This is a genomic window from Chryseolinea serpens (assembly GCF_900129725.1).
Classification (GTDB): domain Bacteria; phylum Bacteroidota; class Bacteroidia; order Cytophagales; family Cyclobacteriaceae; genus Chryseolinea; species Chryseolinea serpens.
Genome location: NZ_FQWQ01000003.1, coordinates 922,091 through 1,037,433, shown reverse-complemented (window position 1 = coordinate 1,037,433; position 115,343 = coordinate 922,091). Strand labels below are relative to the sequence as shown.

85 protein-coding genes (1 of these 85 cut by a window edge) are annotated in these 115,343 nt (G+C 51.6%); 26 read left to right on the top strand and 59 right to left on the bottom strand.

The annotated features are described in order from the left end of the window. The 5 genes from BUB30_RS24165 to BUB30_RS24145 all read right to left on the bottom strand — a co-directional run. On the bottom strand, positions 1-590 hold the 5' portion of the coding sequence (locus BUB30_RS24165) for a hypothetical protein (RefSeq protein WP_073139222.1). It extends 301 nt beyond the left edge of the window; only the first 590 of its 891 coding nucleotides appear in the window; its start codon is at positions 588-590; the stop codon falls past the left edge of the window. A 2-nt stretch (positions 591-592) separates the two neighbouring features. Then, a complete protein-coding gene (locus BUB30_RS24160; protein ID WP_073139219.1) occupies positions 593-2,062 on the bottom strand; it encodes a RagB/SusD family nutrient uptake outer membrane protein in 1,470 nt (489 codons plus the stop codon). Between the two features lie 19 nt (positions 2,063-2,081). Continuing rightward, entirely contained in the window at positions 2,082-5,231 is a 3,150-nt protein-coding gene (locus tag BUB30_RS24155) for a SusC/RagA family TonB-linked outer membrane protein (RefSeq protein ID WP_073139216.1), read from the bottom strand. A 222-nt stretch (positions 5,232-5,453) separates the two neighbouring features. Beyond that, entirely contained in the window at positions 5,454-8,165 is a 2,712-nt protein-coding gene (locus tag BUB30_RS24150; protein ID WP_073139691.1) for a GH92 family glycosyl hydrolase, read from the bottom strand. Between the two features lie 159 nt (positions 8,166-8,324). Next, on the bottom strand, positions 8,325-8,723 hold the full coding sequence (locus tag BUB30_RS24145) for a winged helix-turn-helix transcriptional regulator (protein WP_073139213.1): 399 nt from the start codon (positions 8,721-8,723) through the stop codon (positions 8,325-8,327). Between the two features lie 76 nt (positions 8,724-8,799). Here BUB30_RS24145 and BUB30_RS24140 point away from each other — a divergent pair, with 76 nt between their 5' ends. From BUB30_RS24140 to BUB30_RS24130, 3 genes are all read left to right on the top strand, one after another. Continuing rightward, positions 8,800-9,693: an NAD(P)H-binding protein gene (locus BUB30_RS24140; RefSeq protein WP_073139210.1), complete on the top strand. Its 894-nt coding sequence runs from the start codon at positions 8,800-8,802 to the stop codon at positions 9,691-9,693. A gap of 457 nt (positions 9,694-10,150) precedes the next feature. Next, the gene (locus BUB30_RS24135) at positions 10,151-14,107 is read left to right on the top strand and encodes a hypothetical protein (RefSeq protein ID WP_073139208.1); all 3,957 of its coding nucleotides are present in this window, start codon (positions 10,151-10,153) and stop codon (positions 14,105-14,107) included. Between the two features lie 203 nt (positions 14,108-14,310). Continuing rightward, positions 14,311-14,832 carry a DinB family protein gene (locus BUB30_RS24130; RefSeq protein ID WP_073139205.1) on the top strand — a complete coding sequence of 174 codons (522 nt, stop codon included), beginning with the start codon at positions 14,311-14,313 and terminating at the stop codon, positions 14,830-14,832. 278 nt (positions 14,833-15,110) lie between these two features. Here BUB30_RS24130 and BUB30_RS24125 read toward each other — a convergent pair whose 3' ends face one another. Then, a complete protein-coding gene (locus BUB30_RS24125) occupies positions 15,111-17,159 on the bottom strand; it encodes a HelD family protein (protein WP_073139202.1) in 2,049 nt (682 codons plus the stop codon). Positions 17,160-17,432: 273 nt separating this feature from the next. On the opposite strand from BUB30_RS24125, the gene BUB30_RS24120 reads away from it, so the two are divergent. Together BUB30_RS24120 and BUB30_RS24115 are read left to right on the top strand one after the other, a co-directional pair. Further along, on the top strand, positions 17,433-17,630 hold the full coding sequence (locus BUB30_RS24120; protein ID WP_073139200.1) for a Sec-independent protein translocase subunit TatA/TatB: 198 nt from the start codon (positions 17,433-17,435) through the stop codon (positions 17,628-17,630). 171 nt (positions 17,631-17,801) lie between these two features. Then, positions 17,802-24,482, top strand: coding sequence for an alpha-2-macroglobulin family protein (locus BUB30_RS24115; RefSeq protein ID WP_073139197.1), 6,681 nt, complete (start codon positions 17,802-17,804; stop codon positions 24,480-24,482). Between the two features lie 28 nt (positions 24,483-24,510). On the opposite strand, the gene BUB30_RS24110 is transcribed toward BUB30_RS24115, so the two are convergent. Beyond that, positions 24,511-24,942 (bottom strand): response regulator, encoded by a 432-nt coding sequence (locus tag BUB30_RS24110; RefSeq protein WP_073139194.1) that lies wholly within the window; start codon positions 24,940-24,942, stop codon positions 24,511-24,513. 447 nt (positions 24,943-25,389) lie between these two features. On the opposite strand from BUB30_RS24110, the gene BUB30_RS24105 reads away from it, so the two are divergent. From BUB30_RS24105 to BUB30_RS24085, 5 genes are all read left to right on the top strand, one after another. Further along, the gene (locus BUB30_RS24105; RefSeq protein WP_073139192.1) at positions 25,390-25,986 is read left to right on the top strand and encodes an RNA polymerase sigma-70 factor; all 597 of its coding nucleotides are present in this window, start codon (positions 25,390-25,392) and stop codon (positions 25,984-25,986) included. A 60-nt stretch (positions 25,987-26,046) separates the two neighbouring features. Further along, the gene (locus BUB30_RS24100; protein ID WP_073139189.1) at positions 26,047-27,060 is read left to right on the top strand and encodes a FecR family protein; all 1,014 of its coding nucleotides are present in this window, start codon (positions 26,047-26,049) and stop codon (positions 27,058-27,060) included. A gap of 32 nt (positions 27,061-27,092) precedes the next feature. Then, positions 27,093-30,620 (top strand): SusC/RagA family TonB-linked outer membrane protein, encoded by a 3,528-nt coding sequence (locus BUB30_RS24095; protein ID WP_073139186.1) that lies wholly within the window; start codon positions 27,093-27,095, stop codon positions 30,618-30,620. Between the two features lie 4 nt (positions 30,621-30,624). After that, positions 30,625-32,091 carry a RagB/SusD family nutrient uptake outer membrane protein gene (locus tag BUB30_RS24090; protein WP_084138339.1) on the top strand — a complete coding sequence of 489 codons (1,467 nt, stop codon included), beginning with the start codon at positions 30,625-30,627 and terminating at the stop codon, positions 32,089-32,091. A gap of 180 nt (positions 32,092-32,271) precedes the next feature. Beyond that, positions 32,272-32,673 (top strand): hypothetical protein, encoded by a 402-nt coding sequence (locus BUB30_RS24085; RefSeq protein WP_143165059.1) that lies wholly within the window; start codon positions 32,272-32,274, stop codon positions 32,671-32,673. Between the two features lie 412 nt (positions 32,674-33,085). Here the strand turns inward: BUB30_RS24085 and BUB30_RS24080 are convergent, their stop codons facing one another. The 5 genes from BUB30_RS24080 to BUB30_RS24060 form a co-directional block, all read right to left on the bottom strand. Then, positions 33,086-33,529, bottom strand: a complete 444-nt coding sequence (locus BUB30_RS24080) for a hypothetical protein (RefSeq protein WP_143165058.1) — start codon at positions 33,527-33,529, stop codon at positions 33,086-33,088. 334 nt (positions 33,530-33,863) lie between these two features. Then, on the bottom strand, positions 33,864-37,382 hold the full coding sequence (locus BUB30_RS24075; protein ID WP_245804156.1) for a VCBS repeat-containing protein: 3,519 nt from the start codon (positions 37,380-37,382) through the stop codon (positions 33,864-33,866). A 249-nt stretch (positions 37,383-37,631) separates the two neighbouring features. After that, a complete protein-coding gene (locus tag BUB30_RS24070) occupies positions 37,632-39,032 on the bottom strand; it encodes a serine hydrolase domain-containing protein (RefSeq protein ID WP_073139179.1) in 1,401 nt (466 codons plus the stop codon). Positions 39,033-39,043: 11 nt separating this feature from the next. Next, entirely contained in the window at positions 39,044-39,463 is a 420-nt protein-coding gene (locus BUB30_RS24065) for a DoxX family protein (protein WP_073139176.1), read from the bottom strand. Between the two features lie 173 nt (positions 39,464-39,636). Then, positions 39,637-42,273, bottom strand: coding sequence for a cation-translocating P-type ATPase (locus BUB30_RS24060; protein WP_245804155.1), 2,637 nt, complete (start codon positions 42,271-42,273; stop codon positions 39,637-39,639). A 151-nt stretch (positions 42,274-42,424) separates the two neighbouring features. On the opposite strand from BUB30_RS24060, the gene BUB30_RS24055 reads away from it, so the two are divergent. Both BUB30_RS24055 and BUB30_RS24050 read left to right on the top strand, forming a co-directional pair. After that, a complete protein-coding gene (locus BUB30_RS24055; RefSeq protein WP_073139171.1) occupies positions 42,425-42,988 on the top strand; it encodes a Crp/Fnr family transcriptional regulator in 564 nt (187 codons plus the stop codon). A 69-nt stretch (positions 42,989-43,057) separates the two neighbouring features. Then, positions 43,058-43,606: a carboxymuconolactone decarboxylase family protein gene (locus tag BUB30_RS24050; RefSeq protein ID WP_143165057.1), complete on the top strand. Its 549-nt coding sequence runs from the start codon at positions 43,058-43,060 to the stop codon at positions 43,604-43,606. Positions 43,607-43,616: 10 nt separating this feature from the next. On the opposite strand, the gene BUB30_RS24045 is transcribed toward BUB30_RS24050, so the two are convergent. From BUB30_RS24045 to BUB30_RS23915, 29 genes are all read right to left on the bottom strand, one after another. Beyond that, the gene (locus BUB30_RS24045) at positions 43,617-44,945 is read right to left on the bottom strand and encodes an ATP-binding protein (protein ID WP_073139165.1); all 1,329 of its coding nucleotides are present in this window, start codon (positions 44,943-44,945) and stop codon (positions 43,617-43,619) included. A 52-nt stretch (positions 44,946-44,997) separates the two neighbouring features. Further along, positions 44,998-45,954, bottom strand: coding sequence for an eCIS core domain-containing protein (locus BUB30_RS24040; protein ID WP_073139162.1), 957 nt, complete (start codon positions 45,952-45,954; stop codon positions 44,998-45,000). 22 nt (positions 45,955-45,976) lie between these two features. Then, positions 45,977-46,336, bottom strand: coding sequence for a hypothetical protein (locus BUB30_RS35280; protein ID WP_073139159.1), 360 nt, complete (start codon positions 46,334-46,336; stop codon positions 45,977-45,979). Beyond that, complete coding sequence (locus tag BUB30_RS24030) at positions 46,333-47,847, bottom strand: eCIS core domain-containing protein (protein ID WP_073139157.1); 1,515 nt, start codon at positions 47,845-47,847, stop codon at positions 46,333-46,335. The genes BUB30_RS35280 and BUB30_RS24030 overlap by 4 nt, the downstream gene beginning before the upstream one ends. A gap of 1 nt (position 47,848) precedes the next feature. Beyond that, a complete protein-coding gene (locus BUB30_RS24025) occupies positions 47,849-49,501 on the bottom strand; it encodes an eCIS core domain-containing M35 family metalloendopeptidase (protein ID WP_073139154.1) in 1,653 nt (550 codons plus the stop codon). Between the two features lie 28 nt (positions 49,502-49,529). Next, positions 49,530-51,365, bottom strand: a complete 1,836-nt coding sequence (locus tag BUB30_RS24020) for an eCIS core domain-containing M35 family metalloendopeptidase (protein ID WP_084138335.1) — start codon at positions 51,363-51,365, stop codon at positions 49,530-49,532. Positions 51,366-51,483: 118 nt separating this feature from the next. Continuing rightward, positions 51,484-53,451 carry an eCIS core domain-containing protein gene (locus BUB30_RS35275; protein ID WP_073139149.1) on the bottom strand — a complete coding sequence of 656 codons (1,968 nt, stop codon included), beginning with the start codon at positions 53,449-53,451 and terminating at the stop codon, positions 51,484-51,486. A 56-nt stretch (positions 53,452-53,507) separates the two neighbouring features. Continuing rightward, entirely contained in the window at positions 53,508-54,515 is a 1,008-nt protein-coding gene (locus tag BUB30_RS24010) for a hypothetical protein (RefSeq protein WP_143165056.1), read from the bottom strand. 4 nt (positions 54,516-54,519) lie between these two features. Then, complete coding sequence (locus BUB30_RS24005) at positions 54,520-55,899, bottom strand: eCIS core domain-containing protein (RefSeq protein ID WP_073139144.1); 1,380 nt, start codon at positions 55,897-55,899, stop codon at positions 54,520-54,522. Between the two features lie 89 nt (positions 55,900-55,988). Further along, positions 55,989-58,229: a vWA domain-containing protein gene (locus BUB30_RS24000; RefSeq protein ID WP_073139142.1), complete on the bottom strand. Its 2,241-nt coding sequence runs from the start codon at positions 58,227-58,229 to the stop codon at positions 55,989-55,991. Between the two features lie 60 nt (positions 58,230-58,289). After that, positions 58,290-59,975, bottom strand: coding sequence for a contractile injection system tape measure protein (locus BUB30_RS23995; RefSeq protein WP_073139139.1), 1,686 nt, complete (start codon positions 59,973-59,975; stop codon positions 58,290-58,292). Between the two features lie 9 nt (positions 59,976-59,984). Continuing rightward, positions 59,985-63,266 carry a hypothetical protein gene (locus BUB30_RS23990; RefSeq protein ID WP_073139136.1) on the bottom strand — a complete coding sequence of 1,094 codons (3,282 nt, stop codon included), beginning with the start codon at positions 63,264-63,266 and terminating at the stop codon, positions 59,985-59,987. Positions 63,267-63,277: 11 nt separating this feature from the next. Continuing rightward, complete coding sequence (locus tag BUB30_RS35270; RefSeq protein WP_178377181.1) at positions 63,278-63,439, bottom strand: hypothetical protein; 162 nt, start codon at positions 63,437-63,439, stop codon at positions 63,278-63,280. Beyond that, positions 63,396-64,505, bottom strand: a complete 1,110-nt coding sequence (locus BUB30_RS23985) for a tail fiber domain-containing protein (RefSeq protein WP_073139133.1) — start codon at positions 64,503-64,505, stop codon at positions 63,396-63,398. The genes BUB30_RS35270 and BUB30_RS23985 overlap by 44 nt, the downstream gene beginning before the upstream one ends. 35 nt (positions 64,506-64,540) lie before the next feature. After that, entirely contained in the window at positions 64,541-68,128 is a 3,588-nt protein-coding gene (locus BUB30_RS23980) for a baseplate J/gp47 family protein (protein WP_073139130.1), read from the bottom strand. Positions 68,129-68,131: 3 nt separating this feature from the next. Beyond that, positions 68,132-68,530, bottom strand: a complete 399-nt coding sequence (locus tag BUB30_RS23975) for a GPW/gp25 family protein (RefSeq protein WP_073139129.1) — start codon at positions 68,528-68,530, stop codon at positions 68,132-68,134. Positions 68,531-68,534: 4 nt separating this feature from the next. After that, complete coding sequence (locus BUB30_RS23970; protein ID WP_073139126.1) at positions 68,535-68,822, bottom strand: PAAR domain-containing protein; 288 nt, start codon at positions 68,820-68,822, stop codon at positions 68,535-68,537. Positions 68,823-68,829: 7 nt separating this feature from the next. Continuing rightward, the gene (gene vgrG / locus BUB30_RS23965; protein WP_073139124.1) at positions 68,830-70,578 is read right to left on the bottom strand and encodes a type VI secretion system tip protein VgrG; all 1,749 of its coding nucleotides are present in this window, start codon (positions 70,576-70,578) and stop codon (positions 68,830-68,832) included. Then, positions 70,575-71,327, bottom strand: coding sequence for a CIS tube protein (locus tag BUB30_RS23960; protein ID WP_073139121.1), 753 nt, complete (start codon positions 71,325-71,327; stop codon positions 70,575-70,577). Before BUB30_RS23960 ends, vgrG begins: the two co-directional genes overlap by 4 nt. A gap of 3 nt (positions 71,328-71,330) precedes the next feature. Next, on the bottom strand, positions 71,331-71,498 hold the full coding sequence (locus tag BUB30_RS35265; protein ID WP_178377180.1) for a DUF5908 family protein: 168 nt from the start codon (positions 71,496-71,498) through the stop codon (positions 71,331-71,333). A gap of 11 nt (positions 71,499-71,509) precedes the next feature. After that, complete coding sequence (locus tag BUB30_RS23955) at positions 71,510-72,019, bottom strand: phage tail protein (RefSeq protein ID WP_073139119.1); 510 nt, start codon at positions 72,017-72,019, stop codon at positions 71,510-71,512. A gap of 3 nt (positions 72,020-72,022) precedes the next feature. Then, positions 72,023-72,454, bottom strand: a complete 432-nt coding sequence (locus BUB30_RS23950; protein ID WP_073139117.1) for a phage tail protein — start codon at positions 72,452-72,454, stop codon at positions 72,023-72,025. Between the two features lie 51 nt (positions 72,455-72,505). Continuing rightward, positions 72,506-74,542 carry a phage tail sheath family protein gene (locus BUB30_RS35680; protein ID WP_084138333.1) on the bottom strand — a complete coding sequence of 679 codons (2,037 nt, stop codon included), beginning with the start codon at positions 74,540-74,542 and terminating at the stop codon, positions 72,506-72,508. Between the two features lie 34 nt (positions 74,543-74,576). Then, complete coding sequence (locus BUB30_RS23940) at positions 74,577-75,290, bottom strand: hypothetical protein (protein WP_073139111.1); 714 nt, start codon at positions 75,288-75,290, stop codon at positions 74,577-74,579. Further along, positions 75,287-75,877, bottom strand: a complete 591-nt coding sequence (locus BUB30_RS23935; RefSeq protein WP_073139109.1) for a Pvc16 family protein — start codon at positions 75,875-75,877, stop codon at positions 75,287-75,289. Before BUB30_RS23935 ends, BUB30_RS23940 begins: the two co-directional genes overlap by 4 nt. A gap of 414 nt (positions 75,878-76,291) precedes the next feature. Next, on the bottom strand, positions 76,292-79,411 hold the full coding sequence (locus BUB30_RS23930) for a C25 family cysteine peptidase (RefSeq protein WP_073139106.1): 3,120 nt from the start codon (positions 79,409-79,411) through the stop codon (positions 76,292-76,294). Between the two features lie 300 nt (positions 79,412-79,711). Next, positions 79,712-80,926 carry a hypothetical protein gene (locus tag BUB30_RS23925; protein ID WP_143165055.1) on the bottom strand — a complete coding sequence of 405 codons (1,215 nt, stop codon included), beginning with the start codon at positions 80,924-80,926 and terminating at the stop codon, positions 79,712-79,714. A 62-nt stretch (positions 80,927-80,988) separates the two neighbouring features. Continuing rightward, positions 80,989-81,213: a DUF6576 domain-containing protein gene (locus BUB30_RS23920; protein ID WP_073139094.1), complete on the bottom strand. Its 225-nt coding sequence runs from the start codon at positions 81,211-81,213 to the stop codon at positions 80,989-80,991. 168 nt (positions 81,214-81,381) lie between these two features. Next, positions 81,382-82,866 carry a S41 family peptidase gene (locus BUB30_RS23915; protein ID WP_084138332.1) on the bottom strand — a complete coding sequence of 495 codons (1,485 nt, stop codon included), beginning with the start codon at positions 82,864-82,866 and terminating at the stop codon, positions 81,382-81,384. 377 nt (positions 82,867-83,243) lie between these two features. On the opposite strand from BUB30_RS23915, the gene BUB30_RS23905 reads away from it, so the two are divergent. After that, the gene (locus BUB30_RS23905) at positions 83,244-84,722 is read left to right on the top strand and encodes a serine hydrolase domain-containing protein (protein ID WP_073139084.1); all 1,479 of its coding nucleotides are present in this window, start codon (positions 83,244-83,246) and stop codon (positions 84,720-84,722) included. Positions 84,723-84,734: 12 nt separating this feature from the next. On the opposite strand, the gene BUB30_RS23900 is transcribed toward BUB30_RS23905, so the two are convergent. The 4 genes from BUB30_RS23900 to BUB30_RS23885 all read right to left on the bottom strand — a co-directional run bounded on the left by BUB30_RS23900 (position 84,735) and on the right by BUB30_RS23885 (position 88,878). After that, positions 84,735-85,937, bottom strand: coding sequence for a hypothetical protein (locus BUB30_RS23900; protein ID WP_073139081.1), 1,203 nt, complete (start codon positions 85,935-85,937; stop codon positions 84,735-84,737). A 319-nt stretch (positions 85,938-86,256) separates the two neighbouring features. Beyond that, positions 86,257-86,892, bottom strand: coding sequence for a hypothetical protein (locus BUB30_RS23895; protein ID WP_073139078.1), 636 nt, complete (start codon positions 86,890-86,892; stop codon positions 86,257-86,259). 18 nt (positions 86,893-86,910) lie between these two features. Further along, entirely contained in the window at positions 86,911-88,122 is a 1,212-nt protein-coding gene (locus tag BUB30_RS23890) for a hypothetical protein (protein ID WP_073139076.1), read from the bottom strand. A gap of 129 nt (positions 88,123-88,251) precedes the next feature. Beyond that, positions 88,252-88,878, bottom strand: coding sequence for a hypothetical protein (locus BUB30_RS23885; RefSeq protein WP_073139073.1), 627 nt, complete (start codon positions 88,876-88,878; stop codon positions 88,252-88,254). A gap of 295 nt (positions 88,879-89,173) precedes the next feature. Between BUB30_RS23885 and BUB30_RS23880 the strand changes: the two genes are divergently transcribed. Continuing rightward, a complete protein-coding gene (locus BUB30_RS23880) occupies positions 89,174-89,389 on the top strand; it encodes a hypothetical protein (RefSeq protein WP_073139070.1) in 216 nt (71 codons plus the stop codon). 141 nt (positions 89,390-89,530) lie between these two features. Here BUB30_RS23880 and BUB30_RS23875 read toward each other — a convergent pair whose 3' ends face one another. The 3 genes from BUB30_RS23875 to BUB30_RS23865 form a co-directional block, all read right to left on the bottom strand. After that, complete coding sequence (locus tag BUB30_RS23875) at positions 89,531-91,792, bottom strand: T9SS type A sorting domain-containing protein (protein WP_073139068.1); 2,262 nt, start codon at positions 91,790-91,792, stop codon at positions 89,531-89,533. A gap of 206 nt (positions 91,793-91,998) precedes the next feature. Beyond that, positions 91,999-94,611 carry an ABC transporter permease gene (locus BUB30_RS23870; RefSeq protein ID WP_073139065.1) on the bottom strand — a complete coding sequence of 871 codons (2,613 nt, stop codon included), beginning with the start codon at positions 94,609-94,611 and terminating at the stop codon, positions 91,999-92,001. A gap of 76 nt (positions 94,612-94,687) precedes the next feature. Then, the gene (locus tag BUB30_RS23865; protein ID WP_073139062.1) at positions 94,688-95,026 is read right to left on the bottom strand and encodes a PadR family transcriptional regulator; all 339 of its coding nucleotides are present in this window, start codon (positions 95,024-95,026) and stop codon (positions 94,688-94,690) included. A gap of 204 nt (positions 95,027-95,230) precedes the next feature. On the opposite strand from BUB30_RS23865, the gene BUB30_RS23860 reads away from it, so the two are divergent. Then, entirely contained in the window at positions 95,231-95,830 is a 600-nt protein-coding gene (locus BUB30_RS23860; protein ID WP_073139059.1) for a hypothetical protein, read from the top strand. 13 nt (positions 95,831-95,843) lie between these two features. Beyond that, positions 95,844-96,908, top strand: a complete 1,065-nt coding sequence (locus BUB30_RS23855; protein ID WP_073139057.1) for an XRE family transcriptional regulator — start codon at positions 95,844-95,846, stop codon at positions 96,906-96,908. 83 nt (positions 96,909-96,991) lie between these two features. Here the strand turns inward: BUB30_RS23855 and BUB30_RS23850 are convergent, their stop codons facing one another. The 8 genes from BUB30_RS23850 to BUB30_RS23815 all read right to left on the bottom strand — a co-directional run bounded on the left by BUB30_RS23850 (position 96,992) and on the right by BUB30_RS23815 (position 102,597). After that, entirely contained in the window at positions 96,992-97,840 is an 849-nt protein-coding gene (locus BUB30_RS23850; protein ID WP_073139054.1) for a hypothetical protein, read from the bottom strand. A 29-nt stretch (positions 97,841-97,869) separates the two neighbouring features. After that, a complete protein-coding gene (locus BUB30_RS23845; RefSeq protein ID WP_073139051.1) occupies positions 97,870-98,403 on the bottom strand; it encodes a hypothetical protein in 534 nt (177 codons plus the stop codon). 59 nt (positions 98,404-98,462) lie between these two features. Beyond that, positions 98,463-99,119, bottom strand: a complete 657-nt coding sequence (locus tag BUB30_RS23840) for a JAB domain-containing protein (protein ID WP_073139048.1) — start codon at positions 99,117-99,119, stop codon at positions 98,463-98,465. A 94-nt stretch (positions 99,120-99,213) separates the two neighbouring features. Next, positions 99,214-99,909 (bottom strand): hypothetical protein, encoded by a 696-nt coding sequence (locus BUB30_RS23835; RefSeq protein WP_073139045.1) that lies wholly within the window; start codon positions 99,907-99,909, stop codon positions 99,214-99,216. A gap of 549 nt (positions 99,910-100,458) precedes the next feature. Beyond that, positions 100,459-101,409, bottom strand: coding sequence for a hypothetical protein (locus BUB30_RS23830; RefSeq protein WP_073139042.1), 951 nt, complete (start codon positions 101,407-101,409; stop codon positions 100,459-100,461). A 188-nt stretch (positions 101,410-101,597) separates the two neighbouring features. Next, on the bottom strand, positions 101,598-101,942 hold the full coding sequence (locus tag BUB30_RS23825) for a hypothetical protein (protein WP_073139039.1): 345 nt from the start codon (positions 101,940-101,942) through the stop codon (positions 101,598-101,600). Further along, a complete protein-coding gene (locus BUB30_RS23820) occupies positions 101,939-102,124 on the bottom strand; it encodes a hypothetical protein (RefSeq protein ID WP_073139036.1) in 186 nt (61 codons plus the stop codon). The genes BUB30_RS23825 and BUB30_RS23820 overlap by 4 nt, the downstream gene beginning before the upstream one ends. Positions 102,125-102,126: 2 nt before the next feature. Next, the gene (locus BUB30_RS23815) at positions 102,127-102,597 is read right to left on the bottom strand and encodes a DUF6934 family protein (RefSeq protein ID WP_073139034.1); all 471 of its coding nucleotides are present in this window, start codon (positions 102,595-102,597) and stop codon (positions 102,127-102,129) included. A gap of 468 nt (positions 102,598-103,065) precedes the next feature. Between BUB30_RS23815 and BUB30_RS23810 the strand changes: the two genes are divergently transcribed. From BUB30_RS23810 to BUB30_RS23785, 5 genes are all read left to right on the top strand, one after another. Beyond that, the gene (locus tag BUB30_RS23810; RefSeq protein WP_073139031.1) at positions 103,066-103,638 is read left to right on the top strand and encodes a hypothetical protein; all 573 of its coding nucleotides are present in this window, start codon (positions 103,066-103,068) and stop codon (positions 103,636-103,638) included. 271 nt (positions 103,639-103,909) lie between these two features. Then, positions 103,910-104,776 (top strand): DUF922 domain-containing protein, encoded by an 867-nt coding sequence (locus BUB30_RS23800; RefSeq protein WP_073139025.1) that lies wholly within the window; start codon positions 103,910-103,912, stop codon positions 104,774-104,776. A gap of 171 nt (positions 104,777-104,947) precedes the next feature. Next, on the top strand, positions 104,948-105,463 hold the full coding sequence (locus tag BUB30_RS23795; RefSeq protein ID WP_073139024.1) for a hypothetical protein: 516 nt from the start codon (positions 104,948-104,950) through the stop codon (positions 105,461-105,463). 4 nt (positions 105,464-105,467) lie between these two features. Further along, positions 105,468-105,806: a hypothetical protein gene (locus tag BUB30_RS23790; protein ID WP_073139021.1), complete on the top strand. Its 339-nt coding sequence runs from the start codon at positions 105,468-105,470 to the stop codon at positions 105,804-105,806. A 399-nt stretch (positions 105,807-106,205) separates the two neighbouring features. Beyond that, entirely contained in the window at positions 106,206-107,021 is an 816-nt protein-coding gene (locus BUB30_RS23785; protein ID WP_073139018.1) for a hypothetical protein, read from the top strand. A gap of 79 nt (positions 107,022-107,100) precedes the next feature. Here the strand turns inward: BUB30_RS23785 and BUB30_RS23780 are convergent, their stop codons facing one another. After that, positions 107,101-108,030, bottom strand: a complete 930-nt coding sequence (locus BUB30_RS23780; protein ID WP_073139015.1) for a hypothetical protein — start codon at positions 108,028-108,030, stop codon at positions 107,101-107,103. 2 nt (positions 108,031-108,032) lie between these two features. Next, positions 108,033-110,753 (bottom strand): AAA family ATPase, encoded by a 2,721-nt coding sequence (locus tag BUB30_RS23775; protein ID WP_084138331.1) that lies wholly within the window; start codon positions 110,751-110,753, stop codon positions 108,033-108,035. Between the two features lie 295 nt (positions 110,754-111,048). On the opposite strand from BUB30_RS23775, the gene BUB30_RS23770 reads away from it, so the two are divergent. From BUB30_RS23770 to BUB30_RS23755, 4 genes are all read left to right on the top strand, one after another. Next, positions 111,049-112,110: an alpha/beta hydrolase gene (locus BUB30_RS23770; protein ID WP_073139009.1), complete on the top strand. Its 1,062-nt coding sequence runs from the start codon at positions 111,049-111,051 to the stop codon at positions 112,108-112,110. A gap of 96 nt (positions 112,111-112,206) precedes the next feature. Beyond that, entirely contained in the window at positions 112,207-112,908 is a 702-nt protein-coding gene (locus BUB30_RS23765; protein WP_073139007.1) for a hypothetical protein, read from the top strand. A 76-nt stretch (positions 112,909-112,984) separates the two neighbouring features. Further along, positions 112,985-113,182: a hypothetical protein gene (locus BUB30_RS23760; protein WP_073139004.1), complete on the top strand. Its 198-nt coding sequence runs from the start codon at positions 112,985-112,987 to the stop codon at positions 113,180-113,182. 165 nt (positions 113,183-113,347) lie between these two features. Beyond that, a complete protein-coding gene (locus BUB30_RS23755; RefSeq protein WP_073139002.1) occupies positions 113,348-113,848 on the top strand; it encodes a hypothetical protein in 501 nt (166 codons plus the stop codon). 100 nt (positions 113,849-113,948) lie between these two features. Here the strand turns inward: BUB30_RS23755 and BUB30_RS23750 are convergent, their stop codons facing one another. Next, the gene (locus BUB30_RS23750; RefSeq protein WP_073139001.1) at positions 113,949-114,743 is read right to left on the bottom strand and encodes a helix-turn-helix domain-containing protein; all 795 of its coding nucleotides are present in this window, start codon (positions 114,741-114,743) and stop codon (positions 113,949-113,951) included. Between the two features lie 96 nt (positions 114,744-114,839). Here BUB30_RS23750 and BUB30_RS23745 point away from each other — a divergent pair, with 96 nt between their 5' ends. Continuing rightward, the gene (locus tag BUB30_RS23745; RefSeq protein WP_073138999.1) at positions 114,840-115,238 is read left to right on the top strand and encodes a nuclear transport factor 2 family protein; all 399 of its coding nucleotides are present in this window, start codon (positions 114,840-114,842) and stop codon (positions 115,236-115,238) included. Positions 115,239-115,343: the final 105 nt, after the last annotated feature.

Here is a 115,343-nt window from a genome sequence, read left to right as displayed (position 1 = left end):
TCTTTCTCGCAATCTTTCAGGTCTTGCGAATTGTCATTGTCCACCCAAAGCCTGGACGTCCACGCCCATTTTTTGCGGGGAATGTTCTCGCGCGGCGACAAGGTGACCACGAGCGTGACGTCGCTGGTCAACACGTTTCCGGACTGATCCTGTGCCTGGAACGTGAGGCCGATCAGTTTATCAACATCGCCGTCCTGGAGGTTGTAGGTGTAGTCATATTTGGCTTGTCCCAAGGGGTCGATGGTGACCACGCCGTTCTGACCAAAGGTCTCATCTTTCTGTGTGGCCACGGTCTTCGTCACTGTGAGCGATTTCACGCCGTTCAGTGTCGAGAAGTCGGCAGTGATGACCACCTGGCCGTCCACAAGCTTGCGTGTGACTTTGTATTGCCCATGACCCGGCGCTTTTATCGATGCTCCATCGACGGTGAGCGGAAGACCCGGATCAGCAGCGTCCGACTGATAGTCATCTTCACAAGAACCGAGGCCTACAACGGTGGCCAACAGGATGGCGCCGTAAGCGATATATTGACGATACACATTCATGGTGTTAAATTTTACGGGTGATGCGGATGTATTTTCCCTGTTCATGATCAATAGTCATTTTGAGGTAAGTTGGGATCGAGATCCCGTTCGCGCTGCGGAATGGGGAACAAGTAGTGCTTCGCCTGCGGCGTCACGCCCGGTTTTGCCAGCGGCACGAGTTGCTCCAGCTTGCCCGTACGCGCCAGGTCAAACCAGCGGTGACCTTCTGCTGCCAGCTCATGTCTTCTTTCGACGAGCACGGCATCGCGGAATGCGTCTTTGCTAAGACCGGAAAGGTCTGCCAGGTTCGCGCGGTGGCGCACCAGGTTCACGGCGTCGTGTGCTTCCTGTGACCGGTCTTTTTCATTCAAGGCTTCGGCATACATCAGCAGCACGTCGGCATAGCGGATCACGGGGAAATCGATGTTGGCTTCCGAGGTGTTGAATTCGGTTGGTGTCGTCACATCCCAATACTTTCTAAAGTAGTAGCGACTGAACGGCACGTTGTAAGATTTTCCGCCCACCGTTTCACTAAAGCGATTGAACACGGTCACGTCACGGCGTTCGTCGATGGCGTCGTAGCTATCCACCAGGGCTTGCGTGGGCGCGGTCCATCCCAGGGTGTTGGAGGTGATTCCCGCCGAAGACAACTCAGGAGGCAGCAAACGCACATGCACTTGCGCCACTTCCCAGAAGCTGAGGGCATTTCCAGCCGTTCCAAAACCAACAGAGAAGATCGCTTCTTTCAATCCGCGGTTGGCAATTTTAAAGATGTCTGCAAAATTATCCCACAGTTCATACTTACCCGAGTCGATCACCTTTTCGCATTCGGCGATGGCGTTGTCATAGTCTTTCCGGGTGAGGTATACTTTTGCCAGCAGAGCGTGCGCGGCACCCGCGGTGGCGCGTCCCCTTCCGTCGGCCTGGTCGGCAGGAAGGTTGGTGGCGTCGTTAAGATCGGCAAGGATCTGTGTATAGATCACGTCTACTTCTTCTGCCGATGGCGTTGTCGACGTTACGTCGCTTGTCAGCAGGGGTATTTTGCCGAACATGCGCACCAGGTTGAAATACAACAATCCCCTGAGAAATTTTGCTTCGTTGATGTAGCGCGTCCTCAGCGTTTCATCCATTTGGATGCCCGGGATTTTGGCGATGGCCACATTGGCGAGGGAGATCGCCTTGTAGTGTTGTTTCCAAATCTCGTAGAGCGTCCCGTTGTTGGGGTCCTGTGTGAAGGTCGCCAACTGATCCTGGTCCGGCGAGCCCGACTGGAGATTGATCATCTCATCGGAAGACAAACCTTCCGTTACCCAGAACCCTCCAAAATACACACCACCAAAGGTGTCGCCGCTTTGAGAGTTCAGGTGGGCATAGATCGCATTCACGGCCGACAGGGCATTTTCCTCGGTCGTATAAAAGTTCGTCGTCGTCTGCCGGTCCTTCGGATTCTCTTCCAGGAAGTCCTTGCAGGAAGTTGACAACAGAGACAACAGGAGAATGGCACCGGCCGTCTTCATATGTATAGTCAATGATTTCATGGTTGTGATCGTTATAATTTTAAAAACCAAGGTTAAGACCCACCAGGTAAGTTTTCGTCAGCGGATAGCGGCCCTGGTCGATGCCGGGATAGGCCGTGGCCGTTCCATAGCTGCTGCCCTCCGGATCATAGCCACGGTAGTTGGTGCTGGTGAACAGGTTGGTGGCGCTCACATAGATCCGGAGGCTTCTCATCCCGAAACGGTCCAGCATCATCGACGGAACGTTGTAGGCAAGGTTCACATTCTTCAACCGTATGTACGATGCGTCTTCGATGAACTTAGAAGAAATCGTTCCCACATCGGCCGTGCGTTTTGCCAACGCGCGGGGATATTCGTTGCTGGGGTTTGTCGGTGTCCAGCGGTTCAGGGCTGCATCGGCCAACACGTTGTGCTCGCCGTTCATGTCTTCCAGGAACATCCGGTTCAGGTTGTTCATGTTGTTGCCCTGCGAGGCCTGGAAGAAAAAGTTCAGCGTAAAGTTTTTGAAGGAAAGCGTGTTGTTCAAGCCCCAGGTATACTTCGGCAAGGCATGTCCGATGATGGTCCGGTCCTTGTCGTCGATCACGCCGTCGGGCACGATGTCTTTGTATTTCCGGTCGCCGGCTTTGGCCTGGCTCGCTCCGCTTTTCTGGTTTGCAAACACGGCGCTCTTGCTGACCTCTTCGTCGGTTTGAAAAATGCCGTCGAACACATAGCCGTAGAACGTACCGATCGGTTGTCCTTCTCTCAGGATCAAACCATTGCCCAACTGCACATCGCTATCGGTGGCCAGCTTGGTGACTTCGTTCCGGTTCATCGAAAGGTTGAGCGAGGTGTTCCACTTCAGCGCACTGGAGGAGCTGGTGTTCACGGTCGTGATCTCCAGGTCAAAACCTTTGTTCTCCACGTTGCCGACGTTCAGGTAGGTGTTCTCAAAACCGGTGGTGCTGGAGATCGGCGTGTTCAACAACAGGTCGTAGGTATATTTTCTATAATACTCGGCGGTCATCTGGATGCGTCCATCTAAAAAGCCGGCATCAAAACCGATGTTAAACTGGCGAGTGGTTTCCCACTTCAAGTTCGGGTTGTTGTAGATCTGCGGCTGGCTGCTGTTGTAGGGCAACACCGTGGTGCCGTTGTTGAAGACCCCCTGACCATAGGAAGCCACCGTGGGAAGCGACTGATAGGGATTGATGGCCTGGTTGCCGATCGTACCGAGGGATGCTTTCAGTTTCAGGTCGGACAGGAAGTCAATATCCTGCATAAAAGATTCATCCGACATCCGCCAGGCAAATGCGCCCGAAGGGAAGAATGCGTATTTGTTCGCCGCGCCAAATTTTGACGAGCCGTCCACACGACCCGTGACGGTGAACAGGTATTTGTGATTGAGGGAATATTGCGCACGTCCCAGGTACGACACCATGCTCCATTTGCTCTCGCTGTTGTAGGGAGCCTGTGGGCTCGAGGCGCTGCCCACGTGGTGATATCCCAGTTGATCGTCGGTCCCAAAAACATTGACGCCGAACGATTCATTTTGGAATTCCTGCAGGGTGTAGCCCACTACCACATTCAGATTATCTTTTCCAAGTTGCTTGTCATAAGTAAGGGTGTTCTCGTTCAGCCAGGTCACGCCTTGCAACGTAGCCAGACCGGCGACGCCTTTCGCAGCTTGCGCGGCGCGGAGCCACGACGGCTGGAACATTCTGTCTTTCGAAAACACGGCGTCTATACCCAAACTGGTCTTGAATACCAGGGCATTTATAATTTTATATTTCGCTTCCACATTGCCCAGGATCCGGGTGCTGGTGCTCAGCGCCTTTGCACTTCTTGCCTCTGCCACAGGGTTGCCCGCCACGGTTCCGGTCTGTGCCGCTTGCGCCGGGCCAATGGTGTTCTCATAGGTGTATCCGCCTTTTTGTGCAGGATCATACACCGGCAGGATCGGGTTCATGGTCAATGCTTCGCCGATCACACCCGGAGCAATAAATTGCAGACCGGTGTTCAGCACATTGCCGCTTGTGCTTGAAAGGGACATGTTCGTTCCCACGCTCAGCTTTTTGCTGATCTCGGTGTTGATGTTGGTGCGGAATGAATAGCGCTTAAAGTCGCTACCGATAACGACACCATCCTGATCGAACAATCCGCCGGAGATGGCATATTGTGTTTTCTCCGTACCGCCTGTGAACGACAGCTGATAGTTTTGTATCGGGGCGGTGCGGTAGATTTCTTTCTGCCAGTCGGTTCCGGTGCCCAGGTTTTGAGGATTGGTGTACACAAGAGGCAAACCGGCATTTGAGCGGGCTTCGTTCACCAAACTGCCGAACTGGCTCGCATTGAGCAGGTCGAGTTGTTTGGATACTTGCTGCACGCCGTAGTAGCTCTCAAAATTCAAAGCGCTTGTTCCTTTCTTACCGCGCTTGGTGGTGATGAGGATGACGCCGTTGGCACCGCGCGAACCATAGATGGCGGTAGCGGAGGCGTCTTTCAATATTTCGATCGATTCAATATCGCTTGGGTTGATGGCTGAAAGCGGGCCAATGCGCGGGCCTTGGAAACCGCCGGCCGTTACATCCGCTGTGCTGCTGTTCACCAGCATACCATCTATAACATAGAGTGGCTCGTTGGCTGCGGTGATCGAGCTTGTTCCCCGGATGCGGATGGAAGCTTCTGCTCCCGGCTGACCCGAGGTTTGCTGCACTTGCACACCGGCAGCTCTCCCCTGCAACGCCTGGTCGAACGATGTGGTGGGGATGGCCTTCAACTCCTCGGCCTTCACCGACGAAACCGAACCGGTGAGGTCCGACTTCTTCACTTCGCCATAACCGATCACCACAATCTCCGAGAGCGCTTCGAGCGCCGGGGTCATGGTCACGTCGAGCCGGGTCTGGTTGCCGACGGTGATCTCTTCCGGCGAGAAGCCGATGAAGGAGAACACCAGGGTGGCATCCGGGCCGGGAACGTTGATCGAGTAGAACCCTTCGGCATCGGTCACCGTTCCTTCGCTGGTTCCTTTGATGATCACGTTCACACCGGGCAGGACCTCGTTGTCGGCGGAGATCACTTTACCGGAGATCTTGGTTTGTTGTACTAGAAAACTAGCCGGCGCTGAAAATCCAGCAGACGTTGTGGCCAGCAGGCAAACTACCGTCAGGAGGAATAATCCTATGTCGCGGTAAAATTTTTTATTCATAAAAAAGAATTTAGTTGGCATTAAAGCATGATTCAAAACGTGCACTGTCAGTATGTATGAACATATGAACAAGCCAAAATTGAACAAAAAAGGATTGCCAAAAAAGAATTTTGACTTTTTTTTAAAACGTTTGCATGAAAGGGGGAACTTTCGTCAAAAAAGTGCCCATAACGCTTTAAAACGCTTTGCTTGCAGGTTCAGGATGGTCGAAACCGCACCGCATCATTTTGCGGAGACCGTTCCCCAATTCCGGTTCGGTTCCTTCCCCAGCCACAACTCCAGCTGACCGCCGCGGGCATAGTCGGCATGGCGGATAAAGAATTGGTTATGCGTTTTGCCATTGAGTGTAGCCTTTTGAATATAGACATTCTCGTCGCTGTTGCCGTGCGTGGTGATCACGAACTGGCTGCCGCTATAATACTTAGGATCCAGTGAAATGGTGATCGTGTCAAAGATGGGGCTGGTGATCTCATAGACCGGATCTATGGCAGCGTTGCCTTGCACGCTGAACAAGCCCAGTGCCATCAACGCGCTTGTTCCCCCCATTTGTCCCTGATCTTCGTCGTGGCCGCCGTACCCCAGGTCGGGCGTTGTGCCACCGAAGGCTTTTTCTTTTACCTGGCGAACCCAGTACTGCGTGAGCCAAGGCTTGCCTGCATAATTAAAAACATGCGCGTTGGAGCAACCTGGCTGATTGGCGTAACTCACATAGCCATCCGTATAGCCAAATACAAAGTTGCTCGGTTCAGCCTTCTCAAATGCATAATTCAATTTTGCTGCGAGCGAATCCTGCCCCCCCATGAGTTTGGCCAGCCCTGGCAGGTCGTGCGACACGGCCCAGGTGGCTTGCCATGCATTGGCTTCCACCCATCCGCTTCCGCTGAGCGGATCGTCGTGCAGGAATTTCCCCTGTGCATCTTTCGGAAACAAGAGATTCCACTTTGGGTTGAAGCATTTCTTCCATCCCGCGGAGCGATCCATAAAAAATGCATAGTCTTTTTTTCTTCCCATCTTTTGTGCCATCTGAGCAATGGCCCAATCCTGGAGAGCGGCTTCAACGGTGATGCCCGCATTGTCTTTCCACCAGCCGTGTTGCGTATAGAAGTCAATGTCGGCAGCGCTTCCCAACATGCCGCCGGGGAGATGGTTGCGTTTCACGACTTCGAAGGCATGCTTGGCGTCGACCTTGGTCAGCAGGTTCTTCATGTAGGTGCTGGCGATGAGCATCGTGGTGGGACTGCTGGTCATGATATACGAGTAGCCACCGCCGCTGGGCCCGCGCGGAAGCAGGTAGCCGTTGTCGGCATACTGGATCATGGAAGCCGACATCTCATCCTGAACCGATGGCCACGCCAGGCCCCAGAGCACGTTAAGGTTCCATTGCGTGAGCCAAAAGGCATCCGAGTTGTACATATTGTATTTCAGATTTCCATTGGCATCGCGCGGCAAGGTTTTCACTTTGAATACAGCGTCCGTGAAGTTGCCCTCGCGTTTGCCCGTGGTGCGGTCGGGGTAATCGCCGGAGACGTCATTGATCTTGTGACGGCCCAGCAGCACGTGCCACAGGTCCGTATAAAATTTCACACGCTGATCGGCGCGACCGCCTTCTACCTTAATTTTTCCCAACCAATCGTTCCATATTTTTTGTGACTCGTTTTTCACGGCATCGAAGTCCCACGTCGTGCATTCCGTCTCCAGGTTCTTGCGCGCGTTGTCGATGCTGGTATAGGAGATGCCGATCTTCATTTGAAGTTGTTCTCCCGCCTTCACGTCGTAGGCTGCCGCGATGCCGAGGCTGTCGCCCGCCAGCGTGGTGATGTCCTTCATTTGGCGCGTGCCTTTCCATCCGTTGAGGTTTTGAAAAGGTTTATCAAAACGAACTACGAAATAGATCTTTACGTCTTTGGGACCTCCCCAATAGCGTTTCACTGAACTGAGCGAACCCTCAAATTCCGAGGCTGAGGTCTTCTTCACGTCGGCGTTGGCCATGGTGCTGTTAGACAGGTAGCCCCCCAGGTTAGCGAGGATCTGGGTCTTCATGTTGCGGGTGAAGCGGAAGCGATAGAAGCTCACGCGCTCGGTGGTGGTGAGTTCGGTCCAGGTGTCGGCATCCTGGAGATAGACACGGTGATAGCCCGGCTGCACCATTTCTTCGTCGTGTGTGAATTTTGATTTCCAGGCGGCCTCTCCTTTTGTTGGATCAACCGAAACCTGCGCGGGCATCACCTCGATGCCCGAGAGCATCCAGCAGTGAATTTGTCCGAAGCCCAGGATGTGCTGCTCATTATAATTATAGCCACCACCATTCTGATTCTTGTTGCGGGTATGCGGCGCAGCGCTCACCATGCCAAAGGGCCGGCTGCCGGTGACAAAGAAAAAGTACCGGCCTCGGTTGGTCTCTATGTACGGGTCGACCATTGACACATAGTCGGTGAACTGCTCCGGCGACGGAAAGACTTCGATCTCTGAAAAGCCGAGGTTCCTCCCCGTTCCATCGGTAGTGACGAACTTCACCCACCGAACGGTTTTTGTATCAAACGTAATCGCCTTCCCGGTTCCATCGCCGGGAAGTTGGTTCACCCAAATCATGCTGCCATCGCTGAACAGAAGTTTACCCCCGGCAATGTTCTCGCGCAGGGATGGGCGGTCGTATAAAACGATCTTGTTGATCTTCTGCTCCGACTTCCATTCCAATTGGATCCAGGGAAAACGAATATATCCCCAATCGGTCGTGTCGCCCAGGCAAGCCCATTCCCCGTTGTTTGGAATGCGGATCACGCCATCGGCAATGTTCCGTGCATTGAAATCGGCGTTGAGTTCGGTGGACGCCGTGATGGTCGCTTGGGGTGCAATGTTTCCGGGACCGGCCAGGAGCGGAATGGAAACGTAGCTCAACAAGAGGAAGACCGTACCTTTTAACAGAAGATTTCTCATCGCCATGATTTTTTTATGCTGTAGATCGATCGTGCAGTTCTCTGCCCGAAGCATCCGGAAAACTCACCGACCGCTTAAAGGTATATATGTATGAACATATGAACAAGTTAAAATTTCTTTTTTTAAGGAGCCCTTCTTCTTATCGATAGGATCGCTTGATTATTCCAACGGAAAATCCGCCATCTGCCGGGAAAACGTCTTTGACAATTTCCCGCTGTTGTGCACCGCCCATTCGGCCATGGCATAAAGCACGGGCCGCAACGCCTTTCCGGATTTTGACAACTCGTAGGTGACATGCGGTGGCACGGTCGGCTTTGCTTTTCGGGTGATCAATCCTTCGCTTTCCAACTGCTTTAGTTGCTGGATCAAAACTTTCTCGGTGATCGTGGGAACAGCGCGCTTCAGTTCGCTGTAGCGTCTGACCCCGCCCAACAGGTTGAACAAGATGATCGGTTTCCAGTAGCCGCCGATTTTATCCATGACAAAAGTTACCGGGCAGGTCACATACGCCTGGCTCTTGTTTTCCTGGATGGTGGAATTTGCTTTAATGGTGGTCATACATACTATAGGGTAAGTACTTGTACAAAAGTAAGTACAAAGATAGTTTTGCCCCGAACAATAAAACAAAACAACTATGAAAATTACAGTAACCGGTTCCCTGGGGAACATCAGTCGAGTATTGGTCGAAAAATTAGTCGCCCGTGGGCATGAAGTAAAAGTGGTGAGCTCGAATGCCGATCGCGCCGGTGACATCGAAGCACTTCATGCTATTCCGGCCATCGGTTCCGTTGAAGACTATGCCTTTGTGGCCAAAGCGTTTGAGGGCGCGGACGCGGTTTACCTGATGATCCCGCCTAACCCGCGGTCAACCGATTTGAAACAGTATATCCGCACCGTCGGTGAGCAATATGCAAAAGCGGTTCAGGCAAACGAAATCAGGTATGTGGTGAATTTAAGTAGCATCGGTGCGCATGATCCGGATGGCCTGGGGCCGACCGGTGCCAATTATTTTGTCGAACAAAAACTCAATGCACTCCCCGCTGTCAACGTGCTGCACCTCCGGCCGGGCATGTTCCTCACCAATTTTTTGGGTGTAATCGGCATGGTGAAACATCAAGGCATGCTGGGTAATAATTTTGATGCGTCGGTGACCTTCCCTCTCTCCCACCCCCGCGACATTGCCGAAGTAGCCTCCCAGGCACTGGATACATTGTCCTTTTCCGGAAAGCAGTTCCGGTACATCGTCGGCGATGAAAAGAGTGGCGCCGACGTAGCCCAACAACTCGGCAGCGCCGTTGGAAAGACCGATGTTCGCTGGGTTGCTTTTTCAGACGAACAGTTATTGAATGCGTTGTTGCAAAACGGATTCTCCGAACAAATGGCAACCGTGTACATGATTGAGATCGGCATGGCATTGCGGGATGGAAGTTTTACGGAAGACCTTCAAAAGCACAAAGCGCACGTGGCCGGGCAAACTTCACTGAAGGAATTTGCAAACGAGTTTGCCATGGCCTATCGGTCCAACTAATCAACATACAAGGCTGCCAGACAGCAAACTTGACATGTCGGGTTTCTTAATGGTGAAAGGGAGATGGGGGAACATAGCTTCGTTAAAATAACAAGCCATGAAAACCTCTCCCTTTATTGCTCCCGGAAAAATGGCCTTCGAAAATCAAGCTATCTCATTTGCAAATGTTGAATTAAATCTTATCTTGTTAAAGATTCCTTGAGTTGTCTGTATGCCCTCGTGTCGATCGAGCCCACCTGGAATCCGTCAGAATAAAATTGATAACTCACTCCTACCTGAGAATACTTAGGGAGAAATTTTCGTTTGCGTGTTTTCAGGAATTACGGAGTGCTATGGAGCATTTGACGTAAACGAATAATCGAATGCGTAACTGAATTCAGGGGCGCGATCAAACTCATTTTCGAAGTATGGAAACCAGGGAGGTCTTCACCGGCTCATTTTACTTGACGTTCACTTTATGACTTTGTCGGCCCAATTCCGGCAATCGGTGGCATTCTTTATCACCACAGGGTTGATACTGACCTTGCTTTGTTTATACTTTTTTGTGTATGTGAGCAATCGAGAGGAGGCGGTGACGCTTCGGAATTTCAGGGTGCTGGGACGCGCGGCGACTAATCTCAATCACAAACTGGAGCAATACAGGGAAAGGCACATCATTAAAAACTATCTATGGGAAAAGAGAGGGAAGATACACGCCAAGGACACTGCTTCAACTAAAACAACGTACAAAACAGAATTATTAAAAAAAGGGATCATTGTCGAGGGCCTAACTTATATTAAAGATGCGACCGCCTTTATCGATCTGGAACTATCTCCTTCGAAAATAATTTTCACAGACACTATTCTTGTTCTTCAAGATTCTGGAAATCCCCAGACCATCGAAAAGGATTCGGCCTATCTGCTGAAGGCCTCGATCACCTATCAGAACTTTACCAAAGGGCTTTTCCAGGATGTTATTGAAGACTACGTCTTGCTGAAAGCCGGTTCCGAAGTTGATCCGAAAGCTCATCCCGAAGTTTTATTCAACACCAATACCATTGGCATTTCGGATTCTGCCGCGATTTCGGTTTACAAAAATCAGGGACGTCGTACTACGCTCAACTTAAACGGCACCGCCTATGAGGTGTTCACCCATCCGTTTTCACTTGCCGGAAAAAAATGTTTGCTCCTGGGACTCCAAAAGGAAACCGATTATCGGGACGAAACCCGGAGCATTGAACCCTCTTTACTTTACACGTTGATCATCGCTGCGCTCCTCCTGGTGCTTTCACTGCCCATGATCAAAGTGATCTTTATTAGCAAAGTCGAACGCCTCAACAAATCAGACGTCATCTGGTGCGGTCTGTCTTTGTTGCTAGGATGTTTCCTTTGCACACTGACTATCCAAAGCCTGGAATTGAGCTCATCCAGGCTCTATGAGGAAGAAAATTTAGATCCCTTATCGAAAGCGATCCAGCATCGATTCGACGCGGAGATCAAAAACAATCTGAGTATTCTCGACACGGCCGATGCGTCATTCCCGCGTTATCCGAAAAGCATCATTATTTCTGGTGGAAAGTCCAATCTTAAGGACGTTCCCAATGGCATCCTCCGGCTATTCCCGGATAAAAAACCCAGTTCACTTCCCAATAAAAAGTTCAGAACCATGAGAATCCATTGGACGGACTCCACGGGAATGCAAAGGATCAAATGGAGCAATGGAATTTCCACTCCCCCGATTGACGTGTCGGAACGGGCATACTTCAAAGATTTCGATTCGAACAAAGCCTGGAGAAATCCCTTTGCTGACACGACGTTTGTCTTAGAATCGATCTTATCGTGGACAGAAATTGATCCCAAAGCTGTACTCTCCCAACGGTCAAGCGATTTAACCAAGATGAAGGTTGTCGGCATGACAACGAAGCTGCTCTCGGTTATGGACCCCATCCTGCCACCGAACTATAAGTTTTGCATCGCCACCAAAAACGGTGAGGTCTGGTTTCATTCGGACATTAATCGAAACAACAACGAAAACATATTCGAAGAGCTCGGCCTTCCCAAAACCACCTTCGAACAATTCTTCCACCAGATGCCCACCGATGCCTGGCTCTATTACAACAAAGAGCACCGAGTGAAGATCACGCCGATGCGAAATTTTCCGCTTTACTTAATTGTCATGAAGGATCTTACTGCGGAGGAGACTTCAAAGTTTTATGTCAAGCTCGTCACCACCGGCTTGCTGGGCATTCAACTGTTGATGGTATTGGTCACGGTCGTGCTCATTCGCTTGATTCACAAAAGAGCTATCGCGCATTTGTCGCTGGATTGGTTAAAGCCGGAAGTAAAAAAATCAAAGAAATATGCGAGCATCCTATGGCTAAATTTATTTTTGCTTCTACTCTTGATTTCCCTGTTCCTTTTTGGCGTGTTGAACGATCTGGAAGAAATCTTTGTGCTTATCACGCTCCCGGCTTGTCTGCTACCGCCCATCTTTGTTTATCTGAACATGCCTTCCTATCAAAACTATTACAGCAGCCCAAGACTGAGCATCCTCCTTGTGCCCATCGTCCTGATCTTCTTGCTGGACATTTTGGCGAGTGTCTCGCACGGTTTTCCTCATTTCCCTTGGGTGGTCTTCATTCAGATTGCCCTTATCGTCATCATCAACATGTCGTTGCCGTCGCTGAGGCAAATCAAGGAAATTGTCGATAAAAAAATTTCGTGGCGCGGTGTGGCCTGGTTGGCATCCCGCGTGAAGCATTCACCCGACGGTGTGCTATGGCTTTTCACACCCGCGTTATTTTCCCTGCTGCTGCTGATTGGGGCTCTCCCCACAGTCATCTTTTTTAAGCATTCCTTCAACCATGAACGATTGTTGTTTACCATGGCCAATCAGCTTGCCTTCACTCAAAAGTTATACAAAAATGACGGCACATCCACGGAAGGCGATCACGAAATCTACCGCTTCGGGATATCGGAAGATGAAACGTATAAAAGCGAAACGCGGAATACCCTGAGAAGCAAGCAGGCCACCTCCGGATTTCCACGTCTGGCCGCCTGGATCACAGGGAAGCCCGCGCTTACCTTTCTTCAGAACAACGACAGCCTCCAGACGCATTTTGGTGGAACCCTATGGCGCTGGACCAAAAAATCAAACTCGTTGGCACTGCAACCCGCCAAGTCCGGCCCTCCTCCGCCAAAGGCATCTGTAGCGCAGATCCCGACATTTCATCTCCGGATCTTTCCGTTCGTCATTGGCGTTTTGGCGCTGGTTTATTTATTCTTCCTCATCAAAGTGCTAAGCCAGTGTACCTTTATTTGTAATATCCATAAGACTCCGCTCGTCACGGATGTGTGGCTTGACAAGCTTTTATCATCCTCATTCATGTTACCCGAACTCTCGTCAAAGGAAAAATTCTCCCGCCTGGATAAATTCTTAGACTTTCAGCCTGTTTTAATCATTGGACTATCCTTCTTGGAGAACAATCTTTCAAACGCTGCATTAAAATGGTTTACCCGTCAACAAAGTTCCGCGAAAGCCATTTCAATAAACTTTCGTGATCCATCGTTTGCTTCCAAATCAAAAAAGTATGACGAGTCGCTAACATCGTCTGTCAAAACCCTTTGCATCATCGAACATTTTGAGTTTGACTTGAATAACAAGGACCTCACCCAAAAGAAACTGGGGTTCCTGGAAAAAATTCTTTCATATCCCCATGTTAAGATCCTCCTGTTTTCCGCTGTCCATCCGGTGCAATTGTTTGACGCCTTTCCGGAAATGGAGGTCAATATCAAATCGCGCTGGCATGCGGTCCTGGCCCGATTCCATAAGGTCATTCAGCCTCTGCAAATCTCCGGTTACTCAGGAAAAGTACCAAGCCAATTCGACAGGTTCATCAACAAGGAATGCAACCACGGACAATACCTTCAAAACCTGAAGCCTATTCTTCAGCGATTTGTCAAGCAATCCAAAAGTGTTGAAGTCGTTGAGCTGGTGGATAAAATAAAAAGCCTTGCTTATAACTATTACGCTTACCTGTGGGATTCCTGTTCGCAGGAGGAACGATACCTCATCTATGATCTTGCCGAAGATGGTCTGGTGAACCGGAAAAATGTGGATTCCATTAAACGTCTTTTGAGCAAAGGCATATTCGTCGGCCAGGGTTCGCTCCGGCTTATGAATGCCAGCTTTCGGGAGTTCGTGCTGTCGTATGTAAATCCGGAGCAAGCCCTCGTGCTGCGCGAAAACGTTTCGAAGGACGGAAATTGGAATCGGGTCCGGTTGGCGCTTATGATCGTATTGAGCGGTGTAGCCCTGTTCTTGTTATACAGTCAGAAAAATGCCTTCTCGTTGGTCATGGGTCTGCTCACGGCCGTTCCCGTTCTGTTCAGGGCGCTTGAGTCGGCACTTTCTACGATTCCAAAAAAGAAATAACCCGGAGCATCAATTCCTACACAACGTTGCCCCCAAGCAAAAGTCAACATGCAAGCGTCCTCCGCACGAAATATAATCTTCAAGAGATCCTTCCCTCATCCTCGCCAGTAACCTTCCCGCTTTAAAACATTTGGCTATTTTCGGTCCGACCACTACCTTATCGTTCTAAAAATTCTTGATCTATCCTTTGGCCTTTTTTAATTATGAACCCGGTAGAAATTTTACAAAAGCAAACCCAGAGCGCCTACGAGCTAACAAACAAAGTCATCGGTTCCATTCCCTACGATCGTTGGAACACCATCCCTCCCGTTATGGATACGAACGTAGCTTGGCAGGTAGGTCACTTGATCGTGAGTTTTTACTTTAATTCCATCATGCTGATCAAGGGTCATCAACCGGATGTCCTTCAAAAAATTCCACTGCGAGAGTATGATGCATTTTTTACCAATGCCCGCCCCGAATTATCACAAGGGCAGTTTGCCCCCGAAGCCTTGCACGAGCAATTGCTGGTGATGGAACAAAAATCGATAGCCATCATCGGCAGTCTATCCACCGAAAACCTCGACAGCCCGCTGCACCCTTCCCCCATAGCAAGCCCTATGGCCAGTACAAAATTCGAAGCCCTGGACTGGAACATTAAACACGCCTTCTGGCACGGCGGGCAGATCGGCATGCTGAAACGCATCGTTCACGAACGATACAATTTCGGACTGAAGCGGACATGACCCGCGCAATCAAGACAACGCCTGGGCTAAGGATGTAATATCTTTCCTGAAAAATATAAGAATTTAAGCCAGCCACCGCATAGAATTCCAAGTTTGGGCCGAAACAACAAGCCGGTAATGCACCGGAACGCAACGCTGGTCCACTTGAAATAAAGGCTTGTATACTCCAAACGGTGATGGCGGATACCCGACCCAAAGCCGGTTGTCGTGCCTTTAAACTTTCACGTTATCCCTCCGAAAGAATCGCCTGATCGTGGTGAGTTCTTCCTGACAATCGGTTAATCTATGAACACCGATCTTTCCGTAGCATACGTAAGCGTCAATTGATGCATGGCGCGAGTGCAGGCAATGTAGAGCATGCGTTTATCTATTTCGGTTTGATAGTTGCGCGCCGACGCAAACGGCACGATCACCTCATCGAACTCCAGTCCTTTGGCAAGGTGGGCGGTGGTGATGATGATGCCTTCCTTGAAATGTGTGCTGTCGGGCGTGAGCAGGTGTATGCCGTGTGCTTTCACTTCGCGGTAGACAAACTCGGCCTGCTGGCGCGTCTTGCAAATAACGCCCAGCGATTTGAAGCCCGATTGTTCGAACTGTTTCACCATCTTTTTGATGGCCTCTATCTCTTCTGCATTACTGCCAAAGCCTGTCACCGTCGGAGGCGCGCCATGGCGTTCCATGGCGATGAGGTTGGGGTTGAAAAACAGGCGCTGGGCAAAGGTCGTGATCTCGAAGGTGGACCGGTAGCTTCTGAAAAGTTTTACAATGTCGGCCTGGGGAAACACTTGTTCGATGCCTTCCGCATCGGAAGCGCTATACGGGTTCACCTGCTGACTTACATCTCCCAAAATCGTCTTCTTGCATTTGAACAATCGCGACAGCACGGCGTATTGCACGGGCGTGTAATCCTGCATCTCATCCACCAGCAGGTGCTTCACGTGGTCGTAGGTCTGCGCGCCCTCCAGCCGGATCTTGAAATAGATGAGTGGAAAGACATCGGCATACTCCAGGTCGCCATGGGAAGTTCTTTTGAACAGTTCGGGCTGGCCCGACCATGTGAAGAAGTCCTTGTAGAGATCGAGCACGTTGCTGAATTTCAGCATGCGTGGAACCGCTTCCCAAAGCCGCGCCTTTTCCTGGCCCGACAATTTGCGTTTGGTTTGGTTGCGGATGTACTGCTGGATATCCTGGATCACTTCGGGGAAGCGCTTCAGCATCGGGATGCGATGATAAGATTTGAACCGCTCCATGATGAACGGAAACGGAATCACCACACCGGCCAGGTGCAATTCAGTGGGATCAAAATAATTGTTCTCGACATGGATGAGATACTGGTTGAGGCGTCTCAGAAATTCGAACGACGATTTTGCCCGCACGCGCGCGATGAACGCTTCGTCGTGGTGCTCGAGGAGCGCGGCAACCTGCTGGAAAAAATTCTGGAACCGGTATTTGTTTTCCAACACCTCCATGGCCAGTTCTTCCATCTCCATCTCGGGGATCTGCTCTTCGCCCAATTCGGGCAAAACGTTGGAGATGTAGTCGGCAAAAACTTTGTTGGGCGAGAGGATGAGAATGTCTTTTGATGCGATGCTCTCGCGAAAGCGATAGAGCAGAAATGCAATGCGGTGCAACGCGATGGAGGTCTTGCCCGAACCGGCCACACCCTGGATGATCATGACGGGGGCGGTCTCGTTGCGGATCACAGCATTTTGGTCGCGCTGAATAGTGGCGACAATGTTCTTCATCTTGTCGTCGCTGGACTTGCTCAGCTCCTTTTGCAGGATGTCGTCGTGGATGTTGACGGCGTTTTCGATCATGAACTCCATACGGCCCTGTGCGATCTTGTATTGGCGTTTCAAAACGATCTCGCCTTTCACGGTTCGCGCCGGTGTGGTATAGGAGGCATCGCCCAGTTCAAAATCATAGAACATGGCGGAAATGGGAGCGCGCCAGTCGTAGATGAGGTTGGTCCGCGCCGTTTCGTCAAAAAATGTATAGATGCCGATGTAGACTTCGGTTTTTTCGCCTCCCCCATCCGCCTCAAAATCGATGCGTCCGAAGTAAGGCGACTCGCGGAGCTTCATCAGCTTCCGTTTCCGGGCCACGGCCGATTCGCCGGTGAAGGCCATGCGGTCGATGGACTGGCCGGCCGCGACCATGTCGGCCTCGTCCAGGCCCGATTGGTGTTCGTGGATGTACTCCTTATTTTGTCTTAGTTCGGTCGAAAACTGTTTTATACGGTCGTCTACCCGTTGGATGGCAAAAACCAGTTTTTCCTTGATCTCTTCCAGGTATTCGCGTTCGTGTTGCTCGGTGGTGAAACTCATTCGGTGGGTTGTAAAAACGCAAAGATTCAACAAAAAAAGGGGCAAAAAAACCGCACATAATCCTTCAAAAGACGGTCCGGATTGCGTTCTTTTGTATCAGAAATCCCCCGCGTCCAAAAATCCCCCCGACCGGCCAAAATCTTTGTTTTCTGGTTGTTTTGCCCGGATGAAAATCCCGCGACGGCTTGTCCCGGCAAGGGAGTTCGGTGGCGGGAGATAGAAAGGATCAAATATTGCACACATAAAACTTTAAACTTTTAACCATTTAAAATTATGCTAAGCGGAATAGGTGCCCAGGAGATCTTACTCATCGGAGTGTTTGTCCTGGTCTTCTTCGGAGGTAAAAAAATTCCTGATTTTATGAAGGGCCTCGGCAAAGGTGTTCGCGAATTCAAAGACGCGATCGGTGACGTGAAAAAAGAAGTCGACAGCGTGAAGAAAGAAGTTCCGAGAATTGATACGGATCTTTGATCGTCTTTAAAAAAATAATGTAAGCCAGGGGCATCGCTCCTGGCTTTTTTTGTTTCCGGGCCAACCCTTTGGCTGTTGGCAGCATCCGGGCGTTATCGTTTTATTTCTATTATTTTATGGAAAAGCCCTGCCCCCCGCATCCTAGGGGACGATGAACCAGCCTACGCCTTTATGAGATCCATTTTCGCCGTCCTCCTGTTTTCGTTGCTGTATACCGCCGCGGTCGCCCAACCTAAACTGACTTTTTACGAGAAACACTGGAGCGATGTCTACCAGTATGAGGTGCGTTTGCTGCCGCGGTCGGCAAAGGCCGTGGTGGACAGCATCTATGCGAAGGCCCGGCACGACGACAACCTTTCCGAGGCAGCAAAGGCGATCTTCTACCAGGCCAAGTTCATTTCGGCGTTGCAGGAAGACGCCGAGTTGAGCATTGTACAAAAATTCAAAACCGAGATCGCGATCAGCCGGGCGCCGTTGCGGAATATCCTCGAAGCGGCGCTGGCCCGCACGTATTGGGAATATTTTCAGGAACACCTGTCCACCTACTACCAACATTCGCGTACGGCGGAAAAAGTGAATGCGACCGATTTCCGTACATGGGACACGGATCAGATGTTTGCCGAGATCCACCGGCATTATCAAAATTCCCTTCGCGATGCGGCCGTATTAAAGACAACCCCTCTCACCACGCTGAACGATATTTTAACACCCGCCGAAAACTCGAAGGTGTACCGCCCCTATGTTTATGACCTGCTCGCCCATATCGCGCTGAACTTCTATACAAATTCCGACAATCTCAGCAAGAAGGCGATCCAGGCGTTTACGTTGAAAGATCCACGCCTGTTCGATTCGTTCGATGTGCTGTCGCCTCCACCGGCAGCCGATAGCTTGTCGCCGCTTTGGCAAGGCATCCAGATCATGAAAAATCTCATTGCCTTTCATCAACAGGCAAAAGACACGTTTGCGTTGGTGGACCTGGAAATGGAAAGGCTGGAGTTCCTCGTGGCGGAGGGTGTGTTTGAGGATGGTCGTGCCTTGCGCATGAAAGCGTTGGAGAAACTTGAGGCTACCTATCGCCATCATCCGGCATCCACGCTCGTGGCGTTTGAACTGGCGAGCGAGCTCAATCGCGATGGCAACCAATATAAACCGTTCGGGAACACAAAAGATCAATTCAAGAAACAAGAAGCGATCGCCTTGTGCGACGCCGCGATGGCGCGTTTCCCGGAAAGTGACGGTGCAGCGAGGTGTGCCCAACTGAAAGAAAGCATGCTCCGCGCAACGCTTTCGCTTCTGGGGGAAGAATATATTCCTACCGGAGCGCTGTCACGCCTGCGTGTTTCGTATCAGAACATCGACAGCATATCGGTTGGCGTGTTCAGGGTCACTGCCGATTTCGACAGGAAAGACCTTCGGGATGTTCCGGACTCGGCTCTGCTCGATGCCGTCTCCAAGTTAATGCCCGTGACAAAATGGAACACCGGGTTGAAGAATTTGCATGACTACCAGGTGCACAGCACAGAAATCGTTCTTCCCAAACTGCCGGCCGGCAAGTTCTTTGTTTTGGTTCGTGTTGTTTCGTTGAAAAAAAACATCCCGATCTTAGCCTTCACTTCCATCCAGGTTACGGACCTGGTCTTGCTCGACGGCCGTCTCCAAAACCAATATCGTTTTCAGGTAGTGAACCGCAGCAACGGCCAGCCTATTGCTGGCGCCGACATCCATCTCAAAGTGGACCAGAAGTCGACCACCGAGAGTAGAGTCGACGTTCATTACACCTCAGACAAAAATGGCTTTGTTGAGTTGAATGGCAATGAACGGTACGGCTACGACATCTACGCCACCGTGCGACACGGAGTGGACAGCGCCACGTTTGGAAATTATTATATCAACTTATATCCCCGCGACGAAGCCCCTGAAGAGGTGGACGTGGAATCTTTTCTCTTCAGCGACCGCAGTATTTATCGTCCGGGGCAAACGGTTTACTTCAAGGGCATCCTTACAAAAAGAGATAAAAAGAAATCCTCGGTATTGGCTGGAGAGTGGGTGGAGGTTTTGTTGAGAGACGTCAATGGTTCGGAGGTGAGCAAGATGCGCCTCAAATCGAACGCTTATGGTTCCTTCAGCGGCGAGTTTAAACTTCCCGCCAATGGGCTCACCGGCGAGTACACGCTTACGGCCGATGAAGACATGGAAGAAGAAAGCCGCTTCTATGACGAGGAGATGGATGATTTTTATGCGGACGATTTGACGATAACCGTAGAAGAATATAAGCGACCCACCTTCGAAGTATCGTTTCAGCCTGTGACGAAAACATTTATCCTGCGCGACACGGTGACATTGAAAGGCACGGCACGATCGTTTAGCGGGGCGAAGGTGAGTGGTGCACGGTTCAGTTATCACATCAAACGGAACGTGCGGTATCCCCGCTGGTACTATTGGTATCACTCCTACGCGCGGGAGGGTGACCGCGAAATTGCGTTTGGCAATGGCGTGACGGATGCCTCGGGCGAATTTCCGATCAGCTTTTCCGCCGAACCCGACGAAGCGGTTTCAAAAAAAGAACATCCCGTGTTTCACTATGAAGTGACGGTCGACGTAACGGACCTGAATGGCGAAACCCGCAGCGCCACCTTCATCGTCAAAGTGGGCTACACGGCACTGGTCGCCAACGTGAGTGCACCGGCTCGCATGAACCGGAAAGACCCGTCGCACACCATTGCCATCAGCACCGAAAATCAGAACGGTCAGTTTGTTCCCACTAAAGGTAACGTCGCGATCTATAAACTAAAATTTCCAGCAGCGCCCGCACGTCCGTTTCCCTGGGAGGCCACCGATATACCGCTAGCGACGGAAGAAGCCTTTCACAAACTCTTCCCGCACGATCTCTATAACGACGGCAGAAACCCCAAGGCCTTGCAAAAAGAAAAACGCGTGGCTGAATTTCCTTTCAACACCGGCGTGGCTAAGGAAATACCTTTCAAAATAAATCCGGCCTGGCCAAACGGCAGCTATGTGATGGAGCTGACCACCGTCGACGTGTCGGGCGACACGCTCACCGACCTGCATCGTTTCACCGTGTTCGATCCCTCCGCCAAAACCGTTGACGACAACCAGCTCCTGGTTTTTGAAATGGACAAACCCTCCTACCTGGTCGGTGACGTAGCCAAAGTCCGGATCGGTTCTGCCGCTGCCGATCTTACGATCACGATCGACATTGAAAAGAACAATAAGATCGTGAAGACCTACGTCGATCATTTCTCCGGGAACCTGAGAGAATACACCATCCCGGTGACGGAGGGCATGGGCACAGGGTTTGCCGTGCATTACAGTGCGTCCTGTTACAACGCGCTTCTTGTGGGCAGCAGAACCGCGCAAATCGAATCGCCGCGAAAGAAACTCGAGATAGAGACCGTCACCTTTAAAGACAAGTTGCAACCCGGCGGAAAAGAAACGTGGAGTTTCTCCGTGACCGGCGACGACTTCCTCCGGAAGCATACCGAAATATTGGCGTCCATGTACGATGCATCCCTGGATCAGTTCACGCCACACGCCTGGCGCTTTAACCCGGTTCATACCGAAGCGTATTATTCTTTGTACAGACCCGGGGGCGACCGGAGTTTCAGCGTATCCAAATTTACGATTCGAAATGGCGGCTATGGTTTCTATTCGATACCGCGTCAATATCATGATGATTTGTATTGGTTTGGATTCAGCATCCGCAACAAACAATATTACAACGGGCTTTACCTGGGTCGGCTGTATGCATCGGGCTCCAGCGTCAATCATCCCTCCAAGGTCTCTCTTTCCAACAACCGGAACGGGGCGAAAGGTTTTATCTATGGCAAGGTGGCCACGCACGACGGCGAACCGCTACCGGGCGTGAACATCGTTATCCAAGGCACCACCAACGGCACCCAGACGAATGCACAGGGCGAGTATTCCCTTGAGGCCGACCGCGGCGACACTTTGATTTTTAGTTTCGTGGGTCTTAGCACCGCGAAAGCTGCCGTGGGCCGGAAGAATGTTATGAACGTGACGATGGAAGAAGAGATCATGCGGCTTTCCGAAGTGGTGGTGACGGCTTATGGCGTCCAGGAGAAAAGATCCATGACCGGGTCGGTTACCACTATAAAAACGGAAGAAAGCGATGTGGTCTTCTCCGCACTGGAAGGTAAAGTAGCGGGTGTACAAATAACCGGTATGCCCGGCGGCTCGGGCTATTTAAGGCTCCGCGGCAATTCTTCTGTGAACTACGCTGACGCGTTATATGTGGTGGACGGCGTGATCGTAGAATCCTCGAAGATCGATCAGGCCGACCTTGCCGATGTGCAGGTGCTCAAGGGCGATGCGGCCATAAGCCTTTACGGCTCGCGCGCCGCCAACGGGGTGATCGTAGTGACCACAAAATCCGGTCAGAAAAAAATGGATGACGTGATGGCGAAGATCAACGCGCGCGAAAACTTTAACGAAACGGCTTTCTTTTTTCCGCACCTCACCACCGACGAAAATGGCATGATCCGGTTCACCTTCACCACGCCGGAAGCCTTAACGCGTTGGAAGCTTCAGTTGCTGGGACACACACGCGACCTGGTCACGGTCACACAAACCTTGCAGGCCGTTACCCAAAAAGAATTGATGGTGACCCCCAACATGCCACGCTTCCTGCGCGAAGGCGACGACGTGATCCTGTCGGTTAAAATTGCCAATCTCACCTCAAAGAGCAAGGAAGGAAAAGTGGCGTTGCAATTAACAAATCCCGTGACTGGTGCGGCGGTGGATGTGTACTACGGGAACCAGGTAAGAACCAAGTCGTTCAAGGCTGGACCGAAAGGAAATACGGAGGTATCCTGGAAATTGCATGTACCCGACCAGGGAGCCGAAGCCCTGCAATATAAAGTAGTGGCCAAGGCTGGGAGTTTTAGCGACGGCGAGCAGAATGCCTTGCCGGTGCTTTCGAATCGTATGCTGGTTACCGAATCGCTGCCCATGTTTGTGCGCGCCGGCCAGACCAAAACTTTTACGCTGGAAAAATTAAAGACCACCAACTCCACTACATTGGTCCACCACCAGGTGACCCTGGAAGTGACCTCGAACCCGGCGTGGCTGGCCGTGAAGTCGCTGCCCTATCTCATGGAATTTCCACACGAATGTGCCGAACAACTCTTCTCCCGCTATTACGCCAACACGTTGGCGAGCTATATCGCCAACAGCCAACCGAAGATCAAAGAAGTTTTCGCCGCCTGGTCTGCCTCCGGCACCTTGACCAGCAACCTTGAAAAAAATCCAGAATTAAAATCCATCATCATCGAAGAAACGCCGTGGCTGCGCGACGCTCAAAGTGAAACCGAGCAAGCGCAGCGGCTCGGTCTCTTGTTTGATCTCAACACCATGAAAGATCAGTCGGAGGCGGTGGTGCGCAAGCTTGGGGAAATGCAACGGGGCGACGGCGGCTTCCCGTGGTTCACGGGCGCCGATCACTCCTGCTGCTACATCACACAACACGTTGCTTCCGGCTATGGACATTTGAAACAGCTGAAGGTGGTATCGGGCAATGATAAAGCGGCGGCCATCGTGCACAGGGCCGTCGCCTTCCTCGATGAGCAGATCATTTTAGACTATGAACACTTGCGGCGTGAGGCAAACATCCAGTTCAAAAACAGTAAAGACTCCGAAAAGCTGATCCGGGCCTTCCTCGATAAACAGGCTTGCGGCCCGGAACAAATTCAATACTTGTACATGCGCAGCTTCTTTCCGGATGTTGCCGTGAGTGAAAGACTGGCGCCGGTGCTGGAGTATTACCGAAAGCAGACCGCGCGCTACTGGACAGAAAACGATATGTATTTAAAAGGAATGATCGCCTTGATCCAACATCGCCAGGGCGATCCCACCGTGGCCAGGGCGATCGTTGCCTCGCTGAAAGAGACCAGCATCACCAACGAAGAGATGGGTATGTATTGGAAAGAAAATACGCCCAGTTGGTATTGGTATCACGCGCCCGTGGAAACCCAGGCCCTCATGATCGAAGCGTTCAACGAAATTGAGAGCGATGACAAAACCATTGCTCCTGACCAGAAAATTAAAACGCTGGACGAGATGCGCATCTGGCTCTTGAAGAACAAACAGACCAGCCAATGGAAGACCACCAAAGCCACCACCGAAGCTATCTACGCGTTGCTCTTGACTGGATCGGAGTGGCTTCCCCTGAACCAAACGCTGGACGTGACAGCAGGCTCAAAAAAAATCACGCCCGAGGCCAAGTCGGTGGAAGCGGGTACGGGTTATTTCAAGACCTCGTGGAAAGGGGACGACATCACCCCCGCCCTGAGCACGGTGACCCTGGCCAAAAAAGAAAACGGCATCGCGTGGGGAGGATTGTACTGGCAATATTTTGAAGACCTCGACAAGATCACGCCCGCGGAAACGCCCTTGAAGCTTTCAAAAAAATTATTCCTCGTGAACCGGACGGACAAGGGTGAGCTCTTAACAGAGGTGAAGCCAGGCTCCCCTGCCCTTAAGGTTGGTGATCTGCTGCGGGTACGCATCGAGCTCAGGGCGGACCGGCAGATGGAATTCCTCCACATGAAAGACATGCGCGCGGCTGGTCTCGAGCCGGTGGATGTGTTGTCGGAATATAAATGGCAGGTCGGATTGGGCTACTATCAAAGCACCAAAGACGCCGCCACACATTTCTTTTTCGACACGATGGAAAAAGGCGTCTATGTTTTCGAATACGACCTCCGCGTAAACAATGCCGGTTATTTTTCGAATGGTATCACCACGATCGAGAGCATGTATGCCCCGGAGTTTACGAGTCACAGCGAAGGCGTTCGAATCGAAGTGGAGAAATGAGGCTGGGGATGGGATGGCGGGAGCTGGTCTATTTTTCGGAGACTGCCGACGGGTTTTGGCTATTGTTCATGTTCATCCAATATAAAACGACTTTGGCCAGTTGTTCTTCGAAATCGGGAAGTTCAACGGACTTGACCAGGTAGGCGTTGGCGCCTAGCCGGGCGGATTCCAGGATGTGGTCGCCTTCGCTCGACGATGTCAGGACCACGACGGGGATGTGGCGCATCAATTCGTCGCGTTTTATTCTTTTCAACAATTCAAGGCCGTCCACCTTGGGCATTTTGTGGTCCAGGAGGATAAGCTTCAGATCGTGGTATGCCTTGTTTTTGTAGATGAAATCGATTGCTTCGGCGCCATCGCCACAATGGTGGATCCCATCGACGATGTTGATCTTTTTTAATGCGCGCATCGCCAGGCGGGCGTCGTCAGGGTTATCTTCAATCAATAATATTTCAACCATAACGGGATCTTTAAACCAATTCTTAGCATAACGGCTTTCGCCTGGGGATTGTTTTTTTGAACAGGTTAAATCGTGGTGACCATTTGCTCCTAAAATGTACGTCCATCACGTTTCCGATTTAAATATAAAAAATGAAATGATGAAATGGAGCGCTTCGCCATCGTTCGGAATGTCCCCCAAGTCGTGCTAAGTTTTTGTTACGGTTCCGGTCCCGGATTTCGCGAATACAAAAAACTCCCTATTTTTGTCAGAATCGTTCATGATCGGGATCTGGCAGAGCAACGGATCAGCCCATCCTGGACGTCACCTTTTGGACATGCCCGGTGTCCACAAAACTGTGACAAGTTGCCTTTTTATCACATTTCCCGTTGAGCCCGGAAAAATCACGGCTGCCCTGAAAATAACCAGCGCGGCCTGGAGGATGGATTCTTAAACGTCGTGAACGCCATGAAAGAGGTGTCCGAACCGATCGATACCGACCTGATCGCCCGTATCAAAAAAGGTGATGCCAAAAGTCTGGAGCTCTTGTTCCGGAGGCTCTACCCCAATCTTTGCGCCTATGCCCGCAAGTTTTTGAATGACCCCGTCGAGGCCGAAGAAATTGTGCAAGAGCTGTTTTCCACCCTTTGGGAAGACCGTCACAAAATTGACGAACAGCAGTCCCTTTCCTCCTATTTGTTCACGTCCGTAAAAAACCGTTGTCTCAATTTCCTGATCGTCCAGAAACGAAAAACAAAACACGCCGACCTGATGCGCTTTCTCTATGTGCAGGAAGTTTCCGGCGAGGCCGCCCACTCCTACCATGCCCTGCTGGCCAAAGACCTGGAAAAAGATTTCCATACGGCCATGGAGGATCTGCCCACCGAATGCCGGAAAATCTTCGAATTAAGCCGCCAGGAAGGACTTAAATACCAGGAGATCGCGCTAAAACTTAACATTTCCATAAAGACCGTAGAGACCCAGATGTCGCGGGCGCTGGCCAAACTGCGTCTCCAGCTCAGGGAGCACATCGCCTTGGTGTTGCTGCTGGCCTTTTTCGAATAAAAATATTTTCAGGGGTTGTCGGGGTAAGGGCTAAGTTTATTGTATTAGCCACCGAAGCCTATGAACGAAGAAGCCCCACAACCGATCCAGGAAATCATCACGCGTTTTTTGGAAGGCCACGCCTCCGACGGAGATGTTGAAACGCTGTACGCCTGGGTACAGGAAAGCGAAGCCAATCGCCGCTATTTCCATGAAATGAACAACACCTACCAGGCCTCGGTCACGCTGGCCCGGTATAATCAACCCAAGATCAACGCTGCCTGGGAACAACTGGCGCAAGACATCCAGGCTTCGGGCCGGACCGTCGCCCACCCCGCACTGAAACGTCAACCCAAATCATCGCTCTTTTTAAAGATCGCGGCCTCCGTCACCCTGCTGGCCGTGGCCGGCACCATTTTTTTTGTATTGTCCAAAGAATTTGTGACGCGGCAAAGCACGGTGGTCTACAATGCCGGCGAGAACAACATGCGCATTCTTTTGCCCGACAGCTCATTCGTGTGGCTCAACCGGCACAGCACCCTGGAATACGCTCCGACGTTTGGGACCGCCAACCGTGAAGTGCGTCTGAAGGGCGAGGCTTTTTTTGATGTCAGAAAAAACAAGAAACAGCCTTTCATTGTCAAAGCCGAAAACATCCAGGTGCTCGTACGCGGAACAAAGTTCAACGTGCAAGCCTACACGGCCGAGCCCGCCATCAAGACCACGCTCGAAGAAGGCAAGATCGAATTATACGTCAACGGCATGAACTCCCATTTTGTGATGCAGCCGGGCGACCAGATCACGCTCGACACCGAGGCCAACAAAGTGTCGCGCAAAAAAGTGAACCCTGCCAATTTTTCGGCCTGGAAAGAAGAACAACTCAGCTTTGACAGCGCTCCCCTGCGCGACATCATCCTGCAGCTGGAAAATCGCTATAAAGTGAACATCGTAGCCGACTCAACGGTAGCCCTGAATGAACGCATGTCGATCACCATCGAAGATGAAACACTGGAAGAAGTGCTTGGCCTCATCCAGGATGTTTCCACGATACGCGCCAGAAGAGACGGAACCAACATCATACTGACGAACAACTAAACGCAAACCTAACAACGCAAACTATTTACCCTATGGAGATCAACTACCGTGAGAACAGGAAACCGGGGAACGGCTTCAGGCGAGGTGTGCTGCTTGGCATAGCCTTGCTGATGACCTTCCTGGTGAGAGAGGTTCAGGCAAATCCCAACGGCGGCGCCCCTACCGCAGCCGTGATTGAACTGAACCTGAAAAACACGCCGCTGAAAAAGGCCCTGAAAGAGATCGAACGCCAGACCAACTATCATTTCGTGGTGAACGACAGCCAGCTTCAGGATATTCAAAAAGAAGTGACCATCTATATCCGGTCGCAGAATATTGAAGAAGTGCTGAGCATTTTGCTCACCGGCACGAACGTGACCTATCGCATCAAAAAGAAACAGATCACCCTGACGGAAGTCACGCCGCACGAGAAACCTGCGGGCGTGCTCACCGCCTCGGCAAAGACGCGGCCGACCGGTGTGGCATGGGTGGCTAACCAACCGCTGTTTGTGTACGAGCAGCCTACGATGATGGCCACCGTGGTGACCGGCACCGTGAAGGATGAATTCGGAAGCTCACTACCCGGTGTGAACGTGGTGGTGAAAGGCACAACCATCGGCGCCGTGACCGATGCAGAGGGTAATTTTTCTTTGTCCGTACCCAACGACGACGCGGTGTTGGTCTTCACGTTTATCGGATACCTCACGCAGGAAGTTGTCCTCAACAATCAAACGACGTTGAGTATCCAGATGGAACCCGATGCCAAGACCTTGTCTGAAGTGGTCGTGGTGGGTTATGGTACACAAGACAAGAAAGATGTTACGGGATCGGTGTCCGTTGTGAAGGGCTCTGATTTTGAGAACATCCCTTCCGGCGGCGCACAGCAAGCACTTCAAGGACGTGCAGCCGGTGTTAACGTCGTTCGTAACGGCGGCGCACCGGGCAATGCCGGTTCTATCCGCATCCGGGGTCTTGGAACGGTGAACAACGCCGATCCCTTGATCGTCATCGACGGTGTACCCGCCGGATCGATGAACGATGTGAATCCCAACGACATCGAATCGATGGACGTACTGAAAGATGCATCCGCTTCCGCCATCTATGGTACCCGTGCTGCCAACGGCGTGGTGCTCATCACGACCAAGCGCGGCAAGTTTGACGACAAACTGAAGTTCACGCTCAACGCGTACACCGGCAGCTCACGTCGCATCAAAACCATCGATGTATTGGATGCGCCCACCTACACACAATTGAAGACAGAGGCCTACACCAACGATACGCCCGATGGTTCCACCATCCCGGCCATCTGGAAAGATCCTCAGTATCAAACCCAGAAGACCAATTGGCAAGACGAAGTTTTCAAGCGTGGAACCACCAACAACATCGATCTCTCGATCCGCGGGGGTGGCAAATATTCTTCCTTCGCCATCTCTGGTGGAAAATATGACGAAAAGGGTATCATCGGAAAATCGTACTACAAGCGATATACCTTCCGCATCAACAGCGATCATAAGATCGGCGAGAAACTGAAAATCGGTCAAAGCCTGCAGTTCACCAACACCAACAGCAACAGCGACATCAGTGCCAACGCACCCAACGCACCGTCGGCACAAACCGGTCTGTTGTGGAGCGCCATTCGCTTCCATCCCGGCTTGCCCGTAAAAAATCCCGACGGCACCTACAGCTCGAGCATTCCCGGTTTTGGTGACATCAACAACCCGTTGTACACCATCGATGTACAAGACGTGAACTACGCGCGCAATCGTGTTTTAGGTAGCGTTAACGGTGAATATGAAATTATCAAAGGCCTGAAGGTGAAAGCCAACCTGGCCATGGATGCGTCATTCCTGGATTCGCACAACTTTGAAGTGAAGGTCGACAACCAGTACCGGCAAACCAACTACAACCAGTTGACGTTGACCAACGAAAAGTACTGGGCATTTTTGCAAGAGTACTTCCTGTCTTACAACAAGGAGATCGGCGACCACCAGATCGGTGCCGTGGCCGGTTATACCTCGCAGACATTCAAAGACATTTACTCGAAAGAGATCGGACGCGAATTCCCCAGCGAAGACCCCACGCTGCGCTATATGTCACAAGCCGGGACGATCGTCAACCTTGGGTCTGACAACGGTGGCCGCACCTACGATGCACTGCAGTCGGCGTTCGGCCGCGTGAACTACGCATTCAAAGATCGTTACCTGCTCACCGCAACATTCCGCGCCGATGGTTCGTCGCGTTTCGCTCAAGGATACCGCTGGGGTTATTTCCCCGCCTTCTCTTTGGGCTGGCGTTTGTCGGAAGAGACCTTTATCAAAAATGCCCTGCCGTTCTTCAGCAACCTGAAGTTGACCGGAGGCTGGGGACAATTGGGTAATCAGAATGTGGCTTCGCTACAATACCTCGCACTGATCCGCAACGGTGGAACGTATAACAACTATGCGCTGGGTTCTGATCCGCAAAGCCAGATAAAGGGTTCCGCGCAAGCGCGCATTCCCAACCCTTACATGGGATGGGAAACTGCCCAGATGACCAACATCGGACTCGATGCCGGCGTGCTCGACAACCGCCTGCTCTTCACCTTGGCTTACTTCATTAAAGACACGAAGAAAATGCTGCTGTCGCCGCCTTCGTTGGGAACCCTGGGCAAAGCGTCCATCCCCGACCAGAACGTAGGCCAGATGCGCAACAAAGGTCTTGAAGTGGAAGTATCGTACCGGAAAACCACCGGCGACCTGACGTATACCCTGAGCGGTAACGCCACCTTCATCAAGAATACCGTAACCCAATTGCTGACACCGGGTAGCTTCCTGGCCTCGCAGACCTATGGCCGCACCGACCAGGAGATCACCCGCTCGTATGTGGGCAATCCCTACGGTACCTTCTACGGCTGGCGTGCCGATGGTTTATATCAAAATCAATCGCAGATCGACAGCGATCCAAACATTGCCAAAGACAGCCGCCGGACCGATGGTCTCATTCACCCCGGTGATGTCCGTTTCGTAGATCAGAATGGCGACGGCGTGATCGACGACAAAGACCGCGTGATCCTGGGCAACCCCAACCCGAAAGTAACCTATGGTATCAATGCCGGCTTGGGCTACAAGGGATTCGACTTGAACCTGTTCTTCCTGGGCGTAGCGGGCGTAGACCTCTACAACGCAGACCGGATGCAAGGCCTCAATGCTGCCTATTCGTTCAACATGTATCAGGAAGCCACGGGTCGCTGGCACGGCGACGGCACCAGCAACAGTATTCCGCGCATGAGTGCTACGGACCCCAACCTGAACTTCCGCACATCGAACTTGTTTGTGGAAAACGGTGCGTTTTTCCGGTTGAAAAATATCACGCTGGGCTACACGCTTCCCCGCACGGTATCGGAAACCCTCCGTCTCTCGTCGGCCCGCTTCTATGTGTCGGGACAAAACGTGTTCACCATCACGAAATACAAAGGCCTCAACCCGGAACTAGGTTATGCCGAAGGAAACCGTTCGGGTGGTCAATACACGCAAGTGAATGTTGACTATGCGCAATATCCTTTGTCAAGAACGTTTACCATCGGTGCAACCCTGACTTTTTAATCCTATGAAAAAGAATAACGTATCCATAACGAAGATCATCGGCGCTGCAGGATTGTGCTGTTTCGTGCTCCTGAGCGGATGCCAGGAAAACTTGCTCGACTCCACACCTTACGGCCAGATCACTTCCAGCCAATTCTGGCGCAACGGCGACGACGTCGTAGCGGCCACCAACGCCATCTATACGCCCTTGCTGGATGAAGATGGTTTTGCCCACACCGAATACACCTTTGACAACAGCTCGGACGACATGGTCCGCGCCGGTGACCACGGCGACGCCGAAGCACAGTTGGAGCTCTTCACTTTCAACGCCTCCAACACGCACATCCTCAACACGTGGTCGACCAAATACGAGGTGATCCAACGCGCCAACGCCGTGCTGATGAACGCACCGAAAGTGGTGATGGACGAATCGCTGCGTACGCGCTGCATGGGCGAGGCCTATTTTCTGAGAGGCTTTGCTTACTGGCGCTTGTCGGTGATCTGGGGCGAGGTGCCCCTCATACTCGAAGCCGATGTCGTGGCCAACAATTTCAACAAAGACAAGTCGTCGCTGGAAGAAGTGCGGGCGCAAGCCGAAGCGGATTTTCAGAATGCTGCGAACATGCTCCCCGCTTCCTACACGGGCGAAGACCTGGGTCGTGTGACCAAAGGCTCGGCCTATGGTTTCCTCACCAAGCTGTATGTCTACGAGGAACAATGGGCCAAAGCCATTGCCGCCGGAGCCAACATCACCAACAGCGCGACGTATAAATTGGCCGATAGCTTTGGGGACAACTTCCAACTCGCCACCGAAAACAATCCCGAAGTTCTCTACGGCTTGCAATACGAAGGCGGATGGACAACGGATGATTCTCCCGCGTTCTATCACACACCCGGTGGCTTGGGCGGCTGGGGTTTCCACGAACCCATCCAGGATCTCGTAGACGAATTCGAGCCCAACGACCCGCGCCTGGATTATTCCATTTTCAAACCCGGCGACCAGGTGACGATCATGAAGGATAGCGTTTATACTTTCAAAGCAGGCGATACCCGACTCACGGGCTATGCCTTCCGCAAGTACACCAACTTCACCGCTAATGGCGACATGAGCCAAAGTTTGAATGCGCCTTGGTTGCGTTCGGCTGACGTTTATTTGCTGGTTGCCGAAGCGAAGATCCGCTCCGGTCAGAATGGCGACGATGAATTGAACGCCGTGCGGAAACGCGTAGGATTGTCCGAAAAAACCGGCGCCACCATGGCCGACATCATGCACGAACGCCGTGTAGAGTTGGCCGGCGAAAACGACCGCCACCAGGATTTGATGCGCTGGGATAAAGCCGGGCTCGTCGACATCGTGACGCTCTACGCTCAAGACCGCGGTCCCTTCAAACCGGGCCGGACCTTTGTGCGCCCGAAACATTATTACTTTCCCCTGCCGCAACGCGAGGTCGACTTGAGCGCAGGTACATTGAAACAGAATTCCAATTATTGATAAACGCATGATTTCATTTGCCCGTCACGCCCGGGCAAATGAAAATGGAGCCCAAACGGGATTTGTGAAAAGGCAAGGCGTGTGAAACAATTGTAAGGAAGGCGCTGGTGAGTTCTGCGGGATATTTATTCTGTATCTTACCGGCGCCTGTCTTATGTGGCCTTAAAAAAGTTAATTGCTATGAAAACCACCCTCACCCCGCTTGTCCTTATTATTCTTCTGGCTTCTTGTGCACCCGATAAACGCGAACTGCTTCAGGGGTCGTGGAAAATAGATTCCGTTTATAGTTTTTACAATGGCTTCGGTTATACGCGAACCGACACGGAAGAAGAACCACTTCAACATTATCAACCCGACGGCAGGTTAAGGATGACCCGGGAAGCTGAATTTCGTTTCTTTTTTTATGAGATGCCTGCGTCGGATTCGTTGGTGCATCGGAGTTTGGATAAAAAGCTGTTGTCGAAATATCAGGTGGTGAAGCTTGATGATGAGCATATGGTACTAAGGAAGGAGATGCAGCCGGTGTTTCCGGGGAAGGGGCAGGTGCGGTATGAGTTGAGGTATTTTTCGAGGATTAAGTAGGTTGATTGGTGTGTGGTGGTCGTGGAGAACATTTGGCAGCTGAGTTGTTGGTGAAGAACACCAACAACGGCGGGGGAACACCAACAACGGCAGGGGAACACCAACAACGGCGGGGGCACCAACAACGGCGGGGGTGATGGTGGAGGGCGCTTGTAGCTGAATGGTGGTTGTTGGTGGGACACCAACAACCGGGTGTGACCACAGTGGAGCGTATACTCAAAGGCTGGGGATGTGCCCTGGCAAGTCCTGGTCTTCAGCAATGTGTTGGCTAAGCATTCCGGGATGTGTTACTAAATTTCCAGTTGCTATAATAGGACCTCCACCGCCGTTGTTGGTGTCCCACCAACAACTTCTTTCGGTGTGCGAGTGAACATTAAAATAAACCAGCCTTATTCGGAGGCGTTGATCACCCCTACTTCTCATTATACTCATGAATCAGCAACACCGCCCTCAAATATTTATCGATGTCGCTATTGCTTACACGATGCCGCCGGAAGAACGCGGTCATGTCTTCGAGTTCTGACAAGGCTCCATTGTTTTCAATTTTCCAGCCCTTGGAATCGACGATAAGAACGAAGCGACGCGCGCGACTGATCAAGACCCCCACGGTGTAGATGCCGATCGGATCATCGCCGAGCAACTTGGTGGAGAGCATATCACTACCATATATGGTCTTGAGGCACTTTTCGACACTTTTGTCTTTTTCGAAATATCCGCGGTCCTTGAAAAAATTTACAAGGGACACACCAATACTATCCAGTCTTCCTTTGGCCATCCTGTCTTGGGCATTTGTATCCACGTGATGCAGCGTCAGACAAGAAAATAGCAGAAGGACCAGTCTCAATGAATTATTCATGTTAATCTTCTTTAGGGTTCTTTTTTTATTGTTCTACCGTCGTTGTTGATGAACACAACATTCTTTCCAGCGCACAATATGAATTGCATCAATGGGATGCCGACATCCACCGTCGACGCTAACGCCGTTGTTGGTGTTCTTCACCAACAACTCTCCTTCCAGCGCATCATGTGAATGGCGTCAATGGATGCGACATCCACCGTCCTGGCTATTGTAAATCATCACCTTCACAGTATCCCCCACCACTGGCTTGTTGCCGTCAGTGTGGATCGCCACGATTTGTTGTTGGTGAAGAACACCAACAACGGCGCGCCAACAACGGCGGTGGAATGGATCAATGGGATGCAACATCCACCGTCCTGGATTTACCTTGTCTATTGTAAATCATCACCTTCACAATATCCCCCGCAATCCGAAGTTTGCGCGACGATTGAGATAAGTATCCGCCACCATAACAAAATTCGTGTTTGGATTGTTTGCCGTCGGTGTGGGTTAGGATGGCGTAGGTATCGTTGGGGTGGATCGCCACGATCTGTTGTTGGTGAAGAACACCAACAACGGCGGAGGCGGACCGATCATCACCAACAGCGGAAGCTTCCATGGTGCTGGCTTCGGTAGGCATGGGTGATGTGCTTTCCCATACTTTCAGCGTATCGTTATTTTGCGTCCCCAACACAAGTGTCTTTCCATTGCGATCGATCAGCTCAGCAAGCGCTTTGGCGTTGCCGTCCAAGAGGATGCCGGTTTGGTTTGGGGGGAGCGGGTGGAAATTTCCCTTGCCGTCGCCTTTTAGCAAGAGGCCTTTGAGGGCGTCGTAGCGGCCGGTCAGGACGTCGGTGTCGTAGGCGTTGCCGCTTAACAACACATCGGCGTGGCCGTCGTGGTCGTAGTCGCCGGTGGTGATGCCGCAGACGGGGGCGAACTGGGCTTGCGTGGGCAATGGCTTGAGGGACCAGCCTGCTTTCCCTTTGTTTTCGAGATAGCTGGTTTGAAAGGTTTCGCTTTGGAGAACCCTGGGCTTCGTGTCGGTGCCGGCGATGACGGTCTCGACCGTGGCGTCGGAATAGGCTTTGTAGGATTGGTATTTCTTTTTGAACTGCACGATCTGCTGCAAAAGGTCATCGCGAGGATGAGCCGGGCGGTTCACGTGTTGGATGTAGTAGGCCAATATCGCTTCCGTTGTGCCGTCGTGATTGAAATCGTCCACATATGCGCGCACGGGTTCTTCGGGTGTGGTTTTGTATTTTGTGTTCAGCCCTAAATTGCCGGCGATGTAGTCGGTGTCGCCGTCTTCGTCGGCGTCCACGGCTTGCAGGCTGTTCCACCAGCCGGTGGAATGCTGTACGGCGAGCGGTCCTTCGGCGGGTTTGAATTTTCCGTGGTTGTTTTTAAAGATCATGATGCCCATCCATTCGCCGGTGATCATCAGGTCGGGAGCGTTGTCGTTGTCGACGTCGGTCCAGAGGGCGGCGGTCACCATGCCGGCGTGCTGAACCTCGGGCGCGATGGCGGTGGTCACGTCGGTGAACCGGCCTTGTTGGTTTTGCAAGATGAAGCTTTGCCCGGGTTGTGGATAGCGGTGCGGCGTGGCTCTGCCCCCTACAAAAAGATCGAGGTCGCCGTCGCCATCATAGTCCGCGGCGGTCACACAGGAGCCGGTGGCGGTTTCTTTGGGGAGGGCTTCAGCGTCGTAGCTGAAATTTCCTTTGCCATCGTTTCGATACAGGCGGTCCTGGTAATAGGGCGAACCTTCTTCGAATTCGTTGCCGCCACTCACGACATAGAGATCGTTGTCGCCGTCGCCGTCGGCATCAAAGAGCAGTACGCCGGCGTCTTCTTCATATTTGGTCGTTGTCGTTAAGGGCTTTTGTAAAAATGTTCCATCGGCGCGCTGCAGAAAAAATTGGCCGGATTGTTTGAAGGCGCCGCCCACAAAAAAGTCCTCGAGGCCATCACCGTTCACGTCCCCTACCGCGATGCCCGGTCCGCTTTCGGAATACTTATGCGGCAGCAACGGCTGGATCTTGAAATCGGCATACTCGGTTTCCTGGTGACGATAGATGATCTGGCGGGATTTATCGGCGCGCAAAAAAAGCGGGCCTGGGGTGGGCAGGCTTTGCGATGACGCCGGTCGTGCATCGATGTAACGCAGGGCAAGCGCCTGATTCGCTTTCACGGTGCGCACGGTCTGTTGTTTGCCATCGGGCCAACGGATGAACACGGAATCTACCGCATCCCTTTTTCCAAGACCAAAATGAAGCCCGGGTTCCACGGTGGATTGATAACCACGATACGGTGAAACTTCCTGGTATTGTATGCTGTCGCCGTGATAGAGGGTGACCTTCGCTCCATAGCCCTGCAAGTTTCCCACCGGGCCATTCAAGTTGAGTTGCAGGAAATGATTTTTTCCCGTGAGCTGCTCGGCGTGATTCTCAAACACAAAGGCCGGACCGTTGATGTTGTTGGTAACGTAGTCCAGGTCGCCATCGCCATCGAGGTCGGCATAGGCCGCGCCGCTGGAGTAGGCTGGTGTGGTGAACCCCCAGACGGCAGACTGATCCGAGAACGTGAGATCGCCTTGATTTCGGAACGCAAACACGGGAAGGTGTGCTCCCTCGATGCTGCTGAGTGCCTCCTGCATTTTTTTCTTTTTCGATTGATCGTTCTCCTGCTGCATGAACTCCTGCATCCGGTAGTTCACAAAGTCGCGGTTGGTGATGTCGCGTGGGTAGCCGTTGGTGATGAGCAGGTCTTTCCTTCCGTCGTTGTCGAGGTCGGCAAACAGCGGGCTCCAACTCCAGTCTGTGGCCTCCACGCCGGCCAGTTGGCCGATCTCGCTAAAGAGCGGTTCGCCGTGGGGATCGTCGCCGTCGTTGAGTTGCAGGGTGTTGCGCATGAACTGGGGCGTGTAGCCGTATTGTACTTCGGAACGGTAGCGATCGTAGTTGGTGGAGCCGAACATCAGCTTCTGGCGTTTGTTGTCGGGGGGCAGCATGTCTACGGCCATCACGTCAAGGCGACCGTCGTTGTTAAAATCCGAAACGTCGTTGCCCATGGCCGAGTAGCTGGTGTGTTTGAAGTATTGCGCCAGCCGGTCAGTGAAGGTTCCATCGCGGTTATTGATGTACAACAAGTCGTTCGACAGGTAGTCGTTCGAGACATAGATGTCGGCCCATCCATCGTGGTTGATGTCCTGGATGGCCACCCCCAATCCATAGCCTTCGATGGTGATGCCGGCTTCCTTCGAAACGTCGGTGAAGGTTTGGTTGCCGTTGTTCCGGTAGAGGCGGTCGGTGTTGATCATCTCGCCGTGCACACGCTTGGGGCGGATCACGTTGGGGCCGGTCTGGTCCATGATGTTGGTGAGCAGGTATACGTCGAGGTCGCCGTCGCCGTCGTAGTCAAAAAAAGCGGCCTGCACCGAATGGCCCGTGTCGGCCAGGCCATAGGCCTTAGCGCTCTCGGTAAACGTGTTGTCGCCGTTGTTGATGTAGAGTTCGTTGGCGCGCCGGGCGGGGTCGGCCAGGGGGCCGGCATAACAAACATAAATATCGAGACGGCCATCCTGGTTGATGTCGACCATGGAAACGCCGGTGGCCCATTTTCCCGACGGCTTGAATCCTGCCGCATCGGTAATGTCTTCAAATTTCAGGTGGCCTTTGTTCAGGTAGAGTCGGTTGCCGGTCATGTTGGCGGCAAAGAAGATGTCGGGCAGTCCGTCGTTGTTGATATCGCCGGTGCCAACGCCCGCGCCATTGTAGAAATATTCAAACGTGAGGATGTTCAGGTTCTCATCTTCGTAGAGCGCGTTGCTGAAATCGATCCCGGTTTCTCCGGGCGAAAGCAGGCTCATGAGGGGTTGCGTTTTGTTCGGCGAACAGTGGGTCAGGCCCAGGCAGGCCAGTATCGCCAGGGCGAAAAATCGAGGGCTTGAAGGGTTCATCCTGAGGTGTATTTTCCTGCGATCCCGGAAGGCTTCACTCCCATTTTCCGGTCCACAAAATCCAGCTCAAGATAAAGCTACGCGCGCATAGATGCGGGTCCTTTTTTAGATATATTTTCTGACTTTTCGCTGCCAACAACACGGGACAAAACCGGCACGCTATTCATCCACCGCCGCTAGTATTTCCTCCATTATCGGGACGCCCTGGTCCACCGGATCCGTACCCCAATGACTCCCCGACATGACCACCACCAATTGCAAGGCCGGCACCACAAAAATGTACTGCCCACCATAGCCCCAGGCAAAAAAGGAGGAGACGGTTTTCTCTTTGTGTTCAAAATCTTTTGTCCACCAGAAGTAGCCGTAGCCAAGACCTGGGCGGGGTTGAATTTTTGGCTGCGTGGATTCCGTCACCCAATTGGCCGGCACCACCTGCTTTCCGTTCCAGCGTCCCTGGTTGGCATAGAGCAACCCAAACTTGAGCATGTCTCTCGGGCGCAGATCGATGTCTCCGATCGCACCCATCGGGGTCGGTTCGGCGATGTAGTAATTTTCGATACCCAGGGGCTGTAAAAGGCGCGTTTTGAGTTCGTCTTTGTTTTCCATGTGCGTGGCATGACGCAGCACGCCGTTCATCAGGATATGGTTGAGGGAATTGTAGGCAAAGATGGGTGTTGTCTTGGTATTTCGCGGGAGCAAAAGCAGGTGTATGAATTGGTCGCTGTCGCTCGAGGCTTTTACGAGGCTATTGCGGTCGTCGACATAGTCATAGGTTTGTTCGTCCCATTCGATGCCCGTGCTCATGGTGAGCAGTTGGTGGAGCGTAATGGTTTTATGTTTTTCATCGCAAGTCCATTTTTCATAGCCGGGCAACGACGTGCACAAGGTTTGCTGTGTGTTCCTGATCTCTTTCTTTCCTATCGCAATGCCCGTAAGCGCCGACACGACACTTTTTGTTGCGGACTGAATGTTATACACTTTGTCGCGATTGATCCGGTAGAAATATTCTTCGACGACCAACTCGTTGTTCCGGGCTACCAGCAGACTATGAACATCTTTGAATTTTCCATTTGCGAGATGCGTGATCACACTATCCATCCCTGCGGACGACAACTTTTGAGCTTCCCGCGTGTTCGTTTTTATCCCGTCTTCCATCAACGCCGGTTTTTCATAGGTGTAAACTGGCGACGACCGCGGGTGCAACCCGGAAACCGTGTCGGGCATCACCGCTTTGAAGTGCAATGGATGGGCCTGTGAATCCTCATCAATCCAAATTCCTTCGATACGATTTGTCGCCGGGTCGAAGCGACCCTTGTATTCCGAATAGTATTCCTTCATCCGAAAATGAAGCGAGTCACCCGAAAAGTAGATCGTGTCCAGCGGAAAAGGGTCGCCTTTGAACGTTGCGTTATACAACACCGGGACGGCCCCCTGGTTGTCGAGAAAGATATGGTAGGTGATGCCTGGCATCGCCAGCAATCCCAGGTAGCTGCCGCCTGGTTTTGGATGGGTGTTCGCACAGCCGTTCAGGATGAGGAAAAGCAAAAGGTATCTTCTCATATGACGACGCATTATGCGTCTTTGCGTGAAAGCCAGGATTGCAGACCCCAGCTGCCCGGGCCCGTGAAAAAGAACAACAGGGCGATCAGCGCAAAGAGGAAGGGATGCTGATCTTCATAATAGAATTTTCCGTTGCCCACAAAAAAACATATAAACAACATGTCCGTCATCAGGAACAATGCAGCCACGCGCATAAAAATTCCCAGGCAAAAGCAGATGCCCGTCACGAATTCGAGTCCCTTGCCGATGTAGACCATGACCGTCGGTGCCGGGAGTTTTTTGATCACCTCCCAGGTGGCGTAGCCCGCCATGAGTTCCGGGTTGAAGATCTCCAGACCGTGATAGGCCATCAGCAGACCGGTGATGATCCGGATGACGGCCAGACCCCTCTGGGGTGAAACAGGATCGCTGGTAAAAATCTTTGCAAGCATGCGTTATGGTGTTATGTGAACTCGCCCCTCCCGCTCCCGAAATACTTCCCAATCCACCCCGGTCATGGTGAACTGTGTTCCAGACAAGGTACTACATATTTTTTAAAAATTCTTTACTGAAAGCTCTGTCTCCAAACCAAAATTGCAACAACCCACACGGTCACGCTGCCATTCTAATGAGCAACCGGCCGTCGCTTAAATAACTTTTCAATCTCGACGGCGACAAGGACCACAAGCGATAGCGCAATGGAAATAAACAATTCATAAATGGTTAGCGGTTGTGTCTTGAAAATCTTATTGGCCACCGGGAGATAGATCACTCCAACCTGCAGAATGAAGGTAAAAAGGACCGCGCCCAACAACGGCTTGTTGCTGAACAGTCCTAACCGGAACAAGGACTGCCGGTCGCTTCGGATACCCATCACATGACCAAGTTGAGACAGCGACAACACCATAAACACCATGGTTTGCCAGTGTGGCATTTGACTGTGGACTGCCCAGGCTTCCGTTCCCAGCGTGACGCCGGCCATGAGCAACCCGACCCAGGCGATGTGAAAGCCAATGCCCCCTGCAAAAAGACTTTCATTGGTCTTTCTGGGTGGGCGCTTCATCATGTCTGGTTCAGCGGCTTCACTTCCGAGGGCGAGGCCGGGTAGCCCATCCGTGACCAGGTTGATCCAAAGAATGTGAATGGGTAACAGCGGAATAGGCAAACCAACGAGTGGTGCCAGGAACATCGTCCAGATCTCCGCTCCATTGCAGGTCATGATATACTTGACAAACTTCCGGATATTATCATAAATGTGCCTTCCTTCCTTTACGGCCTTTACGATGGTAGCAAAATTATCATCCAGCAAAACCATATCGGAAGCCTCCTTGCTGACGTCCGTACCGGTAATTCCCATGGCTACTCCGATATTGGCCGCCTTAAGAGACGGAGCATCGTTTACGCCATCGCCCGTCATGGACACGAAGTGCTTTTTGCTTTGCAGCGTTTTTACAATCCGCAATTTTTGTTCCGGCGAGACCCGGGCATATACGCGAACCTTTTCAACCTTCTCTCCAAATTCATCATCGCTCATCTGTTGAAGCTCCTTCCCGGTAACTACAAGTTCGCCATCCGACAGCATGCCAACCTGCCGTGCAACGTATGCGGCAGTCGCTGGGTGATCGCCCGTTATCATCACCACCTTTATACCTGCAGTTTTACACTCCCCTATCGCCACTTTTGCCTCTTCCCGGGGCGGGTCGATCATTCCGGCAAGACCAGCGAAGACCAGACCGCGTTCTATATTTTCACTGTTGATGGTTCCCGGAAAATGATCCACTACCTTGTAGGCAAATGCAATGACCCGGATGCCATCCTTTGCTGATTCCGTTGCCTTGTCGAGAATGGAGGCAGCCTTGGTTTGATCGGCTAAAATGGCTATTACGGATTCTACGGCACCCTTACACGTAACGAGAAATCTGTCGTTAAACTTGTGAAGTGTGGTCATCAGTTTCCTCTCCGAATCAAAGGGAAGCTCTGCGACCCGTTCAAGCTGAGCAATACGTTTCTCTGATCCTCCGCCGGGGTGTCTTTCATGGAAGAACTCTATCAATGCTATTTCCGTCGGGTCGCCCGTGAATTTTTTATCTGCCGATGCTTTCACATCATGGTTAAGGGCCAGACAACATTCGAAAGCCGACAGCCCATCGATTAGCGTCTCCGCGCTGTCATCTTCCGAGCGCACAACTTTCATCTTATTCTGAGTCAGCGTACCGGTCTTATCCGAACAAATGAAGGTCACCGAGCCAAGCGTCTCCACGGCGGACAGCTTTCTGATGAGCGCATTTTTCTTAACCAGGCGTTTAGCGCCAGAAGCAAGCGCCACCGTGATCAGCGCTGGCAACGCCTCCGGAATAGCCGCAACCGCCAGTGATATGGAGGTGAGCAACATGTTGAGAGGATCTTCATCCATCAGATAGCCAACACCAAAAAACACGACACAAATCAACAGTACCAGGTAAGAAAGCTTACTCCCAAAATCCGCCATGCGTTTTTGCAGGGGTGTGACGTCTTCCCCCTGCTGGAGCATTTTTGCAATTGACCCGATTTCCGTCGACATACCGGTAGCGATGACAACGCCAACCGCCCGGCCATTGGTGACGAGCGTGCTTTTATATGCCATGTTAATCCTGTCGCCCAGCGAAAGTTCGGCTTCGGGAAGCGCCCGATCCGATTTCTCGGCTGGAACCGACTCTCCTGTCAGAGCAGATTCATTGATGCGCAATCCATGAACCTCAGCCAGGCGAATGTCGGCCGGCACGACATTGCCAGCCTCCAGCTCTACCATATCTCCCGGCACCAGCTCGGCAGCGGGAAGGGTCACCCGGCTCCCGTTCCTTCTTACCTGCGCGTGCAGCGCCGAAATTTTCTTTAGTGCCTCCATCGCTTCTTCCGCCTTGTTCTCCTGCACGAACCCAACGATGGCATTGAGCACCACGATGACAGCAATGATCAGCGTATCGGTCAGATCCCCTGCAATGCCGGCAATGACCGCGGCGGCCAGCAGTACTACGATCATAAAATCCTTGAACTGGTTTAGGAATATGGTCAACGGAGGCTTGCGCTTCTTTTCAATAAGCTCATTCGGCCCAACCTCCGTCAATCGGGATTTGGCAGAATCATCGGTTAATCCTTGCTGGCTGGTGCTTAAATTTTTAAAAATGTCCTGGAGAGATGATTGCCACCAATTCATTGACAAGGGGATTAAGTTGTTGATCGCCTTGAAATAAGGCACCTTACAATATAAATCATCTTTTGGCAAACTGAAAATGAAGTTGCTCCGGCAAGCTTATGTCGCCTGATCGATGTTTAAATAAACAAGACCAATGTTCTTTTTTTTTCGATATTAACGGGACCGGGAAGGTCTCTCCATCCGGTCTTGCGCAGAACGAACGGAAACCGTAATATGAACAATGGAAAAATTTTTTAATGTCGTTTCCGCGTTAACGCCACTTTCCGCAGACAGCCAACAAGCGCTCGCGGCGATCCTAAAAAAGCATGAGCTGAGAAAGGGCCATATCCTGGTCCATCAAAACTCGGTTTGCAATCATTTGTACTTTGTCGAACGCGGGCTCACCCGCACGTATTATTACAACGACGGCAAAGACGTCACCGATTGGATCAGCCCAGAAAATACGTTTGCCTGCTCCATCGTCAGCTATATCTCGCGCAAACCCGACCGGCGACAGATCGAATTGCTGGAGCCTTCCGTGCTTTGGTCGCTCCAATATTATGAAGCGGAACAACTCTGCGCCAAACACCACGACATCGAACACATGATCCGGCTCCTGGTTAGCTCCGGTCTCATCCAGCTCCAACAACGGTTTGACGATCTTCATTTTGCGACGGCCCTGCAACGCTACCAAACCTTGATGAAAGAAAATCCTTCCCTCATCCAACGAGTGCCGCTAGGCATGATCGCCTCCTACCTGGGCATCACGCAGGAAACGCTGAGCCGCATCCGGTCGCAGGTTTGACTTTTTGATAAATGTCAAAGGACGCCAATGCGCGTGATCCTAGCTTTGTTCCAACAAAAACAAAGTCAAATGAACACAACCGTCCCCAGGTTAGCCCCGGTTGAAAATCCGGGAGGCCTCACCTTGAAAATCGCTTACTTCCTAAGCAAAAAACAATTTGGAAAAGTGATCGCGCCGCTACGATATATCTATGCGCGAAGCATCCCGGCACTGATGACTTCGGTGAAGATCTTTAATGCCGAAAAGAAATTGAGTCTTCCAAAAGAAACAAAGCTCTTCATCCGCTATTACACCTCGCACCTGAATGACTGCCCCTTTTGTTCGAACAGCTCCGAATTCATGGCCGACAAGGAAAGGCTAGCGCTCCAGCAATGGAAAGAGTTTATGAACTTCAGGAACAGCCCCAGATTTTCGGATAAAGAAAAAGCCCTCCTGGCCTATCTCGAAGAAGTGAATTTCACCAAAAGCGCCACCGACGCAACCTTTGAAACGCTCCGCAAACATTACTCCGAAAAAGAAGTGGTCGAGATCACGTGGTTGAATGCCACCGAAAATTATTACAACCTGATGGCCAAACCATTGGGGCTGACATCGGATGGTCTGAAGTATGGCCAGTAGCGAGCACCTCTCACTGTAAACGATTCTCCTTCATCAATTCCCTTTTAATGCCGTTGCCAATGTCGTCGCTGGTGATGCCTCCGTTCTGACGGGCCATCGCATAAAGACTGGCATATTGCATGATGTTGCTAATGGCGGAGCCACTGAACTCATACTTATCCGCGTACGATTTGAGATTGACATCGGCCTGCAGCGCAACGGTTTCGGGAACATTTTTCTTCCAGAGACAAAGTCGTTCCACAGCGTCGGGCATGGGAAAGTGAATGATGGCGTTGAACCTTCGCAGAAAGGCCTGGTCGATGTTGTTCTTGAAATTAGAGGCAAGCACAATCAGCCCTGGAAAATCTTCAATACGCTGTAGCAAATAGCTCACCTCCTGGTTGGCGTACTTGTCGTGTGCGTTGGAAATACCGCTGCGTTTCCCAAACAGGGCGTCGGCCTCATCGAAGAACAGGATCCAGTTCTTGTTTTCAGCCTTGGCGAAAATTTTCTCCAGGTTCTTTTCCGTCTCGCCGATAAATTTGCTCACCACCTGCGACAGATCGATCCGGTAGACGTCCTTGTTAAATTGTTTGCCCAGCAACGAGGCGGTCAGGGTTTTGCCCGTGCCCGGCGAACCGTAGAACAAGACGCGATAGCCCCGTTTCAATTTTCGCGCGATCGACGGATCTTGTTCCAGGCGATGATGGTGTTCGAGCCACATCTTGATGTCGTCGATATAGAGTTGTGTGGTGGGGTGCAGCACGGCGTCATCCCAGTGCATCCCGGTGTCGATGCGCTTGGCGGGGAAGTCGGGACTGAAGGCGGGGGCGTAGACCTTTCCCATGGTGAGCCACTCCACGTATTCCTGCGACAACATAATCCGGCCGCTCATTCGCGGCTCGCCTTCCTTTACCGCTTCGAGCGTGAGGATGTTCTCCTTGTGAAAAAAATGATCGGTCGAAAAATATTGCGCCACCTGCAGGCGGCCGGCCAGGTCGTTGCCCGCTAAAATGAACTGGGCAGTTTCGCCCGTGGGCAACATGCCCCGGTGGTTGTTCAATTTCACGCCGCCGATCTCCGGGAACTCACCACCTTGGGGAATAAATCGCTGCACGATGGCGTCTATAAAATTCGGCTGAAGGTGTGGCACCAGCGCCAGCAGCAGCGTAGTGTATTCTTCGATGTTGAGTTTGTGTTGAAGCAGGAAGTGATTGAGGGGCGCATCGTCGGGCGCAATCTTCAATTCGGGAAAGGCAAAACCTTCGTCCGTTTTATTAAAGTGGGCTTGCAGCCGCTGGTCCACAATTTCACCCAGGTAGCCGAGGGAGAGGATGATATTTTGATGAAGGTTTTGCACGCTGTAAAACTTTAAATTGAGTCGCCCGCTACCGGTATCCCCACGTTCTGGCTCAAGCCTTGCAGGAGACGGTGGTAAAATTCATTTTTCCCAACAGTTCACACGTGTACGTATAGCAACGCACCCTGGAGGGCAGATGGTTGGTACTGGAAGGCGACACCTGCACAAACACTTTCTGGTTGCCCAATTTCTGCACGGTGATGGCGGAACCGTCCACATAATGAACACGGCAACCGCCATCATCCGAGACTTCTATGCTTGAAACCGCGGGGAGAGTATTGAATTCCGTCACCATGAAATGCTCGGCCACTTTGATGCAAAAACTTTGCGGGTCGCTCTCCTGACCTTTGCAGTCGCCTTCCTTCGGGTCTGCTTGCCGATCGCCGCCGGTGGGCCCCGTGGTGTCTGCCTCCTCGCGCTGCACGGCCGTCGACGTGGCGGCGCCTTGCTGCACGACGTGCGTCAGTTCATGGGCCAGCAGGCGTTGACCACTCGCTGACGAAGGATTGAACTGCCCGGTGTTGAAGACGATATGATTTCCGCTGGTGTAGGCCAAAGCATTGATCGCAGCCGCCGATTTTGCAGCCACGGTGCCGGTGTGGATCTTCACCTGGCCAAAGTCGTAGCCAAAACGTTTTTCCATCGACCCGCGCACCGCGCCTTCAAGGGTATGTCCGCCAGTTCGCAGGGCATCGTCGACGATGGATGGCGCGGTGTGTTCCTGCGAGGATCGGCCGGTATCTTTGCGTTGCAACTTTTCTTCTTCTTCACAATGCGCGCATTTGGCCTGGACCAGCGGGCTGATCGCGTGGCCAAGCCCCGTTGCCTGCGCGTTGTTCACCACGGCATTCGCCACCGCGTCGGCCTCGCGCTCATAGACATCGTCGACGGGACCGATCGAGAGCTTCGGCTGAAAAAAAGGCACGTTTGTTCGCAGCGTCTGCCGGTGGAAAAAATGATGGCGCCGGCTATCCTGCGTGGACGATGATGTGGTTGAGAGGGTTTTCATTTTTTGTTTGTCGTTTACATTATCAGAATAAATGCATTCGCCTTTTTTCGAAGTGCAACAAGACGCCTTCGCGGAAGTTGAAACACTGGTACCAATCGGTTTCCCGCTGCGGTGCCATCCCCGTTTTTTCCAGGCAGGGATAGAACCACGAGACAGCACCGCGCTCATCGTTGCCCACCACGCCGTGCGGCTCGCCCAACACTTCTCTCACCTCATCGACCCGCAGGCCCGCGTGAATAAAATTCAAACACGCCCACGCCAACCGCTCGTCTATAGCATTGACAATTCCTGGATACCTTTTTTCCGGATAGGAATAGTCATCTATTTCCTTCTTCAGCAACGCGAGCACTTCCGCTTTCTCTTGGTTCTTCACAGTTGTCATGTGTGTTGTATGATCTTGTAGTTCGTGCTGCCGCCGGGTTTCTTGGATGCTGTTCCGGTCACATAGGTGTGCAGCATCTGTCCCGTGAATCTCGACCGCTTATTGAATTGCCATACACCGCCGGGCACCCCCCAACCTCCCGCGGTGTTGGGATCAAACAAGTGGGAGTCGGCAAACTCCACCACCTGTATGGCACTCATGGTGTACTCACGCTCCGTGAACGTGGCCTCGTCGATGTTTCGCTTTTTGGCCACATCTTTTTTGAAGAGCCCAGACGAATATAACTCCTGGCCAGTATTTAACCAGCTCCGGGTGCCCAGTAAATCTCCGGCCCGCATCAGTTCAACGTTGTCAAAGGCCACCGTCTCCTTCCCGATCTTGGGGTGAGCCGCCTTGATATCGGCCATGATGGACGTGACCAATTCCAAGCCTTTGCGGTTCATGTCCACGTAGTGCGTTTGGGGTCTGCTGGCGCTGGGGCCATAATTCTTCTCGAGGTATTCTTGCGGATTGGCGCCCGACGTTGTGGTGACGCCGCTCAATCCCGCGATGGTCGACCTTTCCAATCCGCCTGCCCCCGCGCCAAATACCGGCGTCAGCTCCGGATCGTGGGGTGCGTCCAGCACGTCGGATGCCAGGGGGAACGGGTTCGTCGCGCTGGTGCAGACGGTGTTCAGATCGAGAATGGCGTGAATGCATTCGTGCACAATGGTGTCTACCAACTCCAACGGATTGCTGGCATGTTCCGGGCGCGATGGATTTACCGTCAGGTCTCCCGGACCACTTCCCGACGACGGGCTGAATCCGCCAAACAAATCCACCAGCGTTCCCCGCACCCGTTGTTGAATCCGGGCGACGTGGAAATCGATTGTTCCCGCCGGGCACTTGGATAGGTAGTCGATCAGCGGTATAAATTTTGGGTGCGTAAAAAGTTGTTTGACCACGGCGGCATGATCGCTGCTGATGGCTTCGAGATCCTTTCTGAAATCGGCTACCCCCGATCGTTGAATGACGGGTTTTCGATGCAGGTTTTTACTTTGTTGCACGACGTGTGTCAACTCATGACCGAGCAGTTTTTTGCCGCTGTCGGTGCCGGGAGCATATTGTCCTTTGTTGAATACAATGTTATTCCCCGACGTGTAGGCCAAAGCCTGAACAGACTCCGCCGATCGTACCGCCGTCGCGTCGGTGTGGATCTTCACGTTGCTGAAATCGACACCATAGTGGGGTTCATAAAACGCGCGCACCGCTTTCGGCAAAGGCTGACCTTTGTTGTCCAGGCCTGATACGTATTGCTCGAGTCCTTCGCTCGCGATTGTCTCATGCGTACCGGCTTCTTTGCGCTGCACCAGGGAATCCGTGTGCTGATCGCGCGCATCGGTTACGGGAGGGATGGCGTATGGAGGCCGGGTAACGGGTTTAAAAAATGCAGACGTCCCGTCATAGGGAAAGAAAGTGTTCTTCGTTTTCCCGTGCGTTGGCGAGGGTGGCATGGATGAATGTTTCCGCATGTCAAAAACCGGTTAACACTCCGGGCCCCGGCCAGAAGCGCGTGTTCAGTGCTTGTGCCAACCGGGCCAGCGATTGGGCCCGGGCCTCGTCTACGCCGCCATAGCGCATCAGGATCAATTCATAGATGGTCAGCATGCGGGAATCTTCATTCAAACCAAAAAGCGCCGGGCAAAGGTGAAGCGTTTCCGCCGTGATGAAAAGGAAGTAGCGGTAGTAACCACCAACCCCTGCGTCACAACTCTGTTCGCATTCAAACGTGAGGGCTGAGCGCAGCCGGTTGTAGACGCCGTCGTAGGCCGATTTCGCGGCCGCGATCTGTGCCGCCGTGGTGCCACCGAGGTGGGTGGTTTGCAGATCCTGCCATTGTGAAAGCATCGTGGGGCGCGCGTCGCTGGTCATCACCTGTGCATTTCTGTTCCAACGCTCTATACTCGCCAAGGCTCTGCGGGCGGGAATCGATTGCTGGTCCTGACAATCATTCATGGCATCGACGGGCGCCGTCGTGGTGAATGTAACTCCGGTGCCTACTTCGTGCGTGAAGTTCTCATACGAGTCCGCATTAGTCAAGGCTTCGTCGGTGGTCAGTCTGTCGTACATCCGGTCGCTGAGGTATGCCCGATCGGTGATGAAAGTATTGCCCGTTAAAGAGTGCGCCATTTCATGAATAACCGCCGCGGCTTGCCAGGTGCTGGAGCCGGTGAAGAATGAGGGACAAAAGACAAACAGGTTTCCCGTCACGTATGCACCGGCAGCGCCGCAGCTTGTATCGGTGGCGGTGTGACACTCCGTTGTCATGTTTGGGTTCGTGGTCATATTTGACAAAATCCGTCGCAGGATCCCGAGCACGCGCCGCGCCGTCTCTTCGCTCGACGATCGGAAGTGTCTTTGCAACGAAGTCTGTATGCCCGGTTGTGCTGCGGGGTTGCGGATGAAACCGTCTAGACCCCTGATCGCCGTCATCAGCCATCCGCTCGCGGTTTGCACGGCTGGCACAATGGCGTGGTGCTGATCCAAACTGCACGCGCCCGGCGTGTTGGCCACCGTCACCTCGGTGGTGGTGTCGCGTTGCACCGTGTCCCCCATTTTCTTCTGCTGCACAACATGCGTCAGCTCATGACCCAACAACCTTCTCCCCTCCCCGGTGTGTGGTGCATATTGTTCACTATTGAATACGATATTATTTCCCGTGGTGTAGGCCCGTGCGTTGATGGATTGCGCCGACTTTGCCGCCACGGTATCGCGGTGTATTTTCACCTGGCTAAAATCATAGCCAAACCGGGGTTCATAATAATTCCGCACATCGTTGGGCAAGGGCTGGCCGGTGCCGCTCAAGCTGCTCACATAACTTTCAAACGAACTATCGACACCCCCTTCGCCTTCACGACCTTCCTTTCGTTGCACTTTTTCTTCTTCGTGACATGCTGCACAATGACGTTGCACGATGGGCATGCGCTGCAGGGCAGGTGTAGTATTACCCGGACGCGTCACCTTCTCCGCGGCCGTATCCGCCGCGTGTTCATAGACATCATCGACCAGACCAACGGCCCGTTTGGGTTGAAAGAAAGTCGCTTGCTTTTTTTCTTTCGATCCAAAGAATGCTCCCTTCGATTTCGGGTCTTTTCCCGTAGTTCTTCCTGATTCAATTTGTACCATGCTGCTGTTTTACATCTTTGTCAATGATCTATGGCGTTCGCGGTCGATTCTGTTGTTGTTGTTGTTGTTGTTGATTCCTGAACTGTTGATCGCTGTCGATATGTTGCTGCGCGCTCGTGGTGGTGGGTGCGGGAATGGTGGCGTTGGCAAACGAACGGGCACCGTCCACATAATCAAACACGCGCGACAACGTGAATCCCGTCACGATCCACGATGGCCGGCCAATCAAAAAAGCAGCATAGATGGTGCGGATGCGATCGTCGCTTGAAAGCGTGAACCAATCCGGGCACAAGGTCACCGTGTTTTGTGTCGAGATGGTCCGCAACGTGACGGCCGTCGTAGACACTTTGCCATGATCCGAATAGGCGACGGCGCCGTTGCAATTTCTGTCCGTCGCGGGAGGGCAGGCAAAATCCCACGTGGTGGCATCAAAGCCGCTGCGCTTCAGCGTTTGGAAAGCGTCGCGCAACGCCACGAGTTGTGCCGTGGTGGTGATGTTGGGGAACGCCGCGTTCAACTCGGCAAGGTTTCCTGAATTCAAGGTACTGAGTGCGGCGGTGCCGTTGAGCAGTGTCACATCCGTGTCGAGGTCGCTCAGAGCGAAGTGGTTCCATTGATCGGCGCGGGCAAACGCTTCCAGGACAACCGCGGGCTGTGTGCACGATGCCGCGGTGGTGTCGACCGGTGGATTGGAGAGTGTGGACGTGGATCTTGTCCGCAGCAATTCGGCCAGGGTGCCATAGGAGTCGGCGTTGTCCAGGGCCTCCTCCGGCGAGAGGTAGCGGAAGGCGCGGTCGTCGCGATAGGCGCGATCGCGCACACCGCCATTCGCCTGCACGGTATTGCTGATGCCCACCTGTGGTATGGTGGCATGAATGAGTTCGTGAATGAACGTGGCAATGGGCCGGCTGCCGGGGATGCCCACGGAACACATGGTGAGCGCAAAGGGGCTTCTCACAAACGCAGCCGTGAACGAAGCGCCACCCGACGTGCAAAACTGACCATTGCAATCAATGCTGATGCGTCCGCTGGCGCGTAGCAATTGTGCCAGGAGCAGGAATCTCCGGCGGATCACTTCTACATAACGCAGGTCGGTGGTATGAAATGATTCCCGCAAGGCCCGGGCGATGCGCGCATACCCGGGACGTGGTGCGACCACGGAGGCGAAGACTTCGTCGGCATCGTACTCCAGCAACTGTTGATAGATATCGTCCAACCACACCAGGGCCTCATTGACAATGTCCATGATGTCTGCCGCGTTGCAAGAGGGGTCGATTGTCACTGTGGTCGGCACTGTCGGTGGCGTCGTGGCCGTTGTGGGCGGGGTTGTCGCCGTTCCCGGAGGGCCATCTTGGCGTTGGACACTTTGCTGCAACGACGAGGGCCCTGCGCTTCCCTGTTGAACGACGTGTGTTAATTCGTGCGCCAGCAATTTTTTCCCGGGTGTCGTGTGCGGTTGATACTGGCCTTCGCCGAAAACAATATGCTCCCCATGGGTATACGCCAACGCATTTATACTTCGCGATGAGGCGTGCGCCGGTGCATCGTCGTGAATTTTTACTTTACTGAAATCATACCCTAGCTTGGGCTCAAAGAAACTCCTCGTCTCGCTGGGGAAGGACTGCCCGCCGTTGTTCAGCCCTCTTACATAGTGTTCCAGAGGGTTGCCTGCCCGCACTTCGCCAGGGCCACCTTCCTTGCGTTGTAATTTTTCCTCTTCCTCTTCACCGTGCGCACATTTGCGTTGGAGAGCTAGCGGCGGGGTAAAAACCGGTTTAAAAAAAAGCTCCTTCTCTCCCGGTCTTGCAAAGGCCTGAGCCCTTCGGTCTTTATTCGGTGTAGATATGGTGGAACATTTTTCCATGTCGATCTATCGCTTCCTTGTTTGGTTGTATCTGTTCAAATCACCTGGTGCATTCTGTATCATGATAGTCACCGGCATCCTCTCGCTACACCTGCCCGCGAGTTTTACCTCCCCGGACCTAAGCGGTTTGTCCGCCAGGAGGCAGGGGGGGCGGGCGAGGTGCATCGAAGGTGAACACAGAAATTGTTCCTGTCAAACAACAATCCGGCCCGGCGCTTGCCGGCACCCAAATATTCAAATAATATTCTCCCTTCTCGAGCTGCTTCCAGGTGAGGGTCACCGGCTTACCTGCGGGAACCTTCGTTGTACTGATTTCATCATCGAAGACCAGATTATCCTTTTCCAAACTCACAAAATAATCATCCGTCGAACAGCCGGGTGGTCGTGATGCACGCAACGTAATTTTCAGACCACCATTGTCGACTGGAAAAACACGTGACTTCAACAGCCTTTCGCAGACACTGATGGTGCTATTAAAATCCGCCAATTCCTTTGGCAAAAGCGGTGGCGCCATCACGGAGCCGCCCAACGACCTTGGACAATTGGGCACGGGCTCGGAACTGGTAAACGTGTCTCCATCGATCCGAGGGCCCCGCGACCCGGTGCGCATATCCATTAATCCATAATTGACGGTGATCGATTGTGTGAAGAAGTCTGCACCCGGGACGTAAGAATCTACTTTTGATTCATACCAGAGCACCTGGTTCAAATCGTAAACACGCATGAGCGCCGGTTCTTCTACTTTTGCATTCATTTGTCTATTCACGGAACTATGCGCAATGATAATATTCAACCGGTCATTACCAGGCCCGTGGAGATTTCGCAAAATAGACCGGTGCCGCGGTGTCATGCCATGAAGCATATGCACCGGTAGCCAAAATCGACCCAGTCCCAATTTTTTGATACACTTGAATTGCTCCGGGTAGACACGCCAATTGGCCAATGAACCTCGTGTATTTCCGGGACACCGGGTTAACGGTTCGGCGATCACCGTGCCTGCTTGTCCTGTAGGTCCCGCAGAAAAACTAACATGGGTCAATGGCATCCGCGTACTGCCACAAACGTTTTTGTCTTCATCCTCCGGATCAGGTGCAACCGGAGGAAGCGGGGGATATGGACGGGGATCAGGTTGTGGTTTGGGTGATGGCCCTGGGTCGGGACCAGGGTCTGGCGCAGGATCCGGTTCGACTGCAGGCTCCTCTTCCATTTCCGGTTCGATATCCATCTCCGGGTCTCCAATTTCAACTTCCGGGGGCATGGGTATAAATGGGGGAAGCGGCCCGATCTCAGGTATAGGTATGGGTTTCACACCTTCAAAGGGCATAGGCCTTGCGAAGGGTGGTGCTTCCCATGGAATAGTCACCTGCCGCTGTATGGTATGGGGCGTCTCTGAACCGATTGATTTAATGGATGTCACTTCGGGGTCCGTCTGAGACGACTCATCAGAGTCTGCTTTTTTTAAAATTGAATCTTGCGCGCCTGCATGACCACCTCCTTGTTGCACGACATGGGTGAGCTCATGGGCCAGTAATTTTTTTCCGCTGATCGATCCGGCTGAATATTGGTTGTGATTAAAAACAATATGATGCCCGGAAGTATATGCCAGCGCATTGATCGACTGCGCCGACTTCGCGGCCACCGTATCAGCATGTACTTTTACTTTACTAAAGTCGTACCCGAATTTTGGTTCGTAGAAATTTCTGACCTCGCCAGGCAATGACTCCCCCCCGCTGTCCAGGTTGCCGACATAGTGTTCGAACGCATCGCTGACCGAAGCCTCACCTCCCTGTGCTTCTTTTCGTTGCAAACGCTCCTCTTCCTCGCAAGCAGCGCATTTGCGTTGAATCGCAAGGGGTGAAATTTTGAGTTGTATCGATCTGCTATCGTCCATGCGCATAATGTGATCGGCAACAGCATCCGCTTCGCGCTCATAGACATCGTCGGTCGGGCCAATGGCGAGCTTGGGTTGAAAAAAACTGGCGTCGCATTTTGGTTGGTCAACCGGCCCGGCCGGTCGTTTCTGCCCCTGGAAAAACGGCGTCGTCTTCCTGACATCGGTGTGTGCTAATGGAACTTTTGTAACCATGCCTGTTTTTTATTCGTGCACATTATGGACGTATGAAAGACATTTCGTGCGCGACGTTATTCCTGTTTTGACTCCATCTTGAGTTGTATGATCATCCCTTCAGCGCCTTCCTGCTCCTTGCCGAACGTAGCGATCAGCAGCGTGTTGTCCTCACTCAGCGCCATGGCACTGGGGGCGTCGAGACCGGAGATCAACGGATGCGTTTTCCCAGGATCCTTTGGATCGAGCACCGACAATTTTCCCGTTCCCGAAGTGCCAAACTCTCCAAATTCCAAAAGCAGCAGCAACCCGTTTGGCAGGGCGGTGACGCCCACCAAATTGGAAAAACCTGTCGCCACAGTTTTGGGCTCGATCGTCATTCCCTCGGGTCGCCAGCGGATGAGCGATCCATCTTGTTTGCCCGTGCCCACCACGGCGCCAAACACATCTCCTGTCTGTGCATCCTCTGCCATTCCTTCCACACCCGACGCCACTTCGAAGACGGGTTTTAAGGGATTGGGATTGATGCGATCCCAGGGGCCCTGGTAAACGGCTTTCGTGCCACCCGTTGCCACGAGTATGCCGCCTTTGGTCAGCAAAATTCCAAAGGGATTTGTCGACTCCGTTCGTTGTAGTTCTATTTCACGTCCTTTCTTCACCGTCGTGGGAAAAGTAGCGGCATCAAACAAAAAAATGTGGCCACTGTCTTGCGCGGCGGCCACGAGCCAGCTTTTATCGGGAGTCACCGTAAGACCCAGCACGCTGATGGTGTAGCCACCGTAGTTGTCGGTGCCGAATCCTTCAATCAGCGGAATGGTTTTCCCTTCTTTGAGTTCATAGAGAATTCCCTTTCCGCTCTCCGCAAAAATGATCCTGCTGCCGTCAAAGCAAGGCGCCGCCGGGTTGTTGAGGTGGTCCAGCAACACTTCGGGCTTTGAACGGATCTTTACCAAAGAATTTTCGTGCAGCACCAGCTTGTCCAGCCTGGGATCCTTCTTGCACGACGAAAGACAACACAGGCCGACAGCGATCAATATCCCGCATAGCGCTGGCGTTGTTCGGTATGATGTTTTAGCGCGATCCATTTTTCTAAGGGTTAGTTTTTGTTCCACCAAAACCGGCACCACCCGTTCCTCTATTACATCCTCCTCCCACTTGCACACCCGTTGTGGTGTTGCACGAGCAGCCTGTTCCACCCGGTCTTGGCGTGCCAGGGAAAGCGGGGTACGGAGTTCCTGGAGTTCCGGGCGAGAGTTTGATGAGGGGCGTAGGAATGCGGCCGGCCATCCGGCCAGGTTCCGACAAGGTGATATCCGCTGCCTGAACACCACTGCTATCGGCGTCGACGCTATAGTTGATCACCTGGAATCCTCCACCGAGATTGACGGTTCCTCCTCGTGATGAGCCCAGGCAGGGCACACTACCCACCGAAAGCTGCTGACTCACCGTGTCGCCAGGGTCACCGGGTACGCCCCCGGTCTGCGCGTCGTCGATGCTTAAGCGCAACGGTCCACTGGTATTGCCAGGGACGCCAGCTTCCGACAATGCCATACCAGCTTGCGTTGGTCCTGCTGTTGAACGACCGGGTGTGATCGTTCCCGTTGCAATGTGCGATGCCTGTCCTTCCTGTTGCCGGATGGCGGGGCCACCGCGGGGATTGGGGATCATGCGTCCCGTGAAACTCTTGCCTTGCAGCACGGCCGAGTAGTTTACCGATAAAGGCATGCTGCCGCCACCATTGCATCCACACTGGTCGAGCACCAGGCTCACCGTGATGCGGGCCGTTTCATAGGAACATTCTGCCCAGTCGTCGTTGCCCCGCGAGTAGACGGCCGTTGCCACCGGCATCGGACAGGATCGGGGGCTGCTTTGCTGTCGTTGAACTTTGGCGGGCGCCCCATGCCCCTGCTGCACAACGTGTGTCAGCTCGTGCGCTAAAAGTCGTTTGCCTTGTGGCGTGTGAGGTGCATATTGTCCCGCGTTGAAGACGATGTTGCTTCCGCTGGTGTAGGCCAAGGCGTGGATGGACTGTGCCGACTTCGCGGCCGTGGTGTCGGTGTGCACTTTCACCTGGCCGAAGTCATAACCAAAACGATTTTCCATAAAGGACCGCGTGTCCGGCGCCATGCGCGAACCGCCGCCACCGAGGGTCGCGGAAACCAGCGCGGGAGCTTCAGAAGATGCACCCTCCTTTTCACTTTCTTTTCGTTGCATACGCTCCTCCTCCTCGCACGCCGCGCATTTGGGTTGAAGGGTCACCGGCGAGATCTTCGTTTGTATGGCAGCATGACCGTCGTTGCGCATCACCTGGTCGGCCACGGCATCCGCTTCGCGTTCATACACATCGTCGGTCGGCCCGACGGTGAGCTGGGGCTGAAAAAACAAGGCATGGTTCGGCTCCCGTTTCAGAAAAAACGGATGGCTTTTCGCAGCACTTTCGGAGGGCGTTCGTTGCACTGTCGTTCTCATAAAAGGACATTTATGTTTTTAAATGACCAAAAACTCCTTTGTGTCGCCCACGGTTGTCGCGAGCGACGCAAAGGAGTTTACGCGCAGCATCAAGGATGCTTCTTCTTCCGGGCGAGGATGATGATCACGATGATGAGGATCAGGATCAACAACCAAAACCACCAATGCGTCCAGAAGGGCGGCTGATGACCGGTGACGATCTCTGAAATAACGCCGGTGTAAATCGTCTGTCCACCCAGGGATATCGTCCCGGTCTCATCCACGTTGCCCGCGAGGGTGATGACATACGTTCCCTCACCCTTGTCTACAACGTTATCGATATGCGCCGTTGGGGCGTCCACCGTAATGGCGTTTCCCCATCCCGGACCGATATATTTTCCGTTGGAAGCGATCGGGCGGAATGTGAAGGTGTTGACGGCGAACAAGGCGCCCGAGAGTTTCAGATCAATGTCGGGGAAGTAAACATAGGTGCTGCTCCGCTGATACCGCACGATCTTTCCCAGGGTTGGATCGTCGGGAGTTGTTGCCCGGAAGATGATGTGATATACACCCGAAACATCCGTGCCCGTGAATTGGCCGGTATACAAACTATCCGCGGCGCCGTAGGTGAGCGTGATGAATTGTTTTTTTGCCAGCAATTTATTCAGGAAGGTGGAGTCGTTCAGCAGGTCCTGATATTTCAGCGTGCCCGGGTTGGCCGGGTCGCCCGGCGAGTTCGCCTCGCCCTGTGAAGAAGTTCTCGCCAGCAAATCACCAAGGTCATCGCCAGGTTTGAAGACAAAGACCTCGATCTTTGCATTCTTTATTGTTTTGATCCCGTGCCGCAGTGTCGCCGTAAAATTAAAGGGCATTCCGACTTTCTGACGTTGATTGCCATAGCCAAAATCATACTTGGTGATGTGGTCGTCGACGAGCGCGGTGATCTCATAAGGAGCCGGGGTAAATCCGTTGGTCTTCACGATCCAGTTGCCTTCGGGCGTTACGGCCGGCATACCTTTCTGATCTAAATCCAAAAAATACGACACAAAGCCATCGCCCCTTCGCATCCGGCCATATTTGGGAACGAACTCTGTTCCATCTTTTTTTACCGACGAAATGGAGAGTGCGCGGCTACCGGAAACAACATTGAAGACGAGCTTCCGGATGTCTTTGTTCACCACAAACGTATCCACGCTTTGAAGACCCGCGGTGCCGTTGGGTGTTTCCAGGCGTTTTTGAAAGGTGTTCACGATCTGTGGACTGCCCTTCTTTAAGATGGACTCTAATACGTTGATAAAATTCGTACCGTAGTTGCCGCTCAGTGCGGTGCCATCTTCCGTGCTGATTTGTACGGCCGTGGGACCGCCACCTTCGAGGCTTTGCGCCATCGACGTCAGTATCGCCGGCAAGGAACCTGCCGCACCGATCCCGATGGGATAGATCCGGATCGGATCCGTGGAGAACCGCGTGACATCCGTGTACACATGGTTGTCGGGGTTTACGTTCACATAAGTCGTCGAAGGCACGTTTTGTTCTCCATCGGTAAAGGCAATGATGAACCGGTTCCGGTTGGGATCGAATGTCATTTTACTAAGCGCGTTTTGCAGACCCGCGCCAAAGGCAGTGGAGCCACCCGGGCTGACCGCCCCGGAAAAATTTCCCGTCACCGCAGCAACGCTTCCCTGCATGGGGATCAGGGGCGTAGCGAAACCACTCGGGGGTTGGACGGCAGCATTGTCAAAAAAGGTAAGGCCGATCTTGTCGTTGGTAAGCGCAAAGGGGTCCAGCGTATTCATAAACAAGCCAACGCCATCCGTCAGCGCCTTCCACCGGGTGACGGAACTGGCGCCGGAATTCCATCCCATGCTGCCCGATTTGTCCAACACCAAAACCAGGTCCACGGGCTTGCGCACGACATGGAAGGTATAGGTTCTGCTGCAATTCTTGGTGCCATTGTTGGCCGTCAGGGTAAACGTTACCGCAAGGCCTGCTGCACCCGGGTCGATGGTGCCGGCGGTTGTACTCAGTGTAGTCGTGAAGGGTGCGCCTCCGCTTACGGTAAAAACGATATTTGTCACAATAGGCCCACCGTTAAGGGTCACAGGACTCGGACAGGGCGACGAACAAAAAGTTCCTCCGGGAGAAATGGCAATGCTCGTTATCTCCATACTTATCGCGCCGGGTGCTTGAATGGCCGGTATAGTGATTGCCGCCCCTGCCACCTGATCAGGAAATGGGTAGTCATCGTTGGGGCAACTCGGATCGGAAAAGTCAATGTTGAACTGCGCCATCACGGTCAGATAGCTTCCCAGAAATGCCAGGAGCGCAAAAAGATATTTTTTGCTACTCAAGCTAAAATTTGAACATCGCGTTTGCATGTTGAAAGGGATTAGGGTTGTAAATCATATTCATCAATCCCAGGTCACGGACAATACACCCGTCATCCAGGGAAGTTTAATCATCGATATCGGCCAGGGCAACCGGCTCAGCAAAATGTCTTGTGCCTTGTGCTCCACCGTGAGCCGCCATTTTCCATCTTGATTTTCTAATTTTCCGCTCCGCCGCAGATAGGCTTCTCTCAAGCCGGCGGCGGACGTGTTGCGCAGTGCATTCCAATGTTTCACCACTTCCGTGAGCAACTCGTCGCAGGCGATGCGGTCGTCGTCGGTCAACAGATCCACCGGGTGCAGCGCGGTCTCCAATCGCATGCCGGCGAGGAGTTTGGGGAGGAGCAGTTGGTGCTCCGGTGCCTCAGCTTCGCCCGTGGCCAGGTAGTGCAGGGCGTAGACGGCCATGGTTTGTCCATAGTCGTCCGCAAATTTTTCTTTCTCCACCCATCCACGGCTCCGGAACAATTGGGGCAAAAACGGGTGAAGCAAGATCACACCCGCTTCGTTTATCCAGAGCGCGTCGGGTGATGCTTCAGAGGGTTTTGTTTTACTCGGAATCTCCTGCTTTGTGCGCGAAAGCAAAACCTTACGGATCTCATCTGCCGTGTCGTCGAGAGAAGGGCTCTCCTCTGACCTCTGATTCTTAATTTGCTCAGGTGTATGAATTCCGCTTTCTATCCCTGCGGAAGGATTTTCGTTTGACGATGATGTCCGTTCCAATTCTGCCCGCCACGAAACAGGAACTTGTTCCACTGCAAGAACGCCCTGCAGCTCCGTCAATGCTTTATCCTGGAATAACTTTCGAATCAGGAAGAAGCATTCCTTATGATCCTTCAACACGCCTTCCAAACTTGGAGCGGCCGACGCATTCCACGCATGTGCCATCCACGCCAACCAATACCGGTGGCGCAAGACAGCCATTTTTACTACAAGGCCCGACGGTGGCATCTCAAAAGATGATGCCGGTCCGCCAGCTTGCGGCGAACGTGTTTGCTCTTTCTTTAAATTTTCGATGACGCGTTTCAACCACAGCCAGGTATCGATGATCTCCACCTGCCTGGTCGTACGCCAAAGAAGGCGGTCGATGAAGGCATCGGAGAATTGCGTGATCAATCGCGATCGCGATGCTTCGTCTGCGGTGGTGAAAAAATCCTTTAGGTCCTTCACCTCTGCTGAGGTCAATTCTACCAACCACGATTCGTCCCAACCGGTCAGTCCCGAACCCCACCAGGGTAAGTAGCCCTTTCGCAGGAAAAACAGTAGCGACTCAAGCCGGGCCTTTGGCGCGGGGTACAGGCGATGATGGGGTTCGTCTGCTTGTGTTTGATTTTCATTTGATGTCTTTGCTTGCTGCGGGTCATGATCAAAGGCGTGTTGTGAATCCTCTCTCCTTTCCGCATCCCGCGATGTAACGGATGCGCGATCAGATCGATGCGCTTCCAAGGCTTCGCGAAATGCCGCATGAAACCTTCCCGGCAATTCAGGATGCAGCATGGACGGGGTGAAACTTCCCAGGTCCAACTCCATTTTTTCGATGATGAGGTGATCGTGTGTGTCAAATTCCGACAGGCTGCGCTCGAGTTGGTCGGAGATCATTTTCACAAACTCCTGGTGTCCATCGGCACTCCACGCCAGGACTGCGCCAATGTCGGGCAGGGTGATGTCCACCACTTGCTTTTGGATGATATGGAGTGATCTCGTTGCCATGGGTATCGGTCAGGTCAGCGCATAAAGTTTGTTCAGCATGTCGACAAGGTTGTTGCGCAAGGGGCCGATCACGGCTTCCGATACTTCGTCGGCGAAATAGGCCGCGAGCCAATCGCGATAGCGGGTTTCGAAATTTTCAAAACAGGGATCAACCGGTAGAAAACCTTCCCGGCGATCCACCCAAAGTACCACCGGCAGGATGTGTCCGGGGCAAGCTTTGCGAATGGTGCGCTCGGCATATTCGCGGAACTCGAGATCTCGAAAACGATCGGGCTGACATTCTTCCCGGATCAATCCCTTGCGCACATATCCGGAAGGAAACACAAACGTGATTTGAAACGAGTACGTATCCTTGCGGGGAACGACAATCGGTTGACAGGGATTGGAGGAATCCTCGATCGCCAGCAGCGGGTCGGTGGTCGCCACAGGATAGAGCAAAATGTGCTCGACCATATAAAATCCTTCGAGGCTAAAGTAGCGATACAACAGCTGCCGGATCAATCCTGCAGCGGCTGCAGCGCCCGGCGTGACAAATGTTCCCGGCGAGCGCGCGAGAATAACACCGGTCGCGTCCTCCAGCCTGATCTCGAAAGGGCCGGCTGCGGGCAAGTTGGTCTCATAGTTCTCTGCCGCCAATCCATTTCGAATAGCCACATCGATGGCTACCCGGGTTGCTGCAACATCGGGAAAGTTGGTTTCGCTCTCCAAAAGGATCGGGCTGAGCGGATCGGGCGTTTGCCGCAACCGGAATCGCTTAAAAAGTCCATCGTTATAGATCTCGAAATAGTCGGTGACCGGTGTTACCAATTGGCGACGATCGCCGATCGTAGCGATCTCGAGCAGATGATAAAGTCGCGCCTCCAATGGCGCAAGGTCGTGACGCACCCACGTCTGCACGACACGCTGCAAGATCACGGGTATGCCATTGTTGGCATCCAGCAAGGTCGGAAAGAGCTGAACACTTCTTGCCACCACGTCTGTACCCGAAGATAGTCGCACGCGAAATCCTCCAACTACCGCCACAACGCTGTAGTTACTGGTCACGGTGGATAGCGACATCACCTCCTCTGCTTTCAGTTGCGCTGCGGTGGCCGTAGATTCGGGTGTGTCCTGCTGCCATAGGGCGGCTCCTGTATAGTCCAGGATTTGCCACGCCCACTCAACACCGGGCGTGACTTCGGTGACCCGGATCAATGTTTTCTTTCGCCACGCGGGAAGCCCAAAACTTTGCAAGCGCCCCTGGTGCAGGTCGGGCAGGTCATAATAAAACGCTGCTTTTTCCTGGAGCAACCGGCGCGCGGTGCTGCGACGCCGTTGTTCTTGTACTTCCGTGGAAGCGGCAGGTGTCGCGTAAATTTGGCGATAGGCCATCGCCATAAAATCTTCCAGGCTTTCGCCATGCCGCGACAACAAATGGTCGAGCATGCGATGCCTCCTGTCGAGAAACTGATCTTCTGTTTCCAGCGCAGTGTTCAATGTTTGCCGGTAGGCGTTGTCCGGGTCGGCCTGAAAATCTTCCCAGGCTTCTGCTGCCGGATCAAAATCGGCGAACAGGTCAGCTACCCGCGGCAGGTGATACAGCGGCTGTTGATATAGGGTGGTCTCCACATCGGGCCTTGCCGAAAAAAAGGAATTGACGTTGGCCAGTTGCGCATAGTGGCCGGCCAGCATTTGTTCAAATAAGAAGAGGTAGCCCTTCAGTTGCTTTGCCTGTGCTTTTCGTTCGTCGGTGGCGGTGCCGGGAAGTCCGTCTATTCCCACACCATAAGTAAGGGGCAGTGCGTTCTGCACGGGATAGTAATCCAACGGAAAACGCGTGCCTTCCGGCAAGGGCAGGTCGGGCGTGTCGGCCCCGAGGGCCACGGCGGCCAGGGATTTCTTTTCCTCGAAGAGCGCGATGGCCATACTCATATCATAGGCCACTTCCACCGTGTTGCGGATGAACACAATTTTACATTTGCCCGGACTCAGCCTCGGAATGTGCCGGATGCTGTCGAGCAATTGCAAACAATCCCGGGCGCCCGTGGTGATGCTGCGATTGTCGATGTACAGCGAAAGCGTGAGGTTGCGCACGGCAACGATCAAACGGTTGGTCAGGTTTTCGCGCGTCTGTATGTCGCCACCGTCGGGTTTGCGCAGTTGAAGAATGAGGCGGATGATATCGGATGTAAAAACTTTGTTCAGCGGAAGATTGGTATCGAGCGACTCGTCGACGATAAAGCCGTAGTGCGTTGGGGGACCTTCAAAAATTTGTTCGGTCAGGGTTCCTTTGTCCTGGAGCGCGGCGAGGGTGGAGACGACGATCTCGGGGGAAAGGTGTTTGTCGATCACAAAGAAAATATCGGCCAGCAGGCTTTCCACATGGATGTCGGGGGCCACTTCAATGTTTGCCGAGATGGCCACTTCCTGGAGGCGAACGGCGTTGTATTCCGCCAGGTTCTCGCACAGGTTGCGATAGCTCTTGCCATAGCGGCGCACCACGCGGCTGGTCTCGAACGCTTCGGTTACACGCCGGTTGTATTGTTTCAAGAGACTGGTGGGCCCGATCAGTTGGATCAGGTTGGCCGCTTGCTGCAAGATCAGCGGCAGGTTCACCGAAGGATTGTCTACCGGACTAGTGACCTGCAGGACCACCCACATTTCAACGCTGGAAGCAGGCCCGACCGGCGGGATGTAGTCGATCTTGATCTGCGTAAAATAAGCATCACTTCCTTCCACCGGCTGCCAGGGGGTGATGGGATTATCGAACGTCACCGCCACCAGCGTCACATCCTCTTGCAGGGGTTTTGCTTCGGGATCGTCCCAATACGGAAATGCAAATTCAACAAGGTAGGTCGCCGGCCCCACCATCACCGACCCTCCCAACACGTTTGAGTTCAGTTCTGTTTTTTCAAACTCCAGCAAGATGTTCATCCTGCCGAGGGGCTCGCCATACAAGGTGAATGCCCATGCCCTTCGCACCAGCGGATGGTCGATGAAGATCTTTTGAAAGTCGCGCAACGACACCGGTGCGGAGTGCAGTACCCTGGCCGTGGTAAAGAATTCCTGTGGCGCCAGTTGCTCGCCGCTGGTCAGCAGGTCGGGCATATCCAACGCCCCGAGAAAGCCGGCTTCCGTGAGTGCGTAGCAGAGCGCCTCGTGCAAGGTGATGCCGGGGTCGTGCAGGTTGTGATCGGTCCAGGTCTGTGGGGCCAGGCGCCGGATCACAACCAGCCCTTCTTCGCGGACAAACGCAAAGTTCTGGCTGTTCTGCTTCAGGTTGCTCAGGCTGATGGTAGCTAACTCGTCCATGGTTCGTTACTTTACACGGCGTCGATGGGTTGGGTCTGTACTTCGGCTTGTTTGCAGATCTTATCTACCGTGCCGACCACTTGCACATAAGGCAGTTGGCCCAGTGCTGTGAGCACGAGGTTGATCTCTTCAACCGTGAGCTCGAGGTGTATTTTTGGTTTTTCGTTTTTCATCGCTTCCTGGTTTTTCAAGTTTTTCGATTCGGGCATTGAGTTCTTTTATGGCATTGATCAACAGAAACACGATCGGTCCCTGGTCGTAGGTGAGGATCTCGGTTTCCTTGGCATCATTTTTCTCCAGCTTCATGGAGCGCGTCACGATCAGTTCGGGCAGGACCTTCTGAAGATCCTGGGCTACGAAGCCCATGTAGTCGCGACCATCATCTGGTGTCTCGGCTTTGCCGTTGAACTTGAAGGTGACCGGTTCGAGGGCCACAAGTTTTTGCAAGCCGTCCTTGTAGGGCCGGATGTCTTTTTTCACACGACGGTCGCAGGCGATCGGCAAAAATGATCCGCCCCCGGTTTTAAAGGCCTGCCCCACGACGGTCAGATTTCCCGATACGGAAAGATCTTTCGGACTAAAGATGGTACCGATGCTCACATTGGTGGTCGGCACCATTTCTATTCCGCCCGTTCCCGTGATGCGGAAGAGCGTGGCCCCGTTTTGCGCAAGCCCCAACTCGGTGCTTTGTGCGGCGTTGAGTTTTGTGTTGCCCTGGTTGTCCTGAAACAACGCATAGGCTGTATTACTTCCTCCGAGCGCGATGTGGCTGATGTAAGCACCCGGCGTGATGGAAGGCCCTGCATGGATGGCCAGGTTCCCAAACTTCACCCGTTGATCGGGGCCGCTGTTGTTTGTCAGCAGCACCTCCAGCCGATGTGTGGGCGCCACGGCAAACGTTCCGATGCCGACGTTCCCCCCGGCAAACGCGACGCTCGGGCCAGCGCCCACGGGGGTGAAGGCACCACCGGCGCCGGTGCTGACGCTTTTAAAAGATGTTCCGTCGTGAACCTGAAGTTGCCCGCCTTTAAAACGGATCGTACCGGCCTGGGAATTGTCGTCGGTATCTTTCAGCGCAAGGCCTTTGGCTACTTCCAGGTTGCCTTTTGAATCGACGGATACCCCATCATCGGTCTTGTGCAGGAAGGAAAGCCAGGCGCTGCCAAAGTCATCGCCACTGGGACGCTCGCCATTCCGGAATTCCTGGTTTAGCTGGAGTCTGCTGAGTTGTTGTATCATAATTGTTGACCATTAAAGTTGTTGATAAATCATTTTTACGATATGGGGATAAAATCCAATCCCACGATCATCTGTCCGATGCCGATCGTAGACACCCCCTGACACTGGAAGCTGGTTGCGTCCCACACCTCAATGCGGTGTACCGGGTTGGAAACCAAAATGGCATCCGGCCGCGTAGCGACCGCTACTTCCACGGGGTCGCCGATCACAAAATCAACACCAATGGTGGCACCGGCGATCGTGCCGTCGGCACTGCCAATGGTGGCCACCGGCTCGTCGCCGACAATGAAATCGAGCCCGATGGTCATACACGAAATGCCGCTGGGAAGTCCATCGCCTTCATAGCGATGATAGAGCTGAAAGTCCACGACGTAATCCACATACGGCCGGCCTTCGATGAAGGCGAGGATCTCCGATTTGTAGACCTTGCCACCAAAAACAATGTCGCGTCCTTCTTCATAGGCCCACGGGCTGAGAAAGCGACGAATATCTTCCTGCAATTGCGCAGCATAAAATCCCGGGTCGAAGCCGGCGTGAAAGGCCACCTTGCAGTCCACCAGCAGCGTCTCATATTCCGGGTTGGCCGCATGGGGCACGACGGAACTGCTGAGGTATTTTTCGGTGAGAAACGTCTCGATCGTGCGGAGGAAAGCCATACTGCTGCGCGGCTGCAACGGGTCACTGCCTTGTCGGAAACGCAGATCGGGTACGATCACCAGTTTGATATGACCCGGCGTAATTGTATTGTCCTGATCAGTGTGTGGCAAGCATTTTATCTTGAACACTTCCGGAAAAGCTTCCATCACCAGCCGTTCATAATCCCAGGTCACTACGCCCCTATTTCTATGACGCAAGCGTTCGCTGCTGCGTTTGAAAAAATCGGCGTCACGTTCCGATGGGCGACCGTTGAAAGAAGGATATTTCTGAAGCACGGATTTGATCGCCGGCACTTTATGCACCAGGCGACTGATCGTGGCCGCGTCGATGGTCTGCACATCGGTCGTGTTCGATGCGCGTGTTGCCCGCGCGGCCTGCGCGACAATTTCCTGGACGGAAGCTGCACCGTCGGCGCGTTGATCGGCCGTGGCCCTGATCCACTGCTGGTCGGCCGGCAGCAGACCTTCGCCTGCACTGGCGCTTCCTATGGTGAGCCCGATGATGCCCGGGACCTGAAAAATTTCCGTGGCCTCTTCCACGACGGCTTCCGAGGGCAAGGCCTGCCAATGATTTCCCGAAACATAACTCCAGCTGACGTCTGTTTTTTCCAACAACGCTGCGCCCGGAACATCGCCCTTCTGCATTTGAAAAAGAAAGGAGAACGCTTGCGGGAAGCTGGCATTTTTCAACCCGATGTAGAGCGCACCCTGCTTGGGAAACTCCGGCACCAGGCGCGCCGGGTCAGTCGATCGCGCTTCGGCGTTGCCGAAAATATCCAACACAAAAAACTGATCGATGCCATTGGGCGTTGCCCATGAACAAGTCTCTTTCGCGGTATAATCCAGGGTGACCGATTTCAACGTCGGCGTGTAGGGTTGATTCGGCAACACTGTGTTGGGAACACTTTTGGCCAGGTCGACTGACTTATGCGCATAGATCGACGGGAAAGATTTGTGACCGAACGCTTCAAAGGGCGCATACGATGGCAGGTTCACCAGGTCTGCCGTGGTGGGCCCATCCAAAACTAATTTGATGAATCCCTGTTTGGTCGATGGCGTGAACGATGGCAACGCACCCAGATCCGGATTTCGCTCGAAGCCTGAACTTTGCAAGGCCGGCACGAGGTTGGCGCTGCTCAGCACGGTGCTCTTCACATTGGCTGTGGCGGTTCCATCGAATAAGAAATTCCGCGCAAAGGACAGGTACGTCCAATTTCTTCCTGCGAGCACATACATATCAGCAATGAATACATCATAGCCAATCGACGGGTTGTCGTATCCTTTGTAATAGTCATTAAAGTTTTCCGGCGGATCCTTCCACTCCAGCGAAAGGGTGAGCGATTGAACGCTTTTAGAAAAGATTTCCGCGCTGCCGATATAAAAGTTGTTTTGAATGCTGGGCTGCGACCCGAAAGGCAAAGCGGGTTTGCCGGTAGACTGCACGTTCTCATCGTTTTGCAAAACAAGATTGCGCACACCCTTGGCGTCCACCACCAGGTCCATGCTCGTGACCACATAAATACCCAACGCCTCCAACTGGTAGGCATACGGCAACACAACACAGCGCAGCACCGGCCATGGCGTTTTGAATCCGGCACCATGGAGCGCCTCGCTATAGGCTACCACCGCCACTTCCTTTGCTGGCAGGCTACACGTGATCACCAATTGCGGCGGCAATCCGCTTGCCGCTGGTTTATAATCTACGGTATGGATCAACGGCGTCACCCAACCCTTCTCGCCCGTCAGCGTAATTTCAAACGCATAGCTTAGCCCCAGGGGATCCGTTGCGGGAGTAGAAGCCTGCAAATTTAAAGTGACGGTGATCGTCCGTTCTCCTTCGGCGAGCAACAGCGCTGGCGAAGCAATCCCAAAGCCAAGTTTTGCTTCGGTCATGGTCCGCGACTCCGGCGAGCGTTTCAACTGGCTGCTGCCAAACGGCCGCCAGCCCGTGGCGGTATCGTTCACCACCAGCGTGGCATCCTCTGCCTTGAAGATGATGGCCTTCCCGGCCGAGTTCACATCGGTATACGACGACTTCAGCGATTGCACCGTGCCCGCGTGAACTACCATCTCGTGGTCGAGGCTGTATTGCCGGGGTGTCTTGCCATCGGCAGATTTTCCAGCGTCAAGCAACGTGCCCGACGGCAAGCGCCAGGCCGTGGCATTTTTGGCCAACTCGAACACTACGTGCACCTGATCCGGCTGCGCCGCTTTTCGTTGCAGCCGCAGCACGTCCTCATAGTAATATCGCAGGTGGCGTCCGGTCGTCTCGTTCAAATCGCGCTGGGCAATGGCGTGGACTTGAAGGAACGCCATGAACAAGGCCAGGTGTGGAGACCAGTCGCTTCGCGAGAGGCCTCTTCTCAAATAAGTGATATCCGAAGCGCCAACCGATGGCTTCGCTACTTCCTGGGTGAAAAATCTGCGGGCGTGCTGGTCGCCCTCCATCACTTCCACAATTTGGCGATCGAGGAATGCCGTTTGATCCGCACCATCCGATCTTCTCAGTTGCGCAGGCGTTGTGCCGGTTCCTTGTGTGACTGTGTACACACCATTTTGAAATGCCATGGACTGTTTCCACACCAGCAACCGGTCGCCATTCAGCAAGGCAACACCATCCTGTGGCGGCAATGCGCCGTTGGCCAGCAGGGTGATCGTGGCGCCCAGGCCATCCGTGCCGTTGGAGTACAGCAGCGGCGGCAACGATCCAACCGTAGCGGCCCGCACCACGATGGAGCTGCCGGCATCCGGGAATTCGAAGAAGGGGCGCCAGTTTCCCTTTGCCTGGTCGTTCAGATCATAGTATCGGATCTGCTCCGACAATTTTACCGCAAAATCGATCAGGTCACTCTTCCGACGCTCATCCATGCGCACGAAATACGGATCGAGCGCTGCCAGGCTGCGCTGCAGTTGGTTTACGCCGTCGGTGCTGCGCAAGTATTGGTAGATGTGCGTGAGGTCTGTCATGGGTTAAACTTCCGTCAGGTAAAAAGGATAAACCAGGTTGCCGCGCGTGTTGGTGGCGCGCACGATGTAGCGCACGTCGATGATGATCAGACCACCGGTCTCGTCCGGCGTCAGTGCTATCCCTTCCAGGTCGACGCGCGGCTCATAGAAGAGTATGGCCTTTTCGATCCGGTTTTTCATTTCGGTCTGGAGGGTCACGTCCAGGTTCTCGAACACCATGTCGCTGAGGTTGCAACCAAACTTCGGTTGCATGATGCGTTCCCCCAGCGCGGTCGCCAGCAAGATCTGGAGGCTGCTGTCGATGTCATCTTCTCCCGACAGCATCGCCACCTGCGCGCTCGTGTTGTCGAACGTGGGGGGAAAGCTCCAGCCTGTGCCTAAGAAAGAATGATCTTCGTTCATATTGCTATCCGATTAAAACCGTAAAACATCCCACCACAATGGTTCCGCCGTGGGCCATCGTGTCGCCCATGCGTGCGGCAAACTTTCCACCGATCTGCACCGTGGTGGAGCCGGCTGCGATCGTATCGGGCGGGCCGGTGCAGACGGCCATGTCGCCCACGCAAGCAGCGGGCATGCCGCCAATCAACACCGTGGCACAACCCGGACCTGAAATGGGACCACCCACATGGGGCACGGGGCCTGTAGTCATCGGGCAAACATGCATGTCGGCTATACGCGCTGCTGGAGGCATGATCGTTTTAGTTTATTTGTACCAGTGAACCTTTCAATTTTGCCACCGCGCTGCTGGTGAGTTCCAGACCGGAGCTGCCGTCCGCCTTGAAACTCATCTGGGCGGTGTGGGTGATGTTCTTGCCTTGGATCTCGATGTCGTCGTCGGTCTTGAGGGTGATCTTCTTCTTGCTTTCGATGGTGATGCCATCGGCGTTGAGAACGATCTTGTTGCCATTGCCATCCTCCAGTTTGATCACCCCGGCGTCTTCATCCAACAGGAAACTCCGGTCGGCCGACGATTCGATCTTGATGGATTTCTTATCATCATTAAAAATCAATTTCATACCACTTCGCGACACGTATCCTTTCTCGTGATTCTCGTCGGTGGCGGTGAGCGGCGCAGGTTTCTTACTGCTGTTCAATGCACCCAACACGATCGCATGGCGCGGGTCCTCGTTCAGAAAGCCGACGACCACTTCATCGCCGATCTCGGGCCGAAAAAAACTTCCCCGCGTATCGCCCGCATCCATACACGCCACCCGCGACCAAATGCCGGTGTCATCGCTGTCGATGATGGGCAACTTCACCAGGATGCGATCTTCGCCCGCGGGGTCCTCTTTCAATTGCGACACAACGCCGATCTGCAACCCTTGTATGGCCGGCAACATGCCTGAGGCAGGCAGCTGATTTACCGGGTAGGTTTGTGTGAACCATTCGGGCGAGAGCCCAAACTGGATATCGGTCTTCCAGGTGCCGCTGCCAATTTCATGACGAACACCGGAGACATATACTTTTCCATTCATGCGATCGCCCAACCCGTCGAGGTTAATGAGATCGCCCGGCTTCACCTCGCCAAATCCGCGGATGCCCACGCGTCCCCGGATCTTCGACAACTGTGACTTCACCCACTGGGCATCGGCCCAGGCCTGTGATTCTTCCTGCGACAAAATCCCCGTGCTGCGCAAATCCAGGTGCTCCAACCCGATGACCGACGCGAGATCAGAAGGCGCGAGGTTTCCATTGCCGGCGAAGGCCGGGTCGGTCCCATCGGTCTCCACGATGGCCTGCGTGGCGGGATCCCAGGCAAAGGCTTTCACCGCCTGGTATTGATCGCGCGCATCCATGGTGGCATCAAAGTCGAGGATGGTGCCGCCGTAGAGTAAATCTAAAACCGGATCGCCGTCGAGGACGGGCGCTTTCACGGTGATCGTGCCATCGTCGACCAGGCAAACTTTTCCATTGGCCTCGGCGCGCGCGACCATGAAATCCCAATCGGTCGCACTGAATTGCACGAGGTCCTTGTGTTGCACGGTGGTGGCTTCAACATCCTTGTCGAGGCCGTAGGCGTCGATGATGTCTTCGATGGCTTCGCTGTCTTTTTTATCGACAAAATATTTATGCTTCGCTCCGACGGTGAGCTTCACTGCCAAGTTTTTACACTCCAGCGTGAGCATGGTGCTACCGTTGCCTTTGATCTTTATGCCATGCTGAATGATGATCCCTTTAAAAATGGTCGACTCGTCGGATTGATAGCCGGCGAGTATCTCGATTTCCTTTCCCGGAATGAACAGCTCGGTGTTGCTACCTTCGAAGGTCGCTCTCGCAGCACTTCCATCCTGGATCACCACCATGGCCGAGGGGACTTTGTTGATCTCCTTGTTGACCACGATCGACAAAATGCCATACGTCCGCGGCAAGGCCTCGCCATCCATTTTGATGGTGAAGGTGACCAGGTTGGCTGGCCGGCGTGTTGGCAAAACCCTGCTGGCGTTCATTTCAGACTTTTGTTGATGGGTGGAAATTTGATCTTCATGCCCTGTTGCAGGTTCCGGAAGTTGGAGAGCTTGTTCACACGGGCAACTTCCAGGTAGTAGGCAGAGTCGCCGTAGATCCTATAGGCCATCAGCGGCAATGTGTCGCCTTGTTTCACCACGCGAACGTGCGTGAGATCGGGCGAATTACTTTTTTCTTTCGCCACCCGCAGATCGTCTTCGATCGTTCCGGAAAACGCTGCCGTGGCCACCATCCGGATGGGCGTGCCATCGGGTTGAAAAAGTTTATAGTTGAATTGGAGGCTCGTGAGCACACCTTCAAAAAACAAGGTGCCCCACAGCAACTGCAAGCGGCGGGGCTCGTGCGCCGTGCTGTTGTAGTCGTAGACCACGCGCTTGAATTTCTCCACCTCTTTGATGAGGTCATACTTCTCTCCACCGGCCAACGCGCCGGCTATTGCCCCGGCGATCGGAATGCCACTCAAAGCCCCGGCAATGCCGCCAAGTGGTTTGGGGATGACACCCGTGCTATCAAAAATAAAATCGAACTGGAGCGTCGGCGGCGGCGTGTAGTTATACTGCTGATCTTTGCCCGTGGCACCCGCCGCGGGTGGCGTGGGGTTGTATTCCACCCGGTGCCGCACCGTGTAAGTTTCCGGGTTCACCAGCGCATCGTACATCAGGTCCGGATTGGTGGTGGCCACACCGTTCTCGATGGCTTTGATCTTCAGTTTTTTTAACTCGCCAGGCATACGCTATCGTTCTTTTTTCTCTTTGATGATCTTCACAACTTGCTCCACGCATTCCGCCACGATGGCGTCCACATTCGTGGGAGAGACCGATGAAGCGGTCGGAGCACTCTCATTTGGCGAATCGCCCTGCACGAGCACTTTAATGTGGAGTTCCCTGATCTCAACGGGCATGGTTCATTTTTTTAAATGCTGATGCTACCCCCAATCGATCCGGCAAGCGAGCCTGCCAGATCCAAGGCTGCACTGGCGGGATCATAATATTTGAAGTACTGATAGTTCAGTGCCAGCGTCTCGATCACCACCTCGCTCCTCTCGGCGTTGAAGCCGGAGATCTCCAGTCGCTTGGGAATGGCATTGATGACGTACCAATTGTAGAGCGGCAGGTGATCGTCGTTCAGCAACGAGATGAGGATGTTTGTGGGCTTGAATTCAAAATTCTCGATGGCGTTCTTGCACCAAAAGAGAATGCCCGACCCCATAAATTTCCCGCGCTTCAACACGAGCTCGCTGTAGCTGGTCCGCACCGGCAACTGATGCACAAAGCGGTTCTCGCCACCTTCCTTCAACGGTTCCGATTCCATCGTCACGTTGAGACCCGACACTTCCTGGAAGCGCAGGTCGTTTGGAAATTGGGGGAACAATTCAAACGCCACCAAAAAATGGAACCCCACCTGGGGATAGTTCAGGTCCATGCGCTATTCGTTTTGAATGGTCAGTCCTTCGTGTGCCAGCTCCAGGCTTTCGATGGCCACTTCATTGCCGTCGGCCTTGAGGTCGGTGGGCGTGATCTTGGTCGGCCACGCGTTCTTGACCTTCCACACGATCACGGGCTCGTGGTTCTCGTTGAGCAACGAGATCACCAGGTTACGGCGCTCGATGGTGTTCAGGCTCACGGTGTTGAACCAGGCATAGAATTGATTGTCGGCCTTGAACGTACCGCGCTTGAGCGAGATGTTCGAGAACTTGCGCTGCCCGGGCATCTTCACCTTGGAGTATTCGGGACTGGCGCCGTCGCGGTATTCGATGACTTCGGTTGTTATGTCAAGGCCGGACACTTCTGTGAAGCCGATCCTTGATCCACCCCATTCTACCTGGAAGTGAAATTTGGGAAGAGGATATTCTGCCATAGTTATTTTTTTAAGGCGTTTTAGAAAATGCTACTAAAGAAGGTTTGTCGATCAGGATTCCTGCAGCTTGTGTGCAAAGCGCATGATGATGAATTCGGCCGGTCGCACCGCCGCCATGCCGATCTCGATGATCAGCTTGCCGTCGAGGATGTCTTGCGCCGTCATGGTTTGTCCCAGGCCGCATTTCACAAAGAAGGCTTGCTCCGGTTTTGCACCGGCCAGCGCCCCTTGACGCCAGAGCACCGTCAGATAATTTTCGAGCATGGCGCGCACCTTCACCCAGGTGTTGGCATCGTTGGGCTCGAACACAAACGGCATGGTGGCTTTCTTGGAAGACTCTTCCACCATGATAAAAAATCTCCGCACCGACACATAGCGCCACTCGCTGCTGTTGCCATCCAGCGTGCGGGCACCCCAAACCAGCGTGCCCTTGCCCGTGAAGGCGCGGATGGCGTTGATCGACTTTCCGGCAACGTCGTCGACGTTGAGGGTATCCTGAATTTTTTCGTCGATGGTCACCGAGGGTGCCACCACCGAATTGAGGCTCACGTTTGCCGGCGCCTTCCAAACACCACGCGTGGCATCGGTCAAAGCATAAATGCCTGCAATCGCTCCGGATGGAGGAAGCTTGGACAACTCGCGCTGCAGGTACAACACCAGGTTGCTGATGATCGGGTGTGATTTATAAAGCGAATCCTGCGCGATCTTCACATAGGTCTGCACAGCCAAAAGCAGCCGGCTGAGGAAACCATCCAACCCGGTCATGATGGCATTGAGGTCGCCCAGGATGGTCAGGGCTCGCGCGTGATCCGAGACCACGGCCGGGGGATAATAATCTTTGGAGCTGGCGCCAATGGAGGCCACCGTGCCCGTGAGCCAGGTGGTAGCGGGCGGATCATATAGGGTGAACGTTGCTGCGGCAAAGGCACGCAACGCTACCACGTCCGTATTTTGTTCAAGGGCGATGAGGTCACCAACGAATTTGCGCAACCCCGTGCCGTTGTTCTGCGCCAGGGCGTCGAGCGATTGCACGGCTACCGGGTTCACCATTGACGTCCGCAGCGGTGGCAGGCTCACCGCCACCAGTTCTATGAAGTCGACCAACGCATCATAGGCCGCAACCGTGCCGGCATCGTTGGTCACGATGAGGTCGTTCTTCAATTTGTTGTAGCGATCCACGATCGTTGGATAGACGATCGCGCCATCCGTCCGCAGCGTGGTGATCAGGGCGTTCACCGTGGTCTGGTCCTGGGTGTTGCGCTTGATGGTCGTCACCAGCCCGTTCAGGTCGGGGTTGGCGGTGATCATTTCGAAGTTGATCAGGTTGGCAGCGAGCGTGTTGTCGCGCACGTGGCCATCCAGCAAATTAAAGTTGATGTCCTTGGTAAAGGCGCTGATCAGCCAGGGCGTGTAGCACGCGGCATAGTTAAGCGCGTTGATGCCGATGCGGTTCTTGAAATTATCGACACTGGTTTGCCAGGGTGTGGTGGTGCCGGTGTTGTTTTCGCGGAGATCGAAAATGCTGAACCGGTCTTGTAACGACGCGCACTGAGCGAGCGCCATTTGCTGCAGGGCAAAGAAGTCGGTGTCCGACAAAAGTACAGCGTCGGGGAACAGGATCAGCGTCGGCTCATCGTAGGTTTCCACGGACTTCACGCCGCCACGCAATCCCGTAGGAGGCGTGAGCGTTTCGTCGCCCGCGGCCACGGCATCGGCGTAGCTGCCCACGGACACGATATAGCATTTTCCGCCACCGTTGTCAAAGAAATGCCGCAAGGCATCGAACAGGTAGAACATCCGGTTATAGGTAACTTCGGTCACCGTATAGTTCTTGGTCGGATCGACTTTCAGTTCGATGTTGCCCGGCGCGATGTTAAAAGGGCCACCGAACAACTGCCTGAACTCGACCAGGGAGGTTATCTTGGTGGGCTTCATGGAGAGGGACTCTCCTTTGCGCTCGGCGATTTCCGTATACCCGATAAAAACAGGAACCGCAGTTTCGACCTGCGCAACGGACGGCGGTAGCAACGGAATTTCCGTAGTGTAAACGCCCGGCGTTCTGATGGCGGACTCATTGATCATTGACATAGAGAGTTTTTTTAAAGGTTATGGCTTACTTAAATCATATAGAAACGAGAAGTTTTGTTGTGTACTTGATTTCCCTGCAACGCAACGCCCCATCCAACAATCGATAGTTGGCGTTCAACGCCGCGTTGTGCTTTACCTCCGCCACAATGATCGTCTGACTATTCACCGGTGTGGTGAACGACGCCCGTGTGCGCAAGTCGGTCTGGCTGATGTAGGTGTTGTCGGGGATGAGCTTCCAATAGTCCGGTTCGCTCACCACGTGCACATCGCCGCTGCTGCTTTCCTTGATCGCCTTATAATACGCACCACCGGATTTCACCAGGTAGCCCTTCTTATAAGTATCAACATTATTATAGGTGGCCAACGGCTGCGTGAGCAACACGTCGGTGCCCACCACATTGTTGGCTTCGTTGGAGATGTATAGGACATGATCCACAAAATCATACGACGCGAGGTGACACCGGCTCAACAGGCTGGCATCCAATTGCACCTCGAACCGAAAGATCTCAGGAACCTTCAATGCGATCTCCGGTTTGCCAAGGTCTGGTCCTTCCGGCACCACATCGATCAACGCCACATACGCACCCCGCTGCCGCCTGATCAGCATCCCATAAGAAGCAAACCGCTCTTCCGTCGCCGCGTCGGGGATGATCCTGACAAACGGAGTGAGATCGTCCTTATAGCCTTCCATTTCCAATTGAAGGGAGAACAAGATCCGGTAGGCGATATGAATGGTGTCCGCGATCATGAATGTCCAACGTCAGTAGTGATTTCCTTGATGGGCAATGCATCCTTCTGGATCTTGTGCTCGTCGATGGTGATCATGCGCAGCTTGAAGATGACCGAAGGAATATAATGGCCACCCAACGTTGTCCACAGCTGATGGACTTGTTCAAGGTTCAGGTTCATCCAATCGAAGATCAGCTTCTCGACATTGAAGTCGTTGATCATGTTCGCCGTGGCCAGCTCGGGTGTGTCGCCCGGCGTGAACACATACTTGATCTGAAAAAACCGAACGATCTTTTCCAGTAACGCGATCGCCTTCGGATAGTCGTCGTGCGTGGCAGCAAAGAGCAAGGTAAGGTTCAGGTGAATCGCCGGATTTTTATAGCGGATCAGGTTATTCTCCTTCATAAAATTATCGGGCGACTTAGCCACGCGATCCTCTTCTATATTGACAATGGACAACACCAGTTTGTCTTTCATGTTCTGCGTGAACTCGTCGCCGTCGTTCACCCGCGAAATGTTCGACAACACCAGCGGTTCATCGGTGTGTCCCGGCAAGATGAATTCGTTGATCAAACCGACGATAACGGTAAGGGCCTCTGGTATCATAAAACGTCAATAAAGAGTTAAGTGTGATCGAGTGAACTCGTTCTGTGTCAATACAAATTGTACAGCTACCAATACGGGCCGCCCTGAGAATTTTCAATAGCCTGTGTGCCGAGCGGTCAAATCATCGAAGGGTTCTTGTGTTTGCGAATAGATCGCATTTGTTTTGCAAACAACAATCACCTGAAAAATGGTAGAGCAAAAATATTTTTCTTTGAGCGGGTCAAAACAACTGCGCTAACCATGATTGAATATAGGCGGGTCAAAAATAAGATGCAACGAATTCACAAATGATTTTTTCAGTGACCAGTTTTTCTGCTAGATGAATATAGGTAGAAAAAAACCAGGTGAGGCGGTTTAAAAAAAAAGAAGCCCAGGCACACACCCGGGCTTCACCTTCTCAGACATCAACAAATACTATGAATGCAACAATAACTCACTCTCCGCCGGAGCCACTTTGCTCGTCGCCTTCGTCATCTCTTGTTGAGGGCTGGCCTCTGCTTCCGGTACATCCGCCGCAGCTTCCTCCTGCCTCGACATGATCATCCGCGCCTGGATCTCCTCACCCGTCATGGTATACGGAATGCCATTATCAACAGTGATAGACACCATCAATTTCTCCTGCAACAACCAATCCTTCTCAAACGGGATCTTACCATCTTCATCCGGCACCAGCGCCTGCGACAGTTCTTGCGTGGTGATGCGCACCTGGAAGTCCGTGATCTGCTTCCGCGCAAATCCACCTTCAAATACTTTGATATACAAACGCTCCAGTTCAAAGTAAACATGCGGTATGATGATCGCCGGTTTCGTCTTCCGCACTTCCATCTCCGGATCGCCCAGCAGGTTCAACGCCAGCACCGACCACTTGTTATAATGATCCAGCGGGCCCCGGCTGCTCGTCAACAGCACATTCAACCGGCTGTTGTGCATCAGACCAATGTGCCGCGTATTCACCAACTCATGGAAGAACGCCCGCTCAAAGTCATCGCCCAACCCAATCCAGGAAAACCGCGTGTGCCCCACGTAGGCCACCGCGCCACCGTGTGGATTGTTGACCAGGCTCTCCGACATCGAGTCGGCATATTCATAGTCATTGGTAAGACACGAGTCGGCAAAGGCAATAAAATATTTGTTGCCGTTGGTGGCGTTGCCGGCCGTCCAACTGTTCACACCACAACAACCACCCATCGACCCATGTCCCGACAAACTGAGGAAGTGGTGACCGTCGTTGAGTGCCGTTTCCAGGGCAGCATCCGTAAACCGCTGCACCGGTGCAGCATTCCGGTTGGCTATCGGCAAACTGTCTATATCTTCATAGAGGCGATTGAACCGCCGGAAGAGCGGCAACTCGGCGTCGATCTGTTCGCGCAAAGCTTCGGAGTCCATCATGGAACCATCGGCTTCGGTGCGATCGAGGATAAACAACTGCGGTGCAATGTCCGATGCGTTTCCATAGATCACGATGGTGTTGGTGATCATCGGGAACTCGAAGTGGACGCCCCACGGCAGGTTGAACTCTATAATAGCGGGCCGCAGATCGGTGGGGCTAAAAGCGTAGTACCAACCGCGAACACCAGGTGCGGCATTTCGATCGTAAGGGATCAGCCACACATCGGTATCGTTGATCCAGGAGATCAGTTCCCACTCCCAGTCACGCGTGAAGTCGGCATTCGTTTGAAGAATAGCGCGGCTATGCGCGGCATCGGTATAGAATTGTCCGGCCGGTGGCGGATTCGTTGAACTGGCCCAATAGCCGATCCGGCCTCCCCAGTTGGTGGACACCAGCAACATCTTGTCGAGGTAGTTGCGATCGAGCGACGTGCCGTCTTCCATTCTGAATTTCTCGTAGGCCATAACTTTGTCTACAAAAACTTCCGCTTCCGCAGGCGTCGACGCCGGGGCGCGGCCCACCATGATGTCGGCGTGCCAGTTCACCGGGTCAAAGTCGCTGGCGTATTCGTGTTGTCCATACAGCCGGTTGTTGTTGGCGTCCCAGTCGTGTTTGCCGGCGATGCCATAGTTTGGTCCGAAAAGACTGGCGTAGTAGAAGTCGGTGGGTATGGTGTTCCAGGTATAGTGGAACCGCAGCGGCGCATGGATGATGGACGCATCGCCATCCACCCGCACAAAGTTGGTCGGCGTGGAGGAATATGTCGTGTACGTTTCGTCGGTGCAAAAATACCATCCGAGCCGGTGTTGGAATTGCGCGGTCGTTTCAAAGAAATCGATCGGCAAATGGATGAGTCCGTTGATGCGGACGTTTTCAAGCGGATGGATGGTGAGATGATTCAACGGCGCTTTTTTGGGGATCAGTCTGCCGGTGGTCTTGTTGGTGAGTTTCAGGTAGCTGTCGTTCACGCTAAACCATTCGCCCAGCGAAACGGCTTTGATCTTGGTGAACGTTCCCGTCCAGAAAGCTTCGTTGTCGTGAGGCGGATTGTTGGCGGTTTGCTCGGTCACATCGCCACGGCATTCGCCCGCTGCCAGGCGCACCGGCACGATCTCGATGTCGCCGCCGAGCAGACACCAGGTAACACCCCAGGCGGAGTGTGCATGTTTCATGAAATTGCGGATCACTTCCTGCAGATCGACTGCGCCGGTCTTGAAGTTGCCATAGACGCCGTTCATAATGTCGGTGATGGTGACCACGCGAGCCTTCAAGCCTTTTTCGCGTTTCCATTCAACCAGCTTAGCAAAGGCCGTCACCATGTCGCCCACCGCCGTCGACGGCTCCAGGGTCTCGCTGTTCCACCGCTTGTTGTCGGTGATGACCAGGTAGTCGTATTGACCAAACACAAACCAGGGAATGTGCGTGATGTCGATGACCTCGCGGGGATTGATCACGGTTTCCTTCAGCTGATCGACCAGGCTCTGCTGAATGGTTTTGTTCGGCGAGAGCGAGCGCATGGTGGTCTTGCGGTCGATCTTTTCCGATCGCTGGATCTTATAGGTGATCAGCAGGTCGATCACCTCGTTCAACACGGGGATAAAATCGGAACCGATCGTGATGGGGTTCACACGAATGGCGGCAATCAGGTTGTTGCCCGCCAGCGTGGTGTGCAGCAGTTCGGCAACGGGAACAGGCTTGCTTAAAAATTCATTGTACACTTTGGGGTCGGGCATGGCGCCATGCGAAAAAGGGATGGCCCGAGGCTCTTGCTCCAGTTGTTCGACGGCGCGATTGATGGATTCCATCCGTTGCTTTTCAACGCGAAAGTTCTCGCGTGCCGACGCCACCTGCAGGTCTTGCACAGGCATGACGAACACGGGCTTTTTAAAAAGTTTCTTCGACGACTCCACAGTGGTCTCCAGCTTCAGACGGCTGGCGTTGCCCGGCAAGGCCACGTTCACAATCTTCGAAGGCAAGGCCGGCGTGCCGGGCTCGTTCATACTCTTAAACTCTTTGCTGTATTCAAACCGCACGCCAAAAGGCGTTTCCTTGATCCTGAACTCCTCAGGACTCATCTCAATTCTGAAAGCGAAAGCGTTCTCAACACTCTGGTGCTCTTTCTGATTGCTCAAGTGTACTTTCATGTTTTTTTGTATTTAGGTGATTACTCCGAACACAAACATTTAAACGCAAAGAGCCCATCTCACTGCGATGATGCAGTCAGATGGGCTCTGGGGTTCGAAATTGGAAAATTAGATCGGAACAGCAAACACAATTCTCACTTTAGTAGGGCATGCTTTTTGAGAATTGACAATGCTGCCGTGAAGGAGTGAACGCACGATCATAATGGCAGTTATTGAGCGCTCACAAAAGACGGACCATATATTTTTTCATGGCCAAAGATCCGGAGCGAGTGTTCCGCATCCGTGCGCCTTCAACCACCATCAGAGTTTCGGAGAGAAGGTATACTGTTTCCTGGTTTTGTCATCACTTGTTTTCATACCCGGCATGTCCTGCGGATAGGATGCTCCTTCTATGATCTTCGTGAAATTGATACTCAAAAGCACGAACTTGCTCACGTCGATCTGAGAATACTTCGCCGCAATTTCATGGGGAACTGACAAGCTCTTTGTCGACACACCAGCGGGTGCGCTGAAATACCACCTGATCCACTCCGTGTCTTGCGTATAATCCCAGTTGGAAAAATAGTAATTGTGGTCTTCCGAGAAGCTGAACGCGAGATCCCGTATGCCATTACTCTGGAGTGAAAAGGTGAACGTGGGCATCGTAAACGAAAAATCGATCTCTCCGTCGTTCCGATAGCTTACCCGTCCATTGGCCTTTGTGTTGGTGACGACCAGGAGGTTACTAGCAAAACCGTCGAGATAACCAATGACCGGATGGTCGGTGGCATAGGCCGTTCCCATAAGCGAATACGTGTCCAGAATACTAAAATTCGATTTCCCGTCCGAACTGGATAGGGTAGCTGTATTCACACCTTCAAAGTCCAATGTTCGTTGGTGTGGTAAAGCGACGAAGTCTGTGTCAAAGTCACGTTTAATGATATCGCCATCCTTCACCTCCTTCGCCCAATTGTACACGGGCACGCCCGCGCGATACCCAGACAAAACAAAATCGGACGGTACGCCATAAAAGGAAACCTCCATATCCGCCTCAGTGGAAGTTATGGTGCCGGAGGCGCTATACGAATCGCCGTTCGAAAATTGCACGAATGAAGAGCCGGGATGAAAATTTGAGATCATAAAAGTAGCCTTACCCGGCAAAGACTCACGACGCGAGGGCGCCGGCACTATTAAGTGCAATGCGGTGCCGCTGGGGATGCCGGCATAGGTATTAAAAATGCTTGTCTTTGACGATGCCTCGTGATGCCTGAAAAACGTGACGGTAATCTTGTCTCCCGCTTTATCGCTGACCAGCGTGACGGTCTCTCCCCCGGCATAGGATTTCACATCCAATACTTCCCCCGCGTCATCGGTTGCAAAGATCCAGTTGTCGTCGGTAGCCAGGGTATATCCCGCGTCCACCTGTAGCGTTAAGATCGTGTGAGGGCCAGTGACTTCGTCATCTTTATGACAGCTGGAAAGAAGAAACGAGACGCCAAGAATAACGTGCAGGGAAATGTTTTTGAGTCGATTCATGTCAAACGGCAAATGGCCTGAGAACAGTTTTAATAGCGCAATATATATAATAGTCATTCAAATCATCGCTTCCCCGAAAGCTCATCCAGGCGACGGCGCTCCTGTTCACTGAGACTGTCCATGCCCCGGTTGGCAATCTTGTCGAGCAGGCGATCCAATTCCTGTTGTCTTTTATTGCGCTCCGCGTTGTAGCGCTCGTCTTTCGTTTCGTAAGTGTTGTTGCTGAAATAAGTTTTGTAAAGGAATACTCCGATACCGACCAGGATGAGGAAGCCGAAAATGCTCATGGGATCTAAAGATTACAGCGTGGCAAAGATACTATTTTTTCCAAATGCTTTCATCCCCCCTATCGCCATTGATAAATACCCCAACGGCACCCATCGCAAGAAAAATAACCCCTCCCATACCGTTGCATGGCGTTACAACCTTTGCCGCACCGGCACCCTGCCTAACGCTCATCCCTTCTTCGTTGAAATCAAATTCAGCACAAAATTCAGCTCCGTATCCACCCCCCGCATAATATCTTCAATTTTAGGACTCACATAATAGTCAGGAAACACACCCCTCCCTTTCATAAATTCCACATTGTTCACCTTCTTCGTTAGCGGAATTTCCACCCTTATTTTGGTATTGGGCAACTGAAGTTTTGCAAACGAATCCGATGTGTTTCCCTCCATGGTCCCACCACCTTCCTCACCAATAAAAACGGCCCTGTCGCTCGCCTTCAAGAAGGTGGCCACCACCGATGCCATCGAGCCGGAGGCCCCGTTCATCAAGACATAGATCTTCCCTTTATAATGGTCCTTGTTGGGGGGCTGCGTTTTGTAAAGATTATTGAAGTATTCGTCTTTTAGCCGATACACCCCGGAATTGGTTTTGTAGACGAGCGAATCATTAAAACGCAGGTCCTTTCCATTTTCCAGGTAATCGACCACCGGCGGATAGCCCACGAACTTTTCTTCGGTGTAGTCGTAGTGCTTATAAGGCTTGGTGATGAGATAGGTGATCAGCTTTTCGCCGGATCCGTCACCGCCTTCATTGTTTCTTAGATCTAAGATCAGATTTTTTGCATTCTTCTTATTCAGTTGCTTGAAAATACTGTCATACAAATTATTGAAGTCCTGCTTGAAATCATTTCTGTGATATCTCAAAAAGGAAGCGATCCGCAGATACGCTATATCGTTTTGAAGATATTTGAATTCTAACGGCGCTTTATACCCGATCCGTTCATTGTAAAACTTCCTGTAGTCCTGAAAGGAAAGACCCTTTATCGTTACGGTGCTTTTCTTTGATCTTGATTGCGGGTGAATAAACTCGATCCTGAATGTGTTTGTCCTCTCAACAAAAATCGGATAATTCAAATCAAAGAGGCTTTCGTTTTGCGTCATGCTGTAATCTTCGAGATGACGGATATTAAAGGTTTGGATGTAGCCATCAGACGGAATGGTCGGCAGCAAAATATTCAGGATTTCTTCGGCGGAATGTCCATTGATGAAAAGAATTTCAGCTCCCACAGGAAGTGTTTGCTGAAGATTGAAATTCTTATAAATAAATAACCGCCTGTCAAGGACCTTCAACGAAAATGGAAAATAGTGATCGGCGTTTTGTAACGACTGGTAATAGTCTTGAGAGGGCGTTGGAATGATATGCTCATCATTGATATGCGCGCAAGTCAGTGCGATGATCTTATAAAATTCGAGCTCAGCCATGGACCGATCCAACGCTTTGAATTGATCGTCCAAATACCGGGTAACGCTTACACTGTCTTCAAACCGGTAGAGGCTGGGATACGTGGTTTCCAGCGCTTTTCGAAAGATCAAATAGTCCTGGCGGATCTCCTCCACCGTATATTCAGCCTTGCTCTCCTTTTCGATTTTGGATTGACCCTTTACCACTACCGCTGAAGCGATAAGGAATAGCGACCATGCGAATACTCTCATTTCGTTAGGGTTGATTCGGTTTAACGTTGATAATAAGGACGAACTATTTAATACTCTCTTTAACGTGCGTGCACCCAAATAAAATTACTTACCACAACCACTTGATTCCTTTGTTGGAATCGGGGAAAGATTCGCTCTCCTCATGCCTTATTATCCCGATGAAATGGGTGACAAGCTGGAAGATAAGGTTTTCTGCTATTCTATCCAATGGGATTGCCGGCGTGATAGCACCCGCGGCACTGTCCGCCCACGGATGAAAATGTTCGGTAAGGGATTCAACGCCGGTTAGAATCCCTGCGCATGCGCATAAATTAAGCTTGGGAAAGCTGGCTGAATAGTTGATATACACCTCTCGACCCGCAACAAAAAAACACCCTATGAAACCCCTCACCCTCATCGCATGCCTCCTGGCCATTGTCTCATCCTCCTGCGCACAAACAACCCGAACGCCACCCGACGTACAGACCCGCATCGAGCAAGTGGAAGAAAGCCTGGCCGGGGCCGTGGTGTTGGAAGGCCAGAAGAAATGGACGCTCGAAGAACGCATGAAGTTCTACCACATCAAGGGCCTGAGCATCGCCGTGATCAAAAACTATACATTGGACTGGGCAAAAGCCTATGGCTGGGCCGATGAAGCCGAACACCGGAAGGCAACCACCGAGACCGTGTTCCAGGCCGCATCCATCAGCAAGTCGCTGAATGGCGTGGGCGTGTTGAAGCTCGTCCAGGAGGGCAAGATCGATCTTAACGCCGACATCAACACCTACCTCACTAGTTGGAAGTTCCCCTATGACTCACTGTCAAAGACAAAGCGCATCACCATCACCAACCTCTTGTCGCACACGGCCGGGCTAACGGTCCATGGCTTTGGCGGCTACGTGCCCGGTGAACCCTTGCCCACTGTTCCTGAAATTCTCGATGGAAAAAAGCCCGCCAACTCCGAAGCGGTCCGCTCGATGTTCGAGCCCGATCTTCGCGTGGAGTATTCAGGGGGCGGCACCACCATTTCGCAGTGCATCGTCACCGACGTCACCCAGGTTCCTTACGACCAATACATGTGGCGCAATGTGCTGCAACCGCTGGGCATGACCTATAGCTTTTACACTCAACCCCCGCCCTCCACACGCAAAGCATCGCTGGCCACCGGCTACATGAGCGACGGCCAGGAACTGCAAAAGAAATACCGCATCCACCCCGAACAAGCCGCCGCCGGCCTGTGGACCAACCCGACCGACCTGGCCAAATACATTATCGAAACACAGCTTTCGTGGAAGGGGAAATCCGCCAAGGTCCTCTCATCCGCCAATACCAAACTCAGGCTCACGCCCGTGCGCGACGCCGCCGGCCTGGGTGTCTTCGTGACCCAACGAGGCTCCGATCTTTTCTTTGAACACGGCGGCGCCAACGTGGGCTTTCGCTGTGTTTATATGGGCGGGGTGGAGAGCGGCAACGGTGTGGCCATTATGGTGAATTCCGAAAGCGATGGCATCCTCCAAGAACTCGTCAACAGCGTGGCCAGTGTATATGGCTGGCAAGGCAATTATGGCGGCAAGGTGAAAAAGATCGTGACACTGCAGCCCGCGCAACTGAAGGCGCTGGAAGGCTACTACGAATTGGAAGGCAACAAAGAGCTGCACTTACAGTTCACATCAAAAAACAATCAACTCATCCTGAAGCAGCTTTGGGATGGACGCGAAATAACCTTCGATGCCGAATCGGAATTGGAGTTTTTTAACCAGCAGCGCCCGTTCCCCTTAAAGTTCAGCAAGGATGCATCCGGCAAGGTGAGTCAGGTGTTGGCGTTTGAGCGGGACACGTGGAAAAGAGTGGATGGCTTTATGCCCTCCAAACCCTGACGCGCCATGATCCTAGTTTTTGGGCGTATAAACGTAATATTCCAATGCCGTTTCTGCATCCGTAACCGCCATGCCCGGCATGCCTTCGGGATATGACCGACCACTGACGAACTGATAGAATTGCATATACGAATATTGAAGTTTGTCGACGTTGAGGTGAGAGTACTTCGCGGCGATTTCAGCGGGAATGACAAGACCTCCCACCCTCTGACCCGATGGCACATTAAGCCTCCACCATGCGCCTTCGGTTCCGGCGGGCACGGCCCAGGTGATCTGATGATACGTGTAGGGCTCAGAAAAATTGAAAGCGAAATCTTGTACGCTGCGATTTGTCAAACTAAAGGTGAACGCCGGGATTTTGAATGACGGATCGATCGTCCCATTTTTTTTATAGACCGTCGCCCCATTGGTGTTCAGATTCATGACGAGCAGCTCATACGAATCAAACCCGTCGAGGTAGCCGATAACCGGATGTGTAGATAAGTTCCAAAGCCATGTACTGAGCAACGTTATACGCGTTTTTTTTGAATTAACGCCAGTTACTTCCGCTTTGTTACTGCCCTCAAAATTCAATTGAAAAGTATGGGGAAAGGGCACGAAATCCGATTCAAAGTCGCGGGCAACAACGTCGCCGGCATTCACGCTATTTGCCCAATTGTATACCGGCACCTCTCCGCGATAACCGTACAGAAGCAAATCCGAAGGGGCATCATAAAACGAAAAATCAACTTTTAACACGCCCGATTGCGACGACGATGTGGATGCTACCACACCGTGACCATTTGAAATGCCCATCCATTGCGTTATTGGCCATGGATAGTTCGAAATTTTCAAAGTCGCATCACTCTCCTGCAGCGTTTCTGTTTTTTCGGTCTCAAAGTGTAAAGTCGTTCCCCTGTCAATGGCTGCCCAGGTGGAGAAGAAGGGCCTTTCAGATGGGTCGCCGGGGGCGTAAAAGAAAGTCACGTTGATCTTATCGGGCCTGCTAACACTGGTGAGCGTAACGGTTTGTCCATCCGCATACGGCTTCACATCCAGTACCGCTCCGCTGTTGTCCGTAGCATATACCCAGTCGTCGCCTGAAAGGCCATAATCTGTGTCAACTTGAATGGTGAGAATGGTTTGAGGACCAGAAGGCTCTTCTGTTCTGGAACAACTGGAAAGAAAAACGGAGGCAAAAGAAAAAAGCAGTGCAACGATGCCAAAACGGTTCATATCTAAAATGTATAAAATCGCCGTAAATATAAGCTTTTTTGAGACCGCGCGTCTATTTCATTAATTCGAAGGCAACCCGCAGTTCACATCAAAAAACAATCAACTCATCCTGAAGCAGCTTTGGGATGGACGCGAAATAACCTTCGATGCCGAATCGGAGTTGGAGTTTTTTAACCTGCAGCGCCCGTTCCCCTTAAAGTTCAGCAAGGATGCATCCGGCAAGGTGAGCCAGGTATTGGCTTTTGAGCGGGACACGTGGAAGCGGGTGGATAATTATGTTCCGACAAAACCGTGACCACGCCAAGCTACAGTTCGTGTCTTATCCCTTTGTCGGCACCCAAATTTCAGGACCAGGCTTCTTGCCCGTTAGCATTTCAAGGAGACTGAACAGGAAGTCATCTTCGGATTGCCCGCTGTTGTCGACCGCTTTCTTAAATGCTACAGACGCGACTGGAAATATGGAGGTGAGGTCGACTTTCCATTGGCCCTGCTCCTTATAAAAATGAAAATAAATAGGCACTTTCTTGTCATTCACAACGAGTTGCCCTTTGGCAAAGGTTCCCGATATAGTGACTTCACCGATCATGCTGTTGACCACACTATTCTTCCCCACCATGCCTTTTTGAATAGCATATACAAACAATTTCGAACCGTCGAAGGACAAAATTTCAGCCTTTGAGGCCCGGTGGCGGATAGAAAACACCATCATTTTATCCAGTAGTGAGAGCGACTCTACCTTCGCCGAATCGAACATCTTCACTTCCTCCAGGATGTTGTCATAGTACTTGATCGTACGACCATCGATATGCTTCACGGCCTGCTCTCCCTGGTCGTTGAGGATAGCCGCTTTGTAATTATCAAATGAAGCCTTCACGGCGTCCACTTCCTTCTTTTGGCCGATGGCGGCCGTTACAAACAGAAATAAGGCAATGAAAAAGAAAAAGAATTTGGGCATGATGGAAAATTAACGAAATCACTTCACCCAGTAGACATACCCCTCGGCGGTGGCGTCAGCATTTGTATTGAACCCGCCCTGCACAAACTGCTCATACGACTGGCCCGTGATGACCTCGGTAAATTTCAGGCTGCCGTAGGCAAGCTTGCTCATATCCAGCTGAGGATACTTGGCCAGAATTTCAGAAGGGATGGACAAACCCTTCACCGCATAGCCCGGAGGTGCGTTTACGGTCCACGCGGTGTATTCCATTCCTTCGAAGTGTTGCCAGACGGCGGTGTGATAGGTGTAGTCGCGCGAAAAATCGAATGAGAAATTCTGAATGTCGTTGTTGGTGAGCGAAAAGTTGAACGTGGGCATGTCAAAGGTAAAGTCGATTGCGCCTTTTTGATGATAGGACACAGATCCGTCTTCCTGCGTGTTGGTCACCGTCATGTCGTAGGAATCATAGCCGTCGAGATAGCCGATGACGGGGTGGTCGCCCTGGTTGGGCCAGGCGGTATCCATCAACGTAATGGCGAGCGACTTCTTGGCATCATACCCCTGAATGGTGGCCGTATTTGGTCCGGGAAAATTCAACTGGAGCTGGTGAGGATACGGTGTGAAGTCGGTCATATAGTCACGCTCGATGACATCGTTTGACTTGACGCCCGGCGCCATGTAATATACCGGCACCCCCGACCGCCAGCCGTACAGCAAAATATCGGACGGCGCGCCGTAAAATGAAAGATCGATCTCCATGTTGCCATTGCTTAAGGACCCGCCATAGCTATAGCCATAACCATTGGCAATTGTGATGAGATTAGCCCCTGTATAATTTGAAACTTTGATGGTCGCTTCGCCCTTTTCAGAAAGGGCCGGAGCGTCGACTGTTACCAATTTAAAATGCACCGTCGTCCCACTGGTCACGCCGGCCCATGTGGCAAAGCCCAGCTGTGTGTTTTCCGTGGCGTATACGTTGTGGCCGAAAAAAGTCACATTGATCTTATCGGGATGTTTCTCGCTCATCAGCGTAACGGTCTGCCCATCGGTATACGGCTGCACATCCAGGATCTCCCCCTTTTCGTCCGACGCAAAAACCCATTTGTCGGCATACACGTCATAGCCTTTATCCACCTGCAGGGTTAGGATGGCCTGTGGCGCAATGGGCTCGTCTTCCTTGTGGCAGCCGAAAAGAACAGCGCCGGCATACGAAACAAAAAGCAGGGCGGCGACTCTGGAGGGTCTCATAGACGTTTTAGATTAGAGGGCACAATCGGTACTACAACTAAGGTAGTCTAAAAAAAGAGAAAGTTCAAACGATCATATTTCACGTTCCATCCGACGGTTTTGGCTTATCGCCGAAACAGAAATTCCAACCTAAAGGTAAATCACCTGAAAAGTGATCTGATAGGCCACATAAAAACTCAATGCGACAAGGTACGGTCTGTAATTCCGGTGGTTGACGCGATCAAAAATAATAAGCGCCACCAGGATCAGCGATATGGTCGCCAACGTGATGTGATGCATCGCCTCCGTATAATGGCCCACCCTGCTGGCAACCTGGAAAACCAATCGCCCTAGCGCCGGATCAATAAACACAAGGGCTACCGCGATCATATAGCGCATATGTTTACCGGGCTCTTTTTTATGAACGATGCCCAGCGTGTAAAAAATAACCAACCCCGCCATGTCGGCCAGCGCAAAAAAATTCACGTCATCCCTGCGGAGCAACGGAAAAAAAGAAACGATCAATAAAGCGAATACAACATAAGACAACTTGCCCACGACCCGGTGCAGGGCCACTTTTTTATAGCGCATCAAAAACGACTGCGTGACCAGCAGGACAAGCCAGAGCGATGCCACGACGCCATGAAAATGATGTGCCAGGCGAATGTTTGCGTTAAAGTTCGGGACCTGTGAGAAATAGCTCGCATAAAATCCTGCAAAGGTCAAAGGGAAGAGCAGGAGCATAAAATAGCCCGCGTTTTCATACTTCTTTTCCATAACCGGTTGTATTGTTTTTGATGGTAAACCAACAAAAAAACACCTCCCCGATTGTTGGAAAATTCCGACAATCAATCGGTCTATCTCTCACAATCGAATCAAAAGCAAAATAAGCGGTAATGCCAGGCCCCGACTATTCACAGGAGCCAAAAAGCTGGCTGTGCAGCACAGTAGCGGCCATGTAAGAAAATGTCACAACGGAAGGGGAAGATCGTAGGCAGCGGGTTACCTCTCTCGTTGACCCTTTATATATTGCGCTCCTATTTTTTGGAGCCTTATACTAACCTGACAACGAATGCTTTCTATCTCAACGAAACACCTCACGCGCTTCCTGCTTTGCGCGTTCCTGATCTTCACGCTTCAATCCTGTGTAGTAGCCACGCATACCACACAAACCCAACAAACTCCAAGCGGCAAAGTGCCTCCCGGCCAGGCTAAAAAGGCAGCCGGCAGCCAGTCTGCAAAACCTTATGCACCGGGTCAGCAAAAGAAAAAGAGCAAAAGCAAGTGATGGCGTAATTCACATTCGGCAATTTCTAAGATTTGGCCTCCCATCACGGAGGTCATTTACTTTTTAAACAGGTACACTTGCACCAGATGTTCAAAGTCACCGACGCGAAATTCTTATCGTATTCTCTTCGCTAAAATCCTGTCAATCCTTCACGAACCTCAACACCTGTTTTTTACTCGCTTGATCCACTACCGTTAAAAAATAAAGTCCCCCGGACAAGGTCGAGACGTCGAGGGTGTTGTTGTGGAGCGTGGGTGCCAAAACATTTTCTCCCACCGTGTTTGATACATGGCATGAACGGATAGGCTGTGGGCTGTTCACAAACAAAATGCCTTTGGTTGGAACGGGATAAATTTCCACGAAGGTGTGCTCCGCGTTTTCGGTCGCCGTCACCGGTCTGGTGGCGATGCGCAGTGTTCTCACATGCCGCGCATCCTCCGCGATGACTTTGACCTTGTCGTTCTCCTCGGACAGGGTCGTCCCCGTTACCCCTCCTGTCGAGTGCCCGGCTTTCAGAAATTGAAAAGACGTGCCATAGCCTAGCGTGATGTTCGACTTGAAATGCTGAAGTGTGGTGCTCGCAGCGACGTCGTAGATCAGACTGTCGCCGATCTCATACACCGACGAAGTGATGTCGGTGTTGGATAGATACGGCCGGAACCAAATGCTTTTGCCCGTGGTGCCAATATAGAAACCGTCGTCACCTTCACTGAGGCAGTTCAGGACGGTGGCCTCGGGAATGCCCGTCTCGGAGGTGCCATCCCACACGTCGCGTCCATCGGGTGAATAGAGGGCCGTTGTGTTGGAGACCCTGTACAGGTGATCGCCCCGTTTCAACAGATCCATGCTGGTGGCAACATCCCAGTCCAACGGCGTCCACGTGTCGCCATAATCCGACGACCGGTAAACCGCCACGTCCTTCACGGTGACATATATTTCGCCTTCCACGATGCTGACCCAGGAAATGTCTTTTCCATAAAGAAAGTCCACACGCTCCCAGTCGGTGGAATCGGAACGGATCTTATACAGCCCTCTGATGTTGACGGCGACCAACATGGTGTCGTTAGCGGCCATGTTGGGCATCTGGTAATCGTTTACATCAGAATTGTCCAGCCACTTCCAATGATCGCCGTTGTCGTAAGAGGCAAAGACGCCGCCATCGGTCGCAGCGAAGATAGCGTCGGCGTTGACGTCGAGCTTCCAAATGCGATAGTAGGGATTAATTCCCTGGTCGGCCAGGGTCCATTGTGCAGCCCCGGCAGATGTAAAATACAGGCCCCGCGATGTGCCGGCAAACAGCCGGTCGCCTTTCTTTTCGAGGGTCATCACAATCTTCCCGTCCAACTCCGGTGCAAGCTTCCAATCGGTGTCACCTGGCGCGCGGAAGTATATACCACCGTCCGTGGCAGCATATAGTTTGTTGTTAAAGGGCATGATATCATTCACCGTCGCGGTATTAATACCCCGGTTGGAAAGTACAAAAGTTCCTTCGCCGGCATTCCACCGGTAGAGCCCGCGTTCGTCGGAAGCGAAGAGATCCGTTCCGTCATAGTGGAGTGCTTCGTAGACGTGATCATCGATCTTGGTCCATGAGGTCTCTCCATCGTTCAGTTTGTAGGTACCCGCGGTAGAGGCAACAAAGATGTCGTTGCCAATGAACTCGATCTTCGATATGATCGCACTGGCGCCTACCAGATCATGAATGCCGTCCGTCCACGACACGCCTTTGTCGGGGGAGATAAACAGGTTAAACATTCCCGCGCAATACAAGGAGCCGTTATGTTCCTTCACACAGAGCAATTGAAAGTAGCCCGGCCCGGGATAGATCGCCGTCCAGCTTTCGCCGTCATCGATACTTTTATACATCCCATAGGTTTGCATGCTGCAGAATAAGGCGCCGTCGACGCTGGCCAGATCGTTTGTAAAATGCGTGTCATCGTCGCTAATCCCGTTATTTTTAGCAGCCCATATTTTTAACATGGCATCGTATTGATACACACCGGCGCTTGATGCCGCAAACAACTTTCCATGCGCCTGGTCAAAATCCTTCACGGCACCGGGCAACGACTGGCCCACTTGTACAAGTGTTTTCCGGACATTGTTATAGCTGTATACCGCACTCCCCCCAATGAGCAACGCCGTGTCGGTAACATAAAAGGCAGCGTCCTGAATGTCGGGAAAGGCAACCGACCAGTTTGCGCCGCCGTCGGTGGACTTAAAGACGCCGTTGTTATGGGAACTGGCAAACTGCGCATTGCCATAGCGAGCAAAATTAGCAATGCCTCCCGCGAACGCGCCGTCGTACTGTTTCCAACCCTGGCCGTTGACCGTCGTTGTAAAACAAATCTGCAGCCAGGCGGCTACTAAGATCATGATGATCGGGGAAAGCTTGCGCGTCTTCATAGGGAGTAAGGGTCAGTAGTCAGGAAGCCAACCGGGCAATTACACGCCAACCAAAATCACATTCAACGGCTCCTTTACAAAGAAACGCAAAAATCGCTAACTCCCTACCCTGGCGTTCTTTATTTCAACGTTCCTATTGCGGTAAGGGCCATAACGCGTACCTCCTTGCCTAGGATTGGGTTGAGCATTTAAGGATTGAACCGCCCCTACTCCGTCTTCAACCCCTGCACCGCATTTGCCTTCACCACTTTCCGTATCTGCGCAGCGACCGTCGTCAACAAAACAAATATCAAAATGACCACCGCGATCATCACATTCGAATAGTCAAGGGGCATGTGCACCGCATACGCCATATTCATCACCATCTTCATCAGCACATAACTCACCGGCGCCCCCAGCGCAAGCGCAACGGCAAACAAAATCACATACTGATCCGCGATCTTCATCGTAATGTGCTTCGCGCCCGCACCCAACACCTTGCGGATGCTGAACTCTTTCACCCGGCCCGCTACATTAAGCTTGATCAACCCATACAATCCCAAGCTGGCCAGCAGCACCGCGATGGTAGCAAACGCCCGCCACACTTTCCCATGAATGCCGATCTCCTGAAAATAAAATCCCCACACATCTTCCTGGTGACCACCCTCAAAAGGTGTTTCCGGAAAGAGCTTGGCCCACTGCCCTTGCAGCGCCTTGAGCGTTTGCAGCTCCGTACCTTGTTGCGCTTTTATCGACATATAATGGAAATCCGCTTTTGGCGCCACACTAAAGATCGTCGGACGCAAAGGACGCGAGAAACTATAGCTGTGAAAATTCTTCAACACACCCACCACCGCATACTCCACCGTATCGATCTTGAACGTCTCCCCTATCGGATTGCCCCACGCCATGTTCTTCACCATAAGCTCATTCACCACCACGGCTTGTTTGTCGCTGCCCTCTTCGTGATGAAAACCACGGCCGGCTTCGAACGGCAATCCCATCGTCTCGAAATAGTTGGCGTCCACCGCATAGTGGTCCACTTCATATTCACGATCAGGAAAGTGCAGCACCGTGGTCGTGTGGCGCTTGCCCAACTGATGCGTCGAGCCGGCGATCGACACCACGTTTGGATTTTGCAGCAAGGCCGCATTCAGTTGCTCGAATGCTGCGCCATCGGGCACTTCGGCATAGACAACGCGGGCCGGTTCGTAGCCCCAACTGCGCTTGGCCAGGAAGTCGGAGTTGCGCGTGAAGGTGATGCCGCCGGTCACCAGCACGCAGGCCAGGATCAACTGGAACACCAGCAGCCCCTTCGTGAGCGGGTTGCTCTGCCCGAACTTCACCGACCCCTTCAGGATGCTCACCACTTGAAATTTCGAGATATAAAAAGCCGGATAAAGACCCGACAGAATGCCCGTGAACAACAAGATCGCCGGCAGGTAGATCCACAGCTGGGGGTCGTTCAGCTTGAAGCCCATGCTGAAATCAAACAGCCCTTCAAACCAGGGAATGAACAGGAACGTGCCCAGCGCCACACCCACGACCAACGCAAAGGCGGTGATGAAGATGTTCTCCGTCAGGAACTGAATGATCACCAGGCTGCGGGCGGCGCCGATGGATTTGCGTATACCAATTTCTTTCAGTCGCTTGGCCGCCGACACGATGGCGATGTTGATGTAGTTGAAACACGCCAGCAACAACATCATCAGGGCCACGACGGCCATGTAGACGATGGACGCATAGTTGCTTTCCGAACTGTGCGCAATGTCATCGCGAATATCTTCAGAAGTTTCATGCAGCGTGGCCAGCGGCTCGAGGCCAAACGCGGTGATGGCCCATTCTTTCTGCACCGCCTCGTTCTGCACGCGACGATATTTCTCCATGCCTTGACGCAACAGCGCCGCATCGGCCGGGTTGTCGAGCTGGACGAACGTGGCGTTCACAAACGCCTTCCAATCCTGCATGTCATAGCCCGGCTCGGCCGTCTTCAAATTTTCGAAGTTCACCAGGAAGTCGAAGCCGAAGGAGCGCGACACGGGAAACTTGGCCGCCACGCCGGTGACCTTGAAAGCCTTGTTCACATTCTTACCAAAGATCACCACCATGTTTTGGCCGATGGGGTTGGTCTCGCCAAAATATTTGATGGCCGCCTCTTCGCTCAGCACGATGCTGTTCACGTCGGCCAGCGAGCCGGGCGTGCCCCACTTGAGCGGGAAGGTGAACATGTCGAGGAACTCCGGGTCCACAAAGCGCACGCGTTCGTGGAAGACGTTGTCGTCGTGTTTCACCACCACGTTGCGGTCGTCGAGGCGACACACTTTTTTGATGTGGGCAAAGTCGTGGCGCAGCATCTCACCCAACGGCCGCGGCGTGCGGCCGAATTGTTGCACGCTGCCATCGCGGTCGGCAAAGAAGGTGGCGAGGAACACTTCGTGCTTATGTTCATGAAACTGGTCGGTACTGTACGTCCACCGCCCAAACGCAAACCCAAACACACAAATGCCAATGGCCGCCGACAACCCGAACACATTGATGAAAGCACTCAAAGGACTCTTCATCATGTTGCGCATGGAAATTTTAAAGTAGTTTTTGAACATAGCGGCTTGGGTTAGATTTCTTAAGAACTCAAAATTCTCTAGCAGTGCGGGGCGCAGCAACTTCACGGCTTCCCAGGCATATAAACGCCGGGCTTTGGCCGGCGAGAGCTGCTCGAGGTTGTCGCGGAAACACTCTTCCATGTCGCCTTCGATTTCTTCGAGGTATTGCTTCTTTAGGAAGAAGCGTAGGAGGCGGAGGGGCCACTGCGGCGGGTGGATATCGTTGGGCTGGGTTGTCATGTCTTTTTTTATTCCGCGAAGCGGTGGTGGTGTGTCAATGGACTCTCGTATTCAACCCTTTGATCGGTCTGCTTTTTCAGATCATTTTCAGATCGGGCGACAGCTGCGGTATGGCCTCCCACAGGCCGGCGCGGACTTCACGCATTTCGGCCAGGACCTTGCGGGCATAGCTGGTGGTGGAGTAAATGCGTTTGCGTTTGCCTCCTCTTTTTGCTGTGGCTTCGCCAAATTCGGAGGTGAGGAAGCCCTTTTCCTCCATGCGCTTTAGGGCGGATTGAATGGAGCCTACGCTGAGCTTTTCTCCCAGGCGGGACTCTAACTCGCGCTTGATTTCTACGCCGTAGGCTTCCTGCTGGAGGGCGGCTACGGTGAGCAAGACGAGTTCTTCAAATTCGCCCAGTTTGGTGATTTTCATGGGTTTTGGGTGATATTGTTCGTGATTGTAGTAGATATACGTGGGATATTGTTCGTGGTTGCAGTTTTATTCATAATCCAGCTCCGACGCTATTTGGAATATTTTTCATTAAAAAAGTGGAATTTAATATATCGACAAAGTAAAAACGGTATATTTGAGATACAACACCACTTTTTTAACTAAAAAAACGAATGGACTTTTTAAATGAAAACACTAACGCAAAATCAGGCGGAAAAAGACTTAGAGCCTTATCTTCCCCTAATTTCCACTGCCATCAGAAATGGATTTAGTGACTTTTTAAAACTACAGCAGCAAACCAATGCTGCTGGCTTGCCGGTTGAGTATTCGATAAGAACAAAAGCGGGCATCATTCATGACTGTACAAAGACGCACATTCAGAATGCATTTAGAAGCACCCCTAATGTAAAAGTTGGAGTATTCAACAAATTGTTCGGGATTTGTATTCCCGATATTGCCTTTATTAGATTCAAAAAATTTAAAAAGGATTTATCGACATCAAACGTTCAAACAAAACAGACAAAACTTTACAACCAGCAGACTCAAATCGTTGGCTTACCTGAAGCACCTGCATATCTTTACGCAGGATATAGACCTAACGCCACATGGACTGATTTGGAGGATATCTTCATCGTCAACAGAAGAAGTAGTGTGATTGAATGGGCGATTAGCTTGAATAAATACAGCACCGAACAAGTCGTTATCCCGTTCACCATAAATTCCCCAACAGAACAACCAAGGGTTACTATAAAACCTGGACTACTAGAGGAAAGAAAAACCAGTTAGAATATATTGAACTATGACGTTATTCAATCCTGAAATGTTAGTTCTCGCGAGGGAATCGCGAGGACTAACACAAAAGGAACTTGCAGAAAAAATCAATATCGGACAGGGTACACTATCTAAGATCGAGAATGGGATTTTCCCGGTTGATGAGCACATCTCTGTATTAAGCGCGACGCTTAACTATCCCAAATCATTTTTTTATCAGACCTCAAAAATCTATCAACCCTCAGAGTATTTCTTTAGGAAGAAATTAAGCCTTTCAAAGAAAGAGTTAGACAAGATCAAGGCTATCACATCGATCTTTCGATTCAATATCGACAGCTTGCTTAGGTCGGTTAACCTCAAAGAGATGGATATTCCAATTTGGAACGTTGAAATTCATGGTACCCCGTCCCAGGCAGCTCGATATCTGAGAAGTTATTGGAGTATTCCCCGTGGGAGAATTGAGTCATTGATAGGCGCTCTTGAGAATAAAGGAATTATCGTTCTCGAATTTGCCTTCGATTCTCCTAAATTCGACGGCCTCAGTTTGTTTGCAGAAAGTGGAACCCCTATAATTTTCGTTAACAAAACCCTATCATCAGACAGACAAAGATTGACTGTGGCTCATGAACTTGGTCACCTAGTGCTGCATTGTCGCCAAATCATCGCTTCCATCAGAGATGTTGAGGATGAAGCATTTGAATTTGCGTCAGAGTTATTAATGCCTGCTGACGAAATCTATGGCAGCCTACTAAAATTAAGCTTAGCCAAGCTAGCAGATTTAAAAAGGTACTGGAAAACCTCAATGGCATCAATTATTTTTCATGCAAGGCGCATGAAAGCTATTACTGAAAATCAATATAAATATCTATGGATTCAAATGGGATCAAATGGCTATCGTGTTAAAGAGCCTGTTGCGCTAGATTTTCCGAAAGAAAAACCATCACTTCTTGGAGAAATTTTGGATGCCCACATAAACACGCTCAATTACACAATCGAGGAGTTGTCAAGTGTGTTCCATCTACATCCTAGCGAAATTGAACATTCTTATTTTGCTATAAATGAAAAATTCGTCACAATTAAGAGAGCGGTATAGCTATAAGGATTATGAAGAATGTAAAAAAATGTCATATACATCCAAAAATCTCATATAACATCCACCCAAACCCCTTTCCTTGATCATTGCGCTCTTAGCTTAAATAATTCCGGCCTAATTACATCTTTATAAAATTCGACTCCCAATTTGCCACTTAAATTTAGTGCGGTAATTTGCTCTAAAGGAAGATCTGGCGCTGAAATTCCAATCTGGACATATTTTAAGCTTACACTACTGAATTCGATTAACAGTGGTTTAAAATTACTTGTAAATTCATCGAATCCGCGCTTGATATGTCGCAATTTATTGCCAAGCACCCCTTGTCGCGTCAGCAGTCTTGAATAATCCGGACTAATCAAATCAATTTCATTAATCTCGCACTCAGCTCCAGCAGTTGTGCAGACATAGTTCGGAATGTAGTCTTGCTCTTTATATTGATACGGCTGACGGCTTACCGTTATATCTACTACTTTGAAGGGAGGGGCAACAACCCACACGTGAGCCGCTTTTATGTCGGGGTTTTCAACCAAGTCAGCCGCCCAAAAATGTTTCGTAGTGATTCCTAAATTTGGATCAAATTTTATGGTCAAACTCCCCTTAACAGTATAATTCCAAAAACCCTCCAATTCAAGTATCCGACTTAAAACAGATGACGCATCAATACAAGCACCGAGCCTACCGTCCTTAACTAGTTCTCTAAAAAGAAGTTCAGCAATAAATGGAATTTCTCTTTCAGCCTTTCTTAAGTATTCCTGAGTATAAGCTACGTTATTTACATAGCTAGCATAGTGACAGAGATAATCGCGATTCTCTTGCTCCTTTTGCAAGAACACTTCAGAATCATAGAACCCAGGTGACGTGTAATCGATCCCGTTGCTCTTAAACTCCAGTTCAAGTTTTTCTAAGCTATTAATTAATGTGAAAGCTGACATAATGAGGCCTTTTAGATTTGAGGATAGCGCTATTGATCAGAATATGTTATTTCTCCATTTTCGAAAACTATGATTGAAAATGTTCTGTTTTCACGATAGTCCTTGCCGGTAAAGAAATTAACAAAGACGCCAAATTCATATTTCAACTCTCTCCGAGTCATCTCTCGAAGTTTTAATAAGTCCCATTCTCTATCATTTACGTTCCTATTGGTGGATTTTTTAATTTCCATCATGATGAAATTATGATGGAAACTATTTCTATCATGAAAAATAATATCTGGAAGAATTTCCCTTGAAACTGCGCCGTGGCCGTCAATGAAGTTCTTAGGCCATTTAAATCTCGGCAACGACTCAAGTAAAAATTCAGCCTGTTTTTTTACAAGTTGATTATCCAATATCCTTTTGTTGTACTGTGAATCGATGCTGTAGGGAAAATCCGGAAATGATCTCCCTAAGTACGTTACTAGTTTAGTGGAAATTGACTCTTCATGCGCATCCTGAATAAGCAGGTCTCTCTCAATGTCCGAGAATGCTATCAATGCCAGTCTGAGTTCTTTAAGCATTTTTAAAAATCAAGTTAAATCCAGTGCAAATAGATATCTTCACAATAGTTCGCAACAATTTATAACTTCCCTACAACCTCCAATGGCAACCCCGTTATCTCCGCAATAATATCGTTAGACATTCCTTTTTCCTTCATCCTTTGGGCGACGGCCTCCACCCCCTTTTTCAATCCTTCTTTCATTCCTTCCTTCACTCCTTTTATCTCTCCCTTCTTCATCCCCAACTCCTCCGCTATCCGTTGCAATTCCTCAATCTGCTTATACATCGGCACATATTTCCTACTCTTTTCCAACTCTTCAAGCAATCCTGTATCAGCGAAACTCATGTAGGTGTTAGTGGTAATAATCAGATGGTCCAGCACGGGTGTATTCACAATAAGCCCCACCTGAATAAGGCGAATAGTAATATCTTTATCCGCCTCGCTAGCCTTGAGTTCCCCGCTGGGGTGGTTGTGGACTAGCAGGATCTTGACGGCGCGCTTTTGCAAGGCTACGCTGTATACTTCCATGGGTTCGACCAGGGCTTTGTCGACGGTGCCCATGGAGATGAGCTCGATGAACAACAGCCGGTGGTTGCTGGCCAGGCCGATCACCCAGAAGTGTTCGCGGTCCTGGTCGATCTTGTTCTCCCGCAGCAAGATGTCGCGCATAATCACGAACAGGTCGTCCGAGTTGAGGATGCGTACTTTTTCTTCGTCGTTCAGCTCAATGGTCATGTGCGACAAGATAATAACAATTGGGAAAATTAGCCGTTTGTAATCGGGTAAAATCACATAAATCAATGGCGCTCACGCATTGCCAAATGGGACGCTACCTGCCGTTTTTCTCCCATTTTTCAATTTTTTTCTCTCTTACAATGCTATCGCTATCAAATGTAAAAGTCAGGGTGGTGGTTGCAATGGGGTCTATGTCTGAACCATACTCCTCGTCAATTTTATAACCTATTTCATTTTGCTCATGGAAGTCAGCCTTTCCTAACAAGCCTTCAACTTCATTAACTTTTTCTCCTTCAAGTTTAAAGTACTTCACAACATTGTTGACCATTTTACTTCTTTCCGGGAATGTGCCTAAATCGCCTCGCTCTCCCCAAAGGTGATCGTTGTAGTAAAACTTTGTCCATTGCGTCACATAAAAAAGTGGAACCTTTCCGACGGCGTTGTTTGTATCTGCCAATATAGTTTTACCAATGACTTCATAAGCAAAGTCCGGGTCATAGTTCCAACTGGTCATGTCAACCAAGTCCTTCGGAAAATTGCCACAAACTTTAATATCTCTTGTCAGCGTGTCTGAAAGTTGCATTTTTATATCCTTGGGAAGGGTGAGCGGTCCTTGCAAATAATAAAGATCTAAACTTCCCGTGTTTGACACAAAGATCGCCACTAATGTATCAAGTTTTTGGTCTTTACGTTTCTCAAAAAGCCGCTGTTGCTCAACCGAGTTTTCATATTCATGGCACGAGCCGAACGCGAAAATTGTCAATACGATTAAGAGTCGTCTCCTTTCCATTGGTTGTTCTTAATTAGCAGGTAACTTGTGGCGATATAAAGGTGAGCATTTTAGTTGCCGATGTCCATGGTCACGGTTACAAGATACTAACTCTGGAGAAATTATCTGTCGGCAATCGGATGATCTCTTGTCAAAAAAAAACTCATGCGACCAGCAGCCCTCCTTGCCCTACTGGGCTATGATCTGAGCAACCCCCGTCATTTGATTTCTCGGTGCAATTGCTCGACAAGCAGACCCAGGCCCCCGTTAGACCGCAGCACCATCCTCAAACCCGCGTCCGCGGGTTTACTGTCATAACCCGGGTTTTAACCCGGGGTATCTGAACATACGAAATCGCTGCGCCACGTTCCCACGAAGATCGAAGCTCATCGCCGTCATAGCGCACACCGCGCTTCGCACGGATGCAGCGTGCAGATTGCGCGCCAAATCGTTCGAGGCTCGATGAAGTTTTCCGGTGGCGCGCTTTTGTTTGTGCGTTGTTTCCCCGGGTTGCACCCGGGGTTATGATGGGAAACTCCTACGGAGTTTAAGAAGGCCGCGTTCCATCAATTATTTTTTAAATGATAGGATAGTTCCCGTTTTATCAACGGTGAGATGATATATTTTTTTGCAGGTCGTTGTTTGTGTCTGGTTTGAGGTTGCGCTACCTAAATCCATCAGCAAAAAGTCTCTCAGCCGTCCATCGCCCATTTTTATGTCTTTGTCGACCCTCAAAACTTCCTCCAAAACCCGGTTAAAATCAAGATCACTTATGGTCGTCGGCTTTTGATTAGCGAAATGCCTTACGTATAGGTCTGCCTTTGCATTGGGGGTATGTTCCACGATACTGGCGTGCTCAGCGAGTATGTGTTCTATTTTGTCCAGGTCCATCAGATGCGCCGTCCAACGAAGTGCCGCGGGAGCGAATTGCTGTCCAAATATTGTTTCGCCGCACAATTCCAGTGCTTTCTCATACCCGTTTTCCCTGGCAAAACTTTCTATCAGCAGGGCCTTGAAGCCACCGATCTCATTCTTTGGAAATTTTGCCGGCTTAGATAGTTTAAGTCGCTTCTTAAATTCCACCACATTCCCCGTAGCGGCATAGTGCTTCAGGAGCACGCGATGTCCGGCATATCTGACGGGCCCTTTATCTTCATCAGGAAGCCCAGCGATCATCACCTCGCATAGTTCAAATTCCTTTTCGGCAACGGCCCGCTCTATTAGAAATAGTATCAGCCAGTTTCTGGTGTATTTGTTTTCAATCTTATCAAAAAAGACTCTAATGTCGGCCGTTGCCACAGCATTTTGCCCGACGACCGCCCTCAATGCCCAGTCGGGGGAATAAAATCTATTCAGATGCAAATCATTTTTCGAGGCCAGCGTCGCATTCAATTCGTCTTGCCCGTAGACGATGGCATATGCCCGCAACACGTCGGGATGTTTGTTGAACGCTTCCGCGGGTAGGTTGTCAGTGGTGTTGATCAGGTTTATCAGTACTTCGATCGTTTCTAATGCTGTCATGGTCTACATCGGTCCCGGTCTAAAGATACCATAAATCTCAGATCGTTTGATCTTCTACCATTCAGATTATACGCGCCCATCTCGCGCAAAAGTCTATTCTCTTGTATGTAGTCAGTGGATTCATCTCCGGGAAAAGATCCTCTTGCGCGTGGGGTCGATGAGCACTTTCCGGAATATGATCTTTGTTTTCATGACGCCTTCTTATTTTTTCCTTCGAGCTTGGAGAAATCAATATTCTTTAAAATCGCGACCGCCGCTTCCATCTCTTCCTTTCCGCGAGGGTCATCCTCATAGTACCAGGCCACGTCGTTGAGGTAGATCCGCTTGCGGGTGGGGTCGACAGGTATTTCACAAAAAGTAATCGTTTTTAGCATTGCCCGGAGCTTAGCCCGGTCAGTGCTCTTTAATAGCGCCGCGGCAGCTTCCATTTCTTCCTTTTCACATGGATCGTCCTCGTAGTGCCCCGCTATGTCGTTGACGTAAATTCTCTCGCGGGTGGGGCCGATAGGTACTTTTCGGAACATCTTTCTCATAACGTTTTCTTGTTTTCGTCCCGGAGTTTGGAAAAATCAATCTTCTCTAAAGTTGCGACCGCCGCCTCCATCTTTTGCTTTTCACAGGGATCGTCTTCATAGTACCAGGCTACGTCGTTGAGGTAGATTCTTTTGCGCGTGGGGTCGATGGGCACTTTCCGGAAAATGATCTTTGTTTTCATGGCTAGTCTTTGTTAAAACTTACGTTTCCGATCGCCTTCATTAAAAAAGCGTCGTAGTTCACATTTTTCTGGAAGGCAACGATCTCTGATCCTAAGATACCGTAAATTTTGCATTGCTTTTGAATCTCATCCAGTCGACTAGAGATCATCATTTGGTATAGTCTGTTTCTGGCCGCGGAGCTTCCCTGTGCGAATACATATGCCTGTGGATACCTGCGGCAAAATCGCATTATTATCCTTGCAACGGTAAGCAGTACTTTATTCTTGTCGGCATTATCAGACACGACATCGGTATCCATTTTGCCAGTGTGCCCATTAACATCGCCGAACGATACATTGTATACGACCGCTGACTGCATTTTACCCAAAATAAAATTGACCTTTTTCAGAATTCTTCCCCGCGGCCCGTGGCTATAAAACATATAACTAAAACGCTCCTGTCCCGGATAGCACTCATAAACCTGCGACTCCATAGCTAACGATCTAAATTTTCAGACAACGCGTTTCGGGGTCAGTTCAACTCGCCCTGAGTTAAGCACAGCAGAAAGATAGTATTCACCACTGCAAAAAATTTGCAGTCTCTTCCATCGCAAATCAAGATTTCAAAGGCAGCGTCACCTCCCTCCTGCGTATCGTTGTTATGATCCCCTTATGATGTTGCTATAATGATGTTATAATGTTGCTCGAATGGTGTAGCAATAGTGTTTGAATAAGGTTCGAGTAAGGCGGCCACAAGGTTATGATCATTGGAACTTTGAGGCGACATAGTCCCTGAGACAGGAGACTATGTCGCGGCGGCTTTCCGACGAAATATCGTCGGGCCAACGATATTTCGTTGGCTACTGCAATCGAGGGTTATACCAGAATGGTCAGAATGCGGTTTGGGGTTGGCACTGATTTAGTAATGGGGGGTGGCATGTGTAATTTAATCATTTTTAAACATGTCTAAATCACGAAACAATCCTCTCACTGAGGGGTTGAGCGGGAAGTTGGGGAAGACCCTGGTTTTTCGCAATGTTGGTGGTGAGACGGTGTTGGGAGTGGCGCCACGTCCGCAGAGCGGCGAGCCCACGGAGCAACAACTGACTCATCGCAACAGGTTCCGGATGGCGGCCGCCTATGCCACGGGGCAGATGGGTGATCCGGCTGCCATGTCCCTCTACAAAGAGGTTGCTAAGCGCAAACAGTACAAGAGTGCCCGCACGCTGGCTGTTGCCGATTTCTTCAATGCGCCTACCATCACGCTGGTCGATGCTTCGGCCTACACCGGCGCGGCAGGGACAAAGATCCTGATTCATGCCGACGATGAACTGGAAGTGAAAGCCGTGTCGATCGACGTGGTGAACGCTGCCGGTGTGTCGCTGGAAAAAGGATCGGCCGTTCAACGCGGCAAGTCATCGGTGTGGGAGTACACCGCGACCGTTGAGAACACGGCGCTCGCCGGAACCAAGATTGTTGTGAAGGCAATCGACCGTCCCGGCAACAGCGCGGTGAAGGAAGTGACGCTTTCTTAGGGCAGCATAGTGCCCGAGGCGGGAGACTATGCTGCGGCGGGAGCGACATAGTGCCTGACAGAGGCGGCTATGTTGCGGCCGAGCCCCTCGATCGGAACGCGTGCCGGTCTTGGGGTTCTTTTGTTGAAGTACACTAAAATTACCGACCTGGCCCCCGCGACCACCTGAAAATTGGATTGAACAACTCCACCATTGCCCGTCTCTTCAGTTTTGTTATTTTTACCCGCTGAAATCGCCGATGGAGGCATCGTTTATAATGGATAGGTGAACTATGAAAAAGATGTGTGCTGTGCTCGTTGTGGCCATGGTTGCCGTTGCGTGTAGTCCTAAAGTAAAAACCGCGGTATTAAAAAAGGATGTCGGGGCGCTTGGCCAGTCTGATGCCATTGTGGTGATCGACGAGGACAAACCAGCTCCGTCCAAAGGGATCCTGGTCGGGAGGATACGGGCGGCCGACACTGGTTTTACGGTCAATTGCAGTTATCCTGAAATGATCGAGCATATCCGGGCGAAAGCCAAAAGTGTAGGGGCAAACGTGATCAAGATCAGCGACTGGCAAAAACCCAACGGCTGGTCGACGTGCGATCGCATTTCGGCCGACCTCTATCGTGTAGACAACATTGGTGACTACGAAGCCGAAATAGCGTGGACACCCACCCGCAAACTTACCTGGGAGGACTTTAAAAAAGCGGAGAACAACTATCCGTCCGGCAGCTCCGCCAACGCTGCCGCCGTGTCGAGTTGTGGCATCGGTGTGACCTCGGCGCGCAAGGGGCTTTTTTCGGCACAGGCTTTTGTTGTCGCCGTGTTCTACGCCAACGACTCCTGGGTTCGCGCCGACGCGAAAAATCCGGCTGTGTTAATCCACGAACAAGCGCACTTCGACCTTGCCGAACTCTATGCCCGGAAGATGCGCAAGGTCATCAAAGAAGCCGGCAAAGAAGGGGTTCTCCTGGCCGGCGCTGTCCACCAACGCTACTACGCCGAATACGTTCAACGGCAGACCCGCTACGACATGGAAACCCAGCATGGCATCGACGCGGAAGCCCAACAGCAATGGCTGACCACCATCGAGCAGGAACTCAACGACCTGAAGGAACACGCGTGGCCCTCGCCCGAAAACCTGGCAACTCCCTGACCCTCCTAATCCTACCTACCTGCAATCGCCTTAGCGGCCCGTTACCGATCTTGTCACACGTTGTATTCAAAAATATGGCTATAATGTTGCTAAATTGGAATATTGCACGTCACCTGTTCCAGATGTCTCTCCATGATCTTAGGATCCCCATGAAATGAAGTCCTGCAAAAAATGAAATACCACAAACCTATATTGATTTTGCTGGCCGTCTTTTTTTCAGCTTGTGACAAGCCCGTCAAAAAATTATTTTGGGTTGAAGAAAACACCCCTGGAAGGAGTGACTTTATATTTTTAACGGAATCTACAAACCTGGCCCCTCTGAAAGTCGACAGTTTAAAATTGTTCTTAAGACCTTACGAGCTTGAACAATTTGATTCGATCTCCACAACGTACAAAAACTTCGGGCAAATCTACCATTCGGACAAGTTCAGCGCTTTCGTATTGCTATGCAGTATCGATACCCATGGAAGAGACTATCATTTTTCAATCAGAACTTTTAACAACGACCGGAAAGTAATTGACGACTTCGAGCTGGGAATTTGGAACGAAACCGAACATACATATTGCTTTGGCTCGATCGACGAGAACTTGATCATAGAAAGAACATGCGACAAGAAGGGAACCCCGGACATCATGCAGATTACCAGCGAAGGGAAAATAATGCCTTTATCCCACCAACCGCGATAGGCTCATGATCGATTCAAAACAACTCTTCAATGCCGCACGACACCTCCACTCCACCATAGTTTACAACGAGGATTGGGTTCATTTTGGTACTGGCGACCAAATAAAGCTCGATATGATCGAAAGATTAATTGACGATCATCTCACGTCCAATGAAATCTTATTCATCCAGGAACGAACAAATTCGGCGCAATTTAAAAAGCATGAAATTGTCGGTAGAATCAAGCCCATCTTAGGTAAAGAGAATTTTCAACTTTGGATGTTATCCATGGATAAAATGATTCAGTTTAATGCGATTGGAGTTCTTCGCCTGGGCTGTAAAAAAACTCTCCCGGCTGGACTATGACCTAAGCGGCGCCCAAGTTCCCCGACCCGCGTTAGCGGGTCCTCCATCATAACTCCGGGTGAAACCCGGAGTATTCGAAACGTGATGTACCCGCGCCACGTGCCCACGAAGATCGAAGCTCCTCACCGTCATGGCGCACACCGCGCTGCGCCCGGATGCAGCGCACCTATTGCGCGCCAAATCGTTCGAGGCTCGATGAGGTTTTCCTATGGCGCGCGTTTGTTTGGGACCTGTTTTCTCCGGGTTGCACCCGGAGTTATGATGGGGAACCCGCTGACGCGGGTTATGGAGGTGGATGCATTATTAGCGCATTCTCTTGACAAACTTTCCCAGAGATGGGGGATCATTTTCACCCAAGGTCCGTGCAATACCTGCCGCGCCGTTTGCGTTTCACTGCATATGCCTGACCGTCCGTTGATCGCCAAATGGTTTATCGTTCGCGCTGCATTCCCTTTTGTCGGCGCAGCCATCGTGCTGGCGTTGGCCACCTGCCAACACGGCAACGAGGCGCCCTTCAAAAAGACCTGCCTGCCCACGCACATGATCCGGTTGTTCGACTCCCTGGCGTTCACCTACGATGCCAGCGACCGGCCAACCACGTTGCAATACTGGAGCGGCGACGTTATGCGCCAGCAATATGTGATGACTTATGGAGGCCATGTAACCAAATGCACGCGCTGGCAGGACAATGTCGAAAAGGAAAGCTTTTCTTTTATTTATGACATCCTCGGCAAACCCGTCGCGCGCCTGCGCCTGGTCAGCGGCATTGCCACGGGCGATTCGGCCCTCTATTCGCACGACGAGGCGGGCCGGTTGGTGCAGATGGAATTCAGATCGAACGGTGTCTTCCAACGGCGCACGCGCTACGAATACGATGGCGATAACAACGTCCGCAAGATCTACAAACAGACCGGCGACAAACGCGAAAGGATTGTTTTCGAACATCTTTCATTCGACCGGAGGAAAAGATTTTTTGGGTATTCGCCCGAACTCGCGATCGTGGAGATCTATCTCCTCGAAGCAGAGCCCAGTGTGAACAACGTGACCCAGCTCAACATCTACTACCCAACACCCGAAGACGTCTACCCTTTGCCGTACCCCATTGATTATTATATTGGGTATACGCCGGATACGCTGATCAGCCAGTCGCATGACTTTTTTACTTATGATACGCTTTTGACGGAATTTACGAACGCCAACTATGTGTGTCATTAACCGTTTGAAGCAACATCGTCCCCGAGCCGGGAGACTATGTTGCGGGCGGAGCTCCGTGATCGGAATGGGTAAAAGCAGCTCAAGCTATGTTGGTTTTGAAAGTCGAATAATAATCTTCCTTAAAGTTGCCGATTATTTTCGCGGCGTCGTTTACTTTCTCCCTCATTTTATGATGCGTCCAGGTAAATTCAATCGTATCATTGGCGATGCCGTGTTCAGTTGAGATGTACCTAAACCATTCAACGATACTGTCTCGCGCGCCAACAGGTTCCACAAGATTAGGTATCCTGTAAACAATATATTTCCTCAAGCCCTTATGTGTGGCATTGTACTGCTCATATTCCCGCAGGCACCAATTCGTCTCCTCGTTCTTGTCGCGAAATGTCTCCTGCTGCGCCAGAATTACCAAAACAAGCGCACGTCCGCAGTAATCAAGAACCTTGTCTTTAATTTCATCTCCATTGACGATCTTGTCCTGGTCGAAAAAATAGTTGTTAAATCCATGCTCGTTAAGATATCGTACGATCAACTTCGCTATGTAGTTCGTTTTCTTAAATTCCAAAAAATCCGTCTGCTTGTTTAAGCCAAAAACAACGCTCAGCAGGTTTTCATAAGAGAAATTTATTTCCGGCAAGCCCTTGGTCGTATAGGAACAGAAATAATCTATACTATTTTCAAAAATGTCAGTCCCCTCATTAAACTTGCCCTTCAACGTCTCTGACAGATTGGAGTACTCCAACTCAAGGAAAAATGTCTTCACGATGTCGTAGGCATCCTTTCTACGATTTTCCTTAAATTTTTTTAGCGTATCCAACACAAATTTAACTTCGCCGGCCTTATCGCTCGCGAACAATTTTAGAATGCCTTCATACTCAATATACAACTCCTGGACCTTCGCCATGAATTCCTGAAGAGGCCTGTCATTCTGATAGGTGTCGAAAGCCGGAAAATTGATCGGTTGCCCGGACTTTATGGCTTCTATAAACCGCTGCAGATAGAGCTCTTTCATATTTATTGGGCAGGTTTTTGATTTGCCTCAGTCTGTATTTCAACACTTGTCAGCTTCCTTTTCAGGAATTCATTTTCGGCCTGTAGTGCCGAGAGTTTCGTTTCTTGAATCGATGCGTCGGCATTTTTCACGCGGACACTTTTAACCACATCGATATATACGAGATCCTTGTTGAGTTTATCCATTTCCATTTGCTCCGTCGGGATCAAATCTCTACGCGTTTCGAGCTTTTTAACCTTCGCCCTGATTTCGCTTTCTTCTGCTTCCAAAGCCGAATAGGCGAGGTATTGATCGTCCCTGTCTTCGATGCCAAACGCTCGCTTCAATAGTTCCGAGGCTGTGACACCAATAAAGTTCTCGTCGAATTGCCTCAGCCAGAAGCCATTCTTGTCGTCCTTCTGTCGAATCACGGCCACCTCTCGTTCATAGCATCCCGCGACAACCAATGGACTATGAGCAGTGATAATGAATTGGACATTGGGAAATTCTCTCCGCAAAATTCCTATGATCCGTTGCTCCCAGCTTGGATGAAGGTGCGCATCGATCTCGTCAATCAAAACAATTGCCTTTTCATGCAGTACATTTTGGCTATCCGGTTTTAGCTCGCTAAGAAACCGATAAATAACCAAGCAGATGGCCAGCACCGAAAATGTACCTTGCGATATTTTCTGCAGGAGAAATTCGTCGTTGCTACCTTCCGATTCCACGTAAAACTTATAATCGCCGGTTGCGTTTATCGTTTCGATCCGCTTGAATTTAAAAAACCTTGAAGACTTACTGATCTCATTCGTGGCATCTGTCGAAAGTTGATTATCGGCCAGGTTGGAGATTACCCGTTCGATCAAATTATAAGGTTCCTTTGTAAAATCAGTAGAGTTCTTCTGCGCGACGACAAACAATCCCTTTTTAATAATTTCCGAAAAGGGCCTTCCGTAAAGGAATTCAGTGGCACCATCCCTCTTCAAGTCCTCCGATGCTTTCTTTCCATTGTAAATTTCGGACTCAGATTTGTCGATAAAGCGGGAGTCTGGAATGGCGAGGATCGGAACCCTTCCAATGTTGCCCACTATAGTTTCGTAGTTGCCGAGAATCCGTCTCTGCTCGGAATCAATCTTTTCCATTTTTTCATTAAGCAGCTCGTTCACCCTTTCCAATTCAGGGCTTCCCTTGTCCGAGACTATATTTTTTGAATTTCTTAAATTACTCTCAAGGTTTTCCTTATTTTGAATTAACGCCGTTATTTCGTTTATCAACCCCGCGACCAAATTATCATTTACCGGATGATTGCTATCCACGTATAGTTTCGCCCGCGCATGAATGGCCGAGTCGGGGATCCACTCCCTTATTCTTGTTTTATCATCGTATAAGAGCGACACGATCAATCCCATCAAATGACTCTTTCCATACCCATTCTTCCCGAGTAAAATATTAATCCCGGGTTGAAAGTCCCATCTAAAACTTCCATAAAAAGGCAAGCCCTCCACCTCAAGCCTCTCCAGCAGAATCTCACGGGTAAGGTTGTCCCTATATTTCCTTTCATTGTTTAGCGCGACATAGCGTTCGGAGGTCACTTTCGCAGCGTCAAAGTCGGACATGGCATATTGTATCCTGGCTTTCAATTCGTAAAACCTTGGTTCGGGGAGGTATTCCTTATTCTGACCGGACTGCGTTTCCTCCCTCCCTATCGCCCTGTTAATGGTAGCCAAGGCCTTTTCATAGTTCATACGACCAAGCTCAATTTCAGCCAACGTCATGATGGCCGAGGATGTTTCCCCACCCAAATTCGTAAGGATCTCATTTACATGACTCACATCGTCCCCTGTTATTGATTCTTTAATTTCCTTGTAGACTGTGGTCGTTTTTCGTATCTCGCTTCTTAGCCGGAAATCCTCAACAACGCGTTGCTGCTCGTCCAGCATCGATTCCATTTCCATTCGATCAAACTCCATCAGCAGTGTATGATAAACATCGGTTCGGCTGGCCGATAGTTTTAAATATTCAAAGACGTACAAAACACAAAGCGGTATAGCGAACGCAAGGGACATCAGGAAATCGCTCCATCGGAAACTGCGCGAATACCCAACATATTCAAACGACTGAGAATCCGTCTTGGCAACCATTCTTTCCTTTTCGTTCGTATAGGCCAGTACGAACTTCAGCGAATCAATCTCATCAAGTACCTTTAGATATCTTTGAGGCAATCTATCCGACTCGTATCGATAATGCGTTGTATCTATTCCGTATCTCTGCACATAATATTCCTTCTCATAATCCAGCTTGTCAAGCGTTAATTCGACATGGCGTTTAATGACGGCCAAAGAATCCAACTTCTTACCGGCTTCTTCATCAACGAATGCCGACCTCGATCTGATACTAAAATTATTGACAGAGAAAATAAAGAATCCTATCGGAGCAAGGGCCATCGCCCAGAAAATTAAACGAGTCATTACGCGCCAGGAACTGATCAATTGCCTCACAATCAAGTAATGAATCAAAAGGCATATGGGCACCGCCAAAAACAGCCTGTCATATGACAATTCATATTCCGTTTGGACCACGAACGCAATCGTTAACAAGAATGCTGACCAAGCTCCACCGACGATATTATAAAATCCAAGCAGGCGGTATTTCTTCCGCTCCTCTCTGGGGAGTTCTTTCAGAATCATCGATTTTGCCCCCGACAAATATTCAAGTCCCCTAATCCATCCAACTAGATTGACCATTATTTTTTTGAATTTAATTTTCCACTATTCTAGGTCAAGAATGCAATGCTCCAGGCTCCCTAAAGACAACACATGTCATCTTCATCATGACCTAGTTTTAAAAAAGAAAAACCCACCACATCACCTTTTTCAGGCGACACGATGGGCTCTAAAACCAAGATAAGAATTTATATCGTGATCATAAACGGTTTTACAAAATATTAACTAAAACATTTCCCCGCTGTCTCGCCAGGCATCGAAGGGTTTCTCGGTCTGCTGTGATATCTTTAGAGCCGCATTAACGTTAACCATCCTCATGACCCGACTACCCATCCTCCTCTTCGCCGGCATTCTCTTTTCCTGTGGCGACAAAAGGACGCAAGAGCCTACCGAACCCCTGCCCTATGCTTCGGGCGATGTGACCTTCAAAAGCCTCGCCGGCGATGTTACGCTGTCGGGCACCGTAACGGCACCGTTGGGCGACACGTCATCCACGGCGGTGATCCTGGTGAGCGGCTCCGGCCCTGACGACCGAAACTACACAAACCAATTTGGCCATCGCCCCTTTTTAGTGTTGTCGGATTATTTGACGCAACGCGGCCTCACGGTGTTGCGCTATGACGAACGCGGCGTCGGCCAATCGGAGGGCCGCTACCGTGAAGCGACCTATGAAAACCTGGTCGACGACATTGCCGGTGGCGTTCAATACCTCCGGCAAAAGGGCTTCAAAAAGATTGGCATCATCGGTCACAGCCAGGGTGGCAACATGGCCCCGCTGGCTGCTCAGAAAGCCGCCGTTGATTTCCTGGTGCTCATGGCCCCTCCCAACGCTACTGGTCGCGACATAACCCGTCACCAGGTCCAACGCCGCCTGCGCGAAGTGGGCGCCAGCGAGGCCATTAGCCGTGAAGTTGTGTCGACCACCGATAGCCTGCTCTCCATTTTGCAAGCAGAACAAAACTCCGCCGCCGCCATGACCAAGATGGAGGCGCTCGTCGCCCAAAAAGAAAAATCCGCGTCGCCGGAATACAACACCATCACCAGACAAATGGGCGACGTCCACCACCTCCTGGAAGGATGGCTTGATCCCAAATTCGTCTTCGCCATCGACAACAACCCCGTGGCTGGGCTGAAGACCGTGACCGTTCCCGTATTGATCCTCTACGGCGATGCCGATGGCGCCATGGACGTGTCCGCCAACCTTCCGGCCCAGGAAGCAGCTTTGGATTCCGTTCCCCACCAAATCAAGGTCTTCCCCGGCTTGGGCCACCTGTTCATGAACTCCCAGGGGGTTCCGATAGAAAAACTTCACACGGTAGAAGAAACACTTTCGCCGGAAGTGCTGGAGACGATCCATACTTGGATACAATCTTTATGAAAAAGAATCGCATGATGGACCTGATACAAACGTCCCACTCGCTTGTATCAAGTCCATTTCCATCGTAATTTTAATACAACAATAAAACCGAACGTTATGCTTAAGGCAATCTTATTCCTGTCACTCCATGTTATCGTTACTGGTCTGTACGCACAAGCGCTTCCAGCAAATGGACAGGGGGCGGGCTCGGGCATGAATATTACCGACCATCTCCTGATCGCGGCCTCAAAAAGGGCAGGCAAACCGATAGAGGCAGAACCCATTGTCGGCACTCCATACCTGGAAGACGATTTTAAAGAAGGCAAGGTCATCACGACAAAAGGAGTGTTCGATGCCATCCCGATGCGCTATAATGTTGAGGGCGATTATGTGGAATTCAAACAGAAGGATGTGACCTACATTCTTGACCCCTCTCCCATTGTAAAAAAAGTGAGTCTTCCCGCCACACCCCTGGTCGTCGACAGCTATGACGTTAAAGGCAAGCCGGTCTATGGATACTACGTTCTGTTAGACAGCGGCCGGTTAACTTTGCTCATGAAGAAAAAAGTAATTCTTCGTCCCGCGCAAGCCCCTAAGGCCATTGAGACGGAAGGTAAACCTGCGCGGTATGAAAAACTAGGGGATGAATTTTTCTATAAGCTTAATGGCGGTCCCGTTACCGAGATCGTTTCAGTTAAGAAAATGTTGGAGGTTCTTACGGATCACCAGGATGAGGTTAAGGCGTTTGTGAGTAAGGAAAAGATCTCAAAGAAGGAGCGTGATCTTGTGAAATTGGCGGAGTATTATAATCAACTCTAAAAGTTGCTGCCCCGGTCCGGCATCATTAAATTGCGGAGATTTAACCGGTATAACACACGGCAATAAATTCTCGTCTATGATAAAATTCCTCCCCATTTTAGTGAACCTCGTCCTGGGAACCATGATGTTACTGCTCGGTTTTAAGGTGTTCGTCCCGAAGTTCCCCTCCGAAGAAGTGAAGGCCATGTTCTATAAAAGATGGTCGGCTTTTCTCATCATCGCGGGCTTTGTCATATTGGGTGCAACGGCGTTTCTGTTGATAAAGATGTTTTAGGGCAGGCCGTCGACCTTATAGCCCTTCACTCAAACCCACCTCCCTCACGCGCGTAGGCGAAAGGTTGTTACATTTTTTTTCAGCCTTATTACATTTCTGACACGGTTCATTCCCCTCCTATTTTATAGCATCCTTAAACACATCAACTTTGAAAGAAAAGTAAAGTTGAAAAAGAATGTCTTGTTGCTGCTGGGAATGCTTTCTCTGGCAGGCTCACCCCTTTTTGCCCAGACACCGAAGACCGGTGTTGGTCTTGGAATTTATCCTACCGGGACAGAGACTGGTTTTGGATTCCGTTCGTCGCGCGACAATCGCTGGGTCGTCGATGTGCGGGCAACGCGGGCCAACGTGTTCACCAAACCGAACTCGGGGTCGTTTGTGAACGAAGTTTCGCTCTTGTATCGGGTGGCGTATTATGAAAAGATCCGCTTTCACCTGGGGGCGGGCGGACGGGCCGATTGGAATTTTGCCGAAGGACAATCACACCGGTATGGTTTTGTAACGCCGCTGGGAATAGAAGCTTTTCCGTTCCCCTTTCAGCACGCCGGTTTGTTTTTTGAGGCCGCCCCTTTTTGTACGTGGACGAATAGTGGCACTACAAATGTCGGGATACGAACGGTTGCAGGATTTGTATTCTACTTTTTAAAAAAAGAAGGAAAAGATTAAAATGGGTTCTGTTCAACGTGCGGCGATGAAAGAATTGGTGAACACGACGCGTGAGGCCTCACCCTCTGACAAGCATTCGGGAAGGTGAAACTGCATCGCCTCAACGATTCACTCTCATAAACTCTAGCGGACGCTTGCCACAGATTTCCAGGAAACTATTGCTAAACGTAGACACACTTTCATAACCCACTCTGAACGCCAGTTCCGACACATTGTCGGCGCCCTGCTCGATGAGCTCCAGCGCTCTCAGGGTCCTGGCCGTTCTGGTGTAAGTGGAAAACGGCATCCCCAAATGTTGTTGGAATGCCCGCGAAAGCGTTCGTGACGAGTATCCAAATTGCCGGGCCATATCTTCCACGCCGAACTTCTCCCGCAGGTGTTGCTGGACATAGTCCAATACTGGCGCCAGTTTGCCGTCGGTCGTGGTGGGCAGGCATACGGGTGCAGACTTTGCCATCTCGTCCGGAAGAATGCTTCGCAAAACCTTGAGAAAGTCGCGTTCCTCATCATCGTGCGTTAGCAGCTTGTGCCACTTCGCCGTATGAGCGATCATCTCTTTCAGCAGCGTCGACGCGGGGAATACGCACGGCTGCCCGAAGACCTTGCCGGTCGTTAGTTCGCTGTCGAAATATAGCGTTCGAATATAGACGTCAGCATGATTGGACCAGACCTTATGATTTTTTGCGGCAGGCACCCAGGCGCAATACCAACCGGGTAATAACAATTTCCTTCCTTCAATGTCGACATGGATACAACCCTTCTCGGCATACATCAGTTGACCTTTGGTATGCTGATGCCATTCCGACTCAAAGGCGCCCAAATGGTCGTGCCAAACAAACGACTGTTTTGTATTGGAGGCTGTCACGAGCGAACATACGACCTGTTGCTTTGTCATGGCCGATATTAACAAAAGTTTGACGCATTCCAACACGTCTGGCCATCCCGTGTCTGATACTTTTGCTTTTCATTCTTATGCTTTTACTCAGATACTATGGAATCATCTCATCCCAATCTCCAACTGATCCACAATTTCTTTCAGGCCTATGCCGCCAACAACCTGGAGGCGATCGAACAAATTTTATCTCCCGACATTCAGTGGGTCATTCCTGGCCGTCATCCCTTCAGTGGCGTTAAGCAAGGCACCGGCGAGGTGTTGACGTACTTCAAACAACTCGGCACGTTCGCTTTTCAGGCACAACCTATTGTCATGGGGGTTAACGACCGTTATGTTATCGACTGCCATTTGAACTGGAGCAATCTTCCGGGCGATGATAACTTGCACAATATGTCTTGCTTGTTGTGGGAGATTGAAGCGGGGAAGATCAAAAGGGTTTATAATTTTCCGCAGGATCAACATGTGGTGGATGCGTTTTTTATGACGAAGGGGTGATCAATACGAATGGCCTCGGAGGGTGCTGGTGATGTGAATGTCCCGGGCCAGAAACTTGTTGGTGAAGAACACCAACAAGGGCGGCGGCGGGGTTATAATTTTCCA

What these genes read in the sequence shown, in the direction of transcription:
- BUB30_RS35680 (WP_084138333.1), bottom strand. Translation starts at nt 74,542, where the DNA reads ATGTCAATGATCAATGAGTCCGCCATCAGAACGCCGGGCGTTTACACT.
- BUB30_RS23800 (WP_073139025.1), top strand. Translation starts at nt 103,910, where the DNA reads ATGAAAAAGATGTGTGCTGTGCTCGTTGTGGCCATGGTTGCCGTTGCG.
- BUB30_RS23955 (WP_073139119.1), bottom strand. Translation starts at nt 72,019, where the DNA reads ATGGACCTGAACTATCCCCAGGTGGGGTTCCATTTTTTGGTGGCGTTT.
- BUB30_RS23925 (WP_143165055.1), bottom strand. Translation starts at nt 80,926, where the DNA reads ATGAATCGACTCAAAAACATTTCCCTGCACGTTATTCTTGGCGTCTCG.
- BUB30_RS24065 (WP_073139176.1), bottom strand. Translation starts at nt 39,463, where the DNA reads ATGCTTGCAAAGATTTTTACCAGCGATCCTGTTTCACCCCAGAGGGGT.
- BUB30_RS24085 (WP_143165059.1), top strand. Translation starts at nt 32,272, where the DNA reads ATGAAAACCACCCTCACCCCGCTTGTCCTTATTATTCTTCTGGCTTCT.
- BUB30_RS23845 (WP_073139051.1), bottom strand. Translation starts at nt 98,403, where the DNA reads ATGCTTAAAGAACTCAGACTGGCATTGATAGCATTCTCGGACATTGAG.
- vgrG (WP_073139124.1), bottom strand. Translation starts at nt 70,578, where the DNA reads ATGAACGCCAGCAGGGTTTTGCCAACACGCCGGCCAGCCAACCTGGTC.
- BUB30_RS23865 (WP_073139062.1), bottom strand. Translation starts at nt 95,026, where the DNA reads ATGAAAATCACCAAACTGGGCGAATTTGAAGAACTCGTCTTGCTCACC.
- BUB30_RS23770 (WP_073139009.1), top strand. Translation starts at nt 111,049, where the DNA reads ATGACCCGACTACCCATCCTCCTCTTCGCCGGCATTCTCTTTTCCTGT.
- BUB30_RS24105 (WP_073139192.1), top strand. Translation starts at nt 25,390, where the DNA reads ATGAAAGAGGTGTCCGAACCGATCGATACCGACCTGATCGCCCGTATC.
- BUB30_RS23810 (WP_073139031.1), top strand. Translation starts at nt 103,066, where the DNA reads ATGTCTAAATCACGAAACAATCCTCTCACTGAGGGGTTGAGCGGGAAG.
- BUB30_RS23825 (WP_073139039.1), bottom strand. Translation starts at nt 101,942, where the DNA reads ATGAGAAAGATGTTCCGAAAAGTACCTATCGGCCCCACCCGCGAGAGA.
- BUB30_RS23830 (WP_073139042.1), bottom strand. Translation starts at nt 101,409, where the DNA reads ATGACAGCATTAGAAACGATCGAAGTACTGATAAACCTGATCAACACC.
- BUB30_RS24055 (WP_073139171.1), top strand. Translation starts at nt 42,425, where the DNA reads ATGGAAAAATTTTTTAATGTCGTTTCCGCGTTAACGCCACTTTCCGCA.
- BUB30_RS23960 (WP_073139121.1), bottom strand. Translation starts at nt 71,327, where the DNA reads ATGCCTGGCGAGTTAAAAAAACTGAAGATCAAAGCCATCGAGAACGGT.
- BUB30_RS24145 (WP_073139213.1), bottom strand. Translation starts at nt 8,723, where the DNA reads ATGACCACCATTAAAGCAAATTCCACCATCCAGGAAAACAAGAGCCAG.
- BUB30_RS23760 (WP_073139004.1), top strand. Translation starts at nt 112,985, where the DNA reads ATGATAAAATTCCTCCCCATTTTAGTGAACCTCGTCCTGGGAACCATG.
- BUB30_RS24005 (WP_073139144.1), bottom strand. Translation starts at nt 55,899, where the DNA reads ATGAGAACGACAGTGCAACGAACGCCCTCCGAAAGTGCTGCGAAAAGC.
- BUB30_RS24095 (WP_073139186.1), top strand. Translation starts at nt 27,093, where the DNA reads ATGGAGATCAACTACCGTGAGAACAGGAAACCGGGGAACGGCTTCAGG.
- BUB30_RS23930 (WP_073139106.1), bottom strand. Translation starts at nt 79,411, where the DNA reads ATGAAAGTACACTTGAGCAATCAGAAAGAGCACCAGAGTGTTGAGAAC.
- BUB30_RS23775 (WP_084138331.1), bottom strand. Translation starts at nt 110,753, where the DNA reads ATGGTCAATCTAGTTGGATGGATTAGGGGACTTGAATATTTGTCGGGG.
- BUB30_RS24130 (WP_073139205.1), top strand. Translation starts at nt 14,311, where the DNA reads ATGAACCCGGTAGAAATTTTACAAAAGCAAACCCAGAGCGCCTACGAG.
- BUB30_RS23850 (WP_073139054.1), bottom strand. Translation starts at nt 97,840, where the DNA reads ATGTCAGCTTTCACATTAATTAATAGCTTAGAAAAACTTGAACTGGAG.
- BUB30_RS24075 (WP_245804156.1), bottom strand. Translation starts at nt 37,382, where the DNA reads ATGAGCCTGCTTTCGCCCGGAGAAACCGGGATCGATTTCAGCAACGCG.
- BUB30_RS23875 (WP_073139068.1), bottom strand. Translation starts at nt 91,792, where the DNA reads ATGAAGACGCGCAAGCTTTCCCCGATCATCATGATCTTAGTAGCCGCC.
- BUB30_RS24080 (WP_143165058.1), bottom strand. Translation starts at nt 33,529, where the DNA reads ATGAATAATTCATTGAGACTGGTCCTTCTGCTATTTTCTTGTCTGACG.
- BUB30_RS23885 (WP_073139073.1), bottom strand. Translation starts at nt 88,878, where the DNA reads ATGGAAAAGAAGTATGAAAACGCGGGCTATTTTATGCTCCTGCTCTTC.
- BUB30_RS23765 (WP_073139007.1), top strand. Translation starts at nt 112,207, where the DNA reads ATGCTTAAGGCAATCTTATTCCTGTCACTCCATGTTATCGTTACTGGT.
- BUB30_RS24040 (WP_073139162.1), bottom strand. Translation starts at nt 45,954, where the DNA reads ATGAAAACCCTCTCAACCACATCATCGTCCACGCAGGATAGCCGGCGC.
- BUB30_RS35275 (WP_073139149.1), bottom strand. Translation starts at nt 53,451, where the DNA reads ATGGTTACAAAAGTTCCATTAGCACACACCGATGTCAGGAAGACGACG.
- BUB30_RS23890 (WP_073139076.1), bottom strand. Translation starts at nt 88,122, where the DNA reads ATGAGACCCTCCAGAGTCGCCGCCCTGCTTTTTGTTTCGTATGCCGGC.
- BUB30_RS24050 (WP_143165057.1), top strand. Translation starts at nt 43,058, where the DNA reads ATGAACACAACCGTCCCCAGGTTAGCCCCGGTTGAAAATCCGGGAGGC.
- BUB30_RS24160 (WP_073139219.1), bottom strand. Translation starts at nt 2,062, where the DNA reads ATGAAATCATTGACTATACATATGAAGACGGCCGGTGCCATTCTCCTG.
- BUB30_RS23985 (WP_073139133.1), bottom strand. Translation starts at nt 64,505, where the DNA reads ATGATACAACAACTCAGCAGACTCCAGCTAAACCAGGAATTCCGGAAT.
- BUB30_RS24125 (WP_073139202.1), bottom strand. Translation starts at nt 17,159, where the DNA reads ATGAGTTTCACCACCGAGCAACACGAACGCGAATACCTGGAAGAGATC.
- BUB30_RS23895 (WP_073139078.1), bottom strand. Translation starts at nt 86,892, where the DNA reads ATGCCCAAATTCTTTTTCTTTTTCATTGCCTTATTTCTGTTTGTAACG.
- BUB30_RS24135 (WP_073139208.1), top strand. Translation starts at nt 10,151, where the DNA reads ATGACTTTGTCGGCCCAATTCCGGCAATCGGTGGCATTCTTTATCACC.
- BUB30_RS24140 (WP_073139210.1), top strand. Translation starts at nt 8,800, where the DNA reads ATGAAAATTACAGTAACCGGTTCCCTGGGGAACATCAGTCGAGTATTG.
- BUB30_RS24020 (WP_084138335.1), bottom strand. Translation starts at nt 51,365, where the DNA reads ATGGAAAAATGTTCCACCATATCTACACCGAATAAAGACCGAAGGGCT.
- BUB30_RS23785 (WP_073139018.1), top strand. Translation starts at nt 106,206, where the DNA reads ATGCCTGACCGTCCGTTGATCGCCAAATGGTTTATCGTTCGCGCTGCA.
- BUB30_RS24150 (WP_073139691.1), bottom strand. Translation starts at nt 8,165, where the DNA reads ATGAGAAATCTTCTGTTAAAAGGTACGGTCTTCCTCTTGTTGAGCTAC.
- BUB30_RS23935 (WP_073139109.1), bottom strand. Translation starts at nt 75,877, where the DNA reads ATGATACCAGAGGCCCTTACCGTTATCGTCGGTTTGATCAACGAATTC.
- BUB30_RS23990 (WP_073139136.1), bottom strand. Translation starts at nt 63,266, where the DNA reads ATGGACGAGTTAGCTACCATCAGCCTGAGCAACCTGAAGCAGAACAGC.
- BUB30_RS24120 (WP_073139200.1), top strand. Translation starts at nt 17,433, where the DNA reads ATGCTAAGCGGAATAGGTGCCCAGGAGATCTTACTCATCGGAGTGTTT.
- BUB30_RS23815 (WP_073139034.1), bottom strand. Translation starts at nt 102,597, where the DNA reads ATGGAGTCGCAGGTTTATGAGTGCTATCCGGGACAGGAGCGTTTTAGT.
- BUB30_RS23860 (WP_073139059.1), top strand. Translation starts at nt 95,231, where the DNA reads ATGAAAACACTAACGCAAAATCAGGCGGAAAAAGACTTAGAGCCTTAT.
- BUB30_RS23905 (WP_073139084.1), top strand. Translation starts at nt 83,244, where the DNA reads ATGAAACCCCTCACCCTCATCGCATGCCTCCTGGCCATTGTCTCATCC.
- BUB30_RS35270 (WP_178377181.1), bottom strand. Translation starts at nt 63,439, where the DNA reads ATGAAAAACGAAAAACCAAAAATACACCTCGAGCTCACGGTTGAAGAG.
- BUB30_RS23900 (WP_073139081.1), bottom strand. Translation starts at nt 85,937, where the DNA reads ATGAACCGTTTTGGCATCGTTGCACTGCTTTTTTCTTTTGCCTCCGTT.
- BUB30_RS23780 (WP_073139015.1), bottom strand. Translation starts at nt 108,030, where the DNA reads ATGAAAGAGCTCTATCTGCAGCGGTTTATAGAAGCCATAAAGTCCGGG.
- BUB30_RS24010 (WP_143165056.1), bottom strand. Translation starts at nt 54,515, where the DNA reads ATGGATCGCGCTAAAACATCATACCGAACAACGCCAGCGCTATGCGGG.
- BUB30_RS23750 (WP_073139001.1), bottom strand. Translation starts at nt 114,743, where the DNA reads ATGACAAAGCAACAGGTCGTATGTTCGCTCGTGACAGCCTCCAATACA.
- BUB30_RS23975 (WP_073139129.1), bottom strand. Translation starts at nt 68,530, where the DNA reads ATGAACGAAGATCATTCTTTCTTAGGCACAGGCTGGAGCTTTCCCCCC.
- BUB30_RS23790 (WP_073139021.1), top strand. Translation starts at nt 105,468, where the DNA reads ATGATCGATTCAAAACAACTCTTCAATGCCGCACGACACCTCCACTCC.
- BUB30_RS24030 (WP_073139157.1), bottom strand. Translation starts at nt 47,847, where the DNA reads ATGCGGAAACATTCATCCATGCCACCCTCGCCAACGCACGGGAAAACG.
- BUB30_RS23835 (WP_073139045.1), bottom strand. Translation starts at nt 99,909, where the DNA reads ATGGAAAGGAGACGACTCTTAATCGTATTGACAATTTTCGCGTTCGGC.
- BUB30_RS23950 (WP_073139117.1), bottom strand. Translation starts at nt 72,454, where the DNA reads ATGGCAGAATATCCTCTTCCCAAATTTCACTTCCAGGTAGAATGGGGT.
- BUB30_RS23920 (WP_073139094.1), bottom strand. Translation starts at nt 81,213, where the DNA reads ATGAGCATTTTCGGCTTCCTCATCCTGGTCGGTATCGGAGTATTCCTT.
- BUB30_RS23840 (WP_073139048.1), bottom strand. Translation starts at nt 99,119, where the DNA reads ATGACCATTGAGCTGAACGACGAAGAAAAAGTACGCATCCTCAACTCG.
- BUB30_RS23970 (WP_073139126.1), bottom strand. Translation starts at nt 68,822, where the DNA reads ATGCCTCCAGCAGCGCGTATAGCCGACATGCATGTTTGCCCGATGACT.
- BUB30_RS23795 (WP_073139024.1), top strand. Translation starts at nt 104,948, where the DNA reads ATGAAATACCACAAACCTATATTGATTTTGCTGGCCGTCTTTTTTTCA.
- BUB30_RS24155 (WP_073139216.1), bottom strand. Translation starts at nt 5,231, where the DNA reads ATGAATAAAAAATTTTACCGCGACATAGGATTATTCCTCCTGACGGTA.
- BUB30_RS24110 (WP_073139194.1), bottom strand. Translation starts at nt 24,942, where the DNA reads ATGGTTGAAATATTATTGATTGAAGATAACCCTGACGACGCCCGCCTG.
- BUB30_RS23870 (WP_073139065.1), bottom strand. Translation starts at nt 94,611, where the DNA reads ATGACAACCCAGCCCAACGATATCCACCCGCCGCAGTGGCCCCTCCGC.
- BUB30_RS23915 (WP_084138332.1), bottom strand. Translation starts at nt 82,866, where the DNA reads ATGAGAGTATTCGCATGGTCGCTATTCCTTATCGCTTCAGCGGTAGTG.
- BUB30_RS23855 (WP_073139057.1), top strand. Translation starts at nt 95,844, where the DNA reads ATGACGTTATTCAATCCTGAAATGTTAGTTCTCGCGAGGGAATCGCGA.
- BUB30_RS23940 (WP_073139111.1), bottom strand. Translation starts at nt 75,290, where the DNA reads ATGATCGCGGACACCATTCATATCGCCTACCGGATCTTGTTCTCCCTT.
- BUB30_RS24070 (WP_073139179.1), bottom strand. Translation starts at nt 39,032, where the DNA reads ATGAGAAGATACCTTTTGCTTTTCCTCATCCTGAACGGCTGTGCGAAC.
- BUB30_RS23980 (WP_073139130.1), bottom strand. Translation starts at nt 68,128, where the DNA reads ATGACAGACCTCACGCACATCTACCAATACTTGCGCAGCACCGACGGC.
- BUB30_RS23880 (WP_073139070.1), top strand. Translation starts at nt 89,174, where the DNA reads ATGCTTTCTATCTCAACGAAACACCTCACGCGCTTCCTGCTTTGCGCG.
- BUB30_RS24100 (WP_073139189.1), top strand. Translation starts at nt 26,047, where the DNA reads ATGAACGAAGAAGCCCCACAACCGATCCAGGAAATCATCACGCGTTTT.
- BUB30_RS35265 (WP_178377180.1), bottom strand. Translation starts at nt 71,498, where the DNA reads ATGCCCGTTGAGATCAGGGAACTCCACATTAAAGTGCTCGTGCAGGGC.
- BUB30_RS24115 (WP_073139197.1), top strand. Translation starts at nt 17,802, where the DNA reads ATGAGATCCATTTTCGCCGTCCTCCTGTTTTCGTTGCTGTATACCGCC.
- BUB30_RS35280 (WP_073139159.1), bottom strand. Translation starts at nt 46,336, where the DNA reads ATGACAACTGTGAAGAACCAAGAGAAAGCGGAAGTGCTCGCGTTGCTG.
- BUB30_RS23745 (WP_073138999.1), top strand. Translation starts at nt 114,840, where the DNA reads ATGGAATCATCTCATCCCAATCTCCAACTGATCCACAATTTCTTTCAG.
- BUB30_RS23995 (WP_073139139.1), bottom strand. Translation starts at nt 59,975, where the DNA reads ATGGCAACGAGATCACTCCATATCATCCAAAAGCAAGTGGTGGACATC.
- BUB30_RS23820 (WP_073139036.1), bottom strand. Translation starts at nt 102,124, where the DNA reads ATGAAAACAAAGATCATTTTCCGGAAAGTGCCCATCGACCCCACGCGC.
- BUB30_RS24025 (WP_073139154.1), bottom strand. Translation starts at nt 49,501, where the DNA reads ATGGTACAAATTGAATCAGGAAGAACTACGGGAAAAGACCCGAAATCG.
- BUB30_RS24090 (WP_084138339.1), top strand. Translation starts at nt 30,625, where the DNA reads ATGAAAAAGAATAACGTATCCATAACGAAGATCATCGGCGCTGCAGGA.